The organism is Henriciella mobilis, from assembly GCF_003576285.1.
Taxonomy (GTDB): Bacteria; Pseudomonadota; Alphaproteobacteria; order Caulobacterales; family Hyphomonadaceae; genus Henriciella; species Henriciella mobilis.
This window is the reverse complement of sequence record NZ_QWFX01000005.1, coordinates 170472-284125: the sequence shown is the minus strand read 5'-3', so window position 1 is coordinate 284125 and position 113654 is coordinate 170472. Positions and strand designations below refer to the sequence as shown.

General features: G+C 62.7%; 113 protein-coding genes, 1 other RNA gene and 1 pseudogene (2 of these 115 cut by a window edge). 60 read left to right on the top strand and 55 right to left on the bottom strand.

The genetic code is table 11. The features are described 5' to 3' along the window. The 3 genes in view from D1223_RS01390 to hflK are tightly spaced (at most 27 nt apart) and all read right to left on the bottom strand, a layout consistent with a single transcriptional unit that may run on beyond the window. Positions 1–76, bottom strand: the start of a protein-coding gene (locus D1223_RS01390; RefSeq protein ID WP_119374616.1) for a DUF2065 domain-containing protein. 122 nt of this gene lie to the left of the window's left edge; 76 of the gene's 198 nt are visible here — the first part of the coding sequence; the start codon lies at positions 74–76; its stop codon lies beyond the left edge, outside the window. A gap of 27 nt (positions 77–103) precedes the next feature. Beyond that, positions 104–1003, bottom strand: a complete 900-nt coding sequence (gene hflC / locus D1223_RS01385) for a protease modulator HflC (RefSeq protein WP_119374615.1) — start codon at positions 1001–1003, stop codon at positions 104–106. Positions 1004–1006: 3 nt separating this feature from the next. Beyond that, positions 1007–2158 (bottom strand): FtsH protease activity modulator HflK, encoded by a 1152-nt coding sequence (gene hflK / locus D1223_RS01380; RefSeq protein WP_119374614.1) that lies wholly within the window; start codon positions 2156–2158, stop codon positions 1007–1009. Positions 2159–2248: 90 nt separating this feature from the next. On the opposite strand from hflK, the gene D1223_RS01375 reads away from it, so the two are divergent. Further along, positions 2249–3421, top strand: coding sequence for an Mrp/NBP35 family ATP-binding protein (locus D1223_RS01375; RefSeq protein WP_119374613.1), 1173 nt, complete (start codon positions 2249–2251; stop codon positions 3419–3421). Between the two features lie 31 nt (positions 3422–3452). On the opposite strand, the gene D1223_RS01370 is transcribed toward D1223_RS01375, so the two are convergent. After that, positions 3453–4361 (bottom strand): SMP-30/gluconolactonase/LRE family protein, encoded by a 909-nt coding sequence (locus tag D1223_RS01370; RefSeq protein ID WP_119374612.1) that lies wholly within the window; start codon positions 4359–4361, stop codon positions 3453–3455. Positions 4362–4444: 83 nt separating this feature from the next. After that, positions 4445–4969 (bottom strand): dihydrofolate reductase, encoded by a 525-nt coding sequence (locus tag D1223_RS01365; RefSeq protein WP_119374611.1) that lies wholly within the window; start codon positions 4967–4969, stop codon positions 4445–4447. A 123-nt stretch (positions 4970–5092) separates the two neighbouring features. Between D1223_RS01365 and D1223_RS01360 the strand changes: the two genes are divergently transcribed. The 3 genes from D1223_RS01360 (at position 5093) to D1223_RS01350 (ending at position 7126) form a co-directional block, all read left to right on the top strand. Beyond that, entirely contained in the window at positions 5093–5806 is a 714-nt protein-coding gene (locus D1223_RS01360; RefSeq protein ID WP_119374610.1) for a VUT family protein, read from the top strand. A 72-nt stretch (positions 5807–5878) separates the two neighbouring features. Next, a complete protein-coding gene (locus tag D1223_RS01355) occupies positions 5879–6664 on the top strand; it encodes an SDR family oxidoreductase (protein WP_119374609.1) in 786 nt (261 codons plus the stop codon). 111 nt (positions 6665–6775) lie between these two features. Continuing rightward, positions 6776–7126, top strand: a complete 351-nt coding sequence (locus D1223_RS01350) for a carboxymuconolactone decarboxylase family protein (protein ID WP_199288181.1) — start codon at positions 6776–6778, stop codon at positions 7124–7126. Between the two features lie 8 nt (positions 7127–7134). Here the strand turns inward: D1223_RS01350 and D1223_RS01345 are convergent, their stop codons facing one another. After that, a complete protein-coding gene (locus D1223_RS01345; RefSeq protein ID WP_119374608.1) occupies positions 7135–7929 on the bottom strand; it encodes a thymidylate synthase in 795 nt (264 codons plus the stop codon). Positions 7930–8116: 187 nt separating this feature from the next. On the opposite strand from D1223_RS01345, the gene D1223_RS01340 reads away from it, so the two are divergent. The 7 genes from D1223_RS01340 to D1223_RS01310 all read left to right on the top strand — a co-directional run bounded on the left by D1223_RS01340 (position 8117) and on the right by D1223_RS01310 (position 13569). Beyond that, positions 8117–9658: a Tad domain-containing protein gene (locus D1223_RS01340; protein WP_119374607.1), complete on the top strand. Its 1542-nt coding sequence runs from the start codon at positions 8117–8119 to the stop codon at positions 9656–9658. A gap of 175 nt (positions 9659–9833) precedes the next feature. Further along, on the top strand, positions 9834–11126 hold the full coding sequence (locus D1223_RS01335) for a vWA domain-containing protein (protein WP_158588359.1): 1293 nt from the start codon (positions 9834–9836) through the stop codon (positions 11124–11126). A 2-nt stretch (positions 11127–11128) separates the two neighbouring features. Continuing rightward, positions 11129–11489: a transfer-messenger RNA gene (gene ssrA, locus D1223_RS01330) on the top strand. A gap of 82 nt (positions 11490–11571) precedes the next feature. Next, entirely contained in the window at positions 11572–11766 is a 195-nt protein-coding gene (locus tag D1223_RS01325; protein WP_119374605.1) for a hypothetical protein, read from the top strand. A 176-nt stretch (positions 11767–11942) separates the two neighbouring features. Then, a complete protein-coding gene (locus D1223_RS01320) occupies positions 11943–12434 on the top strand; it encodes an SspB family protein (RefSeq protein ID WP_119374604.1) in 492 nt (163 codons plus the stop codon). Positions 12435–12436: 2 nt separating this feature from the next. Further along, positions 12437–12895, top strand: coding sequence for a PaaI family thioesterase (locus D1223_RS01315; protein WP_119374603.1), 459 nt, complete (start codon positions 12437–12439; stop codon positions 12893–12895). Between the two features lie 200 nt (positions 12896–13095). Further along, positions 13096–13569 (top strand): SET domain-containing protein, encoded by a 474-nt coding sequence (locus D1223_RS01310; protein WP_119374602.1) that lies wholly within the window; start codon positions 13096–13098, stop codon positions 13567–13569. Here the strand turns inward: D1223_RS01310 and D1223_RS01305 are convergent. From D1223_RS01305 to hemH, 4 genes are all read right to left on the bottom strand, one after another. Further along, the gene (locus tag D1223_RS01305) at positions 13566–13988 is read right to left on the bottom strand and encodes an MAPEG family protein (RefSeq protein WP_119374601.1); all 423 of its coding nucleotides are present in this window, start codon (positions 13986–13988) and stop codon (positions 13566–13568) included. The genes D1223_RS01310 and D1223_RS01305 overlap by 4 nt on opposite strands. 84 nt (positions 13989–14072) lie before the next feature. Beyond that, positions 14073–14429: a RusA family crossover junction endodeoxyribonuclease gene (locus D1223_RS01300; protein ID WP_119374600.1), complete on the bottom strand. Its 357-nt coding sequence runs from the start codon at positions 14427–14429 to the stop codon at positions 14073–14075. A 7-nt stretch (positions 14430–14436) separates the two neighbouring features. Beyond that, positions 14437–14751 carry a ribosomal L7/L12 family protein gene (locus D1223_RS01295; RefSeq protein ID WP_119374599.1) on the bottom strand — a complete coding sequence of 105 codons (315 nt, stop codon included), beginning with the start codon at positions 14749–14751 and terminating at the stop codon, positions 14437–14439. Between the two features lie 48 nt (positions 14752–14799). Continuing rightward, complete coding sequence (gene hemH, locus D1223_RS01290) at positions 14800–15870, bottom strand: ferrochelatase (protein WP_233352993.1); 1071 nt, start codon at positions 15868–15870, stop codon at positions 14800–14802. Positions 15871–15995: 125 nt separating this feature from the next. On the opposite strand from hemH, the gene D1223_RS01285 reads away from it, so the two are divergent. From D1223_RS01285 to D1223_RS01255, 7 genes are all read left to right on the top strand, one after another. Beyond that, on the top strand, positions 15996–16424 hold the full coding sequence (locus D1223_RS01285) for a hypothetical protein (protein WP_119374598.1): 429 nt from the start codon (positions 15996–15998) through the stop codon (positions 16422–16424). A gap of 92 nt (positions 16425–16516) precedes the next feature. Beyond that, entirely contained in the window at positions 16517–17926 is a 1410-nt protein-coding gene (fumC, locus tag D1223_RS01280) for a class II fumarate hydratase (protein ID WP_119374597.1), read from the top strand. A 13-nt stretch (positions 17927–17939) separates the two neighbouring features. Continuing rightward, on the top strand, positions 17940–18395 hold the full coding sequence (locus D1223_RS01275) for a hypothetical protein (RefSeq protein WP_119374596.1): 456 nt from the start codon (positions 17940–17942) through the stop codon (positions 18393–18395). A 112-nt stretch (positions 18396–18507) separates the two neighbouring features. Continuing rightward, positions 18508–19317: an SDR family oxidoreductase gene (locus D1223_RS01270; RefSeq protein ID WP_119374595.1), complete on the top strand. Its 810-nt coding sequence runs from the start codon at positions 18508–18510 to the stop codon at positions 19315–19317. 114 nt (positions 19318–19431) lie between these two features. Next, complete coding sequence (locus D1223_RS01265) at positions 19432–21072, top strand: SulP family inorganic anion transporter (RefSeq protein WP_119374594.1); 1641 nt, start codon at positions 19432–19434, stop codon at positions 21070–21072. Between the two features lie 82 nt (positions 21073–21154). Beyond that, positions 21155–21451, top strand: coding sequence for an aspartate decarboxylase (locus D1223_RS01260; protein ID WP_119374593.1), 297 nt, complete (start codon positions 21155–21157; stop codon positions 21449–21451). Positions 21452–21460: 9 nt separating this feature from the next. Then, positions 21461–21640, top strand: a complete 180-nt coding sequence (locus tag D1223_RS01255; protein ID WP_119374592.1) for a DUF4169 family protein — start codon at positions 21461–21463, stop codon at positions 21638–21640. A 187-nt stretch (positions 21641–21827) separates the two neighbouring features. Here D1223_RS01255 and D1223_RS01250 read toward each other — a convergent pair whose 3' ends face one another. Next, the gene (locus D1223_RS01250; RefSeq protein WP_119374591.1) at positions 21828–22940 is read right to left on the bottom strand and encodes a hypothetical protein; all 1113 of its coding nucleotides are present in this window, start codon (positions 22938–22940) and stop codon (positions 21828–21830) included. A 153-nt stretch (positions 22941–23093) separates the two neighbouring features. Between D1223_RS01250 and D1223_RS01245 the strand changes: the two genes are divergently transcribed. The 3 genes from D1223_RS01245 to D1223_RS01235 all read left to right on the top strand — a co-directional run bounded on the left by D1223_RS01245 (position 23094) and on the right by D1223_RS01235 (position 25697). Further along, on the top strand, positions 23094–24206 hold the full coding sequence (locus D1223_RS01245) for an NADH:flavin oxidoreductase (RefSeq protein ID WP_119374590.1): 1113 nt from the start codon (positions 23094–23096) through the stop codon (positions 24204–24206). A gap of 65 nt (positions 24207–24271) precedes the next feature. Further along, the gene (locus D1223_RS01240; protein WP_119374589.1) at positions 24272–24808 is read left to right on the top strand and encodes a nuclear transport factor 2 family protein; all 537 of its coding nucleotides are present in this window, start codon (positions 24272–24274) and stop codon (positions 24806–24808) included. 76 nt (positions 24809–24884) lie between these two features. Next, the gene (locus D1223_RS01235) at positions 24885–25697 is read left to right on the top strand and encodes an enoyl-CoA hydratase/isomerase family protein (protein ID WP_119374588.1); all 813 of its coding nucleotides are present in this window, start codon (positions 24885–24887) and stop codon (positions 25695–25697) included. Here D1223_RS01235 and D1223_RS01230 read toward each other — a convergent pair. From D1223_RS01230 to D1223_RS01210, 5 genes are all read right to left on the bottom strand, one after another. Beyond that, a complete protein-coding gene (locus D1223_RS01230; protein WP_119374587.1) occupies positions 25694–27682 on the bottom strand; it encodes a thiamine pyrophosphate-dependent enzyme in 1989 nt (662 codons plus the stop codon). The two genes, D1223_RS01235 and D1223_RS01230, sit on opposite strands and share 4 nt — an antisense overlap. 205 nt (positions 27683–27887) lie before the next feature. Further along, positions 27888–28439 carry a DUF4287 domain-containing protein gene (locus D1223_RS01225; protein WP_199288180.1) on the bottom strand — a complete coding sequence of 184 codons (552 nt, stop codon included), beginning with the start codon at positions 28437–28439 and terminating at the stop codon, positions 27888–27890. Positions 28440–28451: 12 nt separating this feature from the next. Next, positions 28452–29003 (bottom strand): SRPBCC domain-containing protein, encoded by a 552-nt coding sequence (locus D1223_RS01220; protein ID WP_158588358.1) that lies wholly within the window; start codon positions 29001–29003, stop codon positions 28452–28454. Further along, a complete protein-coding gene (locus D1223_RS01215) occupies positions 28996–29355 on the bottom strand; it encodes an ArsR/SmtB family transcription factor (RefSeq protein ID WP_119374585.1) in 360 nt (119 codons plus the stop codon). Before D1223_RS01215 ends, D1223_RS01220 begins: the two co-directional genes overlap by 8 nt. Positions 29356–29443: 88 nt before the next feature. Next, positions 29444–30100 (bottom strand): hypothetical protein, encoded by a 657-nt coding sequence (locus tag D1223_RS01210; RefSeq protein ID WP_119374584.1) that lies wholly within the window; start codon positions 30098–30100, stop codon positions 29444–29446. A 166-nt stretch (positions 30101–30266) separates the two neighbouring features. Between D1223_RS01210 and D1223_RS01205 the strand changes: the two genes are divergently transcribed. Beyond that, positions 30267–32609, top strand: a complete 2343-nt coding sequence (locus tag D1223_RS01205) for a UvrD-helicase domain-containing protein (RefSeq protein WP_119374583.1) — start codon at positions 30267–30269, stop codon at positions 32607–32609. A gap of 4 nt (positions 32610–32613) precedes the next feature. On the opposite strand, the gene D1223_RS01200 is transcribed toward D1223_RS01205, so the two are convergent. The 4 genes from D1223_RS01200 to D1223_RS01185 all read right to left on the bottom strand — a co-directional run bounded on the left by D1223_RS01200 (position 32614) and on the right by D1223_RS01185 (position 37415). After that, positions 32614–33450, bottom strand: coding sequence for a DUF7946 domain-containing protein (locus tag D1223_RS01200; RefSeq protein ID WP_119374582.1), 837 nt, complete (start codon positions 33448–33450; stop codon positions 32614–32616). A gap of 300 nt (positions 33451–33750) precedes the next feature. Beyond that, positions 33751–34803, bottom strand: coding sequence for a sterol desaturase family protein (locus tag D1223_RS01195; RefSeq protein WP_158588357.1), 1053 nt, complete (start codon positions 34801–34803; stop codon positions 33751–33753). Positions 34804–34994: 191 nt separating this feature from the next. Then, positions 34995–36104: an MORN repeat-containing protein gene (locus D1223_RS01190; RefSeq protein WP_158588356.1), complete on the bottom strand. Its 1110-nt coding sequence runs from the start codon at positions 36102–36104 to the stop codon at positions 34995–34997. Between the two features lie 87 nt (positions 36105–36191). Beyond that, a complete protein-coding gene (locus D1223_RS01185; RefSeq protein ID WP_119374579.1) occupies positions 36192–37415 on the bottom strand; it encodes an MFS transporter in 1224 nt (407 codons plus the stop codon). A gap of 175 nt (positions 37416–37590) precedes the next feature. On the opposite strand from D1223_RS01185, the gene D1223_RS01180 reads away from it, so the two are divergent. Beyond that, positions 37591–38124, top strand: a complete 534-nt coding sequence (locus tag D1223_RS01180) for a DUF1579 domain-containing protein (protein WP_119374578.1) — start codon at positions 37591–37593, stop codon at positions 38122–38124. Between the two features lie 4 nt (positions 38125–38128). On the opposite strand, the gene D1223_RS01175 is transcribed toward D1223_RS01180, so the two are convergent. Next, on the bottom strand, positions 38129–38737 hold the full coding sequence (locus D1223_RS01175; RefSeq protein ID WP_119374577.1) for a GNAT family N-acetyltransferase: 609 nt from the start codon (positions 38735–38737) through the stop codon (positions 38129–38131). Positions 38738–38911: 174 nt separating this feature from the next. On the opposite strand from D1223_RS01175, the gene D1223_RS01170 reads away from it, so the two are divergent. Then, complete coding sequence (locus tag D1223_RS01170; RefSeq protein ID WP_119374576.1) at positions 38912–39799, top strand: pseudouridine synthase; 888 nt, start codon at positions 38912–38914, stop codon at positions 39797–39799. Here D1223_RS01170 and D1223_RS19235 read toward each other — a convergent pair. Both D1223_RS19235 and D1223_RS01160 read right to left on the bottom strand, forming a co-directional pair. Then, positions 39798–40331: pseudogene (locus D1223_RS19235) on the bottom strand (DUF4349 domain-containing protein); the annotation flags it as partial. The gene D1223_RS01170 and the pseudogene D1223_RS19235 sit on opposite strands and share 2 nt — an antisense overlap. Before the next feature lie 369 nt (positions 40332–40700). Beyond that, positions 40701–42248, bottom strand: coding sequence for an acyl-CoA carboxylase subunit beta (locus D1223_RS01160; RefSeq protein WP_199288179.1), 1548 nt, complete (start codon positions 42246–42248; stop codon positions 40701–40703). 209 nt (positions 42249–42457) lie between these two features. Between D1223_RS01160 and D1223_RS01155 the strand changes: the two genes are divergently transcribed. The 3 genes from D1223_RS01155 to D1223_RS01145 all read left to right on the top strand — a co-directional run bounded on the left by D1223_RS01155 (position 42458) and on the right by D1223_RS01145 (position 44558). Beyond that, the gene (locus D1223_RS01155; protein ID WP_119374575.1) at positions 42458–42760 is read left to right on the top strand and encodes an SCP2 sterol-binding domain-containing protein; all 303 of its coding nucleotides are present in this window, start codon (positions 42458–42460) and stop codon (positions 42758–42760) included. Positions 42761–42863: 103 nt separating this feature from the next. Next, a complete protein-coding gene (locus D1223_RS01150) occupies positions 42864–43811 on the top strand; it encodes an alpha/beta fold hydrolase (protein ID WP_119374574.1) in 948 nt (315 codons plus the stop codon). A gap of 84 nt (positions 43812–43895) precedes the next feature. Further along, a complete protein-coding gene (locus tag D1223_RS01145) occupies positions 43896–44558 on the top strand; it encodes a glutathione S-transferase family protein (RefSeq protein WP_119374573.1) in 663 nt (220 codons plus the stop codon). Between the two features lie 27 nt (positions 44559–44585). Here D1223_RS01145 and bfr read toward each other — a convergent pair whose 3' ends face one another. Both bfr and D1223_RS01135 read right to left on the bottom strand, forming a co-directional pair. Next, entirely contained in the window at positions 44586–45068 is a 483-nt protein-coding gene (bfr, locus tag D1223_RS01140; RefSeq protein ID WP_119374572.1) for a bacterioferritin, read from the bottom strand. A gap of 190 nt (positions 45069–45258) precedes the next feature. Beyond that, on the bottom strand, positions 45259–45459 hold the full coding sequence (locus tag D1223_RS01135) for a (2Fe-2S)-binding protein (protein ID WP_119374571.1): 201 nt from the start codon (positions 45457–45459) through the stop codon (positions 45259–45261). Between the two features lie 145 nt (positions 45460–45604). Between D1223_RS01135 and D1223_RS01130 the strand changes: the two genes are divergently transcribed. Continuing rightward, entirely contained in the window at positions 45605–46384 is a 780-nt protein-coding gene (locus D1223_RS01130) for a GGDEF domain-containing protein (RefSeq protein ID WP_119374570.1), read from the top strand. Between the two features lie 87 nt (positions 46385–46471). After that, positions 46472–48061, top strand: coding sequence for a lysine--tRNA ligase (locus tag D1223_RS01125; RefSeq protein ID WP_119374569.1), 1590 nt, complete (start codon positions 46472–46474; stop codon positions 48059–48061). A 106-nt stretch (positions 48062–48167) separates the two neighbouring features. On the opposite strand, the gene D1223_RS01120 is transcribed toward D1223_RS01125, so the two are convergent. Continuing rightward, positions 48168–51626 carry an indolepyruvate ferredoxin oxidoreductase family protein gene (locus tag D1223_RS01120; RefSeq protein WP_119374568.1) on the bottom strand — a complete coding sequence of 1153 codons (3459 nt, stop codon included), beginning with the start codon at positions 51624–51626 and terminating at the stop codon, positions 48168–48170. Positions 51627–51755: 129 nt separating this feature from the next. Between D1223_RS01120 and D1223_RS01115 the strand changes: the two genes are divergently transcribed. Together D1223_RS01115 and D1223_RS01110 are read left to right on the top strand one after the other, a co-directional pair. Beyond that, positions 51756–52250, top strand: coding sequence for an Lrp/AsnC family transcriptional regulator (locus D1223_RS01115; protein WP_119374567.1), 495 nt, complete (start codon positions 51756–51758; stop codon positions 52248–52250). Between the two features lie 25 nt (positions 52251–52275). Next, positions 52276–53388 carry a serine hydrolase domain-containing protein gene (locus tag D1223_RS01110; protein WP_119374566.1) on the top strand — a complete coding sequence of 371 codons (1113 nt, stop codon included), beginning with the start codon at positions 52276–52278 and terminating at the stop codon, positions 53386–53388. Positions 53389–53453: 65 nt separating this feature from the next. Here D1223_RS01110 and D1223_RS01105 read toward each other — a convergent pair whose 3' ends face one another. Then, positions 53454–54632, bottom strand: coding sequence for a thiolase family protein (locus D1223_RS01105; RefSeq protein WP_119374565.1), 1179 nt, complete (start codon positions 54630–54632; stop codon positions 53454–53456). Positions 54633–54822: 190 nt separating this feature from the next. On the opposite strand from D1223_RS01105, the gene D1223_RS01100 reads away from it, so the two are divergent. Continuing rightward, the gene (locus tag D1223_RS01100) at positions 54823–55959 is read left to right on the top strand and encodes a zinc-binding dehydrogenase (protein ID WP_119374564.1); all 1137 of its coding nucleotides are present in this window, start codon (positions 54823–54825) and stop codon (positions 55957–55959) included. On the opposite strand, the gene D1223_RS01095 is transcribed toward D1223_RS01100, so the two are convergent. From D1223_RS01095 to D1223_RS01070, 6 genes are all read right to left on the bottom strand, one after another. Next, the gene (locus D1223_RS01095; RefSeq protein ID WP_119374563.1) at positions 55960–56307 is read right to left on the bottom strand and encodes a hypothetical protein; all 348 of its coding nucleotides are present in this window, start codon (positions 56305–56307) and stop codon (positions 55960–55962) included. A gap of 96 nt (positions 56308–56403) precedes the next feature. Continuing rightward, on the bottom strand, positions 56404–56772 hold the full coding sequence (locus tag D1223_RS01090; RefSeq protein WP_119374562.1) for a DUF1801 domain-containing protein: 369 nt from the start codon (positions 56770–56772) through the stop codon (positions 56404–56406). A gap of 160 nt (positions 56773–56932) precedes the next feature. Then, positions 56933–59119: a M13 family metallopeptidase gene (locus D1223_RS01085; protein ID WP_119374561.1), complete on the bottom strand. Its 2187-nt coding sequence runs from the start codon at positions 59117–59119 to the stop codon at positions 56933–56935. A gap of 84 nt (positions 59120–59203) precedes the next feature. Beyond that, entirely contained in the window at positions 59204–62419 is a 3216-nt protein-coding gene (locus D1223_RS01080) for an efflux RND transporter permease subunit (RefSeq protein WP_119374560.1), read from the bottom strand. Continuing rightward, positions 62416–63687, bottom strand: coding sequence for an efflux RND transporter periplasmic adaptor subunit (locus D1223_RS01075; RefSeq protein ID WP_119374559.1), 1272 nt, complete (start codon positions 63685–63687; stop codon positions 62416–62418). Before D1223_RS01075 ends, D1223_RS01080 begins: the two co-directional genes overlap by 4 nt. 13 nt (positions 63688–63700) lie before the next feature. After that, positions 63701–65125 (bottom strand): efflux transporter outer membrane subunit, encoded by a 1425-nt coding sequence (locus D1223_RS01070; protein WP_119374558.1) that lies wholly within the window; start codon positions 65123–65125, stop codon positions 63701–63703. A 203-nt stretch (positions 65126–65328) separates the two neighbouring features. Between D1223_RS01070 and D1223_RS01065 the strand changes: the two genes are divergently transcribed. From D1223_RS01065 to ald, 8 genes are all read left to right on the top strand, one after another. Next, on the top strand, positions 65329–66708 hold the full coding sequence (locus tag D1223_RS01065; protein ID WP_119374557.1) for a sensor histidine kinase: 1380 nt from the start codon (positions 65329–65331) through the stop codon (positions 66706–66708). Beyond that, positions 66701–67381, top strand: coding sequence for an RluA family pseudouridine synthase (locus tag D1223_RS01060; RefSeq protein WP_119375234.1), 681 nt, complete (start codon positions 66701–66703; stop codon positions 67379–67381). The genes D1223_RS01065 and D1223_RS01060 overlap by 8 nt, the downstream gene beginning before the upstream one ends. 96 nt (positions 67382–67477) lie before the next feature. After that, positions 67478–68884: a phosphate ABC transporter permease subunit PstC gene (pstC, locus tag D1223_RS01055; RefSeq protein ID WP_119374556.1), complete on the top strand. Its 1407-nt coding sequence runs from the start codon at positions 67478–67480 to the stop codon at positions 68882–68884. Further along, entirely contained in the window at positions 68877–70478 is a 1602-nt protein-coding gene (gene pstA, locus D1223_RS01050; protein WP_119374555.1) for a phosphate ABC transporter permease PstA, read from the top strand. The genes pstC and pstA overlap by 8 nt, the downstream gene beginning before the upstream one ends. A gap of 59 nt (positions 70479–70537) precedes the next feature. After that, on the top strand, positions 70538–71302 hold the full coding sequence (gene pstB, locus D1223_RS01045) for a phosphate ABC transporter ATP-binding protein PstB (protein WP_407646929.1): 765 nt from the start codon (positions 70538–70540) through the stop codon (positions 71300–71302). 27 nt (positions 71303–71329) lie between these two features. Further along, positions 71330–72031 carry a phosphate signaling complex protein PhoU gene (gene phoU / locus D1223_RS01040; protein ID WP_119375233.1) on the top strand — a complete coding sequence of 234 codons (702 nt, stop codon included), beginning with the start codon at positions 71330–71332 and terminating at the stop codon, positions 72029–72031. Continuing rightward, positions 72028–72714, top strand: a complete 687-nt coding sequence (phoB, locus tag D1223_RS01035) for a phosphate regulon transcriptional regulator PhoB (RefSeq protein ID WP_119374553.1) — start codon at positions 72028–72030, stop codon at positions 72712–72714. The genes phoU and phoB overlap by 4 nt, the downstream gene beginning before the upstream one ends. A 93-nt stretch (positions 72715–72807) precedes the next feature. Beyond that, on the top strand, positions 72808–73929 hold the full coding sequence (gene ald, locus D1223_RS01030; RefSeq protein WP_119374552.1) for an alanine dehydrogenase: 1122 nt from the start codon (positions 72808–72810) through the stop codon (positions 73927–73929). Between the two features lie 108 nt (positions 73930–74037). Here the strand turns inward: ald and D1223_RS01025 are convergent, their stop codons facing one another. Further along, on the bottom strand, positions 74038–75045 hold the full coding sequence (locus D1223_RS01025) for an RluA family pseudouridine synthase (RefSeq protein ID WP_119374551.1): 1008 nt from the start codon (positions 75043–75045) through the stop codon (positions 74038–74040). An 83-nt stretch (positions 75046–75128) separates the two neighbouring features. Here D1223_RS01025 and D1223_RS01020 point away from each other — a divergent pair, with 83 nt between their 5' ends. Then, complete coding sequence (locus tag D1223_RS01020) at positions 75129–76835, top strand: alkaline phosphatase D family protein (RefSeq protein WP_119374550.1); 1707 nt, start codon at positions 75129–75131, stop codon at positions 76833–76835. On the opposite strand, the gene queF is transcribed toward D1223_RS01020, so the two are convergent. Next, entirely contained in the window at positions 76832–77296 is a 465-nt protein-coding gene (queF, locus tag D1223_RS01015) for a preQ(1) synthase (RefSeq protein WP_119374549.1), read from the bottom strand. The two genes, D1223_RS01020 and queF, sit on opposite strands and share 4 nt — an antisense overlap. Then, positions 77293–78333, bottom strand: a complete 1041-nt coding sequence (locus D1223_RS01010) for a calcium/sodium antiporter (RefSeq protein ID WP_119374548.1) — start codon at positions 78331–78333, stop codon at positions 77293–77295. Before D1223_RS01010 ends, queF begins: the two co-directional genes overlap by 4 nt. Before the next feature lie 119 nt (positions 78334–78452). Here D1223_RS01010 and D1223_RS01005 point away from each other — a divergent pair, with 119 nt between their 5' ends. From D1223_RS01005 to D1223_RS00990, 4 genes are all read left to right on the top strand, one after another. Further along, positions 78453–78935, top strand: coding sequence for a YybH family protein (locus D1223_RS01005; RefSeq protein WP_119374547.1), 483 nt, complete (start codon positions 78453–78455; stop codon positions 78933–78935). 64 nt (positions 78936–78999) lie between these two features. Further along, positions 79000–79875, top strand: a complete 876-nt coding sequence (locus D1223_RS01000) for an ion transporter (protein WP_119374546.1) — start codon at positions 79000–79002, stop codon at positions 79873–79875. 107 nt (positions 79876–79982) lie between these two features. Further along, positions 79983–80684, top strand: coding sequence for a molecular chaperone DjiA (locus D1223_RS00995; RefSeq protein WP_119374545.1), 702 nt, complete (start codon positions 79983–79985; stop codon positions 80682–80684). 69 nt (positions 80685–80753) lie between these two features. After that, positions 80754–81065 (top strand): hypothetical protein, encoded by a 312-nt coding sequence (locus tag D1223_RS00990; protein ID WP_119374544.1) that lies wholly within the window; start codon positions 80754–80756, stop codon positions 81063–81065. A gap of 62 nt (positions 81066–81127) precedes the next feature. Here D1223_RS00990 and D1223_RS00985 read toward each other — a convergent pair whose 3' ends face one another. Both D1223_RS00985 and D1223_RS00980 read right to left on the bottom strand, forming a co-directional pair. Further along, entirely contained in the window at positions 81128–82390 is a 1263-nt protein-coding gene (locus tag D1223_RS00985) for a mechanosensitive ion channel family protein (protein WP_119374543.1), read from the bottom strand. A gap of 39 nt (positions 82391–82429) precedes the next feature. Then, complete coding sequence (locus D1223_RS00980) at positions 82430–83422, bottom strand: NAD(P)-dependent oxidoreductase (RefSeq protein ID WP_119374542.1); 993 nt, start codon at positions 83420–83422, stop codon at positions 82430–82432. Here D1223_RS00980 and D1223_RS00975 point away from each other — a divergent pair. Beyond that, the gene (locus tag D1223_RS00975) at positions 83399–83863 is read left to right on the top strand and encodes a TIGR02301 family protein (protein ID WP_119375232.1); all 465 of its coding nucleotides are present in this window, start codon (positions 83399–83401) and stop codon (positions 83861–83863) included. The two genes, D1223_RS00980 and D1223_RS00975, sit on opposite strands and share 24 nt — an antisense overlap. A 23-nt stretch (positions 83864–83886) precedes the next feature. Here D1223_RS00975 and D1223_RS00970 read toward each other — a convergent pair whose 3' ends face one another. Beyond that, positions 83887–84612: a glutathione S-transferase family protein gene (locus D1223_RS00970; RefSeq protein ID WP_119374541.1), complete on the bottom strand. Its 726-nt coding sequence runs from the start codon at positions 84610–84612 to the stop codon at positions 83887–83889. A gap of 94 nt (positions 84613–84706) precedes the next feature. On the opposite strand from D1223_RS00970, the gene D1223_RS00965 reads away from it, so the two are divergent. Then, positions 84707–85417 carry a helix-turn-helix transcriptional regulator gene (locus D1223_RS00965; protein WP_119374540.1) on the top strand — a complete coding sequence of 237 codons (711 nt, stop codon included), beginning with the start codon at positions 84707–84709 and terminating at the stop codon, positions 85415–85417. Here the strand turns inward: D1223_RS00965 and D1223_RS00960 are convergent. From D1223_RS00960 to D1223_RS00950, 3 genes are read right to left on the bottom strand one after another with little or no spacing between them, the layout of a single operon-like run. Beyond that, a complete protein-coding gene (locus D1223_RS00960; protein ID WP_119374539.1) occupies positions 85401–86639 on the bottom strand; it encodes a TIGR03862 family flavoprotein in 1239 nt (412 codons plus the stop codon). The two genes, D1223_RS00965 and D1223_RS00960, sit on opposite strands and share 17 nt — an antisense overlap. Next, positions 86629–87381 (bottom strand): RNA methyltransferase, encoded by a 753-nt coding sequence (locus tag D1223_RS00955; RefSeq protein WP_119374538.1) that lies wholly within the window; start codon positions 87379–87381, stop codon positions 86629–86631. The genes D1223_RS00960 and D1223_RS00955 overlap by 11 nt, the downstream gene beginning before the upstream one ends. Positions 87382–87386: 5 nt before the next feature. Then, positions 87387–88811, bottom strand: coding sequence for a hypothetical protein (locus tag D1223_RS00950; RefSeq protein ID WP_147372633.1), 1425 nt, complete (start codon positions 88809–88811; stop codon positions 87387–87389). A gap of 113 nt (positions 88812–88924) precedes the next feature. Between D1223_RS00950 and D1223_RS00945 the strand changes: the two genes are divergently transcribed. Next, positions 88925–90136 (top strand): NADP-dependent isocitrate dehydrogenase, encoded by a 1212-nt coding sequence (locus D1223_RS00945; RefSeq protein WP_119374536.1) that lies wholly within the window; start codon positions 88925–88927, stop codon positions 90134–90136. 115 nt (positions 90137–90251) lie between these two features. Here the strand turns inward: D1223_RS00945 and D1223_RS00940 are convergent, their stop codons facing one another. The 3 genes from D1223_RS00940 to purC all read right to left on the bottom strand — a co-directional run bounded on the left by D1223_RS00940 (position 90252) and on the right by purC (position 91760). After that, on the bottom strand, positions 90252–90620 hold the full coding sequence (locus tag D1223_RS00940; RefSeq protein WP_119374535.1) for an EthD domain-containing protein: 369 nt from the start codon (positions 90618–90620) through the stop codon (positions 90252–90254). A gap of 45 nt (positions 90621–90665) precedes the next feature. Next, positions 90666–90908, bottom strand: a complete 243-nt coding sequence (gene purS, locus D1223_RS00935; RefSeq protein ID WP_119374534.1) for a phosphoribosylformylglycinamidine synthase subunit PurS — start codon at positions 90906–90908, stop codon at positions 90666–90668. Between the two features lie 81 nt (positions 90909–90989). Then, on the bottom strand, positions 90990–91760 hold the full coding sequence (purC, locus tag D1223_RS00930) for a phosphoribosylaminoimidazolesuccinocarboxamide synthase (RefSeq protein ID WP_119374533.1): 771 nt from the start codon (positions 91758–91760) through the stop codon (positions 90990–90992). 256 nt (positions 91761–92016) lie between these two features. Between purC and D1223_RS00925 the strand changes: the two genes are divergently transcribed. The 4 genes from D1223_RS00925 to D1223_RS00910 all read left to right on the top strand — a co-directional run bounded on the left by D1223_RS00925 (position 92017) and on the right by D1223_RS00910 (position 94744). Beyond that, the gene (locus tag D1223_RS00925; protein ID WP_119374532.1) at positions 92017–92346 is read left to right on the top strand and encodes a DUF1476 domain-containing protein; all 330 of its coding nucleotides are present in this window, start codon (positions 92017–92019) and stop codon (positions 92344–92346) included. Between the two features lie 76 nt (positions 92347–92422). Next, a complete protein-coding gene (gene grxD / locus D1223_RS00920) occupies positions 92423–92758 on the top strand; it encodes a Grx4 family monothiol glutaredoxin (RefSeq protein WP_119374531.1) in 336 nt (111 codons plus the stop codon). Positions 92759–92885: 127 nt separating this feature from the next. Next, complete coding sequence (locus D1223_RS00915) at positions 92886–93494, top strand: SRPBCC family protein (RefSeq protein WP_119374530.1); 609 nt, start codon at positions 92886–92888, stop codon at positions 93492–93494. A 389-nt stretch (positions 93495–93883) separates the two neighbouring features. Continuing rightward, positions 93884–94744 carry a hypothetical protein gene (locus D1223_RS00910; protein WP_119374529.1) on the top strand — a complete coding sequence of 287 codons (861 nt, stop codon included), beginning with the start codon at positions 93884–93886 and terminating at the stop codon, positions 94742–94744. Positions 94745–94804: 60 nt separating this feature from the next. Here D1223_RS00910 and D1223_RS00905 read toward each other — a convergent pair whose 3' ends face one another. Next, the gene (locus D1223_RS00905; RefSeq protein WP_119374528.1) at positions 94805–95893 is read right to left on the bottom strand and encodes a hypothetical protein; all 1089 of its coding nucleotides are present in this window, start codon (positions 95891–95893) and stop codon (positions 94805–94807) included. Between the two features lie 198 nt (positions 95894–96091). Between D1223_RS00905 and D1223_RS00900 the strand changes: the two genes are divergently transcribed. Then, positions 96092–97108, top strand: a complete 1017-nt coding sequence (locus tag D1223_RS00900; protein WP_119374527.1) for a TauD/TfdA dioxygenase family protein — start codon at positions 96092–96094, stop codon at positions 97106–97108. Between the two features lie 63 nt (positions 97109–97171). Continuing rightward, complete coding sequence (locus D1223_RS00895; protein ID WP_119375231.1) at positions 97172–98359, top strand: CaiB/BaiF CoA transferase family protein; 1188 nt, start codon at positions 97172–97174, stop codon at positions 98357–98359. A 10-nt stretch (positions 98360–98369) separates the two neighbouring features. Here the strand turns inward: D1223_RS00895 and D1223_RS00890 are convergent, their stop codons facing one another. Next, complete coding sequence (locus tag D1223_RS00890) at positions 98370–98993, bottom strand: class I SAM-dependent DNA methyltransferase (RefSeq protein ID WP_119374526.1); 624 nt, start codon at positions 98991–98993, stop codon at positions 98370–98372. Between the two features lie 74 nt (positions 98994–99067). Beyond that, positions 99068–100294 (bottom strand): winged helix-turn-helix domain-containing protein, encoded by a 1227-nt coding sequence (locus D1223_RS00885; protein WP_147372631.1) that lies wholly within the window; start codon positions 100292–100294, stop codon positions 99068–99070. A 137-nt stretch (positions 100295–100431) separates the two neighbouring features. Here D1223_RS00885 and D1223_RS00880 point away from each other — a divergent pair, with 137 nt between their 5' ends. Beyond that, positions 100432–101901: a S41 family peptidase gene (locus D1223_RS00880; RefSeq protein ID WP_119374524.1), complete on the top strand. Its 1470-nt coding sequence runs from the start codon at positions 100432–100434 to the stop codon at positions 101899–101901. A gap of 56 nt (positions 101902–101957) precedes the next feature. Here the strand turns inward: D1223_RS00880 and D1223_RS00875 are convergent, their stop codons facing one another. After that, positions 101958–102494 (bottom strand): DUF7010 family protein, encoded by a 537-nt coding sequence (locus D1223_RS00875; RefSeq protein ID WP_119374523.1) that lies wholly within the window; start codon positions 102492–102494, stop codon positions 101958–101960. A 101-nt stretch (positions 102495–102595) separates the two neighbouring features. On the opposite strand from D1223_RS00875, the gene rimO reads away from it, so the two are divergent. Further along, the gene (rimO, locus tag D1223_RS00870; protein ID WP_119374522.1) at positions 102596–103954 is read left to right on the top strand and encodes a 30S ribosomal protein S12 methylthiotransferase RimO; all 1359 of its coding nucleotides are present in this window, start codon (positions 102596–102598) and stop codon (positions 103952–103954) included. Between the two features lie 91 nt (positions 103955–104045). Here the strand turns inward: rimO and D1223_RS00865 are convergent, their stop codons facing one another. Further along, the gene (locus D1223_RS00865) at positions 104046–104435 is read right to left on the bottom strand and encodes a hypothetical protein (RefSeq protein WP_119374521.1); all 390 of its coding nucleotides are present in this window, start codon (positions 104433–104435) and stop codon (positions 104046–104048) included. Between the two features lie 106 nt (positions 104436–104541). Between D1223_RS00865 and D1223_RS00860 the strand changes: the two genes are divergently transcribed. Continuing rightward, positions 104542–105234, top strand: coding sequence for a head GIN domain-containing protein (locus D1223_RS00860; protein ID WP_158586565.1), 693 nt, complete (start codon positions 104542–104544; stop codon positions 105232–105234). A 143-nt stretch (positions 105235–105377) separates the two neighbouring features. Here D1223_RS00860 and D1223_RS00855 read toward each other — a convergent pair whose 3' ends face one another. The 5 genes from D1223_RS00855 to D1223_RS00835 all read right to left on the bottom strand — a co-directional run bounded on the left by D1223_RS00855 (position 105378) and on the right by D1223_RS00835 (position 110113). Continuing rightward, positions 105378–106205: a PPK2 family polyphosphate kinase gene (locus D1223_RS00855; protein WP_119374519.1), complete on the bottom strand. Its 828-nt coding sequence runs from the start codon at positions 106203–106205 to the stop codon at positions 105378–105380. Positions 106206–106295: 90 nt separating this feature from the next. Continuing rightward, positions 106296–106913, bottom strand: a complete 618-nt coding sequence (rpsD, locus tag D1223_RS00850; protein ID WP_119374518.1) for a 30S ribosomal protein S4 — start codon at positions 106911–106913, stop codon at positions 106296–106298. Between the two features lie 121 nt (positions 106914–107034). After that, positions 107035–108312 (bottom strand): DEAD/DEAH box helicase, encoded by a 1278-nt coding sequence (locus D1223_RS00845; protein ID WP_119375230.1) that lies wholly within the window; start codon positions 108310–108312, stop codon positions 107035–107037. A 260-nt stretch (positions 108313–108572) separates the two neighbouring features. Next, on the bottom strand, positions 108573–109268 hold the full coding sequence (locus tag D1223_RS00840; protein ID WP_233349812.1) for a DUF2270 domain-containing protein: 696 nt from the start codon (positions 109266–109268) through the stop codon (positions 108573–108575). Positions 109269–109327: 59 nt separating this feature from the next. Continuing rightward, positions 109328–110113, bottom strand: coding sequence for a hypothetical protein (locus D1223_RS00835; protein WP_119374517.1), 786 nt, complete (start codon positions 110111–110113; stop codon positions 109328–109330). Positions 110114–110246: 133 nt separating this feature from the next. Between D1223_RS00835 and D1223_RS00830 the strand changes: the two genes are divergently transcribed. The 3 genes from D1223_RS00830 to D1223_RS00820 form a co-directional block, all read left to right on the top strand. Beyond that, the gene (locus tag D1223_RS00830; protein ID WP_119374516.1) at positions 110247–111605 is read left to right on the top strand and encodes an endonuclease/exonuclease/phosphatase family protein; all 1359 of its coding nucleotides are present in this window, start codon (positions 110247–110249) and stop codon (positions 111603–111605) included. Positions 111606–111724: 119 nt separating this feature from the next. Further along, positions 111725–112087 (top strand): BlaI/MecI/CopY family transcriptional regulator, encoded by a 363-nt coding sequence (locus D1223_RS00825; protein WP_119374515.1) that lies wholly within the window; start codon positions 111725–111727, stop codon positions 112085–112087. Continuing rightward, positions 112084–113654: the 5' portion of a M56 family metallopeptidase gene (locus D1223_RS00820; RefSeq protein WP_119374514.1), read on the top strand. Its footprint extends 466 nt past the window's final position; the window shows 1571 of its 2037 coding nt (coding positions 1–1571); the start codon lies at positions 112084–112086; the stop codon falls past the right edge of the window. The genes D1223_RS00825 and D1223_RS00820 overlap by 4 nt, the downstream gene beginning before the upstream one ends.

Genomic DNA, 113654 nt, shown 5'->3' with positions numbered 1-113654 from the left:
CCGGCGCGGCCGCGTAGAGGATGCCTTCCAGCGCGAACCAGAGGCCGATGGCGGCAAGGATGATCTGCCATGTCATGGCATGAGCTCCCTTGCCGCCAGAGGCTTACCGGTTCACCCGGCCATTCTCGCGCGCCTCGGTGATGAAGTCATTGCAGAGGCCCAGCTGGTCCGGGCCGACAACGATTCGCGTGCCTTCGGTGAAGGCCTGCTCGCAGGCGATCAGGGCCCGCTGGAAGCGGAAGAATTCCGGATCACGCTCATAGGCCTGGGCGTAGATCTCGTTCCGCTTGGCGTCACCTTCACCCCGAATTTCTTCGGATTGCTGGCGCGCTTCGGCGAGGATAACGGTCCGCTCGCGTTCAGCGCGGGCACGAACCGCACGCGCGCGCTCATCGCCCTCGGCACGGATCTGCTCGGCTTCCTGGTTCCGGGTGGCTTCCATCCGGCGGAAGACGCGCTCGGACACATCGTCCGGCAGGTCGGCCCGGCGGATACGCACATCGATGATCTCGATGCCCCGGCCAGAGATATTGTTGGCCAGGTTGTCACGGATTTCGTCCATCAGCTCGGACCGCTGGCCGGAAATGATGTCTTCCGGCAGGCGAGAGGCGAGCGCGTTACGGATCGCCGCATCGGTGAAGTTCTGCATCTGCTCGCGTGCTTCACGCTCGGTGCCGAGACGCTGGTAGAAGGCGAGCGGGTCATCGATCTGCCAGCGCACGAACGCATCGACGATCAGCTGTTCCTGGTTCGATGCATAGGCTTCGATGTCGCTGACATTGAGGCCCAGATTCCGCCGGTCATAGGTGACGACGTTCTGGATCAGCGGGATCTTGAACTTCAGGCCCGCTTCGTCGGTGCCCGGTTCATTATAGGCTTCAACCGCAGCACCCACCTGGAGCAGGAGAACCTGCTTGCGCTGGTCCACGATGAAGAACGAATTCAGCGCGACAATAACCGCGATGACGATGGCGACGAGGCCGAGAATACCAAGTGATCTCATGGTCTAGTTCCCCCCGGTTCTGCGGTTCATAGCATCCAGCGGCAGGTAGGGCACTGCGCCGGAATCGCTGTCGAGGATCAGCTTGTCGCTGCGATTGAGGATACGTTCCATGGTCTCCAGATACATGCGTTCGCGCGTCACCTGCGGGGCCTGGAGATACTCGTCCAGGATCTGGGTGAAACGGTTCGCCTGACCGGTCGCATCGGCAATCACCTGCTCGCGATAGGCTTCGGCATCCTGCAGGATCTGCTGGGCCGCACCACGGGCACGCGGGATGATGTCATTGGCGTACTTGTTGGCTTCCTGCACAGCGCGTTCGGCATCCTGACCGGCATTCACCACGTCGATAAAGGCCGGACGCACGGGCGCCGGCGCCTGGGCTTCCTGGATCTCGACGTTGAGGATCTGCACACCGGCGCGATAATCGTTAAGCAGAGATTCGAGCTGCGAGCGCACCTCGTTCTGAAGCTCTCCACGGCCCGTGGTGATGATGTCGTCGAGGTTCGACTTGCCGACCACTTCACGCATCACCGACTCGGCTGCTGCCTTCACCAGCTCTCCGCCATCATCGACGTTGAGGATGAAGTTTTCCGGGTCTTCCTCATCGTAATACCAGAAGACGCGGAATTGGACGTCGACGATATTCTCGTCGCCGGTCAGCATCAGGCGCTCGTCACTGTCATTGCCGATCTGCGTGACCTGCTGGCGTTCGGACGGCATGATCTCATGCGTCTCGATCGGTGTCGGTAGGTGCACGTGCAGGCCTGGCGGGAAATTCTTCTGCCATTCGCCGAAGCGGAAGACTGCAGCTCGCTCGCCTTCGTCCACGACCACGACGCCCGTGAAAAGCCAGGCGATGATGGCCGCAAAGCCCAGCACCGCAAAGCCAAACGGGCCGAGGCCGGAGCCACCGCCACCACGGCCGCCGCCGCCACCGCCGGAACCGCGTCCTCGGCGGAAACGTTCCTGCATACGGCGCATCTGTTCTTCCAGGTCGGGGCGGTTACCACCGCCGCCGCCTCCACCGGAGCCGCCTTGGCCTCCCGAGCCGCCTGGCCGAGACCAGGGGGAATCGCTTCCCTTCTTGCCGGAACCCCACGGGCTTCCGTTGCCCTTGGACGAACCTTCGCCGTCCTTGTTTTCATTCCAGGGCATTGCCCCTCCTTCATGACTGTCCGTCTATGGCCATATAGGCATTGCGCAGATATGTGCATCCCCAGCGCTTCGCATCAAGGAGTAACGCTCATGTTTCGTGGCAAGCCGCGACAATCCGACAAGCTTGAGACCGCGATTCGCCGCGCACTCGGCGAGCCGGCATGGCTGCAGGGCCTGCGTATCAAGGAAGATGGCGCGGTCACGCTGATCATTGAGGCCGACCCTGCCAATATGGATGAGGCCGAGACCCGCCGGGTCGAGGCCGAGGCACGCGCAATGAATGTGAAGGGCGTAACCAGCGCGCAGGCCATGTTGACCGCCGAGCGCCAACCCGGTCAGCCCTCCCCCGCGCATTCAGAGGCCCCGCCACGTTCCGGCAGCCAGCGCGTGCGCAAGGGCGCGCGCCTTTCTGACGAGGCAATTTCACAGGGCCAGCCCGGCCAGCCGGCGACCGGCAAGGTCCCGGGCATTTCGCGCATCCTGGTGGTCGCCAGCGCCAAGGGCGGGGTCGGCAAGTCGACCGTGGCGGTAAACCTTGCCGCCGCCTTCGCAAAGCTCGGCCTCAGAACAGGCCTGCTCGATGCCGACATCTATGGCCCGAGTGCGCCCACCATGCTGGGAACGGGCGATGCCCAGCCGGCTTCGAACGAGGCCGGAAAGCTCATTCCGGTGAAGGCGCACGGCATCCACTCGCTCTCCATTGGCTATCTGTCGGACCCCGATTCCCCGATGATCTGGCGCGGGCCGATCGTCATGTCGGCGATCACGCAGATGCTGAACGATGCCGCCTGGGGCACGCCGGAAGATCCGCTTGACCTCCTCATCATCGACACGCCGCCGGGCACGGGCGATGCGCAGCTCACGATTGCACAGCGCGTCCCGGTGACGGCGGCTGTGCTGGTGACGACCCCGCAGGAGGTCGCCCTGGCCGATGTGCGCCGCGGCGCGGCCATGTTCGCGAAGACGGCCGTGCCGGTGCTTGGCGTGATCGAGACGATGAGCTGGTTCGAAGACCCGGCCGGCAACCGCCACTACCTGATGGGTGAAGGCGGCGGGCAGAAAACCGCCGATGCGCTCGGCCTGCCCCTGCTTGGCCAGCTGCCGATCCTGAACGAGATCCGCGAGGGCGGCGACATCGGTCAGCCTGCCGCGATCGGTGACGGCGTCTCGGCGGGCCTCTTCCACGAGATCGCCCGCGCGGTCGCGCTCAATCTTGACAGCCTTCAGACCAAGGCCCCGCCGAAGATCATCTTCGAGGACTGATCAGGCGCGGCCCTCGCCGGCAGGCGCCGGACTAGGCGTTGAAATTCAGCTTCAGACCCGGTTCCGGCCAGCGGCATTTGATGAGCTTGCCCGTGCCCGACAGGGTCACATAAGCGTCCATCATGTCCTCACCGCCAAAGGCGATATTGGTCACGAAGGGGTCCGGAAAGGCGATGTGGCTGTGGCTGCCATCCGGCTTCACCGTGGTGATGCCGCCCTGCAGGATCGTGGCAACGCAGACATTGCCGGCTGCCGAGATGGCAAGGCTGTCGAAATAGCGAAGGTCGGACATGCCCGTGACAAGCCGGCCCTTGGTGAAGGGTGTCGCCTGCTTTGCAACGCCCGGGCTTTCCAGGTCGTAGGCCCAGACGCGGGCCGTCATCGTGTCGGCGAAATAGACCGTCTTCTCATCCGGCGACAGGCCGATACCGTTTGGCGAGATGTGATTGTAGTCGAGCTCCTGCACCACGTCGGAGCCGGCCGCCATGAAGTAGATGCCGCCTGTATCGCGATGGGTGGAATAGGTCTTGCCGAGGTCGGTGAAATAGAGGTTCCCGGCCTTGTCGAAGACGAGATCGTTCGGCCCCATCAGCGGCCGGTCGGCACAATAGGTCGCCACGACCTCGACCTTTCCGGAAGACAGGTCGATCCGCTCGATGCGTCCGCCGGAATAGTCGTCCGGGGCATGGCCCGGGATCAGCAGGCCATCGCGCTCATGATAGACGAAGCCGCCATTATTCGTGCACCAGAGCGCGCCATCGGGCCCGATCGCAAGGCCATTCGGCCCGCCGCCTGGCTCCGCGATCACCTCTTTCTTGCCGCCTGCCCAGCAACGCGTGATCTTCCTGCTCTCAATCTCGACCACGATAACCGAGCCGTCGGACATGACGACCGGCCCTTCCGGAAACCGCAACCCCTCGGCGATGACTTCGAATTCCATGGCGATCTTCCCTCCGCTCAGTCTTTTCTCGACTTAGCGTGCTGCGCGGCAGGCCGGCGTTCAAGCCGGTCCGTCGGGGAAGGTTACGAGCGTATTCGCTCAAGTACACGCAATTTGAAGGCGTGATCGTTCCGCTCACTATTCTCGAAGGATTTCGTCGCGACTTCGCGGAACTGCGACTCGTCGAACTCGGGAAACGACACGTCGCCGTCCACATCGGCATCGATCTCGCTGATATACAGGATATCGGCCATGGGCAGCGCCCGCTCATAGAGCGACTGACCGCCAATGATGAAGACTTCCTGCTCGCCATTGCGGGCCGCAATGGCCTTGGCCGAGTTGATGGCGGCATTGAGGTTCGAATAGACCCGCGCGCCTTCGGCGGCATATTCCCAGTCACGCGTGATGATAATGTTCTGCCGCCCGGGGAGCGGCCGCTTTGGCAAGCTTTCCCAGGTGTGGCGCCCCATGATGATCGGCTTGCCGATTGTGGTCTGCTTGAACAGGGCGAGATCGTCGGACAGCTTCCATGGAAGACCTCCATTCTTGCCAATGATCCCATTGCGCGCCCGCGCGACAATCATTGACAGTTTGACCGGTTCTTCCATCTAAATTCCTCGTGCGTTGCGTCGGCTTCTGCCGCGCTTTAACCTGGATCAAGCGCAGGACATTAAGCTGGTCTTCAAGGCCCAATCAACAGCAACTATTACAGTCAAACAAAGATTCAACCCATGATGGATGCCTGGAACAGCCTGCTTAACGCCATAACAAATAGTCAGCCGGAAAACCTTTTCCCAGTACTATTGGGACTTACCGCAACGTTTTCCCTGATATACTACTTCCGCGGCAGGTTTTGGGCCTTCCTGTACTTCGCAACCATCCCCTTTCTGAACTGGTCTTTCGGCGTCGTCGACAGCTTTACTTTGGCGCCGCCCGGCGAGATGTTCGAGCGCGGGATCGAGCTTCACCCGCTGACGGTCGTGACGGGCCTGGTTTTTGTCTTCCGCGACTTTGTCCAACGCCAGATGGGTCACCGGGTCCTCATTGTGATGGCCCTCGCGATTGCCTGGTCGTTCTACTACGCCTGGCCTGTCATCGCGCTGGCGTCCGGAATTGCATTCGCCATTTCCGAGATCACGGACTGGTTGATCTTCACCTTCACCCGATACCGGCTTTCGACCCGGATCATCCTGTCGAGCGCCGTTGCCGCGCCGGTGGATACGACGATTTTCCTCTATGGCGCCGACCTCGCCCGCCAGATGAAACTCGGCGACGAGCCGGGCAACATGCTTCACCTGGCCAACTGGATCGTCTTCGTCGTCGGCAAGATGATCGGGGCGGTCATCATCTCCTATATGATCCGCCAGCGCGAGAAAGCCGGCGATATCGATCCCTACGACGATGATGGCTTCACGCCAGAGCCGAAACCGGCCGTCGCCGATTAACGCGGCGACAGTGCTTCCGTCCTGCCCGGCCGGCGCCTAATCATGGGCAAAGCCATACAGGGAGGACACATCATGAAACTCGGATCAGACACACCCGCCATCGTAACCGGCGGCGCATCCGGCCTCGGCCGGGCAACGGCCGAAGCGCTCGCCGCCAAGGGCGTCAAGGTCGCCATTTTCGACATCCAGGAAGACAAGGGCGAAGAGGTCGCCAAATCCATCGGCGGCATCTTCTGCAATGTGAACATTCTCGACGAGGACTCCTGCGAGGCCGGGTTCGAGAAAGCCCGGGCAGCGCATGGCCAGGAGCGGGTCACCGTTCATTGCGCGATGACATCCGGGCGCGGCAAGACGCTGTCCTTCGACAAGGAGACGATGAAGTACAAGCGCACGCCGACCGAAATGTATGACCGCGGCGCGCAGGGCATCCTTGTCTCGTCCTACCGCATCGCGTCCATGTCGGCGCTCGGCATGGCGAACTCCGAACCGCTTAATGATGATGGCGAACGCGGCTGCATCACGCTGACGGCGTCTGTTGCGGCCCAGGACGCGCAGATCGGCCAGGTCATCTATGGCTCGTGCAAGGCGGGCGTGAACGGGCTGGTGCTGCCCATGGCGCGCGACCTCATGGATATCGGCATCCGCGTCAACTCGATCATGCCGGGCATTTTCGCCACGCCGCTGATGCTCGGCGCCCCGCAAAAGGTTCTGGACAGTCTCGCCGCTTCGGTGCCGTTCCCCAAACGCCTCGGCAAGCCGGACGAGTTCGGTTCGCTGGCCGTGGAGATCGCCAGCAACACTTACCTCAACGGTCACAATTTCCGTCTCGATGGCGCGATCCGGATGGCCCCACGCTAGGCCCTGCCAGCCGCCCGCCACCTGCCGGGCCCCGTAATGTCCCTTATGGTCAGCCGCATGGTCTCCCGGTGAGATCGGCGGCAGACCAGATGGAAGAAAGGGACTCGGCTGATGGCAACGGGTAAAAAGGACTTCAAGGCAATCACCGACGGCGTCAATGAGGGCCTTGCCGGCCTGCGCGACATGGCCGGCGATACGCTTTCCGCCTTCAGCGGGCTATCGAAAGCGGCCAATGCCGACGGAGCGATCGATCACAAGACCAAGGAACTCATTGCGCTTGCCATCGGCGTCGCCAAGCAGTGCGATGCCTGTATCGGCTTTCACACGAAAGCGCTGAAAAAGCTTGGCGCAAGCGATCAGGAAGTCGCCGATGCGCTTGGCGTGTGCGTTTACATGGGTGGCGGCCCGTCGCTGATGTATGCCGCCGATGCCTGGACGGCCTGGACGCAGCTGAAGGACTAAATGGTCTATCAGACCGCCACGGGCGCCTTGATGTGCTTGTGGGCCTGGTAACCAACCAGTTCGAAATCCTCATACGTCCACGAGAAGAGATCGGTCTTCTCCGGGTTGAGGATCATTTTCGGCGGCGGAAACGGCTCCCGCGTGAGCTGCAGCTTGGCCTGCTCGATATGGTTTGAGTAAAGGTGCGCGTCGCCGAGCGTATGAACGAACTCGCCCGGCTGCAGACCTGTGGCCCGGGCCATCATCATCGTCAGCAGCGCATAGGACGCAATATTGAACGGTACGCCGAGGAAGATGTCCGCCGAGCGCTGGTAGAGCTGGCAGGAGAGCTTTCCGTCAGCGACAAAGAACTGGAACAGGCAGTGGCACGGCGGCAGCGCCATCTCGTTGACATCAGCCGGATTCCAGGCCGAGACGACGAGGCGGCGCGAATTCGGGTTGGTCTTTATTTCGTTCAGCACCCATTCGATCTGGTCGATCGTGCGCCCGTCCGGGGCCGCCCATGAGCGCCATTGCTTTCCATAGACCGGGCCAAGGTCGCCATTCTCGTCGGCCCACTCATCCCAGATGGAGACGCCGTTCTCTTTCAGATAGGCGATATTGGTATCGCCCTTCAGGAACCAGAGCAACTCGTGGATGATGGAGCGCAGGTGGAGCTTCTTCGTCGTGAGCAGCGGAAAACCATCGGACAGGTCGAACCGCATCTGGCGGCCGAACACGCCGAGCGTACCGGTCCCCGTCCGGTCGCCGCGCGCGACGCCGTTGTCGAGGACGTCCTGAAGGAGATCGTGATATTGGCGCATGTCGGGATGAAGATTTGCCGAGTCTTGCGCGTGTGTCCAGCACCCCCGGCAAGCATTGCACAGCTTCCGACATCTTAACGCACTCTAAACCAAAACCGCGAACTTACCGGCCCCGCTCAAATCCGGCCTAAACCCCGTTGCTGTATTGACACGACATCGAACATACGCCGTGGCCGGAGCCAAAAAAATGCCGAAACTGTTGCCAGTCACCACCTCTTTCCGCCGAAATGAGCGCGGAAACGTCGCCATGATCTTCGCGCTCGCCCTGATCCCAATGCTGATCGTGGCCGGCTTCGCTATCGACGCTCAGCTCGCCTTCTCGAAAAAGGACAAGATCCAGTATGCCGTCGACTCTGCCGTCCTGGCGGGTGCGCGGATGATGCAGTCCACCAGCGACCAGAAAGCCGTCACCAAGCATTCCCGCGATTATTTCGCGGCCATCATGTCGAACGAGAACGAGGATTTGACCTGCGATACGCTCGTGATCGACTTTTCGGCGCCGGAAGAAATCACAGGCAATGTCACCTGCTACCAGCCAACCACGCTGATGAACCTGATCGGCCGCACCAAGGTCCAGATCAACACGACGAGCGTTGCGACCTACGGCACGGGCCGGGTCGATGTCTCGTTCGTCTTTGACGTGTCAGGTTCAATGAACTCCTGGGGCCGCATCTACGACCTCAAGGAAGCTGCCAAGGCCGCCGCAGAGACGCTCCTGCCGGAACCGGGCTCCTCCAGCGATGGCGACGTACGCATCGCCATGGTCGCCTATAACAGCATGGTCAATGCCGGTCCCTATTTCGAGGAAGTCACCGGCCTGAAAAAGAACCGCTGGCACTCCGAAGACGTCACGACGACCGAATGGGAAAAACAGGAAGTCGAAAAGGAAGGCTGGTACCGCGAATGCGACTATGTTTGCACGCGCTATGCAGGCCGCAGCGGCAACTGCAAGGACTGGGATTACCAGTGCGAATGGGAGTACGGGACCTATACCGAAGAGGATTGGGTCCAGGTCGAGACCACCAAGAACGAGCGCAAGAAGATCAGCTCGACCTGTGTCTACGAACGCGGTGGCGACCACGCCTTCGACAATGCGCAGCCCGAACAAATCGACAATAAGGACCGCGTGTCCGAACTCGGGTCGGGCGAATACAATGCCCAGTCGAGCAGCGCCAACACCAGCGCCTTCCTGGCCGCAAGCCACCTCTACTGGAATAAAAATCGTGAGCGCTGGTACGATAATGGCGATGGCGACTGCCTTAACATTGAACCCTTTCCGCTCAGCCACAACGCCACGCAGATCGAAAAATATATCGATAATCTTTATGCGAGCGGCGGCACGGCCGGTCACCAGGGCGTTGCCTGGGGCTGGTACCTGATCAGCGAGGAATGGGGCGACATCTTCACCGGCAATGGCGAGCCGCTCAGCCAGAGCGAGCCCGACGTGACCAAGGCGATGATCGTCATGACTGACGGGGAGTTCAATTCGCAATTCTTCGGCGGACAGGGCAACTCGACCAAGCAGGCCAAGAATTTGTGCGACGCGATCAAGGAAGACGATGTCATCATCTACACGGTCGCGTTCCAGGCCCCTCAGGCTGGCAAGGACGTGCTGAGCTACTGCGCCTCGGGCCCCGAATTCTACTTCAACGCCGAAAACGGCCAGGAACTGATGGAAAGCTACAACGCCATCGCAACCTCCATTTCGGACCTGCGCATCTCCTTCTAAGTATACAAGAACGATGCAGGAGCCGGTCAGGGTTAATCAGCCCCTGCCCGGCTCTTCGCAATTTGCGTGCCCGGTTCAATGCAGTGTCAAGGCGCGATCAGCCAAGATGATCCTGTCCTCGGAAGAGGGAAGAAGGGGTCTTGCAATGTCCGTCCGGATAAGGACCAAGCCAGAAATGTCACGCTTCGCCGGCATGCTCAGCCGTGGCGGTCAGCGGCTGCGCAGTCTCCCGTCGGTGGATCGCGGGCAGATGGCGATCCTGCTGGCGCTGTCGGTCATCCCAATTGCGCTCGTCACCGGCTTTGCGATCGACTTCCAGATGCTCACCACCAAGAAGAACAAGGCGCAGTACAATCTCGATTCCGCCGTCATCGCCGGCACGCGGGCCCTGCGCGAAGGGACCGGCCAGGCAGAGGTCAAGTCGCTGGTACAAAACTACTTCCTGGCCGCTCTGGCCAACACCGATTCATTCCTGACCTGCGAAAGCCCTGAAGTCGTAATCGACCAGACCGACGTGATCGGCACGACCAGCTGCTCGATGAGCACGACCCTTTCGGCGATTGCCGGGGTCGAGCAGATGAGCTTCGAAATTACCACCGCGACGACGTACGGCATCGGCAAGGTGGACGTTGCTTTCGTCTTTGACGTGTCCGGATCCATGGGGGGCTCACGGATCGAAGACCTGAAGGCTGCTGCCCACGATGCGGTCGACACGCTGCTGCCGGACAATCCTCCGGCGGGACAGGAAGACGATATCCGGCTGTCCATGGTCGCCTATAATGGCGCCTTCAATGCCGGCAGCTACTTCGAGGCCGTGACGGGCGAGTCGCCGAACCGGACCGATACCTATTGGAGCTATTACTGGAACACCTGGCGCACGCGTAACTACACCACAACGTGCGTCTTCGAACGCGGCGGCGACGAAGCCTTCACCGATGCGCTGCCCGGCTCAGGACAGTACCTGATGGCCGCGGGATACAATCAGCGCAATGATTGCAGCGGCGCCGCGCCGCTGGAGCTGACCAGCGATGAACAGCCCCTGGACGATTATATCGACGCCCTCAGCGCTGGCGGCTACACGGCAGGCCATCTCGGTGTGGCCTGGGGCTGGTACATGATCTCACCGAACTGGACCTCGCTGCTGCCAACGGACTCCGCGCCGCTGCCTTATGACGAGCCCGACAGCGCCAAGGCGCTGATCCTGATGACGGATGGTGATTTCAACACGGTCGGCGACTATGACAACGGCTCGTCCAGCTGGCAGGCCAAACAGCTCTGCGACGAGATCAAGCGCCAGGACATCGTCATCTATTCTGTCGCCTTCCAGGCACCGTCGGGCGGACGCGAGGTGCTGAAATATTGCGCGAGCGGCGAAGAGAACTTCTTCACCCCGGAAGACGGCCAGCAACTGATCGATGCCTACCAGTCGATCGCCACGTCGATTTCCGATCTGCGCCTGACAAGCTGACCCCCCTTTATGAGGCGGACCAAAGCGCCTATATCCAACGTGTCCCCTCGGGGACTATGGCGATAAACGCGCGTGTAATAAGCGGTTCGGACCCGGGGGCGGTACCCGGCGGCTCCACCAATCATCCTCCGGTCATTGGGCGGACTGGTATGGGGCCGAAACAGGATCGACGGACGTGTAAAGACGATGCTTTCGCCCGGCCGAGCTCCGTTAGAAGCTCATCTCAACATAGTTGCCAATGACAACTTTGCTGAAGGTGAACTGATGGCCGCGTAAGCGGTCGGTAAGTGAACCGAACTTAACTCCTGGGGCTTCAGCGCCTCAGGCGGGGCCCGGAGGCGCCTGGCAACAGAAGCCTCCACCTTATTTCCCGCATCGGACAATCATCTGTCGCCGGAACAGCCCGCCCGGCCCGGCGTTCTCCTGCCAAACCAGGAGAAAGACCATGTCATCCTTCACGATTTTCGCCATCGGCTATGCCATCCTGATCGCCGGACTGGCCTGGGGCGCCTTTGCGCTCGGCGTTTCCGGGCAATGGATTGCCATAGGATCGGTCATCCTTGCCGGAATTGGCATCATCACAGGGGTAACATCGACCCGCAGACGGGATAAAACCGAGTCATCCATGAAAGAAGGCTAGGCGAGCCAGCGCCCCTACTGTAATATGGCTGGCGTTGCCAATGGGACGCGGCAACGAACAATTTGGCCATACACGCAGTGGCGCGAACGTGGTCCGCGGGGATCGCTTGATGAATGAAGCGTGTTGAATGCTGACGCGCAGGCCTTAAAAGGGTCTCGGGAAAGGGAATGGGCTGAATGACAGACTACATTGGCTATGAAGCTTTGACCCAGGCGGCCATGCGCGGCGTCGTGCGTGAAGCACTGCGCGAGACTGCGCGCAACAAGACGGCACCGGGCGAACACCACTTCTATATCACGTTCCGGACAAAGGCGCCGGGCGTGAAGATGGCCGAGCATCTGGTCGAGCGATTCCCCGACGAGATGACAATTGTCATCCAGCACCAGTTCTGGGATCTCGAAATCTTCGACGGCCACTTCGAGGTGATCCTGAAATTCAACGGCGTGCCACAGCACCTGTCCATTCCGTTCGCGGCCATGACCCGTTTCGTCGATCCGTCCGTCAATTTCGGCCTGTCCTTCGAGCGTAGCGACAAGGCGACCGGCCAGGACGTGGTGGCGCCGGCCGCCGCCGAGGAGCCCGCGCATCAGCCGGAAGAGGCCAAGCGTGCATCGGGTGACCAGGGCGCCGGGACGGTGGTCAATATCGACGCGTTCCGCCGGAAATAGTCTTGGCAGAGACCCGTCAGGAAAAGCCGCGCCTCAGCGACGCCGAGATGCTGGCGCGTTTCCAGAACTCAAAGAAGCGTCCGGCCTGTTCGGATACGCTTGGCATGCACCTTGTCGAGGTGAACCAGGACGAGCAGCGTATCGTCGTCGATTTCGTGGCCGATGAGAGCTTCGCCAATCCGACCGGCGCCATCCAGGGTGGCTTTATCGCAGCGATGCTCGACGAAGCGATCTCGACCGCCATCATCATTGCCTCCAACGTTACCATGACGGCCCCGACGCTGGAGATGAAAGTCTCCTATCTCGCGCCGCTCTTCGTCGGGCCGGCGCGGGTCGAGGCGCAAATCCTGAAATTCGGCAAGACCGTCTGCTTTTCCGAAGCCCGCTGCCTGAACCCGGACGGCAAGCTCGTCGCCACCGCCACCGCGACGGCGGCCCCGAAACCGTTCAGGCGGTTCTGAACGCGACCAGCCCGTTTGCTCTCCCACCGAAGGCCAAGCCGCAGGAACGCGGTGCATTTTTCCCGAAGCGGCCCTCTCCAAACATTTAACTTGAATATTCCTGAATAGAGAGCATCTAGCTCAATTGCGCGACGCCAGCGCGGGCAAAACCCTGATCCACTTCCGGGCGGCGACCCGGCCTTTCAGGAGCCTGCCCGGCCATGATGCTGGTGCCCTGCTACCTCGCCGCCTCCGAAATCGAAGGCCTCGGCGTTTACGCCCGTGAATCAATCAAGCGCGGACAGCTCATCTGGCGCTTCGACCCGCGCATCGACCGGATGATCTCGCTCGACAGCTTTTCCGATGCCGATGAGCGCCTGTCGGATTTCCTGAAGCGCTACACCTACATCCCGCCCTACGACACCTCCGTCTGCATCCTGGACGGCGATGAAGGGCGCTACATGAACCATAGCGAGACGCCGAATACCGACTTCTCCGGCATTGATGCTGGCTATGCCCTGATGGACATCCCGGAGGGTGTCGAGCTGACCTGCGACTATCGCGAATTCGACACCACGGCGCATGTGATGATGGCCTCGATCAGCCCGCTCGGCCGCCAGCTGCCTGCCGACATGATCGCACCATCAAACACGAATGGCGCAGGCCCGCTCCAGACCCGCATCCGCCTTTCCTAAAGGCCCGTTGCTGCGATCACATAGAGCTCGATCAGGATACCAACGAGCGAGACGGCCCAGATCAGGGTGCGGACGGTTGGAATGCCGAGAAGGTAGGCCGGCGCATAGGCGAGGCGTGCCCAGAAGAACAGCGCTGCGCCGGTCTTGCTGAGATCGGAGTTCAGGCCGCTCATCTCAATGATGAGGATGGCAAAGCCGAACAGGGCGAGCCCTTCCATATGGTTCTGCACGGTCCGCTTGGCCCGGCCGGCAAAAAGATCGTCCTTGGCGGGCACGTCGCGCGGGCCGAGACCCCATCGCAATCCGTTGGCAAGAACGGTTGTTACCGACTGCACGAACAGGACAACCAGCAGGATCACGACCGATCCGAACAGGTACATCATTTCCTGAGAGATCATAACTGGCTCTGTCGACGACATGGCGAAAGCCCTCCCCTTATTTGTCGTAACGCAGGATAGTCTTTCGCAGCCGCCTTTCCAGAACTTTCAGAAAGAGCCGTAAATTCAATCCATTGCTTCGACGCGCATATAGATGCCCTCGCGATCGCCGACGCGGCGCTCGACCAGCAGGCGGGCAACCTGATGGTCGTCGGCAAAGGCATTGCCCGTCACGCTGTCGAGCAGCGCCTTGGCGAGATTGTCCAGATCCATCCAGGGCGGATCGCCGGTATATTCCATGACGATGTGGACGGCATAGTCGCCATAGCCCGGGCGCAGCGGGGTGAAGTCCTTGCGGAAGAACTCCTTCAGCTGCGGCTTGTAGTATTTCGCCTGCGTCGTCAGGCCGAAACAGCGCACCTCCAGCGCGCCATCCTCAGTGATGCGCGCGCGAACCTTGCCGTTCTTGATCCAGCCGTCCAAATCCGCCTCAGGCCTTGTCCGTCAGGTCGCGTTCGCGGATACGGGCGTCCACGGCTTCCTTGGACTGCTTGAGGCCGAGGCCGGTGGCCCCTCGCATGATGCGGATCGCCTCGATTTTCCTGCGCGCATCGATCGCCGCGTCGATCTGCATCTTCTGGTTTGCTGTCAGCGATCGGGTGGCCCGGGCGATGTCGGCCTGCTCCTGCGCCCTGTCCGGCGCAGGCCCGCCCGAAGCTTTGCCGAACCAGTAGGCGACCAGCGCCACGGCGGCGAGCGTGATCAGGACCGGCGTCTGCGCGATGGTTTCGAAATAGACGTCCATCCTGTCATCCTAGCGCAAGGCGCGTTGTGCCGGAACCTCCCGCGCCGTTCAGGCCTGGTCGATCCACCCGGCCAGCTGCTGCTTGACCAGCGTTTCCAGCAAGTCGATCGCCCGCTCGCTGTCATTCAGGCACGGCACGACCGAATAGTGCGTCCCGCCAGCCTCCATGAACTGGTCGCGGCCTTCCATGGCGATCTCTTCGAGCGTTTCCAGGCAGTCCGAAATGAAGGCCGGGGAGACCACGACGAGTTTCTTCACGCCCTCTTCCGGCAGCGCTTCCAGCGTCTTGTCGGTATAGGGCTGGAGCCAGGCCTGCGGGCCGAACCGGCTCTGGAAGGTTGTCATCGCGAACCCGTCTTCCCAGCCAAGCGCCTCGGCGACCAGGCGCGTCGTCTTCTGGCAATGGCAATGATACGGGTCGCCCTTGTCGAAATAGGATTTCGGGATGCCATGATAGCTCATCAGCACCCGGTCTGGCGTAAAGTCGAGCCCGTCCAGATGATCCTTGATCGAGCTTGCCAGCGCCTTGATGTAAGCCGGATGGTCATGGAATGCGTCGGCTGTCCGCAGGGCCGGCTGCCAGCGCAGTTTCTTCAAGGCATCGAAGGTGCGGTCATAGACACTGGCCGTCGTCGTGGCCGAGTATTGCGGATAGAGCGCCAGCACCATGATCCGCGTACAGCCCTCGCGCACCAGCCGGTCGACCTTGGAGGCGATGGAGGGATTGCCGTAATTCATGGCGAAGTCGACAAGCAGCTGCTCGCTGCCGATCCGCTCGGCAAGCTTCTTCGCCTGAGCGCGGGTATAGACCAGCAGCGGCGAGCCATCCTCCATCCAGATCTTCTTGTAGGCTGCACCCGATTTGGATGGGCGAAAGGTCAGGATCGGGCCTTGCAGGATCGGCTGCCAGAGAAGCGGGTTGAGTTCGATCACGCGGCGGTCGGACAGGAATTCCGACAGGTAGCGGCGCATCGACGCGTAGTCGGTCCCATCCGGCGTGCCGAGATTGACGAGGAGCACGCCCGTCTTGCCTCCGGATACGGCCGGGTGACCATTCGGGGCATGAACGGGCACGCTTCCGCCCATATTGTCGCTCGCGTCCGGCATAGTATCTGTCATCCTGTCGGCTGGTTCCGCCCAATAGATAGAGCGTGCGGGCACGAGACAAGGGAGAAGGGCTGCGGCTCTTGCACATGGCGGCGAATTGCTGCGACAAGCGGAAGCCAGCAAACCCCGGAGGCGGTATGTATCCTTTGCGCGCAGCAGCGCTCACACTTGCCATGGCAGCCTGGCTCGGTGCCTGCGGGCCGTCCGGTGACATCACGGGCTACGAGACGGGCGACACCGTCATGGAGACCTGCGCCGAGGCCGATCTCGCCTTTGCCCCGGACAGCGCGATGCTAACCGAAGAGGCCGAACAGGCCCTGTTCAGCGTGGTCGACCGGATCGGGACCGATTGCGATGGCGCGAGCCTCGAGATCATCGCCTTTGCGCAGCAGGCCGGGGACCAGACCGCCTATGCCCGCACCTCGACGGTCGAGCACGCCATTGTCAGCAATTACGACATTTACGACAGCCGCATCGCCAAGGAAACGCGCGAAGCGCCGAACCTGGCGCTTGCCGACCATGTCCGCGTACTGGTCCGGGTGGAAGTGCCGGTCGTCGACGAATAGGCGCCCGCGCAAAGGCCGCATTTGCGCCGTCCTGCCCGCATGCTAAAGCGCGCACAACAAACGAATTCTACCGAACATGAAGGAGCCGACCAATGGGCATTTTTGGCGACAAGGAGCCGAAGCCTCGCATTGAAACCGACACGATGGGCGAGATCGAGGTCGCGGGCGACAAGTATTGGGGTGCGCAGGCTGAGCGCTCGCTCGGCAACTTCAAGATCGGCTGGGAAAAGCAGCCCGAGCCCGTCGTCCGCGCGCTCGGCATCGTCAAGAAGGCCGCCGCCCAGGCGAACATGGAACTCGGCAAGCTCGACCCGAAGCTTGGCGAAGCGATCATCCAGGCCGCCGAGGAAGTTATCGAAGGCAAGCTGACCGACCACTTCCCGCTGGTGGTCTGGCAGACGGGCTCGGGCACCCAGTCGAACATGAACGCCAATGAGGTGATCTCCAATCGCGCCATCGAGATCCTCGGCGGCGAGCTTGGCACCAAGAAGCCGGTGCACCCGAACGATCACTGCAACATGTCGCAAAGCTCGAACGATACGTTCCCGACCGCGATGCACATTGCCTGCGCCGAAGAGGTCACCCACCGGCTGGTCCCGGCCCTGAAGAAGCTGCATGGCGCGCTCGACCAGAAGGCGAAGGCATGGGCCGACATCATCAAGATCGGCCGCACCCACACCCAGGACGCAACGCCGGTCACGCTCGGCCAGGAATTCTCCGGCTATGCCCAGCAGCTCGCCAATGGCATCGAGCGGATCGAACTGACCCTGCCGAAGCTGATGGAGCTGGCCCAGGGCGGCACGGCGGTCGGCACGGGCCTCGCCTCGCCGGTCGGCTTCGACGACCTGGTGGCGAAGAAGATTGCCGCGATCACGGGCCTCGATTTCAAGACCGCGCCGAACAAGTTCGAGGCGCTGGCCGCCCATGACGCCATGGTCTTCACGCATGGCGCCATCGCGACGGTCGCCATGTCCTGCTTCAAGATCGCGAACGATATCCGTTTCCTCGGCTCCGGCCCGCGCTCCGGCCTTGGAGAGCTGGCCCTGCCGGAAAACGAGCCGGGCAGCTCGATCATGCCGGGCAAGGTCAACCCGACCCAGTGCGAGGCGCTCACCCAGGTCTGCGCCCACATCCACGGCAACAATGCCGCCATCGGCTTCGCTGGCAGCCAGGGCCATTTCGAGCTCAACGTCTTCAACCCGATGATGGCCTACAATTTCCTGCAGTCGGTCCGCCTGCTCGCAGACGCTGCCGTCAGCTTCACCGACAATTGCGTCACCGGCATCGAGCCGCGTCTCGACAATATCGAGCGAGGCCTCAAGAACTCACTGATGCTGGTCACGCCGCTGAAGGAAAAGTACGGCTATGACCGCGCCGCCAAGATCGCCAAGACCGCCCACAAGAACGGCACAACGCTGAAGGAAGAAGCCATCAAGGACGGCATCCCCGAAGAGGATTTCGACGCGATTGTCGACCCGTCGAAGATGATCTCGCCGGGGTGATTGAAGGCGGCTGATGGAGACGCTCGCAGCTTTTGCCAAGAAATGGTCTGGCAGAGCTGCTGTCAGCTGCTGGCTGGGCGATATCGGCGCCGTAGGCTCGTCAGAGCGTGTGGTGGAAATCGCCCGCAGGGCTGGCTATTCGCCGCAGTCCGTTGAGGATTTCTTCCAGATCAGCCGCCGGACAGCCGCGCGCGTTCTGGCCTATGTGCAGAAGGAGTCGCTGGCCTATGGTGAGCGCCGCTACCGCGAAGGCCTTGCCCGCGAAATGGATGCCATGCTCGGCGAGCTGGGACCGGACGCGCAGTTCTGGTCCAATTCGCGCCACCGCGATTTCGAGGCGGACACGCCTGCCTTCACGCCCGATAATGCCTGGATGTGGATCGGGCTAACGGACTCCACATTCGATACCGGCATCATCGCCTTCAATGAAACAACCGGCTTCATCTTCTGGATCGAGGAGGAGGATTAGCCGTCCCTTGAACCTCAGTCCTGCTGATCGTCCGCGAAAATTTTTTGGGTTGCCCATGCGTCACCGCACCGCCTAAACGCTTCACCAGTGAAACAAAAGCGGAGGACACGCCATGAGCAATGATTTCAGCAATCTCTTTTCGGTGAAGGGCAAGACAGTCGTCATCACCGGCGGGTCGCGCGGCATCGGGGAGATGCTTGCGGCAGGCTATCTCGCCAATGGGGCCAAGGTGATCATCTCGTCGCGAAAGGAGAAGGCCTGCGAGGAAACCGTCGAGCGCCTGAAGGGCCAGTATGGCGGCGAGATCTATGCCATCCCCTCCGATGTCGGCCAGATGGTCGGCATCCAGCACCTGGCCGACGAGATCGCCAAGCGCGAGGACAAGGTCGATGTCCTGATCAACAATGCAGGCGTCGCCTGGGGCGCGACGCTGGAAGAGTTCCCGGAAAGCGGCTGGGACAAGGTGATGGACGTCAACGTCAAGGGCATCTTCTTCCTCTTCCAGAAGCTGATCCCGCTGCTGCGCAAATCCGCTTCCGCCGAAGATCCGGCCCGCGTGATCAACATCGCCTCGATCGACGGCATGCACACCTCGCCCTTCAGCGGTTATGCCTATGGCACGTCCAAGGCGGCGGTGATCCACCTCACCCGCTTCATGGCGGCCCAGCATGTCGGCGAGCATATCCTCGTCAACGGCATTGCGCCCGGTCCCTTCCCGACCTGGATGCTGTCGACCGGGGTCGGCTTTGGCGGCAAGACCGAAGGCGTCGACTGGGATTCCGTCGCAGAGCGCAATCCCTCGGGACGCGTGGGCACACCGCAGGATATTGCCGGCCTTGCCATGTTCCTGTCGTCCCGTGCCGGCGCCTACATTTCCGGCCACACCATTCCGTGTGACGGCGGCATCGTCGCCTCTAGCTAGGCGGCAACGGAAAGAAAATTCAGTCATTTTGGCGGTCCTCGTGTTGCACCGCAGCATGAAGACCGCCATAGCGGCTTCAATCAATTATCCTCTCAGCAGACTGAAGCCCTCCCCGTGACAAGCAAATCCTCATTCGCTGCTTTTGCAGATCGCCTTGGCGCGCAGAATTTTTCGCAGGCGAACCTCGCCAAGTTCACGCCCGGCCGGATCAAGACCGAGCTGCTGGCAGGCCTCACCGTGGCGCTGGCGCTCGTGCCGGAAGCGGTGGCCTTTGCCTTCGTGGCTGGCGTGCACCCGCTTGTCGGGCTCTATGCGGCCTTCATTGTCGGGCTGATCACGGCGGCCATCGGCGGACGGCCCGGCATGATCTCGGGGGCAACCGGCGCGCTGGCCGTCGTCATGGTGTCGCTGGTCGCCCAGCATGGCGTGGAATACCTGTTCGCAACGGTCGTTCTGATGGGCATTCTCCAGCTGGGCGCGGGCATCTTCAAGCTCGGCAAGTTCATCCGGCTGGTGCCGCATCCGGTGATGCTCGGTTTCGTGAATGGCCTCGCCATCGTGATCTTCCTCGCCCAGCTCAGCCAGTTCCAGGTGCCCGGCACGGCCGAAGCCTCCGGCCATGGCATGGCGGGAGGCGAATGGATGACGGGCCTGCCGCTTATCCTGATGCTCGGCCTCGTCGCGCTGACCATGGCGATCATCTGGGGCATGCCGAAGCTCACCAAAGCCGTACCCGCTCCGCTGGCCGGCATCGCGATCGTGGCCGGCATCGTCATCGCCTTCGGCCTCGAAGTGCCACGCGTTGGTGACCTGGCGTCCATCGAGGGCGGATTGCCGGCCTTCCATATTCCGATGGTGCCGCTCAATCTCGAAACGCTGGAAATCATCTTCCCCTACGCGCTGATCCTGGCCGCCATCGGCCTCATCGAAAGCCTTCTGACGCTGAACCTGGTCGGTGAGATGACAAACAGGCGCGGCGGCGCGAGCCAGGAATGCATCGCGCAGGGCACCGCCAATCTCGTAACGGGCTTCTTCGGCGGCATGGGCGGCTGCGCGATGATCGGCCAGTCGATGATCAATGTGAAATCGGGCGGGCGCACACGCCTGTCCGGCCTGTCGGCGGCGCTCTTCCTGCTTGCCTTCATCATGGTCGGCTCCAGCCTCATCGAGCAGATTCCGCTGGCGGCGCTGGTCGGGGTCATGTTCATGGTCGTGATCGGCACCTTCGCATGGAACAGCCTGCGCATCATGACGCGTATCCCGCTGACCGATGCGCTCGTCATCGTTCTGGTGACCGGCGTGACGGTCGCCTACGACCTCGCCACCGCCGTCGTCGTCGGCGTGATCGTCTCGGCGCTCGCCTATGCCTGGAACAATGCGCGGCGCATCCGCATCATCGAGCGCGACTCTATCCGCACGCCCGGCGCGCATGTCTACGAGATCGAGGGCCCGCTCTTCTTCGGCTCGACCGACGGCTTTGCCGAGCTGTTCCACCCGGAGACTGACCCGGACATTGTCATCGTCGACTTCATGCGCTCACGCGTGGTCGACCAGTCGGCCCTGCAGGCCATCGAGGACCTGGCCGCGAAATATGAAGCGCTCGGCAAGACGCTGCGCCTGCGTCACCTCTCGCGCGACTGTCACAAGCTGCTCAACCGGGCCGGCCAGCTCATGGTCGATAGCGACGATGACCCGGACTATGGCCTCGCCGTGGATTATTCGGTCCGCACCGGCGCTTTCGGCAGCGGGCACTAAGTGATCCCCCTCAGGTGACGCCGCGCGCGAGTCTATCTAGGCTTTCCGTCAGCAAACATCCTGATTCGAAAGGCTGACCCCCATGTCCAAGGCGCCCATCGGCTCGAAAGCCAATCCGTCCGAATTCGACGTCATCGAGAAACTGGCAGAAGACGAACCATACTTCGTGATCCGCGCGCATGACCCGCTCTCCTCCGCTCTGGTCGAGCTGCATGCCTATATCGGCGCCGGACAGGCCGGTGCTGCGCACAACAAGCTGGCCGAGATCATGGCGCTGACATCGGCCCGTGCCCCGCGGCCGGCCTCCAGCCCGAAATACCGTGAGACCTTCGCCATCTCGCTCGCCATGGAGCAGTGGCGCGACACGCATGAGGACTGAGGGTCCAGCGTGAGCGACCAGCCGATCAATCTCAACAAGGCCCGCAAGGCAAAAGCCAAAGCCCGCAAGGAGCAGCAGGCCGTCGAGAACCGGGCCAAATTCGGCCGCACCAAGGCGGAGCGGCAGGCCGAGACGGCGCGTCTGGAAAAGCTGCGCAAGGAAATAGACGCGGCGAAGCGGGAAACCTGATCGGGTCTGCCGCGTTCAACTCCTGATCATGACCGGCGCCAACGCGCACCGGTCCTGCCCAGGAGGACAATCGACATGACCAGGATTGCTGTCCGCGCCGGTATCGTCACAGCCTGTTTTTTCGCGGCCGCCTGTGCCGGCTATGCGATGGCTGTGACCGGGCTCAGCGGCTAGGCCGCCCGAACGACTAGCTGCCGGCCTCGTCGTCGGCCGGGGCGCCGTCCAACTCGCCCTCCGGCAGCTCGCCCCCCGGCAGGCTCTCGCCGCCCGGCACAGGCTGCCAGCCACGGTCGGGCTCGGTCAGCCGGTCGATGAGCTGCAGGCCGGTGCGGTAGTAGGACATGCGCGACAGCGCCTTGCGGAACGGTTCGTCCGGCTGGCCCGTACCGGATATCGCAGCCGACTGCTCGGCCGCCTCGGCATACATGCCGTGAGCCGCGACAAAGTCGCCCCGCGCCTCAAGACAGGCGCCGAGATTGTGCGAAACGGCCGGCGAGTCGGGATACTCAGCCTTCATGTCCTCCCAGACATAACAGGAGAAATCCGGTGATTTCGGCCCGGCCTTCACCGCCTGCTCGAAGCGCGGATCGGCCCGCACGACCGGATCGATCGCTTCTTCGACGAACACGGCGCGCCGTGTCGTATTGCTGGGCGCGATATCGCCGCGCACTTCGTAAATCGTGTCGGCCAGCGCATCAAGGACCATGCCGCGAGGCGGCGACACACCGCCCAGCAGGCCGTAGAGATACCCGCCACCGCCAGCATGGCTGCCGCGCCGTCCGTGCCAGTAGCCTTCATCGCAGCTCTCATTCGACGCGTCGCCAAAATAGGTTTCCTGGAACAGGATCTGCCCGGTGCCATACTCGATCAGACGCGGAGTGACGGAGACCTGCAGGTCCTCGCGAAGGCAGATTTCCTCGACCTCCGCACGATGTTCGCAGTCGAACAGCCCGTCCCACTCGACGCATTTCGTGACCCATTGGGAGTATTCCTCGGCGCGATAATCGACAATGTCGATGCGCCCTTCATAGATCCCGGCCCGCTGGCCATCGGGGACATAGCCATCACTATAACGCGCCATGCGGAACCAGGGCTTGCCGTCAAAGGTCGCGCTGGCCAGCATTTCCTCGAAGCGTCCGGCATACCAGTTTCCGCCCGGTCCATCGAAGCGGCCGACATCCACCGTGCGCGTCTCGACAGCAGCGGTGTTCGGCGGGACGACGCGCGCGGCGTAATCGATCCCCGGCGTCGAACAGGCCGCAAGGCCAGCCAGTGCCAGAAGCCCCGTAATGCGAATCATAAGCGTCCTCCCGGAAACCTGCATGGATGACAGGGAGTTTAGGAACACTCAAGTGAATGCGTACTGAACACCTCGCGCGGGTTTTGGTCATTGAACCGGCGCGGGCTTTGACCCAGATACTTGCCTGGTGAAATAAATCTCTGGAGGGATCCGATGTCCGCTGCTGCCCCGCTCTTCGAACCGTTCAAGCTGAAAGGCCTTGAGCTGCCCAACCGCATCGTCATGGCGCCGATGACGCGCGGGTTCAGCCCGAACGGCATTCCGACCGACGATGTCGCCGCTTACTACGCCCGGCGGGCGGGCGCCGATGTCGGCCTGATCCTGTCGGAAGGCACGCTCATCCCGCGCAAGGGCGCTTCCGACAATCCGAACTATCCCCTCTTCCATACCGATGCCGCGCTGGCTGGCTGGAAGAAGGTCATCGATGCGGTGCATGACGAAGGCGGCAAGATGGGCCCGCAGATCTGGCACCAGGGCATGATGCGCAAGGCCGGCACCGGGCACTATCCCGACGCCCCGACCGACAGCCCGTCCGGCGTGACCCACAAGGGCAAGCAGATCTTCGAAGAGCCGTCCGAAGAAGATGTCGCCGATATGGTCTCGGCCTATGCCGCGGCTGCGGCCAGCGCAAAGGACCTCGGCTTCGACACGGTCGAGATCCACGGCGCGCATGGCTATCTGATCGACGAATTCTTCTGGGACGTGATGAACAAGCGCGAGGACAAGTATGGCGGCAGCCTCGTCGACCGCGCGACCTTTGCCGGCGAGATCATCTCCGAAGTGAAGAAGGCCGTGGGGCCCGACATGCCGGTCATCCTGCGCTTCTCGCAGTGGAAGCAACAGGACTACAGCGCGAAGCTCGCGCAGACGCCGCAGGAATTCGAAGCCTTCCTCAAGGTCTTTGTCGATGCCGGTGTCGACATGCTGCACGCCAGCCAGCGCCGCTTCTGGGAAGCCGAATTCCCTGAGGTCGATGGCGAGAACGGCCTCAACTGCGCGGGCTGGGCCAAGAAGCTCACCGGCCTGCCGACGATCACGGTCGGCTCAGTTGGCCTGTCGGGTGAGTTCATCGGCGGCATGCGCGGCGAAGCCTCCAAGACCCGCCCGCTCACCGATGTCATCGAGCGTCTCGAGAAGGGCGAGTTCGATCTCGTCGCCGTCGGCCGCGCCCTGCTGCAGGACCCGTTCTGGGCGCAGAAGGTCAAGGAAGGGCGCACCGACGAGCTGGAAGGCTACGACGCAAAGGCCATGGCAACGCTTTACTAGGGCCTTGCTTGACGGGCGGCGGCAATCATGTGCTCACTCCGCATTCCATTTTGGGGGGAGTGATCATGAAACGCATCTTTGCCGTCGCCGTCATCGGCCTTGCCGTCGCCTGCAGCGCGCCAGCCTCGACAGACGAGACCGCTGAAACACCGCAGCCACCGGCTGGGTCCGAAATGAACGCCGCCGAAGCGCCAGACGCGCCGACCTCTCCGGTCAACCTTGTCATGGGCGTCTATAATGCGTTCGAATATGGCGACATCGAAGGCGTGACGGCGAACTTCGCCCCTGGCATCGTCTGGAACGAGGCCGAAAACAGCCCCTATGCCGACCAGAACCCGTATGAAGGCGCCGACGAGATCGTAAATGGTGTCTTCGCCCGGCTTGGCGGCGAATGGGACTACTTCTCTGCCACGCCGAGCGAATACATCGCGGATGGCGACAAGGTCGCCGCGATTGGCCGCTACAGGGCGAAGCATACGGCCACGGGCAAGGAGATGGACATTCCCTTCGTCCATGTCTGGACCGTCGAAGACGGCGCGATCACAGCGTTCCAGCAATACACCGACACGCTGACCCACACTGAAGTGATGAAGGCGGACTAGACTGTTCTCATTTTCCCCGTGACTGCCGCTGCGGCACGGGGATCATCCTCCCGGAAAACAGCCATGGGAGGCCAGCTTGTCCTACGAACAGATTCGCGTCGAGAAGCAGAATTCTGTCTGCGTCATCACCCTCAACCGGCCCGAAAAGCTGAATGCCTGGACACCGTACATGAGCCGCGAGCTCGGTCAGGCCATCACGGCCGCAAATGAGGATGACGACATCGGCGCCATCGTCATGACCGGTGAAGGCCGCGGTTTCTGCGCCGGCGCCGACATGGGTTACTTCCAGAACAATATCGACGCCTCCGATAACAAGGCGCACAAGCGCGATGGCGGGATCGACTGGATCAGCCTGATCCGTTCATCAAAGCCCTGTATCGCCGCCGTTAACGGCCCAGCCTTCGGCATCGGCGTGACCCAGATCCTGCCCTTCGACATGATCGTCGCCTCCAGGGACGCGAAGTTCGGCTTCGTTTTCGTGAAGGTCGGCATCGTGCCGGAGCTCGCCAGTTCGCATTACCTGATGCAGCGCGTCGGCTGGGGCACGGCGCATGAGCTGATGCTGACGGCCCGGCCCGTTTCAGGCGAGGAGGCGGTGCGGATAAAGCTCGCTGATCGCCTGGCAGAGCCCGACACGCTGCTGGCCGATGCGGTGGAACTCGCAACCCAAATCGCCGAGAACCCGTCGCCCATGCTGCGCATGACGAAGGAATTGCTCACCGCCAATGCTTGCGAGACCGATCATCGGAAGATGCAGCAACGCGAGCATGAAAAGCTCGAACTCTGCTACACCTTGCCCGAACACAAGGAAGCGGTCTCGGCCTTCATCGAGAAACGCAAGCCCAACTTCAAGGCGGCCCGTCACAAGGCGCAGGCACGGATCGACTAGAGAAGGTCCGGGTCGGTAATCACTTCAACGAGGCTCGGGCCATCATGCGCCAGGGCGTCGGCGAGATGCCGCTCGAGATCCTCGCGCGTCTTCGCGATATGCCCCATGCCGCCGCAGGCGCGCGCGAAACCCGCAAAGGGTGGATTGACGAGCCCCGTCTGCCAGACCGGGAACTCACCGGCACGCTGCTCTTTCGAGATCTTGCCGAGCTCGGAATTGTTCATCAGCACGTGGGTGATGTTCATCCCGTATTTGACCGCGGTGGTGAATTCCATGGCGTACTGGCCGAAGCCGCCATCGCCGCTCACCGAGATGACCTTGCGCCCTTTGAAGGCATCGCGGTCCTGTGTGGCCGCCCAGGCCCCCATCGCCGCCGGGAAACCGAAACCGATCGATCCGAGATAGCCTGACATCAGGATGCGCTGCTCGCCGGTCGGCTCGAAATAGCGCCCGAACGAATAGGTGTTGTTTCCGACATCGACCGCGATGATCGCATTCGTCGGCGCAAGCCGCGTCAGCGCATCGAACAATGCCGCTGCTGGCAGACCCCGGCCATTGTCCTCGGCAACGCGCGTGGTTTTCTCTTGGCGCCACATCGCCCACCGCTCCCCAATCTCACCTCGCTGATCGGTCCCGGCGACTTGCAGGCTTTCGAGCGCGTCCTTCAGCTGCGTGGCCGCCACGCCAACATCGCCCAAGACCGGCAGGGTCACGGGGTGGCGCTTGGCGAGCATCATCGGATCGCGGTCAATCTGGATGATAGGCTTGGAGGGCTCGATGCCCGTATGGTCGGAGAAGGACGCGCCGAGCACGATCAGCAGGTCTGCCTCGTTCATGAACCAGCTCGCGATCGGCGTGCCGGACCGGCCCATCACGCCGGCAGCCAGCGGATGCGCGTCCGCGATCAGTCCCTTGGCCTTGAAGGTAGTGGCAACCGGCGCATTCAGCGCTTCGGCAAGGCCGGTCGCCGCCGCCACGCCGTCGCGCGCGCCATAGCCGAGAATGATCATCGGGCGCCGCGCGCTGGCAATCATCTCGGCGGCGGCCTTGAGATCTTCTTCAGGCGGCGCAACCGCCCGGTTCGCCATCCGCCCCTTCGGACCCTGCGCCTTCTGGGCATCGGTTGCCGGCAAGGTCTGCGTATTGTCTGGCAGGACGAGGTGGCCGACACCCTGTTCGAGGATCGCTGTCTTGATGGCGCCGGTCATGAGCTGCGCATGGGCCGAGCCGGGGTGAACCGTCTGCGAATAGGCCGCGACCGCCTGGAAAGCGGCTTCAAGGTCGATATCCTGGAAAGCGTGGACGCCGATCACCTGCTCCTGGACCTGGCCTGTCAGAGCCAGCGCTGGCGCACTGTCGACCTTCGCGTCCCACATGCCGGTCAGCAGGTTCGTTGCGCCCGGTCCGGCAATGGTGAAGGCCGCGGCCGGAATGCCGGTCAGCTTGCCATAGGCGGAAGCTGCAAACGCGGCAGCCCCTTCATGCCGGATGCCATAATAATTGAGCTTGCCCGCTTCGACCTGGACGCGCATCGCATCGGCGAAGCCGAGATTGGAATGACCGACCATGCCGAACACGCTGGTCACGCCCCAGTTCACCATGGTCTCGACCATCACATCGGAGACGGTGCGCGGGCGCTCTGGTGCGGGCGGCAGGCCGGCATAGACGCCATCCTCGCGCATCTCGACCGGAAAGGTCTCCTGCCCTGAATCTGCGTGCCCACCGGGCGGCTTGCCGGTCAGCGGATCGAAATCCCAGCCATGCCAGGGGCAGCGCAGCCAGCATTTGCCGTCGACGCCCTTTTCGATGGAGCCTTCTCCGAGCGGCCCGCCCTGGTGCGGGCAGTGATTGTCCATGGCGGCGTACTGCCCGTCGAAATGGACAATGGCCAGGGACCGCCCGGCGGCAGAGGCCGATTTGACCCGGGCCTCGGCCAGCTCATCAAGTTCGGCAACCTTGTGCCAGTCCAGTGTCTCGCCGCTCATCCCGCCACCCTTGCTTCGCCAATGTGCGAAGGAAGATAGACCATCGGATGAGACGCGCCAGATTTATCGCCTTCCGGCACCGGAATAACATCTATCGCACTCGCACAGCGCCCTGCCCTGACCTTCCCCGCGAGCGGGGAGGCGGCGCAGGTAAACATGGCGCATCCTTCTCTTTCCCCCTCTGGGGAGTGTCGGGGTGGGGCCTCTAAGCTTTTTCGTAGGCCGCTTTCAGCCAGGCTTTCACCTCGTCGTCGACCTCTTCCACGGCGAGCAGCTTCATCTTGTGAGTGCACATGGAGCCGGGTTTTTCTTCCGCCAGCCTCAGCGTGCCGGCCTCACCCTTGAGATTGAGGCCCAGATCGACCCGCGACTTCGTCGCTGGGGTCACCACCGCGAAGTTCTTCGACCGGCGGAAGGCGACCGATGTCTTCTTCGGCGAGATCTCGACATCATCGCCGAGGCTCTTCGCATAGGCCTCCAGCGCATCGTAGATCGGTTTCAGCTGTTCCTTGCCCTCGTACTGGCCCGCCAGCATGTCGCCTTCGTCGGCCTCGAAGCGGCCCTTGGCGGCCTGGCAAACCATGTTGGCATGGCCGTGACCGAAGCCGTGCTCCTCTTTCAGAAACCTGACCTGCTCACCATGCTTTTCGAGCCCGCTCGACTGGACAACCTTGACCCAGTGCGACAGCGGCTTGCCGGTCTTTGCCTCCATGCCGGCAATGTGGCTTGCGAGTATCTCTTCCTGTGTCTTCGCCATATCCTGTCCTCCCTATTCGCGCCCAAGCGGCCAGTTTTCGATCCGGCATTTTTTCGGCGTCATCATTCCCATGAGCGGCCCGAGCGTCATCACCATGCGGCCAGAGAAGCCCGGCTTCCCGGTCTCGACAAGTGTCTTGAGATTGGAGGTGATGAAGGTCCCGCCCTGCGCCATGGACTTTTCGGTCTTCGAGCCGGCTGGCACGCCCGTTGTGATGAGCGAGAATTCGACGCCTTCGGGCGTTTCCTTAAGGTCGTAGGTGACCGTGCAATATTCATCGTCCCACTGGGTGAACTTGAAGGTATGGGCATAGCGATGCGGCGGGGAAAACTCGGTCACCTCGCCGACAACGCTCGCAAACTTCCGGTTCGGGGTAACCATGCGCATGCGCTTGCCAGCAGCGAGTTGGCCGTCTTCAACCTCGCACACCGCGCCGAAGAAGAAGGGCAGCACATCGTCCGTCTTCACCAGCGTGTTCCACACCGTCTCGATCGGCGCCTTGATCAGCACCTTGTAGACCTGCCTGTCCCCGGCCGCGCCTGCAGCCTTTTCCTGCTCACTCATTGTCATCGTCCCCCTGGTCTTGCCGGACCGCTGCTTCGGCCATGGCCTTGATGGATGTGAGCCGCCCGGCGAACGGCTCGCTATAGGCGTCCAGCCACCGGTCCTGGATCATCCGGATGGGGACGGCATTGAGATAGAGATGACGCGTTCGGCCCTTCTTCTCGCTGGTGACGAGCCCGGCCTGCTCCAGCACGGAGAGGTGGTTCATCACCGCGATGCGGCTGACATCGAATTCCTGCGCCAGCGCGCCGACAGAGCAGCCGGGCTTGGCCTTCAGGATATCCAGCATCTTCCGCCGGCTCTCATGCGAGAGCGCCTGGAAGACCGCCGACATGTCATCATCTGTAAACATGTAATTACATATTTACATATTTGGATGTGAGTCAAGCCGCTTATTGGAAATAGGCGCGCTCAATTGGATTGATCGGCGGTCGTGCGCCCTAACCCGCAGGCGGCAGGGTCAGATTGTGCTTGCCCATGATCACCTCGTTACGGAAGGTGGTGCACTCGGCCGCTGACGGCGCTTCGCCGAGATAGCCCTGCGACTGCCGCTCGATTTCGTCCATCATGGTCTCGAACTGGTTGGCCCGCTGCAGGGCATTCATGGCGATCTGGCCGGTCATGCCCTGGACCATGATCTCCGCGGGATTGGTCGATATCGGTTTCTCAAATGCCGACAGGTCGTATTCGGGCGGTTCGTTCTGGGCGATCTCGCGCAGCGGGCCCGTCTTGCCGAAATTGGTGTTGCGATAGGTCTCGCTGGCTTTCAGGTAATGCGCCGAGGGCCCGACATTTGCGCAGTGCCGCAGCGTACGCACGACCATGTCATAGCGGCGCAGCTCGGCCAGGGCTGAGAAGCCCGGCGCGGTCGCAGCGACCCTTTCAGGGGCGGGTGCCGGCGCACTCACAACAGCGGCAGCGGGCTGCTCGGCGATCACGACCGGCTTGTCTGCCCCGCCCATTGGCATCACGCCAAGCGCCAGTCCGGCGGCGATCCCGGCGACAGGCAGGACTGCCACGGCAGCCCAGAACCAGGCGCCGCTGCGCTGCCTTGCCTGCGAGCTCTTCACAAGCGCTTCGCGATCAAACCCTTCCATGACGGCGTCTCCGGCTGGCTATCAGATCCATGCCCTTATCGCCGATCAATCCTGTAATCCGGTTAAACCCGGGGGTGAATTTGCGACAAGATCCGCTGCAGGCCGCCCGGACAGAAGCAACCACCGTGCGCAGTCTGCCCCTGCCAAGGCGGCAGACTCCTGCTATATGTTCGCCATGAGTTCTTCTGCGAATCGCCGCCCGTCCATCTCGGAAATGGCCGCTGCCCGCGCGCCGGTGCCTGATACCAATGCGGCCTATCTGGACGGCCTCAACCCCGAACAGCGCGAAGCGGTCGAGACGACCGATGGGCCGCTGCTCGTGCTGGCTGGCGCCGGGACGGGCAAGACGCGCGTTCTGACGACGCGGCTTGCCCACATCATCGCAACGAAACTCGCCTGGCCGAGCCAGACCCTGACCGTCACCTTTACCAACAAGGCTGCCCGCGAGATGCGCGAACGCGCGCTGCAGCTGATCGGCGATGCGGGCGAGGGGCTGCGCTGGCTTGGCACCTTCCACTCGATCAGTGCGCAGATCCTGCGCCGCCACGCCGAGCTGGCCGGCCTCAAATCCACCTTCACCATCCTCGACAGCGATGACGCCATCCGCCTCTGCAAGCAGGTGATCGAGGCCGAGAATATCGACACCAAGCGCTGGACGCCGCGCCACCTCGCCAATCTCATCGATGGCTGGAAGAACCGCGCGCTGACGCCCGGCAAGGTGCCGCAGGACGAGGCGTGGAACTTCGCCGACGGCAAGGCGATCAAGCTCTATGAGATTTACCAGTCGCGCCTGAAGGTTCTGAACGCCTGCGACTTCGGGGACCTCTTGATCCACAACATCACCATCTTCCAGGAAAACCCGGACCTGCTGGCCGACTATCACGCCAAGTTCAAATATATCCTCGTCGACGAGTATCAGGACACGAACGTCGCCCAGTATCTCTGGCTGCGCCTCCTGGCGCGCGGCACCGGTAATATCTGCTGCGTCGGCGATGACGACCAGTCGATCTATGGCTGGCGCGGGGCAGAGGTGGACAACATCCTGCGCTTCGAGAAGGATTTTCCGGGCGCCAAGGTCATCCGGCTGGAGCGCAATTACCGCTCCACCGCGCACATCCTTGCCGCCGCCTCATCGGTCATCGCGCAGAACAAGGGCCGGCTCGGCAAGACGCTGTACGTTGGCGAGGAAACGGGCAGCGACCCGGATGCCGACCGGGTCAAGGTGCGCGGCCTCTGGGACGGCGAGGCCGAAGCGCGCCTCATCTGCGACGATATCGAATCCTATGTCGGCAAGGGCGGCGCATATGAGGACTGCGCCATCCTGGTGCGGGCCTCCTGGCAGATGCGCCTCTTCGAGGAACGCCTCATCATGCTGGGCATCCCGTACCGCGTGATCGGCGGCCCGCGCTTCTTCGAGCGCGCCGAGATCCGCGATGCGCTGGCCTATCTGCGCCTCATCCGCTCGCCTGACGATGACCTCGCCTTCGAGCGGGTTGTGAACCAGCCCAAGCGCGGGGTGGGCGCTTCCTCCATCCAGAAGCTGCAGGTGTTTGCGCGCGAGGATGGCCGCTCGCTCTTCACGCTGACGCCGATGGTGCTGCAGACTGACGAGATCAAGGGCCCGGCCAAGCGCGGCCTGACCACCTTCATCGACCAGATCAACATGTGGCGCGACCGGCTCAATAACGGCATGCCGCATCATGAGCTGGCGCAGGTCATCCTGGATGAGTCCGGCTATACCGACATGCTGCAGAAGGACCGCAGCCCGCAATCGCAGACCCGTCTCGACAACCTCAAGGAATTCATCCACGCGCTCGGCCAGTTCGACAGCCTCGCCGGCTTTCTCGAACATGTGGAGCTTGTCATGGATGTCGGCGGGCAGAGCTCGGGCAATGAGGTGCAGATCCTGACGCTGCACGCGGCCAAGGGGCTCGAATGGCCGATGGTCTTCCTGCCCGGCTGGGAGGAGGAAGTCTTCCCATCCCGCCGCTCGCTCGACGAGAGCGGGATGAAGGGCCTCGAGGAGGAGCGCCGGCTGGCCTATGTCGGCATTACCCGCGCGCGGGAGAAATGTTCGATCAGCTTCGTCGCCAACCGGATGATTTTCGGGCGCTGGCAGTCAGTGCTGCCGTCGCGCTTCGTCGACGAGCTGCCGCATGACCATGTCGAGGCGGTCAGCGAGACCGGCTATTCCACCATGCCCGGCGGCGAGACCGGTTTCCAGGGCACGATCGAGGACCTTGGCGAGCGCAGTTCCTACAACTCCCCCGGCTGGCGGCGCCTGAAGGAAAACGCGAAATCCGCCGGCAAGTCCGCCCCCATCATCGACGGCAAGGCGGAACTGCTCGCCACCTCATCCGGCAAGTCAGGCTTCAAGATCGGCCAGCGCGTCCACCATGAGAAATTCGGCTACGGCCAGGTGCTGGCGGCGGACGGGACAAAGCTGCAGGTCAACTTCGAGAAGGCCGGCCTGAAGAAGGTCATCTCGACCTTTGTGACGGGGGTTTAGGGCGTTACAGCTCTTCCATAGTATCGCGAGCCGCAAGCGGTAGAATCTTTTTTACCCTTCCATCAACGCTATCCAGCGTCTGATAGCGTACAGCAACTAGCGAGGCTTCGTCATTCCCCATCCAACGGCGTCTCGCGTATCGGTTGAAACTGCTCAGCAATGCCGCAACGCTTCGACCATCAATTCCGGTAGGAAGCTGAAAGGGAATTGTCCGACCTTCCTCGGCATCAAACAGCCGACCGTACCCGGTATTTGAGTTTAACGATGCAACGCTGAACGAGCGGACCCGAACTTCATCATTCCTGACAGTGTCAGATACATATCGCTTGGTCTCTGAATTAAACGTGACAGAGTTACCGTCGCCGACAATGTTGATGACCTGTGCTCCTGCTCCGATCGTCCTGTGGGATTGCTTCACCGAAGGCTCCACAGCGTCAACCAGCGCAGCCAAATCGCCGGCGTTCAGACGCCCCTCTGCTTCCAGCTGTTGTATTCTATCAGAGCCACCCTGCCCAACCGCTCGTTTAGCGATGGTCTTCACAAAATCTGTCAATAGATTCGCAGTTATGCCTATAGCAACGCCAGCACTAGTTGCGACGAGGGGATCGTAGAGCAATTCATAGATTGACTGAAAACTACCCCTTCGCTGCGCCACCAAATTCAGTTGGAATGGGACTTCTTCAAAACGCCGTCTGCGAACTCTTCCCTCGAACAGATAGTTTGTAGGTATCAGAATCGTTTTGGCGATCCCTGTCAGGCTGTCACCAGCCTCGTACGCTGGCAGCTTATGTTCAGTCGCCAAGTCGCCTTCAAACTCAACCAGAAACTCAACTCGGGCCAATCGCTATCCCTCCCGTCCCTGCTTTCACGAGAAGCTGATACACTATTTTCTATTATTGATTGTTAATCCAACGCCGTTGTTTGAGAACTATCCCACGCGCCGGTAGATCTCCGTCCTGACTTCCGCTTCCGGCACTTGCGTCGGATCATCCACACAAACTTCCCGGACCGGCATTACCTGCCGCTTCATCCTTCGCCTCCGCTCAGGACGGGGTTGCATTGTGTGGATCGGCTGCAGCCTCGCCCCCCATAGCCCTCACCCTGAGCGAAGGCGAAGGGCGAGGGCGCGCGCGGCCATGCCTCAACCGGTCTGCAGTTCCCGGCCGGTTTCCGCCGCGGGCCGGGCAGCCTTCGCCTGCGTAGCAGCCCCCTGCGGGATTGGCCGCACGGGTGGCGGCAGGTCCGGGCGCCGGCCGATCAGGGTGCGGGCCATGCCGAAGACCGGGCGGACATACGCCCCGTACAGGCTGTGAAACAGGTCGTCCTCGGCGTCGCCGCGGCCGATGCCATAGCCGACAATCTCGCCCTGCGCGGGCTTGTAGGCCGTGCCGAAAATCCAGTCGAAGATGGACAGCTTGTTGCCCATATTCTTGTCCCAGTGGGCCTCGTCGATGCTGTGGTGGAGCTGGTGCATGTGCGGGCTCATCAGCACGCAGTCGCCCGCCCCGAAGCTGACCGGAAACTGGCTGTGGCGCAGCGCGTCGAGCACCAGCACCGTGCCGATGAAGTTCGCATTGGCGAACATCAGGAAGAGTTCCGGCAGGTCGAAACCGTAGAGATAGACGCCCACACCCATCGGAATGGCGGTGAAGGCCCCGGCGGTCACGAGGTCGAACAGATCACCCAGCGGGTGCATGCGCGCGGTGGTCAGCGGCGAGAGATAGGTCGCCGAATGGTGCACCTTGTGCAGCTCCCACAGGACGGGGATCTTGTGCTGCATATAGTGGGTCAGGAAGTTCGAGAAGTCGGCGAACAGGAAGATCACGACCGACATGACGACGATGGTGACGAAACCCGCCTCGGCTGGCTCGGCCGCGCCAAACAGTGCTGTCAGGCCGTCTGCAATCACCAGGCCGAGCCAGAGCTGCACGATGATCATTCCGGCCACGAGGACGCCATGGGTGAGCTTCACGATGACATACATGGCAAGATCCGTCCGGCTGGACGCACCGGCAAAGCCCGGCTGGAAACAGGTCTTGAGAAATTCCCGCAGGCTGAGCGACTTGCCCATGCGCCGCCACTGCCAGATGAGTGAAATTACCGCCGCGCCGAAGAACACAGACAGCGTGATGAAAAACATCTTGTAACGAAGCACAAGCGCCCAGGCGTCGCCCAGGTCGAGCGGAATTGGCATGATTGTCCCCTGCCCCCTCATGGCCGGCGGCGCCCGACTCCCCCCGGAGACCAGCCACCCTCAAAATTCGGTCGAGGAACGTTTACGCAGGATTCAAGCCAGAATTGAATGAATCGTCGAGAATGCCCGTGCCGGCTGAGCCGGCGCGCTGCCCAGACGGCGGGCAGGCGCCTGACGAGGCCGCATTCCGCCTAGTCGGCCCAGACGAAATTTTCATCCTCAACACGAACGGGACGCGGGTCCTTGCCGACAAGCTGCATCGTGCCGAAGACCGGCTCGTCGTCGGCCCATGTGCCCGAGAATATCCGACCGTCGGCATATTCCTGCGTGCCCTGACCGGCACGCTGACCGTTGACCCAGTTGCCCTCATAGCGCTGCCCGGATGGCCACGTCATGACGCCCTGTCCCATGCGCTGACCGTCGACCCAGGCGCCGGTATAGACCATGCCAGCCGTCCAGGTGTAGGTGCCCTGCCCGGTCCGCTTGCCGAGAATGTAGTCACCCTCATAGACATCGCCCGCATAGTCGCCTGAGCCCCAGGTATAGCGCCCCTTTCCATGCTTCTCGCCGGCCTGCCAGCCGCCCGTGTACACATCATTGTCGGCATAGGTCATCGTGCCTTGTCCGTGGCGCTTGTCATTGGCGTAATCGCCGACATAGACGTCGCCATCGGTATAGGTCTCTGTGCCGTAAGTGCGCGCGTCTTCTACCCAGGTACCCGTGAAGGTCATGCCATTGGTCCAGGTGTAGGTGCCTTCGCCATGGCGTTCGCCATTCAACCAGTCGCCATTGTAACTGTTGCCGCTGGTGTAGACGATCCGCCCCTTGCCGGAGCGGACCCAGCCATCCCAGTCGCCGGTATAGGTCTGCCCGGATGCCCAGGTGTAGGTGCCCTTGACCGGCTTGTCGTCGGCATAGGTCCCGACCAGCGTATCGCCTTCATACTCGCCCGCCCCGAAAATATAGGTGCCCTGGCCGTTATACATCCCGTCCTTGAACGCGCCGGTATAGCTGTCGCCATCGGGATAGGTCATCGTACCCTTGATGGGGGACCCCGCTTCGACCTGACCTGTGAACTTGGCGCCGTCGGCCTCGACATAGGAGCCCTGGCCCGTGGGCAGGCCGGCCTGAAAGTCACCGGTGTAGGTGACGACCAGCTCGCCATCCTTACGGTACTCGGCGGTGCCTCTTCCATTGGAACAATCGCCCGCTGTGCAGACCTTTGTCGATTGCGCCAGGGCAAGGCCTGGCAGGAATAAACCAGCCGCCAGCGTGGCGGACAAAATGCGCAAGGATGCCATCTTTTGCGTCCCCTGTTGATACCCGGCTTTATGGTTAGCGAGTCGACCGAATCGGTCAACGCATGGCCGCCCCATCACGCGAGTTTCTCAGGCGCCGGTGTCCTGGCCGGCACGCCCGCGCTGGAAAAGGCTGATCGCGCTCAGGGCAAGCAGCGCGCCCGACATGGCTGTGGCCAGCGCCGCGGTTCCCATCCAGCCCGCCCAGGCATAGACCGCCGTACCGGCCGAACTCGACATGCCACCGCCTATGAACATCATGACGATATAGACCGTCATCAGCCGTGTACGGATCTGCGGCTCGAGCGACAGGAACGTCATCCGGTTGGTGATGTCGACGACCGGGCCGACCAGCGTCATCAGCATGGTCGGCACGATCAGCAGCCAGAGATTGTAGCCAAATGGCCAGAGCAGCAGGACGCCCGCGAAATTCAGGGCGGCTACGACAAGACGCGCCCGGCGCGGTCCGACATTGTCGGCCCAACGCCCGAAACGCGGCGTGGTGAACAGGTTGAAGATGGCAAAACCCGCCAGGTAGCCGACCACATCGACGCCATATCCCATGTCCGGCAGGTGCAGGCCGATCCCCATCCAGACCGCGAGAAACGTCCCGAAGCCAAGCCCCTGAATCGTACCGCTCAGGAGAATTTCAGGATGACGCCGGATGAGGCCGAACATCGAAAAGAGCAGGCGGGGATAGCTCTGGCCAGCGGCTTCGCCTGTGTCGGCCTCGCGTTCGTCCATGATCATTGGCAGCGCGATCGACACGGCCAGCATGAAGCCTGAGGCGATGTAGTAGACCGTGCGCCAGCCGAAATGCTCGGCCACGACGCCGGCGCCCGCGCGCGCGACAAGGATGCCGCCGATGACGCCAGTCGTCAGCGTCGCCGTGACCTGGCCAAGGCGGACCGGATCGACCCGTTTCGACGCATAGGCCGGCAGCAGGTATGGCGCGATCGTGAAAAAGCCGAGCACGGTCGCGGCGAGGGTAAACAGGCGGAAATCCTGCGCGAAGGCCATGCCGACCATGGACAGGAACTGGCCGGCAACCGTGAACGTCACGAGCTTTCGATTGGAAATGCGGTCGCCCAGCGGCAGCAGAAGGAACACACCGAGCGCCAGCGCAATCTGGTTGGCCCCCGGCACGATCCCGATCAGCCCCTTGTCGACATCGAAGCCGCGCGCGACCTCGGAAATGATCGGGTGGATGTAATAGGCATTCGCCGTGACGACCGCCGCAGCAAACGTCAGCAGCAGCACCTCTGTCGATGAAAGGCGGCGTTCGGTCGTTGCGGTATCAGGGGTGTCCGTCATGCTGGTACAAGGATAGGCGCTTCCCCCGGGCGCGGGAAAGCATGCCCATGCGGAAGGGGGATGCTGCCTGCGCTGGAGCGCACCCTCGCAGGCGGGCACGGCCACGATATCGCTTGACAAAAACAGGCCAAAAGTAAACTTTGTTTTGCAAAGTTATTTGAAACGGAGAAAAATCATGATCCGGATGTCACTCGCCCTGCTGGTTGCCACCGCCGCCACGCTGGGCGCCAATGCCGAGGACAAGGTCCACCCACTGGAGCCCTTCTATGGCACCTGGAAAGGAACGGCTGTCGGCATTGACGCAAACCGGCAGCCCTTCGAACTGACCCAGACCGAACGCGTCGGCCCGATGCTGGGCGGCGATGTCGCCGTCATCGAAGGGCGCGGATACGAAGCAGGCGGGGCCCTGAGCTTCAATGCCTTCGCCGTCGTCTCGTGCGATACGCCAGACGCCCCATGCGAGATGCGCAGCTACACGGACGGGCGAACCGGCACCTTCGCCCTGGAGGCAACGGAAACAGGATTTGCCTGGACGATCCCTGCCGGGCCGGACGCCCGCATCGTCTACACCGCAACGCTGGAGGACGGGACCTGGACGGAAGTCGGCCACTACCACCCGGCCACAGGCGAGCCGGTCGAAACCTTCAGGATGGAGCTGACCCGAATCGGCGATACGGACTGGCCCGCCGGCGGCGCGGTTACACCCTGACGGATCAGGCCGCGTCGGAGGTCAGGCTGCCGGTCTCGATAGCGTCGAAGACGGTCTGCATGGCCGCTCCGCGCATGCCGCCGCGCAGGGTAGCCAGCGTGTCCGCGACCTCGAACCGGTATTCCACAACCGTCGCATCGGATCCGGTGGAGCGTGCACCGATCGCCTTCATCAGGGCCCGGCCGGCCTTGTTCTCCCAGAGCACGTCCGCCGTCATTGCGGTCATCCCACGCATGGAGGCCTGCGCGCAGAGCACCGCGATCAGCAGGCGAGCAAGGCCCTGGCTGTGCCAGTCATCGAGCAGGCCGATCGCGAACTCACCGGTCGCTGCACCGGCATCGTCGCGGATCGCATGGACTGCGCCGATGATGGGTTGGTCCGCCTGCGACTCGTCGATGGCCACCCACGCCATGTGGCGCTCGCCATCGACATCGACCAGCCTGCGGATCACGGGGTCCGGCACAGGCGAGAGGCTGGAGAAAAAGCGAAGATAGCGCGACCGGGTGGAAAGTTTGGCCACCGTTTCGCGCAGCGCGGCTTCGTCGCCACGTTCCATCGGGCGGATCAGGACGGGAGACCCGTCGGTCGAGCGGATATGAAGTTGATGGGCCATTTGCTGCACCTGCACATTCTATGCTGCAAGTGCGAAATAAGGCGCCCCCACCGATTAAACAACGCATTGCTTCAGCTAACTGGCATGCGCTTTTGCATGGAACTGAAGGAGCCCAATAAATTCAGTCACCTGCACGCGCTCGCGCCACTGACAAAGCTCTGATAAGGGTCCGCCATGGCGCAAGAGCACACCTATCAGGGCGACGAGCCGGTCCGGCTCAACAAGTGGATGGCGCAGCTCGGTCTGTGTTCGCGCCGCGAGGCCGAGGCGCTCATCAGCCGGGGCGAGGTCAAGGTCAATGGGGAAACCGTCAGCGAGCCGGGCCACAAGATATCGCCCGGCGAGACCATGGTCCTCGGCAGCGCCGGGGCGAAGGCGCTGGACGACCAGCTGACCGCCGTGCTGCACAAACCGGTCGGCTATGTCTCCGCCCAGCCGGAAGCCGGTCAGACGCCTGCTGTACGGCTCGTCACCAAGGCGAACCTGGTCGGCAAGGCCCCGAAGCTGCCCGGCGCGAAGACCCAGCTCGCCCCGCTCGGCCGGCTCGACATGGATTCGCGCGGCCTGCTGCTACTCTCGCAGGACGGCGTGCTGGCGAAGGCTGTGATCGGCCCGCATTCCAATCTCGACAAGGAGTATCTTGTCACAGTGAAGGGTCAGGTTACACCACAAGCGCTCGACAAGCTGCGCCATGGGCTGACGCTGGATGGCCGGCGGCTGAAGCATGCGAAGGTCGACCAGGTCAGCCCGGGCCGCCTGCGCTTCATCCTTCGGGAAGGCCGCAACCGGCAGATCCGGCGGATGTGCGAACTGGTCGGCCTCCTGGTCGTCGACCTCTACCGCGTCCGCATTGGGCCGCTGGAGCTCGGTGACCTGCCAGAAGGTAAGTGGCGCGCCCTTACCGAAGAAGAGCGCGCCAGCCTGATCAGCTCTGCGTCGGCCGAGGCTTCGGGGCGTCGACCTTCTTCTTCCGCCGAATCCGGGGCCAGATCAGCTTCAGCCAGATCCAGAGGAAAACCCCGATCAGCAGGAGCCAAGGCAGGCCGACCGCGAAAGCGGTGATCACGGAAGCGATGGCGGCCGACAGGTTGTAGAAGAAATCCCCGAAGGCCTCACCGAGCGGATTGGACCGTGACGGCGAAAAGGGCGGGACCTTGGTCTCATAGGAGATGTCGAGCGAGGACATCGAGACCCTGAGGCGCAGCGCCTTCAGATTGGCTTCGATGGACTCGATCTCACCTGTGACGCGGGCAAGCTCGCGCTCAATCTGGAGCAGGTCGCCCAGCGTCCCGTCCCGGCGCTCAAGCAGGCCTTCCAGCCGGGTCTGCAGCGTCTTTTGCGCCTCAAGGCGGGAATCGGTGTCGATGATCTGACGGGTCAGGTCATCGGCCCGGGTCGAACGTGAGGTGACCTCGCCGCCGGCTTTCTCGGTCGCCTCGTCGATGGCAGCGAGAAAGGTCTCGATCCAGTCGGGCTTCGCGCGCAGCGAGACATTGCCGCTGATATTGTCCTCATCATAGGAATAGGTGTTGGAGTTGATGATGATGCAGGTATTGGTTCCGGCCGCCTTGCAGGCATCGATATGGGCCTGCATCATCGGCTCGACGCCGCCCTGCGGCAGGCGCAGGCCGAGCGAATGGCTGTAAGCGATGTACTGCTGGGCCCCCGGCTCGGCATCCGGGCGATCCGGTGTCGGCGAAGGCTGGCTGAAGGACTGGTCGGCGCTGGCCATCTTTCTGACCCCGCCAAAGCTCGCCGATTCCTCCATGACCGGCGCAGGCGGCGGCGGAGCGGGGCTGCGTTCATAATCGGCATTGCCGCCGCCGGGACCACCGCAGGCCGCCAGGAATCCGAGCGCGGCGAGGGCCGGTGTAACTCTTTTCAGTATCATCGTGCGTCCCCTCTCATTGGACGAGTTGGAGACCTGATGTGAGCATCCGTTCACGGCGGAATTTGGGCAGCTTCACGGCCTTGGGCCGAAAACCGTCTTGCCGGGCTCCAGTCTCCGGCGTGCATGATGCACGAAATCGACAAGAAGGGGACGGGTTTCTCGCGGGTCGATGATTTCTTCGGCAAAGAAGGCCTCGGCCGTGCGGAACGGGTCCTCCATCGCCTCGAATTTCTTGTAGAGCGACTTGAGCAGCGCCTCCTTGTCGTCGGTTTCCGACAGCTCCTTACGGAAGGCTGCCTCGATCCCGCCGGACATGGGCAGCGAGCCCCAGTTGCCGGACGGCCAGCAATAGCGCCACTTTGCCTTTGTCGGGTTCATCATCGCCGAGCCTGCCAGGCCGAACGCCTTGCGGATGACGACCGCGCAGACCGGTACGGTGGCCTGGTAGACCGCCGCCATGGCGCGCACGCCCTTGCGAGTGACCCCTGCGGTTTCATGCTTCACGCCAACGGCAAAGCCCGCACAGTCGACGAAGTGGACAACCGGCAGGTGGAAGGTCGAACAAAGATCCATATGCCGGATGACCTTGTCGCAGACATCTGCCGTCCAGGCGCCGTCGAGGAAGAAGGGATTGCCGGCCATGACCCCCACCGGGTGCCCGTCAATGCGGGCAAGTCCGGTCACGATGCCCCGTCCCCACTGGCTGCCAATCTCGAAGAAGCTGCCCTTGTCGACTGTGGCATTGATGATCTTCTGCGGCTTGTAGGGCGTCTTTCCGTCCGTCGGAACGATGGAGATGAGGTCCTCTTCCTTGCGCTTCGGATCATCGGTCGGGGCGGTGACCGGTGGCAGCTCATGCACCGAAGAGGGCAGGTAGGACAGGAAGCGCCGGGCGGCCTTGAAAGCGTCGGCTTCGGTATCGACGACATCGTCGACGGTACCGTTCTTCGCCTGGATCTCCCAGCCGCCAAGTTCCTCCTTGGACACATCCTCACCGATCGCGATGGCCACCGGCGGACCAGCGACGAAGACCTGGGACAGCTCCTTCACCATCACGGAGTAGTGGCTGGAGCCAACGCGCCCTGCTCCGAGGCCGGCGCAAGGGCCCAGCGCCAGCGACACCGTCGGGATCTCTCCCATCGCCTCGACCAGCAGCTCCCAGCTCGGCGTCTCCGGGATGTAGGTGCGCGGATCCTTGAGGAACATCTTGATCGAGCCGCCGCCACCGGTGCCGTCGATCAGCTGGACGAGCGGCATGCGGTATTCGATGGCCTGCTTCAGCGCGATGGTAGTCTTGCCCCGGATGGAGGCATCCGCCGCCCCGCCGCGCACGGTAAAATCATCGCCGAGAATCATCGCCGGACGGCCATCGAGCGTCGCCCGGCCGACAACCGAGTTCGACGCCATGAAGCTTTCGAGCTGCTCATCCTCGTCATAGGTCGCGACACCGGCGATCTTGCCGATCTCGTGGAAGCTGCCCGGATCGACAAGGAACGACACCCGTTCCCGAACCGTCAGCTTGCCGCGCCCGCGCTGGCGGGACACCGGTTCCTCGCCGCCCATCTTCTCCGCCATGCGTTCACGGCGGCGAAGTTCCTCAATCGACTTTTCCCAAGACATGAGATGATCAATCGGATTTTGATGACGGGTCCGTCAAGAACAATCCGTTCGACCATGGACATGCCGCAGCGAAAAGATTTGCGCGTCAGCCGGATGCAATCTCGTGTCGAAATGGCGACACCGGAAAAAAACAGTCCTTTCCGCCTCTTGCCTTACGTAGTGTCCGCCTGCTTTATCCTTTTTTCAGAGACCCAAACGAGGAGGCGTCCATGGACCTTGCAACCCTTACCCAGAAAGCCAACGAAGCTGTCACGGCCGGCAGCGACTTCAACAAGAAGGTGAAATTCGACTTTGGCGATGTCGGCAAACTCTTCATCGACGGCGCCAATGGCGTCGCTGACAATTCGGACGCCGATGCCGATGCGACCGTCAAGGTCGACTGGGACGATTTCGTCAAGCTCGCCTCCGGCGCAATGGACCCGACCATGGCCTTCATGCAAGGCAAGCTGAAAGTGCTGGGCGACATGTCGGTTGCCATGCAGCTGCAAGGCCTGATGAAAAAGCTGGGCTGACGCTCAGACTCCCGCATAGGCGTGGAAACCATGTTATGAAGACGGGCGCCCGGGCAAAGGCCTGCGGCGCCCGATCTTTTTCCTGTTGATGCCCGGAGGCTCGATGAGCGCCAGCGATACCAGCCACCTCACCCACTTCGTGCGCGTGCCGGGCAATCCGGAACCGGAAGGCGCCGATCTTATCTGGTTCGAAGGCATTGCGGGCCGCAAGCTGCGCGCCTGCATGGCACCTTCCCTTCGCGAACAGGCCCGCGGCACGGCCATCATCTGTCCGGGGCGAACCGAATTCATCGAGAAATATTTCGAAGTCGCGCGAGACCTGCAGGGCCGCGGCTTTGCTGTCGTCATCCTCGACTGGCCCGGCCAGGGCCTGTCGGAACGACTGCTGGACGATCCGGCCAAGGGTCACATCGACCGGTTCGAGACCTTCATGGGCGCGCTGCGCAACGGGCTGGACACGCTGGCTGGCCGCCTGCCCCGGCCTTATGTCTCGCTCGCCCATTCCATGGGCGGAGCGATTGCGCTGGCGGCGCTGACGCAGAAGCTGGTGAAGGTCGAGGCAGCGGCCTTCTCCGCACCCATGTGGGGCCTGCCGATCAATCTTGCCGCGCGCTACATCATCTGGGCCATGCGAGCGATGGGCCGGTCGGGCAATTATGCGCAGCAGCCCGGCCCGGCCGAAACGTTCGAGACCAATATCGTCACCCATGACCGGACCCGCTGGCAGCTGCAGCGCGACCTGATCGATGCGGCGCCGCAGCTCGAGCTTGGCCCCGTCACCTGGGGCTGGCTCGGCGCGTCGCTCGACATCCTCAACAAGACGACAAAGCCGGGCCTGCTGCGCGGCGTCGATGTGCCGGTCTTCGTCGCGAGTGCGGGCGAGGAAAAACTGGTCGACAACAAGGCCCATGCGCGCGTCGCCAGACACCTGCCGGACTGCACGCACGTCACGATCGAGGGCGCGATGCATGAGATCCTGATGGAGACCAACGAACGCCGCGGCGCCTTCTGGCAGGGCTTTGACGGTTTCCTCGAGAAGGCGGGCGTCTGAACGCCTCCGGTTCCGCTGCGTCATCGCTTTCCTTTGTAGCCTGCGAGCCTATGTCCGATGAGGCAGAGAGCGGAGCCCGCCGGCATGATCAGGATTCACCACCTCGAAAACTCGCGCTCGCAGCGCATCCTGTGGCTGCTTGAGGAACTCGCCTTGCCCTATGAGGTGGTCCGCTATGAGCGCGACCCTGAGACCATGCTGGCACCGGACGCGCTGCGGACAATCCACCCCCTCGGCAAATCGCCCGTGCTGGAAGAGGATGGCATCATCGTCGCCGAGACGGGCGCCATTATCGAATACATCATCGAGACCCATGGCGGCGGGCGGCTGAAACCGCGGGCTGGCACGGCAGAAGCGCGCGCCTGGACCTACTGGATGCACTATGCCGAAGGTTCGGCCATGCTGCCATTGCTGCTGAAGCTGATCTTCCAGCGCATGCCGCAAAACGCCAACCCGCTGATGCGCCCCCTCGTCAAGGGCGTTTCATCGCGCGCGGAAGCCGGCTTCGTCGACCCGAGAATCCGGGAGCATGTCGAATACTGGGAGAGCGCGCTGGCGGAGACGGGCTGGTTTGCCGGAGCGGATTTCACCGCCGCTGACATCATCATGAGCTTCCCGCTCGAAGCGGCGGCAGACCGGGCAGGCGCTGGCGCGTATCGCAATATCAGCGACTTCCTGCAGCGCGTGCACGCCCGGCCGGCCTATGCCGCAGCCCTCGAAAGGGGCGGGCCATACGCCTACGCATGATACTCGCCCCGGCGGGGCGGGCAGTGCCTATTCGTCGTCGACCGGCTTGGACTGAAGCTGGATGTAGTTCTGGATGCCGATCCGCTCGATCAGGTCGAACTGGGTCTCCAGATGGTCGACATGCTCTTCCTCACTGTGCAGGATTTTCCCGAACAGGTCGCGGCTGACATAGTCACGCGCACTTTCGGCATATTCCATCGCATCTCGCAGGAGCGGGATGGCTTCCATTTCGAGTTCGAGATCGCATTTGAGGATTTCTTCGACCGTTTCACCGATCTTGAGCTTGCCCAGGTCCTGCAGGTTCGGCAGGCCGCCGAGGAACAAGACGCGTTCGATCAGCCAGTCGGCATGCTCCATCTCCTCGATGGATTCCTTGTACTCGAATTCGGCGAGCCGACTGACGCCCCAGTCCTTGAGCATCCGGCTATGCAGGAAATACTGATTGATCGCGGTCAGCTCATTCTTCAGCGCGGCGTTCAGGAATTCGATGACTTTAGGATCGCCTTTCATGGCATCCTCCTTGGATCCGAGGGGTTTTGGTCTGCCCCTGAAATAGCATGACCCGACCGATTCTCAATCAAAAAGTCCAATAAAATCAGACGCTTGTGATAGTGAGAAGCAATTGCATGAAACGGCGCAACGCGCTGTGCCTTCAGCTGCCTGAAATGACTGGTATTTTTCCTGAAAGTGGGTGAGCCGCCTACTCGGCAGCAAGCAGGCCCGGTTCCGGCGGGGCGGCGTCAACCGTCTCGGCGATCATTTCGCCCATCGTGGTTCTGCATTTGCCGCAGTTGAACTCGCACCCGTGATGCGCCTGCACGGCTTCGGGGCTTCGCGCACCGGCTTCGATAGCCGCCTGCACACCCTGGTCGTTAATGCGTCTGCAAATGCAAATGATCATGGTTCTCAATTAGACACAGTTGCGAATGATTGTCAATGACAATTGATGCAAGTTCCGTGCGACCGGTCGATCCCAGCAATTTCGATCAAAATTTCACGCAGTTGCTAGGCTGATGGATACGTTATCCGGCTAAAAAATACGATCAATGAGAAACGATCCGCCCCGCGAAAAGTCACCCGAAAGGCTGTCTTTTACCCGCACCGTGTTCGTCACGGTCGTGGCGATCATTGTTTCGTGGACCGTGACCAGCATTTGTCTTTTCGTGTTGCCACTGGACCCGGCCTATACCGAACAGTTCGCTTGGCCGACCTTGACCATCGCGACGATCGTACCCTTCCTCGTTGCCATACCCGTGACGATTGTCCTGCAACGTGGCCGGCTGAAGCTTGAACGCGCCATGCGCGAACTCGCAGATGTCCATGCGGAACTGGAGCGGCGTTCGCGGATCGATCCGCTCACAGGCATTCTTAATCGCGACGCGTTCCTGAAGCAGGTCAACCAGCTGCGCGTCGAGGGCACGAATGGCGCAATGCTGATGATCGACATCGACCATTTTAAGATGATCAATGACCAGTACGGCCACATGGCTGGCGACGAAGCCCTTCGCGGCTTCGCCGGCGCCCTGTCGCAGGCTGTGCAAGGCAGAGAGCTGATCGGGCGCCTTGGCGGCGAGGAATTCGGTGCCTTCGTACCGTGTGAGGACATGGAAACCGCGCATCAGGCAGCAGAACGGCTACGCCTTGCGGTCAACCGCATGATCTTCACGCCCAGGCCCGGCATCTTACGACGCGTAACGGCCAGTATCGGTGTTGCGGGCGGAACCCCTGCCGACACGCTGAGCGAACTTATGCGACGCGCCGACCTCAGCCTTTATGAGGCCAAGGCCGCTGGACGCGACAGAGTGATCGTGCACGCGGCCGCCTGAGTGCACCCGGCGATTTGCAGCGCCAGCTTGACCGCGCCTGCTCGCCCTTCTACCTCCGGCACGTTCAACTGACCGGACGGAGAAAAGATGAGCGCGCTATCCACGCTAGCCGAGACTGCCAAGGCATGGCCCTTCGAACAGGCCCGTGCCCTGCTCAAACGGCTGGAAAACATGGAGCGCGCCGGCAATCCGAAACAGGGCCCGGTCGTCTTCGAGACCGGCTACGGCCCGTCCGGCCTGCCGCATATCGGCACCTTCGGCGAAGTGGTCCGCACGACCATGGTGCGCCACGCCTTCGAGACGCTGACCGACGGCAAGTACGAAACCAAGCTGATCTGCGTTTCCGACGACATGGACGGTATGCGCAAGGTCCCACCGACCGTGCCGAACCCGGCTGATCTCGAAGCCTATATGCAAAAGCCGCTGACATCCGTGCCGGACCCGTTCGGCACGCATGAAAGCTATGGCGCGCATATGGGCGCGCGGCTCTGCGCCTTCCTCGACAGTTTCGGCTTTGACTATGAGTTCAAGTCGGCCACGAAGCTCTACACGTCGGGCGCGTTCGATGAGGCGCTGCTGCGCGCGCTGGAAAAGTTCGATGAGATCATGGCCGTGATGCTGCCGACCCTGGGCGCCGAACGGCAGGCGACCTATTCGCCCTTCCTGCCCATCTCGCCCTCGACCGGCCGCGTCCTCTACGTGCCGATGAAGGCGACTGATGCAAAGGCCGGGACAATCACCTTCGAGGATGAGGACGGCACCGACGTCACCATCCCGGTCACAGGCGGCAACACCAAGCTGCAATGGAAGCCGGATTTCGGCATGCGCTGGGCCGCGCTCGGCGTCGACTTCGAGATGTTCGGCAAGGACCACCAGGACAATGCGCCGATCTATTCCAAGATCTGCAAGATCCTCGGCGCCCAGCCGCCGCAGCAATATGTGTACGAGCTGTTCCTCGACGACAAGGGCGAGAAGATCTCCAAGACCAAGGGCAATGGCATCTCGGTCGAGGACTGGCTCGCCTATGCGCCTCAGGAGAGCCTGTCACTGTTCCAGTTCCAGAAGCCGCGGGCAGCCAAGAAGCTATATTTCGACGTGATCCCGAAGGCGGTCGACGAGTATCTCACCTTCCTGTCGAAGTATCCCGAGGAGGAGCCGGCCCGCCAGATCGAGAACCCTGTCTGGCACATCCATTCCGGCAACCCGCCGGAGGGCGATACGCCTGTGTCGTTCGCACTGCTGCTCAACCTGGTCAGCGCCGCAAACACCGAGACCAAGGACCAGCTCTGGGACTTCATCTCCCGCTATGCGCCCGAGGCGAGCCCGGACAGCCATCCGCTGCTCGACCAGCTCGCCGGCTATGCGATCCGCTACTACGAGGACTTCGTCCAGCCGACCAAGGTCTATCGCGCCCCCGACGAGAAGGAGCGCGCAGCCATGGAAGACCTCGCCGAACGCCTCAGCCTGATCGAGGGGGATGCCGACGCAGAAACCCTGCAGAACCTCACCTTCGAGATCGGCAAGACGCACGAGTTCGAAAATCTGCGTGACTGGTTCAAGGCGCTCTACGAAGTCCTGCTCGGCCAGAGCCAGGGCCCGCGCTTCGGCGGCTTCGCCGCGCTCTATGGCGTGCATGAGACAGCAAGGCTGATCAAGAACGCGCTGGCAAGAGCCTAAGAAGAAACACCCTCATCCTGAGCGAAGTCGAAGGACAAGGGTGTTTTGCAATGCGGCCCGCCTCGTGGTTCGACTTCGCTCACCATGAGGCGGTGTTGTTTTTCGCCTACTCCGCCGCGATCAGCGTTTTCTTCTCTTTCGGCATGCCGCCCTCGGGCCAGTTCTGCCACAGCTCTTTCGAGCGGGCTTCGGCGGCTTCGACGGCGGCCTCCTTCACATGGCCGTAGCCACGGATGTCGTCCGGGATCGACGCGATGGCAATGGCAAGCTCATGGTTCTTCTTCGTCAGGCCATCGGCCAGCTTGACCATGTTCTCCAGATAGTCGTCGCGCAGCTGGCGTTCCATCTTGCGCTCGGCGGTGTAGCCAAACGGATCGAACCGCGTGCCGCGCAGCCCCTTGAAGCGCTTCATGAGGCTGAAGGCCGTCTTCATCCAAGGGCCGAACTTCTTCTTGAGAAGATGACCGTTGGCATCCTTCTTGGACAGCAGCGGCGGCGCCATGTGGAACTGGATCTTCCCGCCCTTGAAGGTCTCCCGAAGTTTCTTGTCGAAGGACCCGTCGGTGAACAGGCGGGCGACTTCATACTCGTCCTTGTAGGCCATGAGCTTGAAGGCGAACTTCGCCACCGCCGTGGTGAAGCCCTCACCGAGCCCGGCTTTCTCTTCCTTCGCGCGAACCTCGGCGACGAGATCGCGATACTGCTGGGCATAGGCGTCGTTCTGATAAGCGACCAGGCGGCTCGCCCGGTCCTCGATCAGCTCGTCCAGCGTCATCGGCTTGACCTCACCGCGCGGATCCGGCGTCTCGGCGAGCCGCTCCGGGTCGGCAGCGGCCAGGCGCCCGACATCGAAGGCCTTCATGTTTTCCTCGACCTTCACGCCATTCAGCTTGATCGCCCGGTAAAGCCCGCGCAGCGACACCGGCAGGTGCCCCTTCTGCCAAGCGTAGCCGACCATGATCATGTTCGTGTAGATCGCGTCATTGAGATAGAGCAGCGCCAGCGCCTCGGCATCGATCGTGCCGAAGTCGCGGGCCTGGCGCTTCACGCGCGCAGCCAGCAGCTGGCTCTCGAACTTCTTCGAGCGGTCGCGGATGAACTCGCTCGTCGGCGTGACATCGGCATTGGCCGAGGCCACCGTACGCCCGACATCCATCAGGCCAAGGGCGTCGCCGCTCGCGGCCACGACGAGGTCGCAGGCGATGACCGCATCGGCCGACGCCGGCGGCACGCGGCCGGTCGAGATCAGCTCGGGATGCTTGGCAAACCGCAGGTGCGAGAGCACCGGGCCGCCCTTCTGGGCAAGGCCGGTCATGTCGAGGCTGGAGGAAGCGTTGCCATCGACATGCGCGGCCATGGCGAGCACGGCCGCCACGGTCGTCACACCCGTTCCGCCAACGCCGGTGAACAGCACGTTCCACGGCTTGGCAACCGATGGCAGGTCCGGCAGCGGCAGGCCGGATGCGTCGACATCAAGACCTGGCTCGTCCTCGGCGGCGAAGTGACCGTCCTTGATGGTCACGAAGCTCGGGCAGAAACCGCGCAGGCATGAGAGGTCGGTGTTGCAGGTCGACTGGTTGATCCGGCGCTTGCGGCCAAGATCGGTCTCGACCGGCTCGACGGAGAGGCAGTTCGATTTCACCGAGCAGTCGCCGCAGCCCTCGCAGACCTCCTGGTTGATCATCACGCGCACACGGTCCGGCTTGCGCAGGCCGCGCTTGGAGCGGCGGCGCTTCTCTGTCGCGCAGATCTGGTCATAGATCAGGACCGAGACACCGGGCGTGTCGCGCAGCATGCGCTGGACCTCGTCCAGCTTCTCGCGGTCATAGATGCGCACGGAGCGCGGCAGCCCCTTCACGCCGGCATAGCGGGTCGGGTCCTCGGTCACGATGACGATCTTGGTGACGCCCTCGGCCTCGACCTGCTGGGCTATATTCACTGGAGTCTGGCCGGATTCGACATGCTGGCCGCCGGTCATGGCGACCGCATCATTGTAGAGGATCTTGTAGGTCATGTTCGCCTTCGAGGAGACCGCCGCGCGGATCGCGAGCGAACCGGAGTGCGAATAGGTCCCGTCGCCGAGATTGACGAACATGTGGTCTTCATCGGTTGCGAAATACTGGCCGAGCCAGGCGATACCCTCGCCGCCCATCTGGCTGGTCATGTCGGTGTTCCGGTCCGGCATGAAGTTCGCCATGTAGTGGCAGCCGATGCCCGCAAGCGCGCGCGAGCCTTCCGGCACGACGGTCGAGGTATTGTGCGGGCAGCCCGAGCAATAGTGCGGCGAACGCACGGTTGGCGACGCGTTTGACAGCGCTGCCCGGCCAGCTGCGCCGACGCGGGTGAAATACTGGTCTGCCGCACTGTGGTCCCACTCGCCCGGGACCCGGTGCATGACGGCATCTGCAATTTCAGGCACGGGGATGGAGCCGACCTCGCTCAGAAGCGGCTTGCCCTCCTTGTCGCGCTTGCCCTCGATATAGGGGCGCTGGTTGTCCGGCAGGCTGTAGAGCGCGGCGCGCAGCTGCTCCTCGATGAGGGGGCGCTTGTGCTCGATGACGAGAACGCGCTCGAGGCCGCGGCAGAACTCGCGGATCGCCGACTGTTCAAGCGGCCACGGCATGGCGACCTTGAACACGCTGATGCCGAGCGCACCGGCCTGTTCCGGCGTCAGGCCGATCGCGGCAAGCGCTTCGAAGATGTCGCGGGCCGCCTGGCCGGTCGTGACGATGCCGACGCGCGGCTTCGGGGACGGGATGAGGACATGGTCGAGCCCGTTGGCCTTGACCCAGGCCTGGGCGGCGGGAAGCTTGAACTGGCGAAGCCGGCGCTCCTTGTCGAGCGGGTTGTCGCCGCGGCGCATGTGCACGCCGTCTTCCGGAAACTCGAAGTCGGGTTTGATCAGTTTCAGCCGGTCCAGCGCCACATCGACCACGGCGCCGGAGTCCATGGTGTCTGCCAGCGCGATCAGGGCGGACCAGGCACCGGAGAAACGGCTCATCGCCCAGCCATGAATACCATAGTCGAGCACGTCCTGGATCGAGGCCGGGTTGAGCACCGGGATCTCGGCATCGCGCATCGCATATTCCGACTGCGACGGCAGCGTCGAGGATTTGCACATATGGTCGTCGCCGCAGATGGCGAGGACACCGCCAAGACGCGACGAGCCGGCGGCGTTGGCATGCTTGAAGGCGTCACCGGAGCGGTCGACGCCGGGCGCCTTGCCGTACCAGATGCCGAACAGGCCATCGCGACGGGCGCCGGGGAACAGGCCTAGCTGCTGGCTGCCCCAGACGGCGGTGGCGCCAAGGTCCTCGTTCAGGCCTTCCCAGAATTCGATGTCATGGGCGTCCAGCCATTTCTGCGCGGCGCGGAGTTGCTGGTCGTAGCCGCCGAGCGGCGAGCCGCGATAGCCCGAAATGAAACCGGCCGTGTTGTATCCGGCGGCACGGTCGAGGCGCCTCTGGTCAAGCGGCAGGCGCACCAGCGCCTGGATGCCAGTCATGTAAGCGTGGCCCTCGACAAGATCGTATTTATCGTTCAGCGTGACTTCACGGTGTTCCAAGAAATGAACTCCCTAAATCTCTTTAGCGATAATATTTGCGTTTTTGCACGAAAATGCTTGCCCATCTTGCTCAAATTGGCGTAATAAAGGGCAAAGTGTTCCACATATCGCGTTAAATGGAGAGAAAAATTGCCTCAAACGCTTGACGCCATCGACGCCAAGATTCTCGATCTTATCCAGAAAGATGCCGCACTTTCTGTCGCGGAAATCGCAGATCGGGTCGGTTTGTCCTCTTCGCCATGCTGGCGCCGCATCAAGCGCATGGAAGAGGCCGGGATCATCGAAGGACGCGTCACCCTGCTCGATCGCGACGCGCTCGGCCTCGGTTTCGAGGTGGTGGCGAGCGTCAAACTCGCCCTGCCGAGCAAGGAAAACCTCCACCGTTTCGAGCAGCTCGTGCGCAAATGGCCGGAAGTGCTCGAATGCATGACGGTTACCGGTGCCGTCGACTATGTCATCCGCATCACCACCACCGACATGCATGCCTATGACTCCTTCCTGAGAGAGAAACTCCTCGGATCGGGTCTGGTTTCGGATGTGCAGTCGCGTATCGTGATCAATGTCGCCAAGCGCACCACTGCGTTGCCGCTCGGCCTGATCAGCGACTACGTGCCGGCCAGCTAGCAGAAGACACAAAAGGAGGCCCGCCATTAGACGGCTGCTCCTCTCATTCTCATTCGCTATTCTTGCCGGGTTTGCTTCAGCAGAACCGGTTGACCCGGACTGGCTGCAGGCCGAGGTCGACGCCAGCCGCGAACGCGCCGGCCTCGTCGCCCTCGGTGCAGCCGTCATCGCGGTCGGCGATACGCCTTCCATTGCCGTGTCAGGAGAGACCGCAAAAGGCTCAGGCGAGCCCGCCGCGCCGGGCGATGCCTGGCATATCGGATCGAACAGCAAGGCGCTGACCGCCCTGCTCTATGCCCGGCTGGTCGAAGAGGGTCTTGCCAATTGGGGCGCGACCCTTCCGGACCTGTTCCCGGGCATGGCCGACGACATGGACCCGGCCTGGCAGGACACCACGATCGAGGACCTGTTCGCCCACCGCTCCGGCATCGGACAGCTGGGGGCGATCTGGCTGATTGCCCGTCACAATGACACGGCCAGCCTGCCCGAACAGCGCCTCGAAACCGTCCGCAGCCGGCTGCGCAAACCGCCCGAGGGCGAACCGGGCACGTATGAGTACAGCAATGTGAACTACATCGTCGCGGGCGCAGCGATCGAGGGCATCCTCGGCATGAGCTGGGAAGACGCGATGGAAGCTTATGTCTTCAATGCCGACGGCAGCGACTGGTCGCAGGGCTGGGGCGCCGGCGCGCCGCAGTCAGGGCTGCAGGGCCACAAGCGCAGCATGTTTGGCGGCCTGAAGCCTGCCGGACGCGGCCCCGGCGCGGACAATCCGCAGGCGCTCGGACCGGCCGGCACGCTGCACGTCCCGCTGGCAAGCCACGCGCAGCTGCTGCTCGAATTCGTCGATGAGGACAGCAGCTTCATCACGCCGGACATGCGGGACCACCTGCTTGCGCCCTGGCCCGATGAAAGCGCCGACTATGCCATGGGCTGGGCCATCATGGAGGATGACGAGCTTGGCCGCATCTACTGGCACAATGGCTCGAACACGATGTGGCTCTCGCGCGTCGCGCTCATTCCCTCGCTGGACGCAGTCATCATCGTCAATGCGAGCGAGTTCAATGACACGTCAAAGGACACCACCCAGGCCCTTCTCGATACGGTGAAGGACAGGCTGGCGGCGTCGGCCGACTAGGACGCTAAAGAAAAAGGCCGGCGCGCAGGGCACCGGCCTCTTCAGATTTTCGGTGTGCCGTGCGCCTAGACGCGCTCGACGCACATCGCGATGCCTTCACCGCCGCCGATGCAGAGCGAGGCAACGCCCTTCTTCACATCGCGGTCTTCCATGGCCGCCAGCAGCGTCACCAGGATGCGTGCGCCCGAGGCGCCGATCGGGTGACCCATGGCGCAGGCACCGCCATTGACGTTCACGATGTCGTGGCTGATGCCCATTTCCTTCATGGCGATCATCGGGACGACGGCAAAGGCCTCGTTGATTTCCCAGAGACCGACATCGTCCTTCGACCAGCCTGCCTTCTCGAGCGCCTTCTTCATTGCCGGCACGGGCGCAGTCGTGAAGTATTTCGGCTCATGTGCGTGGCTGGAGGAGGAGACGATCTTCGCGATCGGCTTCAGGCCGCGCTTTTCAGCTTCCGACTGCTTCATGAGCACCAGCGCCGCGGCACCGTCGGAAATGGCGGACGCGTTGGCGGCCGTGACCGTGCCGTCCTTGCCGAAAGCCGGGCGCAGGCTCGGGATCTTGTCCGGACGGGCCGTGCGCGGCAGCTCATCGGTGTCCACGGTCACATCGCCCTTGCGGGTCTTCATCGTGACGGGGACGATCTCGCGCTTGAACTTGCCGGTTTCGGTCGCTTTCTGCGCACGGCTCAGCGTTTCGATGGCATAAGCGTCCTGCTGCTCACGCGTGAACTGGTATTCCTGGGCGATCATGTCGGCGAAAACGCCCATCGCCTTGTTCTCATAGGCATCCTCGAGACCGTCCGTCGCCATGTGGTCCCTCATGGCGGCCGCGCCGTACTTGTGGCCCTTGCGCAGGTCGACGAGGTGCGGCGCATTGGTCATGGATTCCATGCCGCCGGCGACGACGATGCTCGCATTGCCCGCGGCAATCGCATTCGCGCCCATGACGGCCGCCTGCAGGCCGGAGCCGCACATCTTGTTGATCGTGGTGGCCTCGGTGCCTTTGTCGAGCCCGGCCTTGATGGCCGCCTGGCGGGCTGGCGCCTGGCCCTGGCCTGCTGGCAGGCAGTTGCCCATGATGATTTCGTTGACGTCGGTCTCCGAAAGCTTGGCCTCTTCGGACGCTGCTTTCACGGCAATTGCACCGAGTTCGTTGGCTGACATGCCGGCAAGATCGCCCAGCAGACCCCCCATGGGTGTACGTGACATACCTACGATAACGACGGGATCTTCAGCCATATTTCTCCTCCAGGGCTTTCTATAAATGTTGCGTGCGCGAAGATGTGCGCCCCAGATGCCCGAGCGTCAAGGTCTTACAGGACCGGCGGGGATGACCTCAGCAAAACTATAACGCCCGTAACGCGGCTTGTCTTGCTGCCATGCCTACCGCTAAGTGGACGCAAAGAGACAATTCCAAGGAGGAACCCACATGTCCGGAAACGTCCCCGAAAAGGGCCTGCAGCTGAGAACGCTGGTCAAGGAGAGCGGCGAGCTTGAGCTCTCGCTCATCGATGTCCCCGTACCGCAGCCAGGCGATGACGATGTGCTCATCCGCGTCGAGGCAACGCCGATCAATCCGTCGGACCTGGGCCTGCTCGTCGGGGCCGGTGACCTGTCGACGCTGCGCAAGTCGGGTACTGACAGTCATCCGGTCGTCACCGCAGACATTCCAAAACCGGGTATGCGCGCCATGGCAGGCCGGGTCGGACAGTCGCTGCCGGTCGGCAATGAAGGCGCCGGGACAGTGGTCGCAGCCGGCAAGTCACCGGCCGCCCAGGCCCTTCTCGGCAAGAAGGTGACCGGGCTTGGCGGCGAGTTCTACGCCGAATACCGCCTGCTCAACGTTGCCCAGGTGATGGAGCTGCCGGAAGGCACGTCAGCGCGCGATGGCGCCTCGTGTTTCGTTAACCCGCTGACGGCCCTCTCCTTCCCGGAGACGATGCGGATGGAAGGCCACAAAGGCCTCGTCCATACGGCAGCAGCCTCCAATCTCGGCCAGATGCTCAACAAGATCTGCATCGCCGACGGCGTGCCGTTGGTGAACATTGTCCGCAAGCCCGAGCAGGAAAAGATCCTGCGCGATATTGGCGCGAAGTACATCGTGAACTCGTCTTTCGACACCTTCATGGACGACCTGATCAAGGCGCTGGCCGAGACCAAGGCAACGCTGGCGTTCGATGCGATCGGCGGCGGGCCGCTGGCCGGACAGATCCTGACAGCCATGGAAGCCGCCGCGAACATCGGCGCAGAGTACAGCCGCTATGGCTCTGCCCAGAACAAGCAGGTCTATATCTATGGCCGGCTCGATCTCAGCCCGACCCTGATCCCGCCGGGCGTCGGCATGGCCTGGAACGCAGGCGGCTACCTGCTGACCTACTTCCTTCAGAAGATCGGGGCAGAAGGCCGCGCCCGCCTGCGCAAACGCGTCATGGACGAGCTGAAGACAACCTTTGCGAGTCACTACACCGCGGAGATCTCGCTGCGCGAGGCACTGAACCCCGACACGCTGAAGACCTACAATGAAAAGCGCACCGGTGAGAAATACCTGATCAATCCAACGCTTTAGTCAGGGATTGATCGTCACGGTAACGCGCCCAAGCGCAGGATTGTTGACCTCGAACGCATCGCCCGGCCCCATGCCGGGCGGGTATTCGGTGCACGTCTCCGTCGGCGACATCGAGGATGACGCACACAGCTGCGCGCCCTCGATCCGCCAGCGGCCCTGGAAGGCCGTCTCGCCCAGCTGGCCGGAATAAGTGCCGTCCGGGGCATAGATGATCGGGATTTCATAATCGGGCGTGGTCAGCACCACGCCGCGCGTGATGACCGCGTTCAGTGTACGCTCTGCCTGGCCCGCCGCCGGCATGGCCGAAATTGCGGCCAGCAGAAGAAAGATGATCAAGCGGGCGCGCATGGCGGCCTCCCCTGCCTGTCGCTTGCATACCGGACCCAGCATAATTGTAAGCCCGGCAATCGGGCAAGCAGGCCGGCCGCCGGGCGGGTCCACCCTTCAGCGCACGCGCACCGGTGCATCCTGGTCGAGCTGGATCGCCCGGTCGATGATGTCGATCAGTTCGTCGTCGATCTCATCGGGACTGCGCACCTTCACATGGCGCAGCATCTTTCCGCTGCCCTCGATGCGGCCGAAATACTGCTCAGCCATCCGGGCGCCCGACCAGAGCTGAAGGTTGCAGTGACGCGCATGCGCCATGATGGAAACCACTCGCTCATTCCCGATCCAGCATGGCTGGCCCCAGGCATATGTCGCCTTGAGATGCGGTCCACGCTCGTAGACTGCTTCACTGAGCCTGATCGCGACAGCCTTCATCGGGCCTTCGAGCTTGTCGAAATAACCGGCGACAGCCTTTGGCAATGGCATTTATCCAGCCCTCCCCAGAGCGAAGGGCGATATAAAAGACCTGCCGGGACCATCTTGTGAAGACTGACAAACGGTTTTTTTCCTCCGCACACAGAACGGGAAACGCAAACGGGGCAGGTTTGCACCTGCCCCGTCGCCATAAGGTCTTGTCCTGAAAGGATTACCAGATGCGGATACGTTCCTCAGGCGGAAGATAGAGGTCAGAATCTTCGCTGATGTCGAAGGCATCGTACCACTCGTCGAAATTGCGAACGATGCCGTTGACGCGGAATTCAGCCGGCGAGTGCGGGTCCGTCAGGATCTGCGTGCGCTTGGCTTCGTCGCGATACTTCGAGCGCCAGACCTGGGCCCAGGCCATGAAGAAGCGCTGGTCGCCGGTCAGACCGTCGATCACCGGGGCTTCTTCGCCATCGAGCGACATCTGGTAGGCGCGATAGGCGAGCGACAGACCGCCAAGGTCGCCGATATTCTCGCCCAGCGTCAGCTTGCCGTTAACGCAAGGCTCGCCCTCTTCCAGCGGGCAGTACTGGTTGTACTGCTCGACCAGCGCGGACGTCAGCGCATCGAAGGCTTCGCGGTCGTCTTCGGTCCACCAGTTGGCCAGGACACCGTCGCCATCATACTTCGAGCCCTGGTCATCGAAACCATGACCCATTTCGTGGCCGATGACGCCGCCGATGGCGCCATAGTTCACAGCCGGGTCAGCCGAGACGTTGAAGAAGGGCGGCTGCAGGATGGCGGCCGGGAAGACGATCTCGTTATAGGCCGGGTTGTAATAGGCGTTGACCGTCTGCGGGGTCATGAACCACTCGTCGCGGTCCGGCTCCTCGTTCAGGCGGGCAATATTGTCCTTGAAGCCCCAGATTCCGGCATTGACCGAGTTCTGGAAGGCATTGTCGGAAACTTCCAGGCCCTCATAGGTCTCGAATTTCGGCGGGTAGCCGATCTTCGGGTTGAACTTGTCGAGCTTGTACTTCGCCTTTTCGCGAGTCTCTTCGCCCATCCATTCGAGGTCTTCGAGATTGACGTGCATGGCCGCGCGCAGATTGGCGACCAGCTCGTCCATCTTTTCCTTGTTTTCCGCCGGGAAGTGGCGCTCGACATAGACCTGTCCGAGCGCTTCGCCCAGATTGCCCTGAACCGAGGAGACCGCCCGCTTCCAGCGCGGACGCTGCTCGGGCTGGCCGCCCAGCACCGTGCCGTAGAAGGCAAAGTCGGCATCGTCGATCTCCTTCGGCAGGACCGAGGAGAAGTTCGACAGCATGTGCGCCGAAAGGTACGCCTTCCAGGTGTCGAGGTCTTCGGTCATGGCGAGGCTGAAGGCTGCCGGCATGCCGGCACCAAGCTTGTCGACATCTTCCTGCGAGAGGCCCGCGGCAGCGATTTCCTCAGCCGTCGGTGGCACTTCGGTGACGAGGAATTCGGTCTCGTCATTGACGCCGATCGTGGTCAGCGCTGTCGTCAGCGGGAAGTCGCCGGCCAGCTCGTCGAGCTCAGCGCGGGTCAGCTTGTTATAGGTGACTTCCGGGTTCCGGCTGACGGCGCGGTCCCAGTCGGCCTTGGCCAGCTTGGTTTCCAGCGCCAGGATGTCGGCGGCCTTCGCTTCGGCATCCTCATAACCGGCCTTGCCGAGCAGGAAGGTCAGAAGCTCGACATATTTCGCACGGATATCGACGGATTTCTCGTCATCCTTGAGGTAGTATTCGCGGTCCGGCAGGCCGAGACCGCCCATCGACATTTGGAAGATGTAGTCGCTCGGATCCTTGTCATCGACCCAAACAAAACCGTTGATCGGCGAGGAGAAACCCGGCGTGGCGAAGATTTCAGCCAGCTGCTCGCGGGTTTCGATGGCCTGGATCTTGTCCAGATAGGGCTGCACAGGCTCAAGCCCGGCTGCCTCGATCGCATCGGTGTCCATATAGGCGTTGTAGTAAGCTGCGACCTTGCCTTCCGGCGTATCGGTCGGCGGCGCGTCGGCGGCGACATCCTCGATGATGAAACGCACTTGCTGCTCGGACTTTTCGCGCAGCAGGTCGAAGGCGCCATAGCGGGTCTTGTCAGCCGGCAGTTCGAATTCGTCGAACCAGCCACCATTCACATACATGAAGAAATTGTCGCCCGGATCGACCTCTGTATCCATGACGCTGGTATCAATGCCCCAGTCTCCCCAGAAATCCGGCGATGTGGTTTCGACGACATGCTTCTTAGGCGTAGCTTCCGCCTCGGCCGGCGCGGTTTCGGTGACGGTGGTCGCAGCCTCGGTCGAGTCGAGCGCGGCCTCCTCCGTTGCGGTTGCGCAGGCACCGAGCAGGGCAACAGTCGCTACCCCTGCAAGAAGTCGTTTCATGGATAGATCCTCCTAGATTTATCAGGTCCTTATCGCACGCCACCGGGCAATATCCACCCGGCGGCCTGCGAAAATTGGGGAAAATTATTCTGCTGGCTGCGCCCGGCCGCCGCGACTTGTTCCAATGAGTTCTTCTTCATCGATATGAACGTCACCCTCATAGGATTCACCGATCTGGCGATAGGGACGACCGCCCCAGGTCCAGCGGAAGATGCGGCCAACCTCGCACCCGATGGCGTAGAGCGCGGGCACCATGAGCAGCGAGACGAACAGGGCAAACGCCACCGCCGCGCCGAGCGAGACCACCATTGGCTTCAGGAACTGCGCCTGCACAGATTTCTGCGCGATCATCGGCAGGATACCGACAAAGGTCGTGATCGAGGTCAGCAGGACCGGACGGAACCGCGACACGCCTGCATCCACGATAGCCTGCAATGCGCCGGCGCCCTCAGCCCGCCGCCTGTTGATATAGTCAACCAGGACGAGGTTGTCGTTGATCACAACACCTGCCGCCGCGCCGATCCCGAAGATCGAGAACAGGGCCATCGGCACCCCGAAGGCGACGTGCCCGAACACCGCGCCGGCGAAGCCGAACGGAATGGCCATCATCAGCAGGATCGGTTGCGAATAGGACTGGAACGCAATCGCCAGCAGGATGTACATCATCACGAAAGCCGTCAGGTACAGCCGGATGATGTCCTGGAAGAATTCCTGTTCGGACTCCGCCGACCCGACCACGCCGCGCGTGATTTCCGGATACTTCTTGGCAAAGTCGGGCCAGAAATTCTGCTCCATGTCCGCTGAGATCACGGCCCGCGTACCATCGCCGACAAGGTCGGAGAACACGGTCACAGAGCGCATGCGCTCGCGCCGGAGAATGCGGTTGATGCCAGGTTCGAACGAGATATCGGCGACCTGGGCAAGCGGAATCTCTCGCCCGTCATTGGTCCGGATCCGAAGGTCGCGCAGACTGTCGAGCGAGCGGCGCGCCGCCTCGGGATAGCGGACCATCACCCGCACATCCTCACCGTCACGCGGCAGGCGCTGGGCCTCGATGCCGTAATAGGCCGCGCGCACCTGCGAGGTCACATCGGCCAGCGTCAGGCCAAGCGAGCTTGCGCCGGGCTTCAGGTTGATCCGGACTTCCTCGGCCGCAGACGACAAGTTGTCGCTGATATCATAGGTCTGCTCATAGGTGGCCAGCTGGGCCTTCACCTCGGAGGCGGCCTGCCGGAGCAGCGCCAGATTGTCGTGGTTCAGAGCGAACCGGATCGAGTTGTCGGAGTCGTTGATCGTGAATTCGAAGTTCACTTCCTCGGCATCCGGCACTTCGCCGAAAGCGTCGCGCACTTTCTGGGTGATCAGCTTCGCGCCGACGCCTGTCGGGCGATCTTCGGCCGGCATCAGTCCGATCCAGGACTGGACGTTACCTTCCTCGGCGACGATGGATACGCCCTGGATCAGGGACTCCTCGAGATCGGGATAGTCTTCTGCCAGTTCGGCCTTCGCGACAACGATGGCCTGGTTCAGCTGGTCGCGAACCTGCAGCGAGCGCGACTGCGGCGAGCCCTCCGGCAGGTCGATACTGACACGCAGCAGGTCACCCTCGATCTCAGGCATGAAGCGGAAGGGCACGATCCCCGTCTGCAACAGCATGATCGCCCAGATGAAGGTGGACGCGAAAGCGGCCAACGTCACGTAACGCCATTTCACGGCGGCTTCCAGAACCGGCTTGTAGATCTTGTTGGCGAAGGTCAGCAGGCTGTCGGCAATCGTTTGCTGAGCCCGAAGCAACTTGCCCATGGGCCCGTCGAATTTCTGCGGCTCCATGTGCGACAGGTGCGACGGCAGGATCAGCATCGACTCGATCAGCGAGAACAGCAGGGCTGCGATGACCACATAGGAAATCTGCGCCGTGAACTGGCGTTCGGGACCGGGCAGGAACATCCAGGGCGCGAACATGATCATGGTGGTGATCACGCCGAAGACGACAGGCTTCAGCACCAGCTGCGTTCCGACCGTCGCGGCATCGAGCCCCTCTCGCCGGCCGCTTTCGACTTCCTTGTGAATGTTCTCGCCGACCACGATTGCGTCATCGACGACCACGCCGATCACCAGCAGCACGGCGAACAGGGACAGGAAGTTCAGCGACACGCCGAACAGCGGCAGCAGCATGATGCCGCCGGCGAAGGCTGTACCGATCCCGATCGTCACCCAGAACGCCACGACCGGGCGCAGGAAGAGGATCAGGATGATCAGGACGAGGATCATGCCCTGCGTCGCTGCGGAGCTGATCGTGTCCATCCGGCCTTCATAGACATCGGAATCGTCAAACAGCGGGTCGATCCGGATACCGGCCGGCAGGGCGTCGGGCCCTTTGCCGCTATTGGCGCGCTCGATATATTCATGGATCGCGTCGGTATAGGCGACGATGTCCATCTTTTCCGGCTGGTTGATCATGATGAAGGCGGTCGGATCGCCATTGTGCGTGGCGTCGAGGTCTGCATCGACGAAGCCATCAACGACCTCTGCCACATCGCGGATACGGATCGTTCCGCCGTCGACGGTCTCGCGAACGACGATGTTGCCGAATTCCTCTTCAGTGTCGGCCAGCTGTCGCGCCTGCAGCGCGACGGCACCGGTATCGGTCCGCACGATCCCGCCCGAGGAGTTGAGCGAGGAACTGCGCACCGCATTGGCGACTTCGGCAAAGGTCAGGTTGTAGCGCCGCAGGGCCTCCTCGGAGACTTCGATCGACACTTCTTCATCCAGCGTTCCCCAGACTTGGGCCAGCTCGCCGCCATCAATCAGCGCGATCTTGTCCCGCGCCTGCTCGGCATAGTATTTCAGCGTCTTGCGGTCGACATCGCCATGAATGGCCAGGCCCATATACTGGTTGTTCGCGCGCCAGCGCTGCACCTGCGGCGGGAAGGACGATTGCGGCAGGTTGGAGATCGTATCGACGCGGCGCTTCACCTCGTCGACGAACTCGTCGATGTCGATGTCCAGCTCGGACTCGAGATTGACGTAGCCAACGCCTTCGCGCGCCACACCGCTCATCCGCTTCAGGCCGTCAATGTCGGCGACGACTTCTTCCAGGCGGACAACGATCTGGTCTTCGACGTCCTGCGGCGAGGCGCCGGGCCAGGCAATCGATACGGACGCGCCGTTGAAGTCGGCGGACGGGAAGGCCTCTTTCTCAAGGCTGAGAAACCCGAATGTCCCGCCAATGAAGGCGATGACCATCAGCAGGTTGGCAGCAATCCCGTTACGGGCCCACCAGGCGACCAGACCGTTCATTGTGCGGCTCCATCAACGTCTCCGGACACCAGCGTCGAGGTTTCCGGCGTGTCTTCGTCATCGCTCATCTTGCGCGGCGTGCGGGGGATCAGCGATCCATCCGGCATACGCTCGACGACCTGGATATTCATGCCCTCGAACGCGGCCTGGATCGGCGAGACGATGGCCAGCTCGCCCGGCTCCACGCCGGAACGGACATAGGCACCGTCCTCATCGCTGAACGCGACATCCACCTTGCGGATATGCAGCTCGCCCGCCGGGCCGTCACCGATGAAAACCTCGTCCACACCGCGAAGGGCGGCACGCGGGACCTTCACCACATTCTGGATCATACGGCCCTCGATGCTCGCATTCACGAACAGGCCAGGCGCCATCGGCACGCCATTGTCAGCGCCTTCGCCATACGGGTCATCCAGTTCGGCGATGACGTTGATCAGGCGCGTCTGCGGGTTGAGTGCCGCCGACGTGCGCCGCACGCGGCCTTCCCAGGTGCGCATCTCGCCACCGACATTCGCCGTAAAGGTCACCTGCGGACCGGGATTGTCCTTCGTCTCGGCAAAGGCGAGCGGCAGGCCGACCCGGCCGAGGTCGTCGTCGGACAGCGGCAGCGAGACCTCGACCACATCGGTCGCGAAGATCGTGCCCAGCGACTGGCCGGGGCTGACAAACTGGCCAAGGTCGGCGTCGCGTTCACGGACCCGGCCGGAGAATGGCGCGGTGACAGCGGTCCGGTTCAGGGCCAGCTGCGCATCGGCGAGCTGAGCCTTGGCGGATTCAAGGTTGGCCGTAGCTTCCGCCAGCTGCGGTTCGCGAAGGGCAAGCGGGCTCGGATCCTCGATGCCAAGCTCACGAATGTCCTGGCGGGCGAGATCGGCTTCGGCCCGTTCACGGGCGAGCCTCTGCTCGGCCGAGGCGACGATGGACCGAGCGCGGGTGACGGCCAGCTCATAGTCGGCCGATTCCAGACGGACCAGCACCTGGCCCTGACGGATGAAACCGCCATCGAGGAAATCGGGAGAGACATAGGAAATCCGGCCGGCGATCTGCGGCGCCACCACGATCTGGCGCTTCGGACGGACCTCGCCTTGCGCGGCGACGGTCATCGACAGGTCGGTCAGCTCTGCGGCCTCCGCAAAGACGGACAGGCCACGCGGCTGTTCTTCAGCCTTTTCGACGGGCGGCTTGAACAGCTGCATCAGCACGAAGCCACCACCGACAAGGCCGATGAGAACGAGAACGGGAAGAAGGAGCGCGATGATTCTTTTCATGGGAGGTCTCTTGTCAGGGCGCGTTATTATTTATGGTTTCGGAGACCGGCTCTCCCGGTATCCCGCCCCCAACTGCCAGGTGGAAGGCGATGCGGTTCGATACACGTGCCGAGCGGACGGAAATCAGCGTGCTCTCGGCATTCAGTCTACGGGTCTGGGCATCGATCAGATTGAAGATCGTGATCAGACCGTTGGAATACTGGCGTGTGGCCAGCTCTTCGGCCTTGAGGGCCTCGTCCAGGGCGCGGGCTTGCGCCTCGACCTGCTGGGCGAGGTAGCCATCCGCGGCGATGGCGTCTTCAGCTTCGCGCCAGGCCAGCAGGACATTGGCGACATAGCTCGACAGGACGGCTTCCGCATTGGCAAGCGCGGCAGCCTTGTCGGCCTTCAGCGCCCCGCCATTAAACACTGGCTGGGCCAGCGAGGCAATCGCATTGGCGGCAATACGGGTCGGATCGAAGAGGTCCGCAAAGTCGGTCTCATTGGTGCCAACCGATGCCGAGAAGCTGAGATTCGGCAGGACGGCGAGACGCGCCTGCTCGGCCCGCAGGCCGGCCGCGATCACCCGGGCTTCGGACGCAGCGACATCCGGGCGGCGGGCCAGCAGCATGACCGGCGTACCGGCGGCCTGGATCGGCTCCAGTTCCGGCAGCGTGCCCGGTGCCTTGATCTCATTGCCCGGATAACGTCCGAGCAGGATTTCAAGCCGGCGGGTTGCGTTCTCGCGCGCCTGGCTGCGCGCTGCGATCGACGCTTCAGCCGACGCCACGGCACTGCGGGCAAGGCGAACGTCGAGCGAGTCGACAAGACCACGCGCAAAGCGCCGCTCGGTCAGCGACAGGATGCGGTTGCGGGCCTCGAAGGTCTGGATGGCGACGCGTTCCTGGGCGACGGCCTCATTCAGGTCGGTCCAGGCAATCGCCGTCTGGGAAGCCAGCGACAGGCGGGCCGAGGCAAGGTCCGCCTCGCTCGCGGCCAGGTCGGCTTCGGAGGCCTCGATGGAGGCGCGCACGCGTCCCCAGAGGTCGGCCGTCCAAGAGGCATCCACGCCGAGGCTGTAGGTCGGGTCGGTAAACCGCTCATCGAGGGTCTCGGAGTAGTTGGACGTCACGCCACCGGAAAGGCCGGCGCTGACATTCGGCAGCGAACGGCCGTAAACGCTACGCGCCTGGGCGCTGGCGGCCCGCACAGCAAAGTATTGCGCGCGAATGTTCGGATTGGCCTCCAGCGTTTCAGCGACCAGGGCTTCCATCATCGGGTCATTGAACTGGGCCAGCCAGTCGGCAGCCGGCATGTCGCCGGTCACACCGGCGGCGGCCCAGCGCTCTGGCGCGTCGGGCGCGACCGGGAAAACGGCGACTGGATCGCCCGCCACACCTGACAGGGTCCCACATCCCGTGAGCGCCAGCGCTCCTAGAATTGCACGTGTCTGCTTCATTAAACCCTCAAAATATCCCGTGTTGCCTCTACGGCTCTACTACTCGACTGTCAACAAAAAATTATTGAAAATCGATAATGCATTGCAGTCGTTGCATTTGCAACACAAAGAGATTGAGATTCCGTGGAACGCATGCGCAAAATGCGAGGTAATGACAGCTGCTGCAGACTTGTCATGAAAACGAAAGGCTGGTTGGAAAGCGAATGTCGGCAAGTGACACCCATGATCGCCAGGGCGCCAGAAAGCGCCCGGAACGGGTTCGGGACTTCATCGTCCTGACCACGGGCGGCGCTGGCCTGCTGACTTTGCTGGTCGTTTCCGGCGCGCTTGGTTTCGTCGAAGGGATCATGGCCGCCATCGTGCTGTTTGCCGGTGCACTGGCCTATTATGTCGGCTCGGTTCCACCTGCGCCGCCCGCCGAAGACGGGCGGGCCGCCGCATCCACCCAGTCGGTTGCAGACAATACGTCGATCCAGACCCTGGTTCGCGCCCTGCCCTTCCCGGCCCTTTATGTAACGCCCGACGAGCGTATCCTCGTTTCGAACCGCCATTCGGGGGCGCTGTTCCGCCTGAACAGTATCGAGGGCGCCCTCAAATCGGTGATTATCCGCCAGCCCGATGTGCTGTCCGCAACCGACCGGGTCGCGAAATCCGGCGCACCGGAACGGGTCGAGTTCCAGACCGGTGAAGGCGACGAATTGTGGCTCGCGCACCTCACGCCGGGGCCGGAAAAGAAAAGTGTATTCGTCATTTTCGAGGATCGCACCGCCGTCCACAGGGCCGAGCGGGCCCGCGCCGACTTCCTGGCCAATGCGAGCCACGAGCTGCGCACGCCGCTAACCGCCGTGTCCGGCTTCATCGAGACGATGCTCGGCCCGGCCCGCGACGACCGCGAGTCATGGGATGGCTTCCTTGAGATCATGCACCAGCAGACCGAACGCATGCGCCACCTGGTCGCCGACCTGCTGTCCCTCTCGCGCATCGAGTTCAGCGAACACCGGGCGCCCGACACGATTATCGACCTGTGCGATGTGACGTCACGTTCCATCCTCTCGCTGCAGCCGCTGGCACATGACAAGAAGGTGCATCTCGACTTCGACACCCAGGCCAGCGACATCCCGATTACCGCCAGTTCGGACGAGATCTCGCAGGTCGTGCAGAACCTGGTCAGCAATGCGATCAAGTATTCTCGCGACGGCGGCAGGGTGAAAGTGATGACGGGCACCGCGCCATCCATGAGCGAAGCCGGCCGCCTTGCCACCCGGTTCATCGACGGGGCTGGACGTTCCATCCTGCTGCAACCGCGGGCATCCAGCGAAGCACGGGCCGCCTGGGTCCGGGTCGAGGATTGCGGCGAAGGGATTGCCCGCAAACACCTCTCGCGCCTCGGTGAGCGGTTCTACCGGGTCGATGAAAGCCGCGGCGGCGAGATCGAAGGCACGGGCCTCGGCCTGGCCATCGTCAAGCACATCATGGCGCGCCACCGCGGCGGACTCGCCGTGGCCAGCAAGGAAGGCGAAGGGTCTGTCTTTGGTGTGTGGCTCCCCATCGCGGATGCCGAATCCCGCCTCACCGATGACTGATACCGGCAGTCCACCGCCGCCGCGCCCCTACAGACCGCCGCCCAGCTTCGGGCAGATCCTGTTCGAGGATGAGCACATACTGGTCGCAGACAAGCCCACCGGCCTGTTATCGGTGCCCGGCCGCGGCGCTGAGCGCCAGGACTGCCTGCAACGCCGGCTCGAAAGCCAGTTCGGACCTCTCGTCGCGGTCCACCGTCTCGACATGGATACATCGGGGCTGATCGTCTTCGCCCGCACGCCCGAGGCCGGGCGAGCGCTGTCGCAGGCCTTCGAAGCACGCCAGGTCGCCAAGCGCTACCAGGCGATGGTGCATGGCGTGCCCGCTGGAATGAGCGGCGACATCGACCTGCCGATCGGCCGGGACTGGTCCATGCGCCCGCTGCGCAAGGCCGATCCGGACAGTGGCCAGCCGGCGCTGACGAGATGGTCGCTGATCGAAGACCATGGCGCCCTTGCCCTGCTGGACCTCGCCCCAGAAACGGGGCGTACACATCAGTTGCGCGTGCACTTGCAGGCCATCGGTCACCCGATCTGTGGCGACCGGCTTTACGGCCGCCCGGACGGTTTCCAGAGCCTTTGCCTGCACGCCTGCCACCTGGCCCTGCCGCATCCCGAAAGCGGCGCCGTTGTCGAGTTTTCGAGCCGTCCGGCCTTCGCGCAGCAAGCGCGATAGCAGAAATATTACGACTGTCCGCAGTATGTGTCACATATGTGTCAAGCACCGGCGTTATGAGGCCCAAAACAGGGCCTGAATGATCGGTGGGGCGCAATGCTCGAGACCTTTGGACATCTGCCGATAGCATGGTTGCTTTTCGCCGTGCTCGCTGCGGCTGGATTCGTCTCTTTCTATGCAGGACGTACGCAGGCGGTGGCTGTCGGCAGCGGCACGACCGAACGCCTGAATTCGCAGCCGAACTATCACGGCTATTTCGTTGCCATGATGACCGTGGGCCCGGCTGCGATCATCCTGCTTCTCTACGGCCTCTTCGGCGAGTCTCTCGTCCGCGCGCAGCTGGCCAGCGAGCTGCCCCAGCGCATCCGCGATCTCGGCTCGCTTGAGCTTGGCCAGTATATTGACCGTATTGTCGAGCACGTTGCGCGGCGCGATTCCGTCGCAACCGGCAATGCCCTCTTCGACGCCGCCTCGGACCGCTATACAAACCTGCTTGGTCTTTCACGGATCATCGCCCTTGTCCTGGCGATTGCCGCAGCCGGCACCGGCTTCTACTTTGCCCGCCGCCGTCTTTCGCTGAATTTCCGCGCCCGTGCGCGAGTCGAGGACGGCATCAAGTTCATGCTGTTCCTCTGCGCCGCCATCGCCATCCTGACCACGATCGGCATCGTCGGTAGCCTGTTCTTCGAAGCGCTGCGCTTTTTCTCGCGCGTACCCGTTCTGGAATTCGTCTTCGGCACCGAATGGAACGCGCAGACCGGGGCTGACTTCGGCGCCATCCCGCTCTTCTTCGGCACCTTCATGATCGCCTTCCTGGCCATGCTGGTGGCGGCCCCGATCGGCCTGCTCTCGGCGATCTACCTGTCGGAATATGCCAGCCCGCGCTTTCGCAGCATCGTCAAGCCGGTGCTCGAACTTCTGGCCGGCATCCCGACCGTCGTCTACGGCTTCTTCGCCCTGCAATTCGTGGCCCCGCTGGTGCGCAGCGCCGCGACGGGCATCAACGCACTGCCCTTCGTTCCGGACGGTTTCCTGGCCGCGCAGCCGACCAGTGCGCTGGCCGCCGGGCTGGTCATGGGGATCATGATCATCCCCTTCGTCTCGTCCCTGTCCGACGACGTCATCAATGCCGTCCCGCAGACGCTTCGCGATGGCGCCTATGCGATGGGGGCAACCCGGTCAGAGACCGTCAAGCAGGTCGTCATGCCGGCAGCCCTGCCCGGTGTCATCGCCGCCCTGCTTCTGGCCGTCTCCCGCGCCATCGGCGAGACCATGATCGTGGTGATGGCGGCGGGCCAGCGCGCCCAGATCACGCCCGACCCGACGGCTGACCTGACGACCATCACCGTGCAGATCGTCGCCCTGCTGACCGGCGATACAGAATTCGACAATGCCAAGACGCTGTCAGCCTTCGCGCTCGGCTTCGTCCTGTTCATCGTCACGCTGATCTTCAACCTGATCGCCCTGCGCGTCGTCCAGAAGTACAGGGAAAAATATGAATAGCCCGGCGCCCAACCCTTCCGAAAAGGGCACCTTCGTCACTGAAGCAGCCCTCAAGCGCCTGAAGAAGCGCCACGCCGCCGAGATGCGCTTCAAGCTCTACGGCCAGGTCGCCATCGGCATCGCCGTCGTTGCGCTCATCACGCTGCTGGTCTCGATCTTCGGCCAGGCCTCGTCGGCCTTTTCGCGCAATGTCCTGACCTTCGACACGACGCTTGACGCCGCCCAGGTCGACCCGACCGGCGCGCGTGACCCGGATGAGATTTCCCGCAATGTCAGCGGCTTCAACCTGCTTCTGCAGGACAATCTCGCCGACCAGTTCCTGCCGGGTGTCGACGACCGCGCCCGACTGCGTGAGCTATATGGCCTGTTCACCCGGCTCGCCGTCCTGCCCATCGCCCGCAAGACAGCCGAGCGGCCCGACACGATCGGTTCGCAGCAGCGCTTCTCGGTCGCCCTGGCGGACGATATCGACCTCTTCCTCAAGGGCGGGGTCACCGAGCGCACCTCAATCAAGCTGGGAACCGTCGCGCGCATAAGCGGCAGCATCGAAACCGGCGTGCAGATGGCATTCAGCAGCCCCGATGCCAGTGATGACATCACGAAGGCCGAAACCCGCTTCCAGGAAGCGAGCGCCGATGACAGCGCCCCGACCACGCTGGTCTCTGCCGGAGACACCTGGTTCCGGCTCGACACGCTGGCCGATGGAAGCGCTTCTCTGACCTTCATTGCTGGCGAGCAGGCCCTCCCGGCAGCCGGGGCGCAGGCCTCCGCGCTGGTCCTGGCGCAAGCCCAGGAAAACCGGACCGTCAGCGACCGCCAGATCGCCTGGACGATGCTGCTCAAGGAAGAGGGCCGCATCAAGTCGACCTTCAACACCTCGCTCTTTACCCATTCCGACAGCACCTATCCGGAACTCGCCGGCGCGGCCGCCGCCATCGTTGGCTCGCTGCTGACCATGCTGGTCACCGCCATGCTCGCTATTCCGGTCGGCATCTTCGCGGCTGTCTACCTGGAAGAATTCGCGACCAAGAACCGGATGACGGACCTGATCGAGGTCAATATCAATAACCTTGCCGCTGTCCCCTCCATCGTGTTCGGCCTGCTGGGCGCAGCTGTCTTCATCAACTTCCTCGGCATGCCGCGCTCGGTTCCGCTTGTTGGCGGCCTGGTGCTCGGCCTGCTCGTCCTGCCCACCGTGATCATCGCGTCCCGCGCCGCCCTGAAATCCGTCCCGCCATCGATCCGCACGGCGGCGCTCGGGGTTGGCGCGTCGCCGACACAGGCCGTGTTCCACCATGTGCTCCCGCTCGCCGCCCCCGGCATCCTGACCGGCTCGATCATCGGCATGGCCCGCGCCCTCGGCGAAACGGCCCCGCTCCTGCTGATCGGCATGGTGGCCTTTGTCGCCGAGGTTCCGTCCGGCCCCACCGATGAGTCGACCGTCCTGCCCGTCCTGATCTATAAGTGGTCGACCGGCGCGGAACGGGCATGGGAACCCCAAACCGCAGCCGCGATCATCGTGCTGCTCGTCTTTCTCGTCTTGATGAATCTCATAGCGATCATCTTGAGACGCAGGTTCGAAAGGAGATGGTAGTCATGGATGGCAACGTCGAAGACTTCACCGAAACCGCCAGATCGAAACAGGCCCAAAACATGCCGGAAATGACCAAGGTCGAATGCCGAAACATTGATGTCTTCTACGGCGAGAAGCAGGCCATTTTTGACATCTCGCTCGACATTCCCGACCGGGCCGTGACGGCCTTCATCGGACCGTCCGGCTGCGGCAAGTCGACCTTCCTGCGCTGCATCAACCGCATGAACGACACCATCGAGTCGGCCCGCGTGACCGGCCAGATCTTCATGGACGGGGCCGATATCAACGACCACTCCATCGATCCGGTCCTGCTGCGCTCGCGCGTCGGCATGGTGTTCCAGAAGCCGAATCCGTTCCCGAAGTCGATCTACGACAATATCGCCTATGGCCCGCGCATCCACGGTCTGGCCTCGGGCAAGCAGGAGCTCGACGAAGTGGTCGAGTCCGCCCTGCGCAAGGCGGGCCTCTGGGATGAAGTGAAGGACCGCCTGCTGGCACCTGGCACCGGCCTGTCCGGCGGCCAGCAGCAGCGTCTCTGCATTGCCCGCGCCATCGCCGTCAGCCCGGAAGTCATCCTGATGGACGAACCGTGCTCGGCCCTCGACCCGATCGCCACGGCCCGCATAGAAGAGCTCATCGATGAATTGCGTGAGCGTTATTGCATCGTGATCGTCACCCACTCCATGCAGCAGGCTGCGCGCGTCTCGCAAAAGACGGCCTTCTTTCACCTCGGCAAGCTTGTGGAGTATGGTGATACCGAGCGGATCTTCACCAACCCCGAAGACAGCCGCACGCAAGACTATATTACGGGCCGGTTCGGCTAAATCCGAACCCAAGCACAGAAGCACATGATGTCAGAACACATTGTCACCGCTTTCACCGACGAGCTGGAGCATCTTTCAGCGAACCTGTTGCGGATGGGCGGCCTCGCCGAGGCCATGATCAACGATTCCAGCCGCGCCGTGGTCACCTTCGACCTGGAACTGGCCCGGCAGGTCATCAAGCGCGATGAAGCCATCGACGAGCTTGAAGCCGAGGCCGAAAAGGCGATCATCCGGCTTATCGCCCTGCGCCATCCGATGGCCGCCGACCTGCGCGCCGTGCTCGGCGCGATGAAGCTCGCAGGCGATATCGAGCGGATCGGTGACCTCTGCAAGAACATCGCGAAGCGCTGCCTGGAGCTGACCGGCGAGGAGAACCGCGCCGCCGTCAAGAGCATCGAGCGCATGTCGCGGTCTGTCTCCTACCAGCTGCAGAAGGCCCTCGACGCCTATCTGCGCCAGGACGTCAACGCCGCCATCGAAGTGCTCGAACTCGATGACGACATCGACGACCACTACGTCTCCTTCTTCCGCGAAACGCTGACCTACATGATGGAGGATCCGCGCCAGATCGGGTCCAACACCCACCTCATGTTCATGGCCAAGAACCTTGAACGGATCGGCGACCACGCGACGAACATCGCCAAAGCCGTCTACTACATGGTCACCGGGGAAACAGCGACGGGCGATCACATCGAAGCCCGGATCAAGAAAGAGGGAAGCGGGCGTTGAAACCTTTCGTCCTGATCGCTGAAGACGAGAAAGCTGTCGCGGAACTGCTGCGCTACAATCTCGAGCGCGAAGGTTATGAAACGGCGGTCGCCCCGGATGGCGATGAAGCCATGATCCAGCTGGACGAACGCGTGCCGGACCTCGTCCTTCTCGACTGGATGCTACCCAAGGTGCCGGGGATCGAGGTCTGCCGCCGTATCCGCTCCAAGCCCGAGACGGCGAACCTGCCGGTCATCATGCTGACCGCGCGCACCGAGGAAGCCGATCGCATCCGCGGGCTCGACACCGGCGCGGACGATTACGTCACCAAGCCCTTCTCGACGACAGAGCTGATGGCGCGGGTGCGCGCCGTGTTGCGCCGGATCCGTCCGGCGCTGATCGAGGACAAGGTGGTTGTCGGCGATATTGTCGTCGACCGCACGACCCACACGGTCACCCGCAATGGCGAAGGCATTCATCTCGGGCCGACCGAATTCCGCCTGCTTGACTATTTCATCCAGCATCCGGGCCGCGTCTTCTCGCGCGAACAGCTGCTGGACGGGGTGTGGGGCTCGGACGTCTATGTCGAGGCGCGCACCGTGGACGTGCATGTCGGGCGGCTACGCAAGGCACTGATGAGCAATGGCGGCGATGACCCGATCCGCACCGTCCGCTCGGCAGGATATTCCCTTCGCGCGAACTAACTGCGCAAGAAGCCACCACATTTTCTTGCAATATTAGCAAGAACCTCCTAGCGCAGGCACTAAATTGTCTATGAGCATTTCTGGAGGTCTGTCATGCGCATTGGTGTGCCGAGCGAAATTAAGAAGCAGGAGTCGCGTGTCGGCCTGACGCCGGAAAGCGTCGGCGACCTTGTGAGCGCCGGGCACGAGGTCTTTGTCCAATCCAATGCGGGCGTGGGCTCGGGTCTCTCCGACGAGGAATACACCGCGGTGGGCGCAACCATCGTGCCGGATGCGGACGCGGTTTTCAAATCAGCCGAATTGATCGTGAAGGTGAAGGAGCCGCAGCCGGAAGAAACCGCGCGCCTGACGCCCGCTCACACGCTTTTCACCTATCTCCACCTCGCGCCGGACCCGGTCCAGGCCAAAGGGCTGATCAAGTCCGGCTGTACGGCCATCGCCTATGAGACGGTGACCGAGCCTTCCGGCGGCCTGCCGCTGCTCAGGCCCATGAGCCAGGTGGCCGGCCGGATGTCGATGCAGGTCGCCGCCTGGGCCCTGATGCGCACCCGGCGCGGTCGCGGCCTGCTGCTCGGCGGCGTCCCCGGCACGCAGCCGGCCAAGGTGATCATCATCGGCGGCGGCGTCTCGGGCACGAATGCCGCTGAAATCGCCGTCGGCATGCGCGCGGACGTCACGGTCTTCGACCGCAACAATAATCGCCTCGCCGAGCTCGACGCCCAGTTCAACGGCCTCGTCAAGACCATGTACTCGACCAAGGCCTCGCTGGCCGCCGCCGTGAAGGAAGCCGACCTCGTCATCGGCGCAGTGCTCATTCCCGGCGCATCGGCGCCCAAGCTCATCTCGCGCGAGCAGCTGAAAACGATGAAGCCCGGCGCGGTCCTCGTCGATATCGCCATCGACCAGGGCGGCTGCTTCGAGACCTCGAAGCCGACCACCCATGAAGACCCGATCTACGACGTCGACGGCATCCTGCACTATTGCGTCGCCAACATGCCGGGCGCCGTGCCGCGCACCTCCACCTATGCGCTGAACAATGCCACCCTGCCCTTCGTCATGCAGATCGCCAACAAGGGCACGAAAGCCGCGCTGAACGAGAACGCTCACCTTGCCCACGGCCTGACCGTCGCCGAAGGCCACATCACCCATGAGCAGGTCGCCAGAGACCTCGGCATGACCTACAAGCTGCCGGACTGGTTCAAGCCCGAAGCCTAGGCATTCGCCCCACCCCGACCCTCCCCGCGAGCGGGGAGGGGGCGAAGCTGGTAACCGATTGCGCACCCCTTCCCCCTCCCCCCTGGGGAGGGTCGGGGTGGGGCCGCCTCACATCCGCCGCAGCGCGGTCAGCAGCGCGGCCATATCCTCCGGAAGTGGGGCTTCGGCGAAGACGTCGTCTCCCGTCACCGGGTGGACGAAGCCGAGGCTGGCTGCATGCAGCGCCTGGCGGTCGAACTGGCGCGCCAATGTCGTCGCCTCGATGAAGGCTTCGCCCGCCCCATACGCCTTGATGCCGCGATGCTTGCCATAGGTCGGATCGCCGATCAGCGGCGCACCGATATGCGCCATGTGCACGCGGATCTGGTGGGTACGCCCTGTCTCCAGCCGGCATTCCATCAGCGCAGCGGCGGGTAGCCCCGTGCCCTTGTCGAGTTCCCCGAATGTCTCAAGCGCCCTGTAATGGGTGACGGCATGGCGCCCATCCTCGCTCTCCTCGTCGCGGATGACAGCCATCTTCTTGCGGTCGCTGGTCGAGCGGGCAATGCGCATGTCGACCGTGCCGACAAGCGGCCTTGGCGCCCCGCGCGTGATGGCGAGATAGGTCCGCTCGATATCGTGGGTCTTGAACAGCGCCGACAGGCCGGCATGGGCCGCTTCGGTCTTTGCGACGGCCAGGACGCCGGTCGTATTCTTGTCGATGCGGTGGACGATACCAGGCCGTTCCACGCCCCCGATGCCCGGCAGTTCGCCCTTGCAATGATGCAGCAGCGCATTCACCAGCGTGCCCTGCCAGCTGCCGGGCGCAGGATGGACGGCCATGCCGGCGGGCTTGTTGACGAGGATGAGGTGCTCGTCCTCGAACAACACGTCGAGCGGGATGTCCTCCGGCTCCGGCGTCGCGGGGACAGGCGGCGGCATGTCGATCTCATAGGTGATGCCCGGGCGCACAGCCGCCTTCGGATCATCGGCGAGCGCGCCGCCGGCGGTCACCGCCCCTTCCTTGACCAGTGCCTTCGCACGCGAACGCGACAGGTCCGGAAACTGTTCGGACAGGAATCTGTCGAGGCGGGTCCCATTGTCGGCCGGTGTCGCGGTGGCGGTCAATTTGCTCATCGCTGCAGCTTATAGACCTGCTTTCGCGTATTCGTCATGATGGCAGCATAAAAGAACACAGCAATTCGGGAGGAGCGGGTTTCATGAGCAGGTTTTCCAGGCGTCATTTCCTTGGTTTCAGTGCAGGTGCTGCAGGGCTGGCGGCCTGTGCGACGCCAGCCGGCGGCGATCCGCTGGCCGATAATCGTCCGGCCTTTCCGGGCGAGGCGAGCTTCGATCACGGCGTTGCCTCCGGTGACCCGCTGTCCGACCGGGTCATCCTCTGGACACGCGTAACGCCTGCGGATGAGGACGCCACCGCACCGGTCCCGGTCAGCCTGATTGTTGCGCGCGATGCCGGTCTCACCGACATCGTTGGCCAGGCCCTCGCAGAAGCGACACCCGGCCGCGATTTCACGGTGAAGGTCGACATGACCGGCCTCGATCCGGCCACGCAGTATTTCTACCGCTTCACCGCGAAGACAGCGGCGGGCGATATCACCTCCCCCGTTGGCCGCACGAAGACGCTGGCCGCCTCGGGCACAGACCCGGTCAAGTTCGCGGTCATCTCCTGCTCGAACTGGCAGTTCGGCTATTTCAACGTCTATGACGATCTTGGCCGGATGAACGATCTCGATGCGATCATCCATCTCGGCGACTATTTCTACGAATACGGCGTGGATGGCTATGGCGCGGAGACGGCGCAGGAACTCGGCCGTTTCCATGAGCCGCCCATGGAGGTCATTACCCTCGGCGACTACCGGATGCGCCATGCGCAGTACAAGAGCGACCCGAAGGCCCAGGCCGCCCATGCCGCCGCGCCGTGGCTGTGCACTTGGGACGACCATGAAAGCACCAACAATGCCTATCGCACCGGCGCGGAAAACCATCAGCCGGAAACCGAAGGCAACTGGACCGACCGCAAGCAGGCCGCCGTCCAGGCCTATATGGAGTGGATGCCGGTCCGCGACGTGACGGCGGGGCGCGATTACAGCGCCATCTACCGCCAGTTCGACTTCGGTGATCTTGCAACCGTCTTCTGCCTGGAGTCGCGCCTCACCGGCCGCTCGGACGAAATCTCCTGGGGTGCCGAACTGGCTGGGGTTGCACCTGAAGAGGTTCCGGACAAGGCGATGGAAGTGATGGGCCGCGTCAGCGACGAAAGCCGCACCATGCTGGGCGGTGTCCAGGAAGCCTGGCTGGACAAGGGGCTGAAGAGCTCCGTCTCCTCCGGCAAGGCCTGGCAGGTCCTCGCCAACCAGGTGATCATGGCGAACGTGAAGCCGCCGAACCTTGTCGAGGCGCTGACTCCCAAACAGCAGGCCGCACAGACCGGCTATGTCGCGGGCATGATCCCCTTCAGCCAGCTCGGCCTGCCCTTCAATCTCGACGCCTGGGACGGTTTCCCGGCGGCGCGCGAACGGCTCTACAATTCAGCCGCCACGGCCGGCGCGCGGCTCGTCACCTTCACCGGTGACACGCACACGGCCTGGGCCAATGAGCTGCATGACAAGGCCGGCGCCCTGCGCGGGGTCGAGTTCGGCTGCACCTCGGTCACCTCGCCCGGCATGGGCAAGTATGTGAAGGATGTCCCCGATCTCGGCGAGATGTTTGCCGAGGCGAATGAGGATGTCGAATGGTTCGACCCCAATGGCCACGGCTACATCCTCGTGACGCTCGACGCCGACGCGGTGACGGCGGACTATTTCAAGGTGTCCACCGTGCTCGAGGAAACCTATTCGACAGAGAAGGTCGCCAGCTTCGTCACACGCCGCGACGGCGAGGCCATGACGGCGCTGGCGAAAGCCTAGCCGCGCCCGCGATAGGACGGAACGCCGGTATCGGGCACATAGAGCCCGTCCGGCACCGGCCCGCTTTGCCAGAAGACGTCGATCGGTATCCCGCCGCGCGGATACCAGTAGCCATAGATGCGCAGCCATTGCGGCGCGAGCAGATCGACAAGCCGCTTGCCGATGGCGACGGTGCAATCCTCATGGAAGGCGCCATGGTTGCGGAACGAGGTCAGGTAGAGCTTCAGGCTCTTGCTTTCGACGAGCCACTCGCCCGGCGCATAATCGATGACGATATGCGCAAAGTCCGGCTGGCCCGTGACCGGGCAGAGCGAGGTAAATTCCGGCGCAGTGAAGCGGGTGAGATAAAGCGTGCCGGCATGCGGATTGGGCACGCGCTCGAGCTTTGCCTCCTCCGGAGAGGCCGGGATCGTGCTCGATGCGCCGAGCTGATCGAGACCGGAATAGATGTCCTTGCTCACGCGGCGCCTCCGAAGTGCGGCAGGAGATTGAAGCTCATCGCCATATAGAGCGCGTAGCCGCCGAGAAGCACGGCGCCTTCCCAGCGGGCGAGCTTGCGCCCGGTATAGGCGAACAGGACAAGCAGGATCACCGACAGCGCGAGGGCGCCCATGTCCTGCATCGTCACGAGGCTGTCGCCCGCCGGAAAGCTCATCGCCTCGACATCGAGCGGCTTGGTGCCATCCGGCGCCGCAGGCGCGATGATGCTGAAGGGGTAAACGGCGGCCGACACGCCCATGATGCCCAATATGTTGAACACGTTTGAGCCGAGCACATTGCCGAGCGCCACATCCGCCTTGCCCTTGATGGCCGACATGATCGAGGTGACGAGTTCCGGCAGGCTGGTGCCGATGGCGACGATGGACAGGCCGATCACCGTCTCCGAAATGCCGAAGGCACGGGCGAGATCGGAACCGCCGGTCACCAGCAGCTTCGCACCGGCGACGACGCCTGCAATGCCGAGGACGGCCAGGACCAGCGAGATAAAGAGAGGCTCATGGGTCTCGATGACCTCCGCCTCGCCGGAGTGGACCTTTGCGGCAGCCGACTGCTTGCGCCGGTCGAGAATGACGGAGGCGACGAGATAGGCGATCAGGATGGCAACGAAGATGAAGCCCATGACCCGTGTAAACCCGTCGAACCAGAGCACGACAGCGAAAAGAACGGTTGCGCCGATCATGAACAGCCCGTCGCGGGCAAGGGCGCGCGGATGGGTAATGATCGGCGAGATCAGGCAGGCGGCCCCGATCACCAGCAGGACATTGGCGACGTTGGACCCGATGACATTGCCCACCGAGATCCCGGTCGCACCATCCGACAGCGCCTGCAGGCTGGTCACGAGCTCCGGCATCGAGGTGCCGAAACCGACCAGCGTCAAGCCAATAAGTAATTCCGACATACCAAGCCGGCGGGCAACACCCACCGACCCGCGAACGAGCATCTCACCGCCAGCAAACAGCAAAAGCAGACCGCCGACGATCAGCGCGACCATGATCATGAATTTCCGACTCCCGAACTCTTGTGCAACTCTCTAGCGTGTAAAACACATTCCGCCAAAGGCGGTTTCATCTGGCGGGCCTTTGACTACACTCCCACCTGAACATCGGAGAGAAATCAATGCGCCAAACCATCCTTGCTGCGACTGCCCTGTGCCTGGCCGGCTTTTCGGTGACCGCCTGCCAGACAGCCGAACCGGCCGCCGCGGACGCCTCCGTCCCGTCTGTCGCCGAGGACGAGGCGGCGATCACGGCCCTGCTCGACCGCCAGGACGAGGCATGGAATGCAGGCGACATTGAGGGCTTCATGGACGGCTACTGGCAGTCGCCCGAGCTGCGCTTTGCCTCCGGCGGGACGGTCGTGCGCGGCTATGCCCCGACGCTGGAGCGCTACCGCACGCGCTATTCCAGCCGCGCCGCGATGGGCACACTCGACACCAGCGACCTGGAGATTGTGCGCCTCTCGCCAGATGCTGCCATCGTGCATGGCCGCTGGCAGCTGGAGCGGGAAAACGACACGCCGGGCGGGCTTTTCACGCTGGTCCTTCGGCGCATGGACGGCGAATGGAAGATCATCAGCGATACGACCACGTCGGCTGATTGAACAATTCGTACCGCAGGGTATGAAACCCCTGTAGCGAACTCGACCATAAGGCGAGCGAGGGGACATGGCGCGCGCGACACTCGACGAAACGACCAGCAATTCGCCGCTTGAAGCAGCGATCGAGAGCCGCTGGTTCCTGAACCTGATCACCGGGCTGATCATCCTCAATGCCGCCATTCTCGGCATTCTGACCTATGCCGACTCGCTGCCGCCGACATCGGTCTACTGGCTCGAGGTCATGGACCGGGGGATTACCTACGCCTTCGCCTTCGAGATCCTGCTGAAGCTGTTCGTCTACCGGTTCATGTTCTTCAGGTCTGGCTGGAACTGGTTCGACTTCATCGTCGTCGGCATATCCATGGTGCCGGGCGGACAGGGTTTCTCGGTGCTGCGGGCCATGCGCGTCTTGCGTGTGCTGCGCCTGCTGCATGTCGTGCCGATGATGCGGCGGATAACCGAGGCGCTGCTCAAGGCGCTGCCGGGCATGGGCGCCATCGTCGCGGTGCTGGCGCTGCTGACCTATGTCTATGCGGTGATGGCGACGAACATGTACGGCGACACCTCGAATGAGGAGGTGCTGGAGCTGTTCGGCGACCTGCCAAGCTCGGCCTATTCCCTGTTTCAGGTGATGACGATGGATGGCTGGCGGTTCGAGGTCGTCCAGAAGGTTGTCGATGACGGCCATCCATGGGCGCCGCTCTTCTTCCTGACCTTCATCTTCGTGGCGAGCTTTGCCGTGCTAAACCTGTTCATCGCCCTGATCGTCGATGCGCTGGCGGCCGAACAGAAGGCAGCGACCGAGGAATTGCTCGAGGATATCGAGGAAGATGCCGAGCATGCCGAGGAAGAACGCGACGAAATCTTCGACCTGCTGCGCTCGCTGAAGGACGAGATCGCAGAACTGAAATCGGTGGTTTCACAACAGTCGCAGCAGCGCTAGGACGCCGCCTGAAACCGGTTGATCACGAACATTTCACATTTTGTCGCAAGACAATTGAGCATCCGGGGCCTGATTTTGCCCGAATAACCCGCTATAGTTGTAGGACGATGAGCCTCTGGCAGATCCTTATCGAGGGTGGAAAGCGCCTTTTTGACAGCGACGTGCAGGACGAACCGGAGTCCGCCGAACAAGGCTGCGCGCCCGATCCAAACGATGTCGGATTTACCGCCGCCGTGATCGGTCTGGGCGCCAAGATGGCCGCGGCCGACGGCCGGGTCAGCGACAGCGAGATCATGGTCTTCTCCCGCGTCTTCCGCGCAGCGCCGGAAGACGCCGACAAGGTTCGCCGCGTCTTCAATATCGCCCGCCAGACCGTCCGCGGCTATGAGGCCTATGCCCGGCGCATCGGCAAGAAGTACAGCGCCCGGCCATGCCTGCTCGAGGGCGTGCTGGACGGCCTGTTCATGATCGCCGGCGCCGATGGCGTGGTGACCGATGACGAGATGCAGTATCTTCGCACGGTCGCGGAAAATTTCGGCTTCGACGAAACAACCTTCCGGCGGATCCGGGCAAGCCATCTCGGACCGGACCGGGACGATCCGTATCATATTCTCGGCGTTGCCCACGATGCCGCCTTCGACGATATCCGCCGCGCCTATCGCAAGCTGATGGCGGACAACCACCCCGACCGCATCGTCGGCAATGGCGCACCGCGCGAATTCGAATTGGCCGCGCATGACAAGGCTGCCGCGATCACGGGCGCCTATGCGCGGATCCGGGCAGAACGGGGCCTGATTGCGGCCAATTGAAGGCGATTTCGCTCGCGTGATTGACGAATTCGCCGGGCGATATCATGTTGAGGGCTGGGAGACTTGAAGATGACAGCAGCACGCTCAACCCTTTCTTTCGACGCCATCCTGGCACGCATCGGCAACGGCTTGCGTGAAGGCGCACGTTGGGCGCTGCGCGGCATCCTTGCCCTCGCCATCATCGTCATGGCCGGAATGTTTGCGGTGATGACAGCCATTGTTGGCCTGGTCATCGCCACGGTGGCTATCCTCCTGCGCCTGACCACGGGCGGTCGCCGCGAAACCATTTTCACCACGCGCACGACAACCCGCACCGAGGCCGAAAGCGACGGCATCACGCTCGACGCGCACCGCACCGCGCGCGGCTGGACGGTCGAGTAAGCCCTCCTTTCCGGACGCTTCTCACACTCGCAAATTACTAGGCTGCGCTGACCCGGCCGGGCTCAGCTTTTGTCTGTCCCGGCGTCGAGCGGACCTTCCACGACAAGCGCATCCTCTGAGGTCTTCGCCTCGAAGCGGCCCTCCGGCACATTCTCCACGCCGCTGACGTAGAGCGTCTGGGTCGGATAGGCGAACTCCACACCCTCTTCCTTGAACTTGCGGAACAGCGCCAGCAGCACGTTGGAACGCGCCGCCATGGATCGGTTGAAGTCGGGGTTCAGCGAATAGAAGACGAGTTCATAATCCAGCGAGCTCGGGCCGAAAGCGGCCATGCTGCAGCGGTCGAACGAGACGCCCTGAACGCCTTTCACCAGTTCTGCCACCATGCCGGGGATCGCCTCGGCGACCTTGGGCGGCGTCTGGAAGATCACCCCGAACTGCGTCTCGATGCGCCGCCGGTTCATGCGGCGCATATTGTGGATCTCTTCTTCCAGGAGGTTGGTGTTGGAGATGATGATCTGCTCACCGCTCTTGGAGCGGATGCGCGTCGTCTTCAGGCCAATATCCTCAATGTCGCCCCAGGTGTCGCGGTAGCGCACCGTGTCGCCAACCTGGAATGGCTTGTCGAGCACGATGGAGAGCGAGGAGAAGAGGTCGCGGAACATGCCCTGCGCGGCCAGACCGATCGCGATACCGCCGATACCGAGACCGGCAATCAGCGTCGTCACATCCGCGCCGACATTGTCCAGGATCAGCAGCAGCGCAAAGGACCAGATCACGACATTGATGAACCATTTGATGAGGTTCACGGCCGAAGCCAGCGTGCTGGCATCCTGCGGGTTGCGAATGGCCTGGCGCCGGATTGATGAGATCGCCGCTTCCTGCAGCAACTCGGCCGCCTGCAACGTCGCGGTGATCACGAACAGCACGTGGCTGAAGGTCGAAATGGTCTGCGGCAGCTCCATGATTCGGTCGGTAATCAGGAGCGCCGTCGCCAGCATGAAATAGATCCGGAACCGTCTCACGATCCGGTTGAAGATCGCCGATAGCGAATAGTCGTCATTGCGCGGAAGGTGGCGCATCAGCCGGATGAGGCCCCAGCGCGCGAACCACAGAATGACGGTCATGGCGACGGCCAGGCCGAGAGCGATCAGCGCCTCGCGTGAGCCCGAAGCGACCCAGGTCGCAAATTCGCTGGCTGCCTCGGTTGCCGATTCCGCGGTCTCACCGAGCGCATCAAGCGGCTCGGAGAGCGGCTTTCGCGGCTCTTCCTGCAACATGGGGCCCGAACCCAGCCCGATCAGTTTCGCCAATGCGTCAGCCATGCTGCTTGATACGCCCGTGACAGCAGACACCGCAAGCGATCATACAGACTGGTCGGCGAAGGCCTTTGCATCGACGAGGTTGCGAAGGGGCTCGCCATTCAGGAAGGCCGACAGGTTTTCCAGGAAAAGTTCGTCATTGCGCTTGCGCGATTCGCTGGTCAGTGCGGAGGTGTGGGCTGTCAGCGTCACGCCCGGATGGGTCCATAGCGGGTGATCGGCTGGCAGCGGTTCCTCGCGGGTAACGTCGATGGTCGCATGCGCCGGCCTGCCGGCATCGAGCGCCTTTAGCAGGGCTGCCTCGTCAACCAGCGCCCCGCGCCCGACATTGGAAAAGAGGCTCCCCTCCTTCATCGCCGCGAAGAAGTCGGCATCGGCGAGGTTTTCTGTCTCTTCTGTATGCGGACAGCAGAGCAGGACAGCGTCGGCCTGGCCGATCTCGTCGGCGCTCACATCGTTCGGATGGACGATCCGGTCGGCAAAGGGCGAGACCTGGTCGGACCGGCGCACGCCGGTGACATGCGCGCCAAGCCCCTTCAAGCGCCGGCCGACAGCCTCGCCGATATGGCCAAAGCCGTAGATGAGCCAGTGGGTCGACTGGATTTCGCGAAAATGCACGTTGCGCCATTCCTTCGCGGCCTGGGCCGCGCGCCGCGCAGCCCCATTGCCGAACCAGTCGTACCCGGCCCACAGCACCCAGTCGGCAATCGCATCGGACTGCACATGACTGGACGCATAGGCCTGCGCCTTCTCACCGATCTTCTGCAGGAACGGGTTTTCCAGCCCCGCCGCGCTCGACTGGAAAAAATCCAGACGGTCTGCCGCATAGAGATACTTCCCGAAGGCCCGCGCGGCGCCGCTGAACCAGACATCGGCATTGCCATGCGCGATCAGGGCGTCACATGCAGCTTCGCCCCATGGCCGCCCGATTTCGCCGCTATCGGAGACCGTCACAGGTGAAATTCGGTCCGAGAAAGGCTTGAGGCGAGCCTCAAGCCGCGAGAAAGTCTCATGATGAAGCAGACATTCGTACACTGGCGCCTCCTACCGGCCTTGTTTCTGGCCTTCCTGCCAGCCATGGGCGCCAATGGCCAGTATCAGGGCGAATATCAGCAGGATTTCAATCCTGATTACGACCTTAGCGACACGCGCAGCCAGGACTATCTGAGGGATGTCGTCTCGCTGTCGTCCACGCTCGGCTCGGCGCATGCGATCCGCCTGCTCTGCAATGGCCGGGACGACCAGTACTGGCGCGTCTACATGCAGGAACTGCTCGGCGTCGAGGCGCCCTATCGCAGCCGCCTGCGATCCTCCATGGTCGATGCCTTCAACAACGCCTTCCAGGCCGAGAGCGCCCGGCGCCGCCAGTGCGACGAAGCCGCGGTGTCAGCTGAAAAGATGTATGCCTCGACCGGCCAGCAGCTCGCCAATGCGCTGGCCGAAGCCAACCTGCCCAGCGGCGCGCGGGGACGCTAGCGCCAGGCAGGCCGGCCCCGTCATCAGGCCATCTGGAGCTCCGGCCAGACACCCTCAGGCAGGTAGGATTCGCGCATCCGGCGGATATAGCCGGGCAGGTTCGCATGCGCGTGCACCATCTCGACAAGCGGGGTGTCGAAATACGGCGTCGCACAGGAGATGAGGACGGCAGAGATGGACGCGTCGGCCACCGTCGGCTCATCGCCCAGCAGGAAAAGCCGATCGCTCAGCTGAGCTGCAATGGCGGCGAGGTCGAAGCCCGCCAGCTGCAGCTGCTCGTCATGCGAATGGCGCCCGATGCCCGACTGCCAGCGCGTCTGGCGCATGGTGTCCAGCGTCTCGCGGATCACCGTTTCGCGCATCGGCTCCGGCGCGCCCATGAAGAAGCTGGCCGGGCCTTTTCGGAAATTCGCTTCGTTCATCCAGCGCTCGCCAGCCATCACGGCATTGAGATGCCCTTCGGCCATCCGCTCCAGCGCCCAGCTTAGCGCCTGCTCGCGCGGGGTCAGCCCGTCATTCAGCGAGCGGCCCAGCTTCTTCTCGAAGTGGGCGCGGATGAAATTGGAATCCTGGATGATCTGGCCGTCATCCTCGACATAGGGTGCCTTGTGCTTCGAGACGGCCTCCAGGTCGGCGATGGCCCGGTCGAAATCGACGCCCAGCATCTGCAGCTGGATATCCGACTTCATCACAAAGGGGCTCGGCGACGGGCAATCGAACATCGGCCCCCATCCAAATAGCGTTGTCATGGCACTTCTCCTCTTCTTTCTTCGGGAAAGGCCTTGCTAGATGAGGGCTGCTGACAGCATATTGTCAGCAGCGTGTCAGGAGAACGAAAACAGAATGCGGCGAACCGAACGCCTCTTCCGGATCATCCAGATCCTGCGCCGCAAGCGACGTCCCGTGACCGGGCAGGCGCTGGCCGAGGAACTGGAAGTTTCCCTGCGCACGCTCTACCGCGACATGGCGGAGCTGATCGCCCAGCGCGTCCCGATCCGCGGCGAGGCCGGCACCGGCTATGTGCTGGAGCGCGGCTATGACCTGCCGCCGCTGATGCTGACGGCGGACGAACTGGAGGCGGCGGTCCTCGGGGCCAAATGGGTGGCGGCCCGCGGTGACCCGGCGCTCGCCCGCGGCGCCGAAGACCTGATTGCGAAACTGTCCAGCGTCATCCCCGCCGAACTCGAACCGGTTATCGTGGATGCGGGCCTGCAGCCGATTACCCGCTTTGGCGGCCATATCGAGGACAGTTTCGATGTCTCGCTGGTGCGCACGGCCATCCGGACGCAGTCCAAGCTCGATATCGACTATGCCGATGAGGCCGGCAGGACGTCGTCCCGCACAATCTGGCCGTTCCTCGTGGCCTATTGGGAGACTGTCCGCCTGATCTGTGCCTGGTGCGAGCTGCGTCAGGACTTCCGGCATTTTCGCACAGACCGCGTGCAGGCTGCGACCCTGCTCGATGAGCGGTTTCCAGAGCGGGTCGCTATCTTGCGCACGCGCTGGAACCAATCACGCGAGGCTGAACGAAACAGCTCTAAAGCTGGCGACTGACGCCTGATCTCTCGCGCGCCAGCCACGCGAGCACACCGGCCCCGGCTGCGCGCCCTGTCGCCATGCAGGCCGTGATCAGGTAACCGCCGGTCGGCGCGTCCCAGGCAATCATTTCGCCCGCGCAAAAATGGCCGGGCTTGCCGGTCAGCATGAAGTTCGCATCCAGCGCATCCCATGCGACACCGCCCGCCGTGGAGATGGCTTCGTCCAGCGGCGCCGCGCCGGTCAGCCTCAGGGGCAAGGCCTTGATCGCTTTTGCGGCGTCTTCGGAATGTTTCAGCGCCCCCCGGTCGGCGCACTCGAAAAGCAGGGCGGCCTTCACGCCGGTCAGCTTCAGCGCCTTGCGCAGCCGGTTCGACAGGGACTGCTTGGCCGGCGCAGCCGCGAGCCGCCGGACGATCCCGGACGCCTCCAGATCAGGCAGCAGGTCCAGCCACAGCGTTGCAGAGCCGTCCGTTTCAATCGCGTCCCGCAAGGGTGCGGACAGGGTATAGATGCCGCCGCTTTCCACACCGCGCGCCGTGATGGTGAGCTCCTCCCGTGTCTCCCGACCAGCCGCCGAGAGCCGCACCCCCTTCACCGGGGCACCGGCGAACGCATCCCGCATCCGGTCGGACCAGTCGACGAGGAAGCCACAATTGGACGGCCGGAAACGTGTCACCGGGATACCGGCTTCCGCGAAAGGCGCCGTCCATTCGCCATCCGAACCGAGCCGCCGCCAGCTGCCCCCGCCGAGCGCGAACACGGTCGCAGCCGGCCGGACAACAACCCGTCCTTCTGGCGCATTCAAGACCAGGGCACCCTCGTCGTCCCAACTGGTCCACCGGTGCTTCAGGTGCAGGCGGGCACCGCGGCCCTCCAGGCGGCGCAGCCAGGCACGCAGCAGCGGCGAGGCTTTCATGGATTGCGGAAATATGCGCCCTGTCGGGCCGGTATGCGCGGGCATGCCAAGGCCGTCCATCCATTGGACGACGTCCTCTGGCCCGAACGCCCTCAGGCAGTCGCGCAGCCGGCCATCATGATCCTGATACTGCGCGGCAAAGTCTTCATGCGAGCCGATATGGGAGATGTTGAGCCCGCTCTTGCCCGCCATCAGGAACTTGCGCCCGGCGCTCGGCATGGCCTCATAGATATCAACGCCCAGCCCTGCCCCGGTGATAACCTCAGCCGCCATCAGCGCCGCCGGCCCGGTACCGATGACCGCAACCCGCTCAGTCGTCACGGACGATCCGCGCCTTGCCGCGCCCGATGGCGAGGGCCTTGACGGCGCCCCGGAAGGTGCGCACCTCCTGGCTGGTCCACTGGCCGCGAATGAAGGCGTTGCGCAGGTTTCGGGTCATCAGCGGCGTCTTGTCCGGCGGATAGAAATAGCCTGCGCGTTCCAGCTCGGCCTCGAAATGCTCGAACATGCCGATCAGCTCCTCGCGGCTCGCCGGATCGCCGACGCCTGCATCCGTCCCCTCGAAACGGCCCGCCTGTCCCAGGGCCTCGCCCCAGGCGTGGGCAAAGACGATGACGGCCTGCGAGAGGTTGAGCGAGGCGAACGCCTTGTTCACCGGATAGGTCATGATCGCATCGCAGAGGGCGACATGGTCATTGGACAGCCCCTGCGCCTCATTGCCAAAAAGGACGCCCGTCGGCCGCGCCTGTGCCTTCAACAGGTCCACTGCACCACCTGCATTGGTGACCGGTTTCTCCATGCCGCGCGGGCGGGCCGTCGCCGCAACGAGATAACCGAGATCGGCGCAGGCCGCCTCGACGCTATCGAAAGCGGTGACATTGACCCCGGCCTCAAACGCACCGGCGGCCAGCGGCTCGGCGGCAGGATTGGGCCAGCCATCGCGCGGGGCCGCGATGCGCAGCTCCGTCAGGCCGAAATTCAGCATGGCGCGCGCAGACGCGCCGATATTCTCACCCAGCTGCGGCTCGGCCAGGATGATGACAGGTTGTCGGGTCTTGTTCATTCCGCCTAATAGTCCGGCCATTTCAGCGCAATCAACTGCCCGCCTGCGCTGAACTCCGGCTCCAGCCCGGCCTTTTCCAGCAGGTTGGTCAGTGTCTTGCGGGCATTGTCCGGCCGGCCTTCGACAAGCGCGCGCACGGCATTGCGCTGGGCCTTTGTCGCGCCGAGGATCTGCATTGTGGAGAAATAGGTGTCTTCGTCGACCTTTTCGTCCGGCTCGCCCTTGGCCATCGACACCAGCCGGTTCCAGAAGCCGTAAAGATTGCGCTGCTTGAGGAAGCCATCGGTCGCAAGCGCGATGAAATCGCCGCACGAATAATGCGCCGAGAAGGCTTCGCGCTCAGCCGCCGTTGCGAGCGGCCCGGCCTCCAGTGTGGTGACGCATTCATCGAAGGCCCGGCCATAGACGCCCGCGAGGAAGCGCTTGGCCCCATCCTGCTCCATCATGGACGCTATCAGGCTGTAGGCCATCGTGTTGGCCGCCCCCTCATGGATCCAGGATTGCGCGCCGCTGGCAAACCCGACGCCACGGTCGATCTGGAAAAGATGGGCGGCCTCATGCGCGAAGAACCAGTGGACGTAGGACAGCACATCATCGTCCGGCGCATTCAGCGCCGTGCCGCCCATTTCCATCATCAGCAGCTGGTCGAGCGCTCCGCCCGTGACGGAAAACCCGTCGGCTGTCGCGCCCTTGTAGGCCAGCATCACCGTCGCCTTGTGCTCGAGGTCGAAGCCCCAGAGCTGTTCATAGGCCGAGAAGATCGCCTCGAGGTCACTGTCGAACCGGTCGCGCAGCCAGGCGGGCAGGCGCTTGTCGATGACAGCGGTGAAGCTGTCGAATTCCTCGATCTCGCTATTGCCGAGATAGATATAGGTGCCATCGCCATCGACGCGGTGGCGGACCTTGCCCTGATGCACCTCGCCATCGACGATGATCGGCGTGTCCGATGACAGGACCACGTCCATGCTGAGCGCCGGGACGCCGATATTGGACGTGTCGCCCTCCAGCGCTTCGACGGCCTCGAGACTGTCCAGGGGCGCAACGCTGAACTGGCCGTCATGCACCGCGACACTGCCATCGGCGAAGGTGACGAACGGCGTGTACTCGCCGACCAGCGTGCTGGTCAGCGGGATGATGCTGAAACTGACCGTCCGCGCCGGTTCGTCGAGGGCGATGACGTCGATCCCGGCAACCCGCCCGAAGCGGGCATTGTCGGAGGTGACGGACCATGTCAGCTCGCGATAGTCGCCCGTCGAGCGCACCAGGGCGAGCACGCTCTGCGGCTCCGCGAAGGTGTATTCGACGCGCCAGTTGCCGGATTCTTCAGGCGACAGCCTGACTTCGGCATCTGCGCCGTCTGGCAGCTGCGCTTGGGCCGCGAGCCCACCGAACGAAAAAAGTACAATAAAAACAATAATTAATCGCTGCATGAGTTGCATCCTGTCCAGTCTGCCCCTCGCGCGCCCGAAAGTCGCTTTTGACCTCTCATACCCTTCTGCTATAGCCGCCCGGAAAGCAGTGCAACTGAAAGGACTTCCATCCGATGGCAAAGATCAAGGTCGAAAATCCCGTTGTCGAAATCGACGGCGACGAGATGACCCGCATCATCTGGCAGATGATCAAGGACCGTCTCATTCACCCCTATCTCGATGTCGATCTGAAATACTATGATCTCGGCATTGAAAGCCGCGATGCGACGGACGACCAGATCACCATCGACTCGGCAAACGCGATCAAGAAATACGGCGTTGGCGTGAAGTGCGCGACGATCACGCCGGACGAAGCCCGCGTCGAGGAATTCGGCCTGAAGAAGATGTGGAAGTCGCCGAACGGCACGATCCGCAACATCCTCGGCGGCGTCGTCTTCCGTGAGCCGATCGTGATCTCCAACGTCCCGCGCCTCGTGCCGGGCTGGACCAAGCCGATCGTCATCGGCCGTCACGCCTTCGGTGACCAGTACCGCGCGACCGACTTCAAATTCCCTGGCAAGGGCAAGCTGACGATGAAGTTCGAAGGCGAGGACGGCACCGTGATCGAGCATGACGTGTTCGACGCGCCGTCTTCCGGTATCGCGATGGGCATGTACAACCTCGACGAGTCGATCCGCGATTTCGCGCGCGCCTCGTTCAATTATGGCCTGAACCGCAAATGGCCGGTCTACCTGTCGACCAAGAACACGATCCTGAAAGCCTATGACGGCCGCTTCAAGGACCTGTTCCAGGAAGTGTTCGACAATGAGTTCGCCGACGCCTTCAAGGAGTTCGGTGGCACCTATGAGCACCGCCTGATCGACGACATGGTGGCCGCCGCCATGAAATGGTCCGGTGGCTATGTCTGGGCCTGTAAGAACTATGACGGTGACGTGCAGTCCGACACGGTCGCCCAGGGCTTCGGCTCGCTCGGCCTGATGACGTCTGTTCTCATGTCGCCCGACGGCAAGACGGTCGAAGCCGAAGCCGCGCACGGCACGGTGACCCGTCACTACCGCAACCACCAGAAGGGCGAAGCGACCTCGACCAACTCGATCGCGTCGATCTACGCCTGGACGCGTGGCCTCGCCCACCGTGGCCGCCTCGACAACACGCCGAAGGTGACCGAGTTCGCCGAGACGCTGGAAAAGGTCGTCATCCAGACGGTCGAAGAAGGCAAGATGACCAAGGACCTCGCCCTGCTCATCGGCCCCGACCAGGACTGGCTGACCACCGAAGGCTTCCTCGAAGCGGTGGCCGAGAACCTCGAAAAGGCGATGGCGTAACGCGCCTGACGCCGCTTTCGGGCGGATCAAAATACAAAGCCCCGGTCAGACCGACCGGGGCTTTTCTTTTATGGCCTGACCGGCCGGTCCAGGAACCGTGCCAGCGGGGAAACTCTCACCCCACGATCACATGTTCCTCGTTGAACCAGAGTGGGGAGCGGGCGAGGTCGATGAATTTGCGCTCATCCTCCAGCAGGGCGGCGCCAGCCTCTGCATTGCCTGGGTTCTCGCCTGCCTTGAACAGCGCCTCCCAGCTGTCCCACCAGAGCTCGGCGACGCCGTCATGCATCTCCGGCGCCCCGCGGCTTTCCCGCATCACGCCGTTGAAATCATGGGTTACCGCGTGGGTCTGCACATAGCGCGCAATGCCCAGCGTCTTGGCATGCTTGGCAACCAGCGGAGCGTGCTGTTCGCGCCAGTATGTCTGGAATTCCTCCCGCGAAAGATGCGGCAGGCGGTGCAGGCAGAAGGTGAGTTTGATCATGGCGGGCTCCTCCGGTTTTCCGGCAGAGCCTAGCGCGGGAGAACCCTATTCGACCAGTTCGTATCGATAGGATTCGATCACCGTATTGGCGAGCAGCTTCTCGCACATCTCCTTGACGCGCGTGTCCGCCTTGGCCGGGTCGATGCCGGTGAGGTCCAGCTCGATCACCTTGCCGATGCGCGCGCCCTGGACTTCCGAATAGCCCATCCGGCCGAGCGTGTCGGCCACAGCCTTGCCCTGCGGATCGAGGACACCGGGTTTCAGGCCGACATGGACAATGGCTTTCATGGTCAGGATTTCCTGTCTTTGCTGACGATCCGGCGCGGGTTTAGCCGATTTGCCCGGCGATGGAAACCAGCGGTGAGCGCCCTATTTCCCGGCGCTGGAAAAGTCGACGACTTCTCCGCCCTGCGCGCTTTCCTTGATGATGCCGAGACGCCGGGCGACCTCTGCATAGGCCTCCGTCACCCCGCCAAGGTCGCGGCGGAAGCGGTCCTTGTCGAGCTTCTCATTGGTCACGAGGTCCCACAGCCGGCAGCTGTCCGGGCTGATCTCATCGGCGAGGATGGTGCGCACCATGTCGCCCTCGAAGTGACGGCCGAATTCCAGCTTGAAGTCAACGAGGCGGATACCGACGGCCGCAAACAGGCCGGACATGAAGTCATTGATGCGCAGGGCCAGCGAGATGATGTCATCCAGCTCCTGCGGGCTCGCCCAGCCAAAGGCCGCGATATGCTCTTCGGAGACCAGCGGATCGCCCAGCTCGTCCTTCTTGTAGCAGAACTCGACAATGGCGCGCGGCAGCGTCTCGCCCTCGGCAATGCCGAGGCGCTTCGACATGGTGCCGGCAGCGACATTGCGCACGATCACTTCGAGCGGGATGATCTCGACCTTGCGGATCAGCTGCTCGCGCATGTTTATGCGCTTGATGAAATGGTTCGGGATACCGACCGCGCCGAGGCGGGTCATGATGAACTCGCTGATGCGGTTGTTCAGGACGCCCTTGCCATCGAGAACGGCTTTCTTTTCCGCGTTGAACGCGGTGGCGTCATCCTTGAAATACTGGATCAGCGTACCGGGCTCAGGCCCCTCATAGAGGATCTTGGCCTTGCCTTCATAAATCATGCGCCGGCGCGACATCGCGAATCTCCCCCTGGAGGAAAGCAGGCGGCAGTGCCCGGGCACCCCGGTGCCACCCCTCGGAATCAAGTGTGGAGTGTTACTCCGAAGCGCGCGGCGAAACAAATGCTGATTCAGTGTCATGTTTCAGGGCCGGAAAAGCGATTGGCTGCTTGCGGTGGGCTGCGGCGCCGTGGCAGTCTTGCGCGACAGGGCTGCGGCGAACTATACCGCGCCGGAACACTGATATGCCCACCAAGACAGGAAGGCCTGCCAAATGAGCACTTTCGACGACCGTGAACGCGCCGAGGAAGCCAAGTACGCCCACGACTCCGCGCTCCAGTTCAAGATCATGAACCGCCGCAACAAGCTGCTCGGCCTGTGGGCCGCAGACCTGATGAACCTGTCGGGCAAGGATGCAGAGGCCTATGCCAAGACCGTCGTCATGTCGGACCTGGAAGAGCCGGGCGATGAGGACGTCTTCCGCAAGGTGCGCGGCGACCTCGACAAGGCCGGCGTCGACCGCACCGATGCCCGCATCCGCGAGCACATGGCCGAACTGATCGCCGTCGCGCGCGAACAGGTCATGAAGGAAGTAAAGGAGTAGTCGGCAGACGGGCCTCTTGAAGCCGGCCCGTCTCCGCCTCATCTCTCTTCGCGAAGCCAGACACCGGAGACCTCACATGAGCGACGACATCCAGGCAGCCATCGACAAGGCCGTGAAGGGCAATGACGTGGTGCTCTTCATGAAAGGCACACCGACCTTCCCGCAATGCGGTTTCTCCTCGGTCGTCGTCCAGGTGCTCGACTATCTCGGCGTCGACTATGTCGCGACCAATGTCCTGGAAGACCAGGCCGTGCGCGAAGGCATCAAGGTCTATTCCGACTGGCCGACCATTCCCCAGCTCTATGTGAAGGGCGAATTCGTCGGCGGCTGCGACATCATCAAGGAAATGTTCGAAAGCGGTGAACTGAAAGAGTTCATGGCCGAAAAGGGCATCGAGATGGAAGCGGCCTGACCTGCCGCTTTTAGCCAGGAAACAGGTTGCCGGCCCGGTCCCCGCCCGCGCTTGTTTCCAATACTACGATTGACGGCGTTTCCATTATCGCACTCTAATTGAACCATAGGGTTATGGAGTAGCGCTGATGAAACCTTCCGTCGCCGTCTCATCGTTCGTGATAGCACTGGCCGCATGCACTGCCCACGAACCGGTTCCAACAGATACCGCCTTGCAATCCGGCGTTGTTGAAACGGCCAACACGGGCGACATTCTGGAACAGCAAATCATCGTCGAGGCGGACGCGGGAGAGGTCTGGGACGCCTTCACCACGTCAGACGGCTATACGGCGTGGGCAACTCCATTCGCCATAATCGATTTTCGAATTGGCGGATCCATCGAGAGCAGCTACCAGCTCGACGCCGAAGCCGGCAGCAGCGACAACATCAAGCTGGAAATTCTAGCTTACCTTCCGGGAAAATTACTCGTCCTGAAAACGGTGCAGGCGCCTCCCGGGTTCGCGTCGCAGGAAGTCCTCGACCGCCTCGTTTCGGTGTTCGAATTCGAACCGGTCGGCACCGACCGTACCCGGGTCAAGATTTCAGGTGTGGGGTATGGCGATGATGAGGAGTCCGCCCGGTTGCGCGACTTCTTCATTCAGGGCAACGCGTATTCGCTACGCGCCCTCCATGACCGTTTCGTGAAAGGCCCAACCGACTGGCAGGCCTTGTTCGCGGAACGGCAGAGCGCGGAGTAATATCGCCGCATAAGAATCATTCAGGACTTGCCGTACACTGTGGCCGCTGATTTCCCGCTGACGTCACATCAAGGGGGCCTGATACTGGATCCGCCGACATGGCGCCCGAAAGCCAACCGGGCACCCGCCCGGCGGTTCCCTGCTGACAGAAGCTGATTGACCTGACGCCCCATAGGCCCCACTGATGGGCGGTCGAAGCGCGACACGCGCGCATGGGCTGGCGGCGTGGAATACGCCGATTGGACTCCCGGTTGGTTTAGCCTCTCCCTTCAGACACGATTTCATTTCAGATCCTGTTCACGCCGGTTCTGCCCGCAACGCTCCGGACAAGACCGGAGCGCACGGCGCTGCTGCGTACATCTCGCGTGCCGGCCCGAGAAAGGATCTCCATGATCACGTTTGGAACAACATGTCCGGCTGGCCCGGACAGGCTGGACGCCCCTGCCCCTGGCCAGGACCGCAAGCCCCTGTCTGACAAGCGCATCCACATCGCCCTGCTATTCGCCCTCATCCTCGCCGCCCAGCTCTTCCTGCCAGCCGTGGCCAGCGCCCGCCAGCAGGCTGACCCCCTGCCGGACAATGCCACGCGCTCGGCCTATGGGGGCAGCTGGACCTGCGACCTCGGTTTCTTCAGGAATGAAGGTGCGTGCGAGCCAATCGCACTGCCCGAGAACGCCTACCTGTCCAGCCGCTCCTATGATCGGGGATGGCTGTGCAAACACGGTTACATTCCCAATGACGGGCGGTGCGTGCCCGTCGCTGTTCCACCCAATGGCTACCTCAAGGAGCGCGGTGACAGCTGGGGATGCGATCGCGGGTATCGTGCAGCTGGTGACACCTGTGTCGCGCTGGATGTTCCCGACAATGCCTTCCTCTCGGACCGCCACAGCCCGCTCGGCTGGGAATGCGAGCGCGGCTACATGGTGGTGCTCGACCGCTGCATGCCCATCCAGGTACCTGACAATGCCTATCTCAGCGATACCTCGTTCGGGTCCGAATGGGTTTGCGAACGCGGTTTTTACCGCTCAGGCGATTCGTGCATTGAAGTTGCCGTGCCCGAGAACGGATATCTCGAAACCACCTCTTATGGACCGGGCTGGGCCTGTGACCGCGGCTATCGTGCGGCGGGGTCGAAGTGTGAGCCCGTCACGGTGCCGGAGAACGCCCATCTCGACTACACCGGCAGCCGCTGGGAGTGTGACAAGCCCTACCAGAAGCGCGGCGACGCCTGCGTGCCCGAACAGGACTGACAGGCCTCGCCAGACTTGAAGCGCCCGCAGCAAGGCGGGCCTTCCATCCAGCGCGCCCCTTCACCCCCCCGCATTGATTGTCAGCAGCGGTGAGGCGCCGTCGCTGGCGGCGGACTGCAGGGCAAGCAGGAAGGTGACGAGGTTGAAGGTCGTCTTCGATTGCAGGTCCTGGTCATCGATCCAGTACCAGTGATCGCGATAGAAGATTTTCACCGCCGCACCCGCGGGCTCGCTGGCCCCGGCACGAACCTCGAAGATATTGCCGAGATAGGCTGCCCAGTCCGGCGTGCGTGCTGAGGCCACTCCGCTCTGCGTCGTCAGGCCGGCATCGAGATGCGCCGGCGGGACGTCGACCGCATGCGACAACGTATAGAGCGCGCCAAGGACGGTGCGGGTCTGGGCGAAGGCCGCATCGGCCTGCCGGCCGGAATCCTTTGCGACGAGGCGGAACTCCATCGCACAATCCGGCGCCTCCAGTAGCGCCCGAAGCGGCGCGCAGACATCGGTATCGACCGCATCGATCACGAGATGCGTTCCAGCCCCTTCACCGCCGGGCAGGCGCTCGATCGTGACGCGCTCCTCCTGCTGGAGTTCGCGGACCAGCCCTGCCATCTGGCGAAACGCATAATTGTCAGGAATGGTGGCCGGTGTCGGGCCCGAGACGCTGGCCGCATTCGAGAGCGGCCCGATACGTTCGATGCAGCACGCCATCAGGCGCTCGACGCTCCAGCCGGAATTGGCCAGCAGCACGACGGTTTCCGGCGCAATCGGGGCGAGAAGGTCCTGCGCAAACTGGCTGCTGTCGAGCGGCTTGTAGACCGTGGTCGGTGTCTCGCTGACGCTCGCGCCCGGAATGATCAGCGAGGAGCCATCCGCGGTGTTGCGGAACGGTATGAGGTTTTCGGCCGAGGCGGAGAACACGTACTGGTGCTGCGTCGTGATGCCGTCGATATCCATGAACACGATGGGGTCGCGATATTTCAGGCGCACCAGGTTGAGCAGGAGCTGCTCGCTCTTCGTCTTCGCAATCGCTTCATTATAGGCATAGCCCGAGGGGCTGATCGTGCCCGCCCCGCGATGGCTGGCGCAGCCGGTGAGCACGGCCAGGCTGCATAGCCCCGCCACCAGAAACCGAACAAATGAACCCATGCCCTCAAAGCCCCCTTCTTATCCCGCGATCAATAGCAAACACCGCGAATGCGAACCGCACTGCCTGCCCTGATCTGACGCCTGGTCACAATAGACAAAGCGTAGGTCGGGTCAAAAAAAGGTCAAAGCCATTTCCGGGGCCGCCCCCTTTCGTGAAGGCCTGCGCGTTCCTAGGTGGAGTCGGGAAGGAGGCTCTCATTGCCTGACAGCACGTCCAGCCTGCCACCGCTTGATCCGGACCACGTCGCCATTGTCGAGGCTTCCGGCGGCAAGCTCCTCCCGCTGGAGCCGATTGGCGCAGAGGTCCACGGGATCGACCTGACGTCCGAAAGCCCGCCGCCACCCGACCTGCGCCGCGCGCTGGAACAGGAAATGGCCCGGCGCGGCTTCCTCGTTTTCAAGAACCCGAAGCAACTGGACGTCGATGATTTCCTGCGCGCCAGCTGCTGGTGGGGCGGGCGGCAATTGCACAGCACCCATGGCATCCACCCGGCAACGCCCGGCGGCAACCCGCACGTCTTCCGTCTGTCGAACGACCGCGCGCACGGCATCCCCGGCGTCGGTCCGCAATGGCACAATGATGGCAGCTTCATTCCCGCGACGTTCTCCCATTCCGGCTACCATATCATCCGGCCGGCCGAAAAAGGCGGCGGGACCTATTTCGCCCATCAGGCTGGCGCCTATGACGCCCTGCCCGATGCCAAGAAGGCGTACTGGAGCCGGCTGACCTCGGTGAATTCCAATTCCGGCGTCACGCACCCGCTGGTGCACACGCATCCCATATCGGAGCAGACATGCATCTGGCTCCACCTCGGCATGACCGGCGCCGTCATCGAGAAGCTGCCGGATGAGGACGGGTTCCGGTTGCTCGATGCGTCCGAGCTGACGACGCTCTGCCGGGACTATAACGACATCCTCAATGCCGGCCTCGACAATGGCTATGCCATCGCCTTCGAGTATGAAGAGAATGATTGCGTCTTCATCGACAATCTCGCGGTTGCGCACCGCGCGGCGCCGGAAGCGCACCTGCCCGCCGAGCAGCAGGGCCTCAGGATTATGCACCGCAGTACGGTTCGCGGGATCCACCCGCTCTCGCCCGGCTTCGGCCTGCCGGCCTTTGTCGACATCCATGGCGCAAACCCGTTCAGCGCCGGCGTCTGGCAGGGCGGCGGCATCGGCTTTCGCTGGGACGAGCATATTCCGATGCAGAACTAGCCGGAGACGCCCGGCCCGTGCATGCTGGCAGGCTCACCCGCGATCAGACTTCAGGGGGATGACATGCCAGGCGCGTTTGACGGCATCAGGATACTCGACCTGACAACCATGGTCTCTGGCCCCATGGCGTGCATGATCCTGGCCGACCAGGGCGCCGACGTCATCAAGATCGAGGCGCCGCGCGGCGACCAGATGCGCGCCCTCGGCCCCGCCCACAAGGGCATGTCCGGCGGCTTCTTCTCCTGCAACCGCGGCAAGAAATCGGTATCGCTCGACCTCAAGACCGATGCGGGCAAGGCGGTCCTGCGCGACCTGATCGCGAGCGCCGATGTGCTGGTGCAGAATTTCCGCCCCGGCGCCATCGACCGGATGGGCTTTGGCGAGGCTGATGTGCGCGCGATCCGGCCGGACATCCTCTACGTCTCCATGAGCGGCTTCGGCGATGCCGGCCCCTATTCCCACAAGCGCGTCTACGATCCGGTGATACAGGCCCTGACCGGGGCGACCGACGTGCAGGCGGACCGCAAGACCGGCCGCCCGCAAATGTTCCAGGTCATCATCGCGGACAAGGTGACCGCCCTGACCGCCGCCCAGGCGATCTCGGCGGGCCTGTTCGCGCGGGCCCGCACCGGCGCTGGCCAGCATATCAGACTGTCGATGCTCGACGCCCTGATCGCCTTCTTCTGGCCCGAGCAGATGGCCACGCTCAACTTTGTCGGCCAGGAAAAGGACCCGGCGGAATTCCGCTCCGGCATGGACCTGATCTACGAAACGAAGGACGGCTACATCACGGTGGGCGCCGTCTCGGACGCAGAGTGGAAGGGCCTCTGCACGGTGCTGGACAAGCCGGAATGGATCGAGGATCCCCGCTTCAGGGAGGCAGGCCCCCGCATGCGGAATGTCGGCATCCGCAAGGAATTGTGCGCGGCCGAATTGGCGCGATGGTCGTCAGAGGCGCTGCTCGCGGCCCTCAACGAGGCCGATGTGCCGAGCGCGCCGCTGCTGACACGCTATGACCTTCTCGACGATGAGCAGGTCAAGGCGAATGGCCTCCTCATCGTCGACGAATACGGAACGCTCGGCCCGGTGCGCCAGCCCCGCCCCGTCGCGCAATTCGATGGCACGCCCAGCCGCATCAGGGGCGCCGCCCCCTTCCTCGGCGAACACAACCGTGCGGTCCTGTCCGAACTCGGCTATGATGCGGACACGCTTGAGCAGCTGGAAAGAAGCGGTGTCCTGACGGGCGGATAAGGCACCGCCCTCAGGCGCGCCGCTCCAGCACATAGACCGTCGATTGCGTCGTCTTGCCGTCATGGACAAGATGCGGGCCCGTCTCTTCTGACAGTTTGCGGACCTTCCCAGCCTCGATGCTCGCCTTCAGGCGCCCGCCATAATCCTCCAATGCAATGCTGCGGTCATTCAGAGACAGCACCATGAAGCCGCCGGGTGTGAGCAGGTCGACGAGTTCGTCATAGAGCGCGCCGGGGGCGGCCCCGACGCTGATCGCGCCAACCGCGGTGATCGCGCGGTAGGCCCCACGTTCGACCGGCAGCGGCTGGTCTGGCCTGGTCCTGATGAGATGCCTGTAGACGCCCTTGCGCCGGGCCTCTTCGAGCATGCCGTCGGAAATATCGGCGCCGTCGATGACCTTGAAACCGGCATCGGCCAGCGCGACCCCCGAAAGGCCGGTGCCGCAGGCAAAATCGAGCACGGGCGCCTGCTTGTCGGCAAGCGCGGCGCTGAGCGCCTCCGCAACACGTCCCGGCGTCTTGTATGCGCTGTCCTCGAGATCCGCGTCGTAACCGGCTGCCCAGTCATCATAGAGGGCGCGCATCTCGTCCTGTCCGGTCGTCCTGTAGACCCGGTCAATGAAGTCATCGGTCATGCGGGCCTTCTAACCGATCCCCGCCGCGCCTGTCCAACGAGGGGCCAGGGGCAAGCATCGCCCGCACCGGAACGTCAGCAGGTCTCGCCCGACGCGTTCTCCAGCTCGAGACAGAGTGCATCGGCGCGGCTGGCATCGCCGAACTGGCGAAGAAGCTGCGCCAGCCCCCTCACGGCCTGCGGGTTCAGCGGGTCGAGTGAGAGCACACGCCGGTACCAGAGCTCGGCGGCCTGCGGATCGCCCGCTTCGAGATAGCGTTCCGCGACAGCCAGCCCGACCGAGCTATGCCACGGGCGGATCGCGACCGGATTGTCGCCATAGCCCGCCTCCATGGCGCGCCAGGCCTGCTCGAGATACGGGGTCGAGCGCTCCGGCCTGCCGGTGAGGAGATAGAGCTCCGACAGGTTGATCATCGTGCCCCAGTCGTCGGGATTGATGACGAGCGCGCGTTCATAGGCGCGTTCGGCCTCGTCAAATTCCCGCCGGGCCGACAGGGCGAGGCCGAGCGCCCGCCAGGCCCGGTCATGGGAGGGGTCGGCTCGTGTTGCACGCCGCGCCAGGCCGATAGCCCGGTCGAGACCATCCTGCGCCCTCGCCGTGTCGAGCCAGCCGCCCTCCAGCGCCTCGGTCAGGGACGTGCGCTCATCGACGGGACCGGCCGCCCCTTCATAGCGCACCAGGCGCTGGGTAAGCGCATTGGCGAGGCCGGCAAGCGCTGCGCCATTGCCGGGGCTTTCCTCGAGAATGGTCTCGTACAGTCGAAGGGCGGCTTCATTGTCCGAGCGGTTGAACTGGCTGTAGAACCCGTCCGCGCGCGACAGGCGCTGGTCTTCGCTGCCCACCGGACTGGCCGGTTCGGGCGACCGGAAGACAGTCAGGGTCAGAAGACCAGCCAGACCGGCCGCGAGAATGCCCCCGCCGAAGAGAAGCGCGAGCCGTGGCAGATGCCCCCGTGGCGCGGCCGCAGCGCCAGCATCCCCCACATCCGCAATCAGGCGATAGCCGCGCTTGGACACGGTTTCGATGTACCGCGCATCGCGTGCATCGTCGCCGAGCGCCTTGCGCAGCTTGAAGACGGTGCGGGTCAGCGCATCGTCATTCACATGGATGTCGCCCCAGAGCGCCTTTGCAATGTCCGGTTTGGAGATGACCTTGCCCGGATGCTCGGCGAGCAGCATCAACAGGTCCATGACGCGCGGCTCAAGCTCGACCTCGTTGCCGCCGGCCCGCAGGCGATTGGCCGCCGGCTCAACCAGCCAGTCGCCAATCTTCATGTCCTTGCTGGATCGGGGCTTTTGCACGCTTTATCGGTCCAAGAATAAAAAGGTCAGACGTTCAGGATTGTCCGGTCATGGCGTTTCTACAAGGCGAGGTGTTTGCGTAAAGCCATGCCCGCAGGACGGGCGACGACAAACGCGCAAAGGACGCTGAAACGATCATGATCCGTCACATCATTCGAACCATCGCCATCTCATCCGCCAGCCTCGCTGCGCTGGGCGCCTGCGCCCTCGCCGAGCCGGAGACGAACACGGACACATTGAGCGCGGCCCAGGCCATCGAGGATCTCGACCGGCTCTATGAAGGGCTTGAGGCCGGTCATGCCAACCTGTTTGCGGCAACGCCGAAACCGGTCTTCGATGCGAAGTATGAGGCACTTCGGGCGCGTTACACCGCGCCGGTCTCGCTGGCCGAGCTGCATTCGGACTTCCAGCGCTTCACAGCGCTCGCCCATCATGCCCATGCGCGCATCAACAGCCTGAACCCCGGTTTCAGGGCGCATATCGAGGCGGGCGGCAAGGTCTTCCCGCTGAAGCTGTCCGTGGTCGATGGCGAAGTCGTGGTGGCAGGCGCCCCGAGCGGAAGCGATGTGAAACCGGGTGACCGGCTGCGCGCGCTCGAAGGCGAACCGAACCCGATCTGGCTTGCTGGCCTGCTAGCGTTCATTCCAGCCGAGACACCTGCACTTGCCTATTCGATGATGTCGGGCGGCGAGCCCTATTATATGTGGCTTGCCTATGGGCCGAAGGACACTTTCAACGTCACGGTCGAGCGGAGCGAGGAAACCATCACGGCCGCGCTGCCTGCGATCCCGATTGACGAGATCGACACGCTTGTCACTCAGGAAAAAGGCTTCGATCTTGCCGGGCGCGAGGCGCGCCTGCTGAGCGAGACGGTCGGCTACCTGCGCCCCGGCCCCTTCTTCGACGTGGATGCGACCGAGCCGGGCGAGGCCTATTCCAAGGATGCTGTCGCGGCCTTCACAGCGTTCGTGGATGACGCCTTTACAGGCTTCATTCAGGCGGGCGTCAGCGACCTGGTGCTGGACCTTCGGGACAATCCGGGCGGGGACAACTCCTTCTCGGACCCGATTGTCGCCTGGTTCGCCGACGAGCCGTTCCGCTTTGCATCCGACTTCCGGATCCGCGTCAGCGCGGAGGCCATCGCCTCGAATCAAGCGCGTCTTGAGACGGCCGGTGAAGACAGCACGTCAGCCCGGCTGGCCGCACTCTATGCGTCAGCGGCGCCGGGTGAGGTCGTGTCCTATGAACTGCCCTATGCCGCGCCGCGCCAGGGCGAGCGTTTCGAGGGTGACGTGCATGTCCTCGTCAATCGCTACAGCTATTCCAATGCGGTCACTGTCGCGGCCCTGATACAGGATTACCGCTTCGGCACGATCTATGGCGAGCCGACCCGCGACATGGCGACGACCTATGGCGGGATGGAGCAGTTCACCTTGCCGAATACGGGCTTCCCGGTCGGTTTTCCCAAGGCGCACATCATCCGCCCGAATGGCGATGAAACCCCGCACCCTGTCACGCCGGACGTGCCCCTCCGCGCCCCGGCCATACGCGGCGCCGAAGACGTCCGTCTGGATGCGCTTGTGGCCCGGATCCGCGAAGCGGGATAGGCCCTGGTATTGCAGGCATCAGCGTCAGCATCGCCTGCAGCTGACCGCTGATGTCCTCAGCCGCTCTTCCTGTTCGCCAAGACCAGGTAGGCGCCGAAGGCGATTTCGATGGCCGCGATGAGCGCGATCGTGTGCAGCGATGTCAGCCCCAGCCCCATGGCTGCGACGGCGCCGACGGCCACCATCAGGCCGCCGAGTATGTAATAGGTCACGTCGCCATAGGCGGTGCGGAAGTTGAAGTAATGCGCGCCCACCGCCATGGCCGCGATGGGAAAGACAAGGTCCGGCCGGTTCGCCATCAGCAGCCAGGCGACGAACAGGCCGACAAACATCATTGGCAGTGTCTCGACCACGATCCGCCCGCCGGGATTACCCGCAACAACGCCCGCACGGCCGAACAGCGTCCGGCAGAGCAGCATGCTGATGGGAAAGATCACCATTCCGCCGAAAAACAGCGTCGCGAAACCCGCCTGAAGGCCTGACTGACTGAACACGATGGCAGAAGCCGCCCAGACCACGCCAGAAACAATCGCCCCCGGCCCACCCCCGACATAGGAGCGGCGGAGGTCCGCCTGGTAGTCTTCGAGGGTCATGGCTGTCTCCTGTCCTGGTGCGGTTGCGCATCAGCGAATACCTCAGCCCTACAGACCTAACCACTTCCTAAATCTTGCTGTCGCTGGTAAAGGCGCGGGCCATGAGCACCCTCATCCAGACCCCGCCGAAAACGCGTGAGCCGAAGACCCAGCCCAAGGTCGGCATTGTCTCGCTTGGCTGCCCCAAGGCGCTGGTCGATAGCGAACGCATCATCACGCGCCTGCGCGCCGAGGGCTATGCCATCGCGCCGGATTATGAGGGCGCCGACCTCGTCCTGGTGAACACGTGCGGCTTTCTCGACAGTGCGCGCGATGAAAGCCTCGAAGCCATCGGCGAGGCCATCGAGGCGAATGGCAAGGTGATCGTGACGGGGTGCCTTGGCGCCGAGCCGGAGGTGATCCAGAAGGCCCATCCCAAGGTGCTCGCGGTGACCGGGCCGCACCAGTATGAGCAGGTGATGGATGCGGTGCATACGCATCTGACGCCGCCGGCCAATGCCTATACCGACCTGGTGCCGGAGACGGGGCTGAAGCTCACACCGCGCCACTATTCCTATCTCAAGATTTCAGAGGGCTGTAACAATCGCTGCAGCTTCTGCATCATCCCGAAGCTGCGCGGCGACCTTGTCTCGCGCCCGATCCATCATGTGCTGACCGAAGCCGAACAGCTGGTGAAGGCTGGCGTGAACGAGCTGCTGGTGATCAGCCAGGACACGTCGGCCTATGGGCTCGATGTGAAATACGCCCCGCAGACCTGGAAGGGCGAAGCCTACGAGACCCGCTTCCTCGACCTCGCGCGCGGGCTCGGCTCGCTCGGCGCCTGGGTGCGGATGCACTATGTTTACCCCTACCCGCATGTCGACAAGGTGATCCCGCTGATGGCCGAGGGGGCGATCCTCCCCTATCTCGACATCCCCTTCCAGCATGCCTCGGCCAATGTGCTGAAGGCGATGAAGCGCCCGGCCAAGCAGGACCGGGTTCTGGAGCGCATCCAGCAATGGCGCCGCGACGTGCCGGGCATGACCATCCGGTCGACCTTCATTGTCGGCTTTCCGGGGGAGACCGAAGAAGACTTCGAAATCCTGCTCGACTTCATCCGCGAGGCGAAGATCGACCGCGCCGGCTGCTTCAAATACGAGAATGTCGAACATGCCGAGAGCCGGCTGCTCGAGGGCCACCTGCCGGAAGAGGTGAAAGAAGAGCGCTGGCACCGCTTCATGGCGCTGCAGGCGGAAATTTCCGCCGAACGGGCCGCCGCCCAGATCGGAACGGTGCAGGACGTCATCATTGACGGGCCGGGCGAGGAACCGGGGGAAATTCTGGCCCGGTCGAAGGCCGACGCACCGGAAATCGACGGCGTTGTCTACCTCTCCGGCGCTACAGATGTCTCGGCCGGCGACATCGTCAGCGTCCGGGTGACGGACGCCGACGAATACGACCTTTACGCCGAACCGGCTTAAACGGGCCGGGATGTCCGGCGCCAGACTGCAATCAGACTGCAATCATCCCGGAATCATACTGGAATTGTACGGAAAATGGACTCCGTCCAATCTAGTTGCGGACCGTGTTGCGCACGCTCACCTCTGCCCCGTCGGGGATGCCGAGTTCGGAGAATGACCAGCTCAGCGCCACACCATCCGGCAGGTTCGCGCGGCAATAATCCTCCTTCTCGCGGTAGAACCCGACCGAGAACCGGTCACCATTCATCCGCCGCACATCAGTGCCGATGAACTCCTTCGTGGTGCAGCCATTGGAGGAGACCCGGACCGTCACCGTGTCCCCGGTAATATCCGCCGCCTTGATCGTGCCGTAGTGCGGGGAAATTGCCAGTTCCGAATGAAGGTCTTCCTCATCGGCATCAATTACGATACAACCCGAGAGAGCGACAAGTGTAGCACCCATGACTGGAAGCATGAGCAGGGAGGAAAAATTTTTCGTCATCGAAAGATTCCTTATTGACTTACGATATTGAAGCGTATTGACTATCGATATGAACAAGTCAAGTACTAGATTCTCCCTGCGACGGACTTTGAAAAAGGATACCATCATGCGCGTTCGTATTGCCCTTGCCGGCCTCGCTGCAGGCGCTGTCGCTGCTACACCTGCCTTCGCTGAAACACGCACCTTCAGCGTGTCGGATTTTGACGCCATCGACGTCTCGGCAGGCATAAAAGTTTACTACGAAACCGGCGTGCCGCAATCGGTGTCGGTAGAGAACGAAAAAGGTGACTTCAGCGACATCAAGGTCGAGGTGGATGACGGGGCGCTTATCCTCTCCCGCGCCAAGAAGATAAACTGGGGCGGCAAGCGGGAATCCTACACAGTCACGGTTGGGGTGCCCTCGCTGAGCGATATCGAGGCGTCTTCCGGCTCCTATATCGAAGGCAGTGGCCTCTCCGGCGACGACGCCTCCCTCGACGTGTCCTCCGGCGCCCGCGCCGTCATCACAAATGCTTCCGTCGGCGATATAGAAGTCGAAGCCTCCAGCGGCTCGAGCGCCGAAATTTCCGGCAGTTGCACGGAAATCGATGCCGATGCCTCGTCCGGCGCGAGCATCGATGCCTCGGACCTGCAATGCACAGCGCTTGAGGCCGATGTGTCAAGCGGTGCCTCGATCCGCGCCTACGCCACCAATCGCGTGAATGCCGATGCCTCCAGCGGCGGATCTGTCCGCGTCAGCGGTGGCGCAACCGATGTCACAATCGACAAATCAAGCGGCGGATCGGTTTCGGTCGGCTAGCTTTCAGGAGACCATGATGCGTGGGTCGTGACCCCGACCCTGACAATCGACGCCCGAGCGCATCATGCGGCCCGCCCGGTACTGGTGATTGACCCGTCGCCAGTCATACCGGGCGGGCCAACCTGTTCAGGCGGCGAAGAAAATCACCCGAAATCAAAGTCTTCCAACTTGTAGCCGGGGTCCGGCCACTGCAGTTTCAAGTCTTCCATGGCGCCGCGAATGATCCGCGCAATGGCAGCATTGCGCCGGGTACGGCTATCGGAAGGAATGACATACCAAGGCGCCCAGTCGGTCGAGCAGCGCTCCACCATGGTCTCGTAAGCCTTCATGAATTCCGGCCAGATCTTCCGGTCGTCGAGGTCAGCCGGATTGAATTTCCACCGCTTGTGAGGTTCGGTGATGCGCTCCTTGAGGCGGATTCCCTGCTCTTCATAGCCGACATGAAGCATGAATTTCAGGATCTTCGTGCCATTCTCGGTGAGGTGCTTCTCGAACTGGTTGATCTGCTCATATCGCTGCTCGACCTGGTCTGCGGGCGCGAAATTGCGCACCTTCACGACCAGAACATCCTCGTACTGTGACCGGTCGAATATCCCGACAAAGCCCTTGCGCGGCGTCGCCTCATGCACCCGCCAGAGATAGTCATGGCCAAGCTCGATCCGCGTCGGCGCCTTGAAGGCCTTGACCTTCATGCCAAGCGGCGAGGTCTGCGCAAACACGTTCCGGATAACCCCGCTTTTTCCCGAGGTGTCCATGCCCTGAAGCACGATGAGCAGGGCCTTTTCGCGCGTGGCATAGAGCAGGTCCTGCAACTCATCGATCGCGCCGGCATCCGACTTCAGCGATTTACGGGCGTGCTTCTTGTCCGGGAAAAGATCGCGGTCGCCACTGTCTCGGGATGACAGGTCAAACGGTTTGCCGGGTGGGGCGATGAATCGCTTGCGAACGTCCTCGATTGATGGGGTGCTCATCGGTGCGGACCTCCAGATCCCTGAAACTCAAAAAGAAAAGGCCGCGCCCAATTGAGCGCGGCCTGACCTGTTGCGCAAGTCCTTGCAGACTTACGAAGAATAGTATTCGACGACCTGGGCCGGTTCCATCTTGACCGGATAAGGCACGTCGTTGAGTTCCGGCACGCGAACGAACGTCGCGGTCATCGCCTTGGGATCGACGTCGATATACTCTGGAATGTCACGCTCCGGCGAACCGAGGGCTTCGAGAACGAGAGCGATGTTGCGGGACTTCTCGCGGATCTCGACAACGTCACCGGCCTTCAGGCGATAGGACCCGATATTGGTCTTCACACCGTTCACCTTCACGTGGCCGTGGTTCACGAACTGGCGGGCCGCGAAGATCGTCGGAACGAACTTGGCGCGATAGACGAACGCTTCCAGACGGCTTTCCAGCAGGCCGATCAGGTTCTCTGCCGTGTTGCCCTTCTGACGGTTGGCTTCGTCATAGGTCTTGCGGAACTGCTTCTCGGTGATGTCACCGTAGTGGAATTTCAGCTTCTGCTTGGCCATGAGCTGCAGACCATAGTCAGAGGTCTTGCCGCGGCGGCCCTGACCGTGCTGGCCGGGTTTGGTCGGACGCTTGTTGACCGGAGATTTGGGGCGGCCCCAGATATTCTCACCGACGCGACGGTCGATCTTGTACTTCGTCGAGTGACGACGTGACATAGGTGTCTTCCTTTTTCGACGTGGGCCGGTGAAGCGTCCCTTGCGAGCTTCACGATCTCAACGGCGGCACCACACCTACCCGTCCTGAAGCGGCGCTTTAAAAGGGAAAAGCGCCGGGTGGTCAAGAGGCCTGACTGCTTTGCCCCTGGCCCTTGCGATGCCCTTTTGCGCCGCCCTGTCCGCGCGGTCCGCGGCGGCGTGGCCTGCGCCGGGGCTGGCCGTCCTTTTCCGGGCGGAACGACCGTCCGGCCTTTTCGCCCTGCGATTCATCAGGTCCCGCAGCATCGCTACCTGGCAGCCTGTTGCCGATGACCTTCTCGATATCACGCAGCAGCTTTCGTTCATCGGGGGCGCAAAGCGTGATCGCCGTACCGGATTCACCGGCGCGCGCTGTGCGGCCGATGCGGTGGACGTAGGACTCCGGAACATTGGGCAGCTCAAAGTTCACGACATGGCTGACCTTGTCGATATCGATACCGCGCGCCGCGATGTCGGTTGCCACGAGGACGCGCAGCTGACGGCCCTTGAAGGCATCCAGCGTCCTGGTGCGCTGGCTCTGGCTCTTGTTGCCGTGGATTGCGGCGGAGGCGACTCCGGCATCTTCGAGGTGACGGGAGACACGGTCGGCGCCGCGCTTGGTCCGGGTGAATACGATGGCGCTGTCGACATTGTCGGCGCTGAGAATCTCGGTCAGCGCGTCACGCTTCTGATTGGGGGTCAGGAACCGCACGCTCTGGTCGATCCGCTCGACTGGGCGAGACTCCGCTGCAACAGCAATGTTGACCGGATTGTCGAGGAACTTGTCGGCCAGCGCGCGGATATCCTTCGGCATGGTGGCCGACAGCAGCACCGTCTGGCGCTTTTCCGGCAGCTGGGCGAGGACTTTCCGGATCTGCGGCAGGAAGCCCATATCCATCATGTGGTCAGCCTCGTCGATGACGACCGTCTCGACCTGGTCGAGGCGGATGGCATTCTGGGATTGCAGATCGAGCAGGCGACCGGGAGTCGCGACGACGATATCCATGCCGCGCTGCATGGCGCGCACCTGCTTGGAAATCTTCATGCCGCCGATGATCATGGTCACGGAGGTGCGCATTTCGGCACTGTAGGCCCGGACACTCTCGACGATCTGCGCAGCCAGCTCACGGGTCGGGGCAAGCACAAGCGCGCGGCACGCCTTCGCGTCTGGGCGGCGGTTCGATTTCGCCAGCGTATTGAGAAGTGGCAGCACGAAGGCGGCGGTCTTGCCGGTCCCTGTCTGCGCCGTGCCAAGTATATCGTTTCCAGCCATCATGGCCGGAATGACCTGTTGCTGGATGGGTGTCGGGGTTTCATAGCCCTGTGCGGAAATCGCGCGCAGGATCGGCTCGGCGAGGCCGAGATCGGAGAATTGGGTCAAAAAGAAAACTTTCAATATGCCTGATGGGTGGGGTCTTCCCGCACCGGAAATAGGCGCCAATAGGCCAGGCCAGCAGATCATTCTGCCGGCTGGATAGTCGCGCGTTCAGGGCTTGGTTCGCAAGGCAACGATCGTTTTAGGAAAGTCGCTCGATCCGGGCCGAAGTGGCTGGTGGATCACTTGATCGATGCCTGAGGCGTCTGGCGCGTAGATAATGGGTTTGCCCGGAATAGCAATGGACTAATGCGGCAGGGGCGGAATCAGGCCGGAAAATCCTCGCCCTTGAGGTAATCGGACATTCGCGAAGTATCCCGTTTCTTCTCGCGATAGGTCCAGATCGTGATCACTACGAATGCGACCAGCAACGCTGTGCCCGCAGCCAGGACAAGCAGCCCGGGAACCGGCCCGATATGGGCCCGCTGGAGCATCTGGTCGATGGTTACGGCCTCAATCGGGTGAATCCAGATTTTCGCGATGTAGGCGGCATACTGGATCATGAATATCCAGAGATAGTTGCGCCGCAGCCGGTGGCCGATGGCCTGCCAGGCGGAGATGTGAAAGTCCGGCGTGACATAGTCATCCGAAAGCGCTGTTCCCCGGTCGAGCGCGATGTCACCCCCCTTGCCGCGCAGGATCGGCACCATCAGCGCCAGCTCCAGCAGGCGCGCCCGGAACTTCCAGGTCATGAAGTAACGGTAGCGCCGCGCCTCCAGGAAAAGGAACATGATGGTCAGCATGCCGACCAGCGGAATCGGGAGCGGCGAGGCTGTCGCCGTCGCGAAACTGACCGACAGCGCAATGCCGGTCGACACGACAGCCCAGTTGGTCGTCATATCAAGCCGCTGGCGCCAGATCGTGGAGCGGTAAACCTCCGCCCGGTACAGGTGGGCAAGCGCGCCTATTTCCTTGGCGCCGGATACCGGTTCAATCAGTTCACTATCAATATCATCTGTCACGCGGGCGACTATACACCCGAGTCGCACAAATCGCGAGAATGTCTTTTGACTTTAGGGCATTATCCGTCGCACGCCCCGAATTCCGCAAGGAATTCTATCCCATCGAGGGCCTGGCGGATGGGCCTGGTATCCTCGCTGCTGGCCCCGGTCATGATGGCCGTGGGTAGTCCAGCACGGTCCCCTGTAATCCGGGCACGCCAGAAGGTATATCGGATCGCATCCGGCGCGAGAGTCATCGTGCGCGCGGTGTCGAACGTCTTGAGGTCGCAGCGCAGTGCTGCAAGCCGTGCGGCCGCATGGGCAAGGTCTCCGGCCTCGAAAGCCTCGGCAGAGCGTGCCATCTCCAGGAGGACCTCGTTGAGTCGCCAGGCAAGGCCATCCTGGGCGGCAAGCTGGCGCGCTGTCCCATCGTCAAGCCCGAATCCGGCGGCGCGCTGTCCCGCAGCGAGCAACGCTTCGGCACGCCCATAGCGAAGCGGCCCGGACTTTGCCCGCGCAGCCTCCATCAGCGCTTCAATGCCGCCAGTCTCGATCAGATCCTTGGCGGCTTGCCAGCCATAGTCCGGATATGGGCCGGTGTCGGTTCGCTGTTTTGCTGGCGCCTGCGGCATCCGGCCGGCGATCTCGGTTTCGAGCGCATCGCCGCCCACGCTCTGCGCCGTGCGGAGCATGTCGGGGCGAAGACGCACCCGTTTGTCTTCCGGCAGCACGGCGGCCGCTTCAGCGGCGCAGCGCACCAGCCCGGAAAGCGTGGTATCCTGTCCGCAGACGGCCCCGGACTGCGCCCCGGCGAACGTGACGGCCAGAATTGCGGCAAGAGTAGCGACGATCGCGGTTTTGAACATGCCATCTCCTGCCATGGCTTGCCTGAACGTCCAATGAGCGGTTTTGATCTGGAACAGGCTTGTCGAATCGCGCCAGTCCTGACTCGCAGGCTCAATGGCTGCGGGCCAGCTGGCAGGCCATGGAGGGGACAGTATGGTCCGGTATGCCGATCTTCGGGATCCCGATCTCTTTACCGAGGACGAGCGCGACTGGGTTTCGCGCCGCCTTCTGGACCTGCGCGCGCACATGAAATCGCCGCCGGGGATCGGCATTCCATCGCGGACACGCAACTCCAGCCTGATCATCGGCACATGGAATCTGCGCGACTTCGACAACAACAAGTACCGGCATGGTCCGCGCCGCCGCGAAAGCCTTCTTTATATTGCCGAGATCATCTCCGGCTTCGATGTCTGCGCCATTCAGGAGGTCAATGAGAATCTCGACCCCTTGCGCAAGGTCATGGAGATCCTCGGGCCGCAATGGGACTTCATTGCCACCGATGTCACAGTGGGGTCATCAGGCAATCGCGAACGGATGGCTTTTGTCTTCGACCGTTCGAAGGTCCATTTCCAGAATGTCGCTGGCGAGGTGGTCCTGCCGAAACACGCCCTGCTGCCGGATGAGCAGCAATTCGCGCGCACGCCCTTTCTGGTCCGCTTCCAGGCTGGCTGGTTTCATTTCACGCTCTGCACGGTCCACATCTATTTCGGATCGGATGAAAAGAACTCCGACCGGTTCCAGCGCCGCGTCGCTGAAATAAAGCATATTGCAGAGGAGATGGCCCGGCGGGCAGACCGCGAGGACGAGAACTACATCCTGCTGGGCGACTTCAATATCGGCAACAAGATGGGCGCGACCATGGATGCCCTCACGAGTGCCGGCTTCCAGCTGCCGCCGGAGCTCTTCCCGTCCAATGTGCTGGGCGACAAGTATTATGACCAGATCGCCTTCCGCACGCGCAAGGACAAGGTAACCTTCATCAATGCTGGCGCCTTCAACTTCACCAAGTCGCTGTACCTGCCGGAACACTACGACCACTACGCCCCGGTCCTGCCAGAGCGCCATCGCGAGCTGAAGGAGAACGGCACGCCAAAGAGCCGCAGCGAGGACAAGGACTATTACCTCTCGCGCTGGCGCACCTGGCAGATCTCGGATCACCTGCCGCTCTGGGTCGAGCTGGCGATCGATTTTTCCGACGAGCACCTTCAACACAATCTGTCGGCCGCTGCCCAGCAGGAGGGCAAACCCGCGCAGCTGGAAGTCGTCGAGGAAGAAGACGGCACCATCAGTACGCTGGTGCCGCCGGCATCCGACCATGCAGAGGTCAAGCGCCGCCGCAAACGCAAGTCGCCTCACATTCCCGGCAAGGAAAAGGAGGGCACGGCGCGCGTCGATGGAAAACTGACACTTGGCCTGGCGTGGAAGATTTTCTGGTTTGTCGCCACCGGGAAGGCAGAAAAGGTCAGAAAAATGCGCGAAGAGAAGGCAAAGCAGGAAAAAGAATCCCCTTGATGCCTACCGGCGCAATTTCGTCCCGCCGGCGCATAAAAAAATTTCACATTTCCCCTATTGACCACAATTGTAATCAAACGTATCGACTACAACCGTAGTCAATGAGGGATGTGGATCCGATGCAGATCACACCGGCTGAACTTGAAATCATGAACGTGCTGTGGGACCAGCCCGGCATCGGCGCGAGCGAGATTGCCGAAGAGTTGAAGGACGACAAGTCCTGGAACATCCGCACGATCAAGACCCTTGTCGGGCGCCTGGTTGAGAAGGGCGCACTGACGACCGAGCCGGATGGCCGGCGCTATCTTTACCGCCCTGCCATCAAGCGGGGCGACTACCAGAAAAAGGCGGCGAAACAGTTCGTCGACCGCATGTTCGGCGGCCGCGCTGCGCCGCTGGTTGCCCATCTCGCAGATTCCCGGGGGCTGACCCCTGAGGACATTGCCGATCTTGAAGCCTTGTTGGGGGAACTCAAGAAATGAACGCGCTCAACGACATCAGCCCACTGCTGGCAAACGCCCTGCAGACAAGTATCGCCGTCACGGCGCTGATCCTGCTTGTCCTGCTGGTCCGCAAGCCCTTCGCCCGGAACTTTGGCGCAAAAGCCGCCTATGCCCTGTGGCTCGTTCCACTGGCGCGGCTATTCATGCCCCCGCTCCCGGCCAATACTTCTCTGTTCGGCTTCCTCGCACCAACGCAGGACGCTCCAGGGACGACGGAAGTTGCCGCACCGCACTGGATATCGGCCCGGGTGGATACACAGGTAGAAGTGCCAGCGCCTGCCGAATTCCCGCCCGTTGTGAAAGTCGACTGGGCGGCTGCGCCCGAGGCTTCGGAACCCGGCATGATGGACGGCATCATCGCGTCGCTGCCGTCCATGCTGATACCGGTCTGGCTGATCGGGATTACCGTTATGCTGGGTCTTGCCTGGCGCAGGCAGGCGATCTTCCACCAGCTGATCCGCGACGATTCCTCGCCGGCCAGCGATCCGGTGAACGAGATGACCCATGAGATCGCGGCCCAGCTCAAGGTGCGCCGCAGGTTCGAGGTCCGCACAAGCCTTCTCAATGGCAGTCCTCTGGTCACCGGCTTTCTGAAGCCCGTGATCCTGCTGCCGGAATGGTTCGAGGCTGATTATTCCCCGCGCGAACGGCGTGATGCACTCACCCATGAGCTCATGCACATCAAGCGCGGCGACCTTCTGGCCCTGCACATCGCCCAGATCATGCTGGCCGTGCAGTGGTTCAATCCCCTGGCTCATGTCGCCATCCGGGCCTTCCGGGTGGACCAGGAAGCCGCTTGCGACGCTGATGTACTTCGGGCGGGAACATCATCGGCGTTCTCCTATGGCCGCACCCTCGTCAAGGCAGCCCGCCTTGCCGGACCGGCCGACACCGCGTTTTCGGGCGCGAACCTCACCCTGGCGCATCCCATAAAAGAAAGACTGATACTGATGCAAAATGCCGCCCCTACCCTTCGCCGCCGCCTGCTTGGCTCGACCCTCGCGGTTACCATCGGCACGGCTGCGATCTTCGCGACCGCTTCCTGTGCCGCGTCGGCCTCCCCGAAGGACCAGTCCCCGGCCGAGCTGGCCGGTGGCGACGAGAGCGAAGTTCACGTCGTGAAGGATCATGAGACCCGCGTTTACCGCTTCTCCTCTCATGACGGAGACGACGACCGGCAGTTCGTGCTCCTGAGCGATCCGTTTGAACCGCTCCAGCCACGCCTCGACAGGGTTCACAAGCTGGACCTGTCGGATCTCGAGGACGAGATGAAGGTTCTCTCGATCGAGATGAGCAAGATCGGAGAACTTGAAGGGCTCAAAGTCCTGCAGGACATGGATCTTTCCGGACTGGCATCCCTTTCCGAACTGGAAGGCCTTTCGGAACTCGAAGGCCTGGCAGAACTGGGAAACATGACGTTCGACTTCGACCTCGACTTTGACGGCTTCGATATCGAGACGATCGAGACCGATGATGGCATCAAGATCATCATCCCCGACCAGGAGATCTTCATCTCGAAGCTCGACGGAAAGAACTTCGAAATCCA

Bases quoted from the DNA above. Each gene is read 5' to 3' on its own strand.
- D1223_RS00970 (WP_119374541.1), bottom strand. From the start codon at position 84,612: ATGACAACGCTATTTGGATGGGGGCCGATGTTCGATTGCCCGTCGCCG.
- D1223_RS00910 (WP_119374529.1), top strand. From the start codon at position 93,884: ATGATCACGTTTGGAACAACATGTCCGGCTGGCCCGGACAGGCTGGAC.
- bfr (WP_119374572.1), bottom strand. From the start codon at position 45,068: ATGAAAGGCGATCCTAAAGTCATCGAATTCCTGAACGCCGCGCTGAAG.
- D1223_RS01180 (WP_119374578.1), top strand. From the start codon at position 37,591: ATGATCCGGATGTCACTCGCCCTGCTGGTTGCCACCGCCGCCACGCTG.
- D1223_RS01230 (WP_119374587.1), bottom strand. From the start codon at position 27,682: ATGAGCGGCGAGACACTGGACTGGCACAAGGTTGCCGAACTTGATGAG.
- D1223_RS01095 (WP_119374563.1), bottom strand. From the start codon at position 56,307: ATGCGCGCCCGCTTGATCATCTTTCTTCTGCTGGCCGCAATTTCGGCC.
- D1223_RS01170 (WP_119374576.1), top strand. From the start codon at position 38,912: ATGGCGCAAGAGCACACCTATCAGGGCGACGAGCCGGTCCGGCTCAAC.
- D1223_RS01175 (WP_119374577.1), bottom strand. From the start codon at position 38,737: ATGGCCCATCAACTTCATATCCGCTCGACCGACGGGTCTCCCGTCCTG.
- D1223_RS01250 (WP_119374591.1), bottom strand. From the start codon at position 22,940: ATGATTCGCATTACGGGGCTTCTGGCACTGGCTGGCCTTGCGGCCTGT.
- D1223_RS01340 (WP_119374607.1), top strand. From the start codon at position 8,117: ATGCCGAAACTGTTGCCAGTCACCACCTCTTTCCGCCGAAATGAGCGC.
- D1223_RS01005 (WP_119374547.1), top strand. From the start codon at position 78,453: ATGCGCCAAACCATCCTTGCTGCGACTGCCCTGTGCCTGGCCGGCTTT.
- D1223_RS01000 (WP_119374546.1), top strand. From the start codon at position 79,000: ATGGCGCGCGCGACACTCGACGAAACGACCAGCAATTCGCCGCTTGAA.
- D1223_RS01090 (WP_119374562.1), bottom strand. From the start codon at position 56,772: ATGCCATTGCCAAAGGCTGTCGCCGGTTATTTCGACAAGCTCGAAGGC.
- D1223_RS00965 (WP_119374540.1), top strand. From the start codon at position 84,707: ATGCGGCGAACCGAACGCCTCTTCCGGATCATCCAGATCCTGCGCCGC.
- D1223_RS01220 (WP_158588358.1), bottom strand. From the start codon at position 29,003: ATGAGTGAGCAGGAAAAGGCTGCAGGCGCGGCCGGGGACAGGCAGGTC.
- D1223_RS01325 (WP_119374605.1), top strand. From the start codon at position 11,572: ATGTCATCCTTCACGATTTTCGCCATCGGCTATGCCATCCTGATCGCC.
- D1223_RS01310 (WP_119374602.1), top strand. From the start codon at position 13,096: ATGATGCTGGTGCCCTGCTACCTCGCCGCCTCCGAAATCGAAGGCCTC.
- D1223_RS01135 (WP_119374571.1), bottom strand. From the start codon at position 45,459: ATGATCATTTGCATTTGCAGACGCATTAACGACCAGGGTGTGCAGGCG.
- phoU (WP_119375233.1), top strand. From the start codon at position 71,330: ATGTCAGAACACATTGTCACCGCTTTCACCGACGAGCTGGAGCATCTT.
- D1223_RS01355 (WP_119374609.1), top strand. From the start codon at position 5,879: ATGAAACTCGGATCAGACACACCCGCCATCGTAACCGGCGGCGCATCC.
- pstB (WP_407646929.1), top strand. From the start codon at position 70,538: ATGCCGGAAATGACCAAGGTCGAATGCCGAAACATTGATGTCTTCTAC.
- D1223_RS01075 (WP_119374559.1), bottom strand. From the start codon at position 63,687: ATGAAAAGAATCATCGCGCTCCTTCTTCCCGTTCTCGTTCTCATCGGC.
- hflC (WP_119374615.1), bottom strand. From the start codon at position 1,003: ATGAGATCACTTGGTATTCTCGGCCTCGTCGCCATCGTCATCGCGGTT.
- D1223_RS00825 (WP_119374515.1), top strand. From the start codon at position 111,725: ATGCAGATCACACCGGCTGAACTTGAAATCATGAACGTGCTGTGGGAC.
- purC (WP_119374533.1), bottom strand. From the start codon at position 91,760: ATGTCGCGCCGGCGCATGATTTATGAAGGCAAGGCCAAGATCCTCTAT.
- D1223_RS01020 (WP_119374550.1), top strand. From the start codon at position 75,129: ATGAGCAGGTTTTCCAGGCGTCATTTCCTTGGTTTCAGTGCAGGTGCT.
- D1223_RS00940 (WP_119374535.1), bottom strand. From the start codon at position 90,620: ATGATCAAACTCACCTTCTGCCTGCACCGCCTGCCGCATCTTTCGCGG.
- D1223_RS01070 (WP_119374558.1), bottom strand. From the start codon at position 65,125: ATGAAGCAGACACGTGCAATTCTAGGAGCGCTGGCGCTCACGGGATGT.
- D1223_RS01130 (WP_119374570.1), top strand. From the start codon at position 45,605: ATGAGAAACGATCCGCCCCGCGAAAAGTCACCCGAAAGGCTGTCTTTT.
- D1223_RS01210 (WP_119374584.1), bottom strand. From the start codon at position 30,100: ATGGAAGGGTTTGATCGCGAAGCGCTTGTGAAGAGCTCGCAGGCAAGG.
- D1223_RS01010 (WP_119374548.1), bottom strand. From the start codon at position 78,333: ATGATCATGGTCGCGCTGATCGTCGGCGGTCTGCTTTTGCTGTTTGCT.
- D1223_RS00925 (WP_119374532.1), top strand. From the start codon at position 92,017: ATGAGCACTTTCGACGACCGTGAACGCGCCGAGGAAGCCAAGTACGCC.
- D1223_RS01245 (WP_119374590.1), top strand. From the start codon at position 23,094: ATGTCCGCTGCTGCCCCGCTCTTCGAACCGTTCAAGCTGAAAGGCCTT.
- D1223_RS01155 (WP_119374575.1), top strand. From the start codon at position 42,458: ATGGACCTTGCAACCCTTACCCAGAAAGCCAACGAAGCTGTCACGGCC.
- fumC (WP_119374597.1), top strand. From the start codon at position 16,517: ATGGGCATTTTTGGCGACAAGGAGCCGAAGCCTCGCATTGAAACCGAC.
- D1223_RS01375 (WP_119374613.1), top strand. From the start codon at position 2,249: ATGTTTCGTGGCAAGCCGCGACAATCCGACAAGCTTGAGACCGCGATT.
- D1223_RS01240 (WP_119374589.1), top strand. From the start codon at position 24,272: ATGAAACGCATCTTTGCCGTCGCCGTCATCGGCCTTGCCGTCGCCTGC.
- D1223_RS01320 (WP_119374604.1), top strand. From the start codon at position 11,943: ATGACAGACTACATTGGCTATGAAGCTTTGACCCAGGCGGCCATGCGC.
- pstA (WP_119374555.1), top strand. From the start codon at position 68,877: ATGAATAGCCCGGCGCCCAACCCTTCCGAAAAGGGCACCTTCGTCACT.
- D1223_RS01225 (WP_199288180.1), bottom strand. From the start codon at position 28,439: ATGGCGAAGACACAGGAAGAGATACTCGCAAGCCACATTGCCGGCATG.
- D1223_RS00995 (WP_119374545.1), top strand. From the start codon at position 79,983: ATGAGCCTCTGGCAGATCCTTATCGAGGGTGGAAAGCGCCTTTTTGAC.
- D1223_RS00835 (WP_119374517.1), bottom strand. From the start codon at position 110,113: ATGTTCAAAACCGCGATCGTCGCTACTCTTGCCGCAATTCTGGCCGTC.
- D1223_RS01270 (WP_119374595.1), top strand. From the start codon at position 18,508: ATGAGCAATGATTTCAGCAATCTCTTTTCGGTGAAGGGCAAGACAGTC.
- D1223_RS00855 (WP_119374519.1), bottom strand. From the start codon at position 106,205: ATGAGCACCCCATCAATCGAGGACGTTCGCAAGCGATTCATCGCCCCA.
- ald (WP_119374552.1), top strand. From the start codon at position 72,808: ATGCGCATTGGTGTGCCGAGCGAAATTAAGAAGCAGGAGTCGCGTGTC.
- D1223_RS01190 (WP_158588356.1), bottom strand. From the start codon at position 36,104: ATGGCATCCTTGCGCATTTTGTCCGCCACGCTGGCGGCTGGTTTATTC.
- D1223_RS00915 (WP_119374530.1), top strand. From the start codon at position 92,886: ATGAAACCTTCCGTCGCCGTCTCATCGTTCGTGATAGCACTGGCCGCA.
- D1223_RS01100 (WP_119374564.1), top strand. From the start codon at position 54,823: ATGTCCGGAAACGTCCCCGAAAAGGGCCTGCAGCTGAGAACGCTGGTC.
- rimO (WP_119374522.1), top strand. From the start codon at position 102,596: ATGAGCACCCTCATCCAGACCCCGCCGAAAACGCGTGAGCCGAAGACC.
- D1223_RS00890 (WP_119374526.1), bottom strand. From the start codon at position 98,993: ATGACCGATGACTTCATTGACCGGGTCTACAGGACGACCGGACAGGAC.
- D1223_RS01275 (WP_119374596.1), top strand. From the start codon at position 17,940: ATGGAGACGCTCGCAGCTTTTGCCAAGAAATGGTCTGGCAGAGCTGCT.
- D1223_RS01085 (WP_119374561.1), bottom strand. From the start codon at position 59,119: ATGAAACGACTTCTTGCAGGGGTAGCGACTGTTGCCCTGCTCGGTGCC.
- D1223_RS01185 (WP_119374579.1), bottom strand. From the start codon at position 37,415: ATGACGGACACCCCTGATACCGCAACGACCGAACGCCGCCTTTCATCG.
- D1223_RS00875 (WP_119374523.1), bottom strand. From the start codon at position 102,494: ATGACCCTCGAAGACTACCAGGCGGACCTCCGCCGCTCCTATGTCGGG.
- D1223_RS01125 (WP_119374569.1), top strand. From the start codon at position 46,472: ATGAGCGCGCTATCCACGCTAGCCGAGACTGCCAAGGCATGGCCCTTC.
- pstC (WP_119374556.1), top strand. From the start codon at position 67,478: ATGCTCGAGACCTTTGGACATCTGCCGATAGCATGGTTGCTTTTCGCC.
- D1223_RS01080 (WP_119374560.1), bottom strand. From the start codon at position 62,419: ATGAACGGTCTGGTCGCCTGGTGGGCCCGTAACGGGATTGCTGCCAAC.
- D1223_RS00905 (WP_119374528.1), bottom strand. From the start codon at position 95,893: ATGGGTTCATTTGTTCGGTTTCTGGTGGCGGGGCTATGCAGCCTGGCC.
- D1223_RS00895 (WP_119375231.1), top strand. From the start codon at position 97,172: ATGCCAGGCGCGTTTGACGGCATCAGGATACTCGACCTGACAACCATG.
- D1223_RS01205 (WP_119374583.1), top strand. From the start codon at position 30,267: ATGTTCGCCATGAGTTCTTCTGCGAATCGCCGCCCGTCCATCTCGGAA.
- D1223_RS00955 (WP_119374538.1), bottom strand. From the start codon at position 87,381: ATGAACAAGACCCGACAACCTGTCATCATCCTGGCCGAGCCGCAGCTG.
- D1223_RS01160 (WP_199288179.1), bottom strand. From the start codon at position 42,248: ATGTCTTGGGAAAAGTCGATTGAGGAACTTCGCCGCCGTGAACGCATG.
- D1223_RS00945 (WP_119374536.1), top strand. From the start codon at position 88,925: ATGGCAAAGATCAAGGTCGAAAATCCCGTTGTCGAAATCGACGGCGAC.
- D1223_RS01150 (WP_119374574.1), top strand. From the start codon at position 42,864: ATGAGCGCCAGCGATACCAGCCACCTCACCCACTTCGTGCGCGTGCCG.
- D1223_RS01105 (WP_119374565.1), bottom strand. From the start codon at position 54,632: ATGGCTGAAGATCCCGTCGTTATCGTAGGTATGTCACGTACACCCATG.
- D1223_RS00985 (WP_119374543.1), bottom strand. From the start codon at position 82,390: ATGGCTGACGCATTGGCGAAACTGATCGGGCTGGGTTCGGGCCCCATG.
- D1223_RS01195 (WP_158588357.1), bottom strand. From the start codon at position 34,803: ATGCCAATTCCGCTCGACCTGGGCGACGCCTGGGCGCTTGTGCTTCGT.
- hemH (WP_233352993.1), bottom strand. From the start codon at position 15,870: ATGACAGATACTATGCCGGACGCGAGCGACAATATGGGCGGAAGCGTG.
- hflK (WP_119374614.1), bottom strand. From the start codon at position 2,158: ATGCCCTGGAATGAAAACAAGGACGGCGAAGGTTCGTCCAAGGGCAAC.
- D1223_RS01065 (WP_119374557.1), top strand. From the start codon at position 65,329: ATGTCGGCAAGTGACACCCATGATCGCCAGGGCGCCAGAAAGCGCCCG.
- D1223_RS01305 (WP_119374601.1), bottom strand. From the start codon at position 13,988: ATGTCGTCGACAGAGCCAGTTATGATCTCTCAGGAAATGATGTACCTG.
- D1223_RS01260 (WP_119374593.1), top strand. From the start codon at position 21,155: ATGTCCAAGGCGCCCATCGGCTCGAAAGCCAATCCGTCCGAATTCGAC.
- D1223_RS00865 (WP_119374521.1), bottom strand. From the start codon at position 104,435: ATGACGAAAAATTTTTCCTCCCTGCTCATGCTTCCAGTCATGGGTGCT.
- D1223_RS01345 (WP_119374608.1), bottom strand. From the start codon at position 7,929: ATGCGCCAATATCACGATCTCCTTCAGGACGTCCTCGACAACGGCGTC.
- D1223_RS01335 (WP_158588359.1), top strand. From the start codon at position 9,834: ATGTCACGCTTCGCCGGCATGCTCAGCCGTGGCGGTCAGCGGCTGCGC.
- D1223_RS01215 (WP_119374585.1), bottom strand. From the start codon at position 29,355: ATGTTTACAGATGATGACATGTCGGCGGTCTTCCAGGCGCTCTCGCAT.
- D1223_RS01350 (WP_199288181.1), top strand. From the start codon at position 6,776: ATGGCAACGGGTAAAAAGGACTTCAAGGCAATCACCGACGGCGTCAAT.
- D1223_RS00950 (WP_147372633.1), bottom strand. From the start codon at position 88,811: ATGCAGCGATTAATTATTGTTTTTATTGTACTTTTTTCGTTCGGTGGG.
- purS (WP_119374534.1), bottom strand. From the start codon at position 90,908: ATGAAAGCCATTGTCCATGTCGGCCTGAAACCCGGTGTCCTCGATCCG.
- D1223_RS00990 (WP_119374544.1), top strand. From the start codon at position 80,754: ATGACAGCAGCACGCTCAACCCTTTCTTTCGACGCCATCCTGGCACGC.
- D1223_RS00880 (WP_119374524.1), top strand. From the start codon at position 100,432: ATGATCCGTCACATCATTCGAACCATCGCCATCTCATCCGCCAGCCTC.
- D1223_RS01060 (WP_119375234.1), top strand. From the start codon at position 66,701: ATGACTGATACCGGCAGTCCACCGCCGCCGCGCCCCTACAGACCGCCG.
- rpsD (WP_119374518.1), bottom strand. From the start codon at position 106,913: ATGTCACGTCGTCACTCGACGAAGTACAAGATCGACCGTCGCGTCGGT.
- D1223_RS01145 (WP_119374573.1), top strand. From the start codon at position 43,896: ATGATCAGGATTCACCACCTCGAAAACTCGCGCTCGCAGCGCATCCTG.
- D1223_RS01285 (WP_119374598.1), top strand. From the start codon at position 15,996: ATGTATCCTTTGCGCGCAGCAGCGCTCACACTTGCCATGGCAGCCTGG.
- D1223_RS00860 (WP_158586565.1), top strand. From the start codon at position 104,542: ATGCGCGTTCGTATTGCCCTTGCCGGCCTCGCTGCAGGCGCTGTCGCT.
- D1223_RS01365 (WP_119374611.1), bottom strand. From the start codon at position 4,969: ATGGAAGAACCGGTCAAACTGTCAATGATTGTCGCGCGGGCGCGCAAT.
- D1223_RS00975 (WP_119375232.1), top strand. From the start codon at position 83,399: ATGATGAAGCAGACATTCGTACACTGGCGCCTCCTACCGGCCTTGTTT.
- D1223_RS01295 (WP_119374599.1), bottom strand. From the start codon at position 14,751: ATGGACGTCTATTTCGAAACCATCGCGCAGACGCCGGTCCTGATCACG.
- D1223_RS01025 (WP_119374551.1), bottom strand. From the start codon at position 75,045: ATGAGCAAATTGACCGCCACCGCGACACCGGCCGACAATGGGACCCGC.
- grxD (WP_119374531.1), top strand. From the start codon at position 92,423: ATGAGCGACGACATCCAGGCAGCCATCGACAAGGCCGTGAAGGGCAAT.
- D1223_RS01370 (WP_119374612.1), bottom strand. From the start codon at position 4,361: ATGGAATTCGAAGTCATCGCCGAGGGGTTGCGGTTTCCGGAAGGGCCG.
- D1223_RS00830 (WP_119374516.1), top strand. From the start codon at position 110,247: ATGGTCCGGTATGCCGATCTTCGGGATCCCGATCTCTTTACCGAGGAC.
- D1223_RS01360 (WP_119374610.1), top strand. From the start codon at position 5,093: ATGATGGATGCCTGGAACAGCCTGCTTAACGCCATAACAAATAGTCAG.